The following is a 115343-nucleotide window of genomic DNA, read 5'->3' as shown; positions in this document are numbered from 1 at the left end:
GGCCTATCTCGCGGATATGTTCGGGACCCAGTTCGTCGGCGCGATCCATGGCCGGCTGCTGACGGCCTGGTCGACCGCGGGCATCATCGGTCCGGTCGTGGTCAACTACATCCGCGAGTTCCAGCTCGCGGCCGGCGTGCCGCGGGATCAGCTCTACAACACCACCATGTACATTCTGTGCGCGATGCTGATCGCGGGCCTGATCTGCAATTATCTGATCAAGCCGGTCGATCCGAAGTGGCACATGAAGGACGCCGATGTCGCCAAGTTGCAGGCGGCGAGCGCCAGCGCTGCCGCAGCGGGGCCGCACGGCTCCTACGGCATCGGCTTTGGCGGGCTCGATGCCAAGGCGGCGCTGTTCTGGGCGTTCGTTGGCGTTCCCTTGGCTTGGGGTGTGTGGAAGACGCTGGAGAGCGCGGTCAAGATCTTCTGATCGCATCGCGAGCGGGAGCGCACCATCTGCGCTCCCGCAATAGCGTCAGAGCGGGGGCGCGATACGACTTCGCAATCGCAGCATAGGACGCCTTTATTGATCTCCAGACCAATTCAGGCTTCGTTCTATCAGTTGGCGCGTTGAACGAACGCAAGGCCGTGTCCGGGCAGCGATCCAGGGTTGTCCTTGGGCCGCCCGTGGGCTGCGCTTAACTGCTTCCGCGAGCAAGATAATTTGCTTGGCATCTGGCATGCCAGAGGCTACAAGTGGAGCCGTTCTAAAAGACGAGATCGAGACGAATCGATGAGCCATGAGGACGTGCACAAGGTCCGCTCCTTCGAGCATCCCGGTGAGGGACGCCGACGCGCCAAGGCGACCCCCAAGGGGCGGCAGGTTGATCCCACGGCCGCGCACGAGATCGAGCTGTTGCTTGGCGACAGGCCGCGGCGGCGCGATCTCCTGATCGAATATCTGCACCTGATCCAGGACAAATATCACCAGATCTCGGCTGCGCATCTGGCCGCGCTCGCCGACGAGATGAAGCTCGCCTTCGCCGAGGTGTTCGAAACGGCGACCTTCTATGCGCATTTCGACGTGGTGAAGGAAGGCGAGCCCGACATTCCCCCGCTGACGATCCGCGTCTGCGATTCGCTCACCTGCGCGATGCTGGGCGGCGAGAAGCTGCTCGAGGATCTCAAGAGCGCGACAGGTCCCGGCATCCGCGTCGTGCGCGCGCCCTGCGTCGGGCGCTGCGACACGGCGCCGGCCGCCGAGGTCGGGCACAATTTCGTCGACCATGCGACTGTCGCAAACGTCATGGCGACGGCGAACGCCGGCGACACGCACGCGCATCTGCCCAAATATACCGAGTACGAGGCCTACGTCGCCGGCGGCGGCTACAAGCTGCTCAATCGTTTGCGGTCGGGCGAGCTGTCGAGGGACGACCTCCTGAAGGCGCTCGACGACGCTTCGCTGCGCGGCCTTGGCGGCGCCGGCTTCCCGACGGGACGCAAATGGCGCGCGGTGCTCGGTGAGCCAGGCCCGCGGCTGATGGCGATCAATGGCGACGAGGGCGAGCCCGGCACGTTCAAGGACCGCTATTACCTCGAAACCGATCCGCACCGCTTCATCGAGGGCATGCTGATCGGCGCACACGTGGTGCAGGCCTCCGACGTCTACATCTATCTGCGCGACGAATATCCGGCCTCGCGCGAGATCCTCGAACGCGAGATCGCCAAGCTCCCGCCGGGCGGTCCGACGCTGCATATGCGCCGCGGCGCCGGCGCCTACATCTGCGGCGAGGAATCCTCGCTGCTGGAGAGCCTCGAGGGCAAGCGCGGCCTGCCCAGGCACAAGCCGCCTTACCCGTTCCAGGTCGGCCTGTTCGGCCTGCCGACGCTCATCAACAACATCGAGACGCTGTGGTGGGTGCGCGACATCGTCGAGAAAGGCGCCGATTGGTGGAAGGGCCATGGCCGCCACGACCGTCACGGCCTGCGCAGCTTCTCGGTCTCGGGACGCGTCAAGAATCCCGGCATGAAGCTCGCGCCCGCGGGCATCACCGTGCGCGAGCTGATCGAGGAATATTGCGGCGGCATGGCCGACGGCCATCAGTTCTACGCCTACCTCCCGGGTGGCGCGTCCGGCGGCATCCTGCCGGCATCGATGGACGACATCCCGCTCGACTTCGGCACGCTGGAGAAATATGGCTGCTTCATCGGCTCGGCTGCGATCGTGATCCTGTCGCACAAGGACAGCGTGCGGGCAGCCGCACTGAACCTGATGAAGTTCTTCGAGGACGAGAGCTGCGGCCAGTGCACGCCGTGCCGCGTCGGGACCCAGAAGGCGGCGCTGCTGATGCAAAGGCCGGTCTGGAACCGTGCATTGCTGGAAGAATTGAGCCAGGCGATGCGCGATGCCTCGATCTGCGGGCTCGGACAGGCGGCATCGAATCCGCTGTCCTCCGTGATCAAATATTTCCCTGACGAGTTCAAGGAAGCGGCCGAATGACCAAGATTACGTTCGAACTCGACGGCAAGCAGGTCGAGGCCAAGCCCGGCGAGACGATCTGGCAGGTCGCAAAACGCCAGGGCCGCGACATTCCGCATCTCTGCTACTCGCCGGCGCCGGACTATCGCCCCGACGGCAATTGCCGCGCCTGCATGGTCGAGATCGAGGGCGAGCGCGTGCTGGCGGCGTCCTGCAAGCGCACGCCATCGGTCGGCATGAAGGTGAAGACCGAGAGCGCCCGCGCGACTGCTGCGCAGAAGATGGTGATGGAGCTGCTGGTCGCCGACCAGCCGGCGCGCGAGACCAGCCACGATCCGGATTCGAAGTTCTGGCACTGGGCCGAGACCACTGGCGTCACCGAGAGCCGCTTTCCCGCCGCCGAGCGCTGGGCGACCGATGCCAGCCATCCGGCCATGCGCGTCAATCTCGATGCCTGCATCCAGTGCGGCCTGTGCGTGCGCGCCTGCCGTGAGGTCCAGGTCAACGACGTCATCGGCATGGCCTATCGCAATGCCGGCGCCAAGATCGTGTTCGACTTCGACGATCCCATGGGCGAGTCCACCTGCGTGGCCTGCGGCGAATGCGTGCAGGCCTGCCCGACCGGCGCCTTGATGCCGGCCGTGATGCTCGATGACAAGCAGACGCGCGTCACCTATGCCGACCGGAAGGTCGATTCGCTCTGTCCGTTCTGCGGCGTCGGCTGCCAGGTCACCTACGAGGTCAAGGACGAAAAGGTGATCTATGCGGAAGGCCGTGACGGCCCCGCCAACCACAATCGTCTCTGCGTCAAGGGCCGCTTCGGCTTCGACTACATCCACCATCCGCATCGCTTGACGAAGCCGCTGGTGCGGCTGCCGAACGCGAAGAAGGATGCCAACGACCAGGTCGACCCGGCCAATCCCTTCACGCATTTCCGTGAAGCGAGCTGGGAAGAGGCGCTCGACATCGCCGCCAAGGGCCTCGTCAAGATCCGCGACGAAAAGGGCGTCAAGGCGCTGGCCGGCTTCGGTTCGGCCAAGGGCTCGAACGAAGAAGCCTATCTGTTCCAGAAGCTGGTACGCACCGGCTTCGGCTCCAACAACGTCGATCATTGCACCCGTCTGTGCCATGCCTCGTCCGTAGCGGCGCTGTTCGAGGGTCTGAGCTCGGGTGCGGTGTCGGCACCGTTCTCCGCCGCGATGGACGCCGAGGTCATCTGGGTCATTGGCGCCAATCCGACCGTGAACCATCCGGTCGCCGCGACCTTCATCAAGAACGCGGTCAAGCAGAACGGCGCAAAACTGTATGTGATGGATCCGCGCCTGCAGTCGCTGTCGCGCCACGCGACCAAGCATCTGCAGTTCAAGCCCGGCTCCGATGTCGCCATGCTGAACGCGATGATCAACACGATCATCACCGAAGGCCTGACCGACGACCAGTACATCGCCGGCTACACCGAGGGCTTCGAGGACCTCAAGGAGAAGATCAAGGAATTCACGCCGGAGAAGATGGAGGCGATCTGCGGCATCCCGGCGCAAACCTTGCGCGAGGTCGCGCGCACCTATGCGCGGGCAAAATCGTCGATCATCTTCTGGGGCATGGGCATCAGCCAGCACGTCCACGGCACCGACAATGCGCGCTGCCTGATCGCGCTGGCGTTGATCACCGGCCAGGTCGGCCGTCCCGGCACCGGCCTGCATCCGCTGCGCGGTCAGAACAACGTGCAAGGCGCGTCCGATGCCGGCCTGATCCCGATGTTCCTGCCGGACTACCAGCCGGTGGGGCGCGATGATTTGCGCGGCGCGTTCGAGAAGCTGTGGGGGCAGGACCTCGATCCCGTCCGCGGCCTGACCGTGGTCGAGATCATGAACGCGATCCATGCTGGCGAGATCAAGGGCATGTACATCGAGGGCGAGAACCCCGCGATGTCCGACCCGGATCTGCAGCACGCGCGTCATGCGCTCGCCATGCTCGATCATCTCGTGGTGCAGGATCTCTTCGTCACCGAGACTGCGTTCCATGCCGACGTGATCCTGCCGGCGTCGGCCTTCGCGGAGAAGGACGGCTCTTTCACAAACACCGACCGGCGCGTGCAGCTGGCGCGCCAGGTGATCAAGCCGCCCGGCGATGCGCGTCAGGATCTCTGGATCATCCAGGAGATCGGCAAGCGCATGGGCCTGCCGTGGAATTATGCCGGGCCCGGCGACGTCTTCACCGAGATGGCGGAGCTGATGCCATCGCTGAAGAACATCACCTGGGAACGGCTGCTGCGCGAAGGCGCGGTCACCTATCCGGTCGACGCTCCGGACAAGCCCGGCAACGAGATCATCTTCACCACGGGCTTCCCGACTGCGAGCGGCCGCGGCAAGATCGTGCCGGCCAAGGTGATTCCGCCGGACGAGATTCCGGACGATGAATATCCGATGGTGCTTTCGACCGGCCGCGTGCTGGAGCATTGGCACACCGGCTCGATGACCCGCCGCGCCCAGGTGCTCGACCAGATCGAGCCGGAGGCGGTCGCGTTCATGTCGCCCAAGGACATGCGCAAGAAGAAGCTGGTGCCCGGCGATTTCATCCGCCTGGAGACCCGCCGTGGTGCCGTCGAGGTCAAGGTCCGCTCCGACCGCGACGTGCCGGAGAATATGGTGTTCATGCCGTTCTGCTACGCCGAGGCGGCTGCGAACCTGCTCACCAACCCGGCGCTGGACCCGTTCGGCAAGATCCCGGAGTTCAAGTTCTGCGCAGCGCGGGCCGAGCGCGCCGAGATGCGGGACGCGGCGGAGTAGGGGACTGCCTCGTCATCGCGCACGGCTTGCCACACAACCCGCTGTCATTCCCCGCGAAGGCGGGGAATCCAGTACGCCGCGGCCTTTCGGTTCAATCGCAGTACGTCACGGAATACTGGATCGCCCGGTCTCGGCTTCGCCAAGGCTACGCCGAGGCCTGCAGGCGCGCTCGGCTCGCCGAAGCTTCAGCGAAGGCGGCAAGCCGGGCGATGACAGCTATTGTGTGGTGACAGGTTGTCCCACACAGTCGATGCGTCGTCGCTTCGCTCCTCGCAATGACGGTGCTACATGTGACGCATGTCCAAAGTCACCCCCGCCACACACGCACTTGCAGCCGCCGGTGTTGCCTTCACCGTTCACACCTACGACTATGATCCCGACGCCGAGAGTATCGGGCTCCAGGCGGCCGCTGCGCTCGGCGAGGATCCGGCGCGCGTCCTGAAGACGCTGATGGCGCTGGTCGACGGCAAGCCGGTCTGCGTCATCGTCCCCTCCGACCGGGAAGTCTCGATGAAGAAGCTTGCCGCCGCCGTGAGCGGCAAGTCGGCGCAGATGATGAAGCCGCCCGAGGCCGAGCGCGTCACCGGCTACAAGGTCGGCGGAATCAGCCCGTTCGGGCAACGCAAGCAGATAGCCACAGTGATCGAGCAGAGCGCGCTCGCGCACGATCTCGTCTATCTCAATGGCGGCCAGCGCGGCTTGCAGGTGCGGATGAAGCCGACCGATGTGCGGGATGTCGCGAAGGCAATCGCCGCGGTTGTGCTTGCCTGACGACAATTGAAGGGATGACCGGCATCACCGTCGCTAGTGTTTGGGAAGAGGTTCGCTTCGGGGTCAAAAGCTGACGGTCGGCCGGCGCCGTGCCGAGGTCGGCGATGGGCCAACAGACGCAAATGATGCCCGCTTTCGAGGGCAAAGCGAGCGTCAGTATTTCGGCTCGGGCGCTGATCCCGTCATTGCGCTCCGCCCAAACATAACAGGTCAGTGGGTGACCGTCGGCCGCCTCACCGCTCCAGCGTGGCGAGATAGGCGGCAAGTGACAAAAAGTCTGCCTCGTTGAGCGCTTTGACCACGTCGATCATCGGTTTGCTCTCCGGCCCAGCGCGGAAGCCGTGCCGGTATTCGTAGAGCTGGCGGAAGATGTAGGTCGGCGAGCGCCCGGCGATGCCCGGCACGATGTCGGTGCCGGTCAGCTTCTCGCCATGGCAGGCGGCGCAGGCGATCTCCTGCTTCGTGGCCAGCCCGTGGCCGGTAGCGACGCTGCCGGGGGGCACGTAGGCGGTAAAGCGGACGCGCGCGTCGCGGTTGACGAAGCGGCCGACGTCCGCAGGCGTCTCGATAATGCGCGTGCCGATCGGCTCGCGTTCATCGTTTTTGGTGACGAAGAACCAGCCGGCGACAATCGGCTTCGGCACGGTCTCAGTCTCCACCACGTCGACCAGCTTCTTTGGCTTAATGGCAGCGAAATATTCAGCCGCCGCCTTGATCTCGTCGTCGTTCGCCGCCTTGGCGAGCGAGATCATCCATGCTTGCGGAATGCGGTCGGGCAGTGCTGTCGAGCGTTTGCCGCTCCTGTAGTCCTGCATCTGCTGAATAAAATAGGCAACTGGCAGGCCGGCGATGTCAGCGTTCTCCGGACCACCCGTCCCAGAGGCACGATGGCAGAAGCCGCAGGCGTAGACGTCAGGCTGGCGGCCGCTCGCCACGACCGTAGGCATCGGCGGGTGGTCACCTGGGTGCCAATCCGGTGCCAGGAAACGATCACGCGTTTGTGGGACTGTATAGCTCACCGTGCTGTCGGGAACGTGGCGAGGCTCGCCATCATCGGGCGGCGGCTTGAAATCGGGCGGGTTGTAAGTGTAGGCCCAAAACGGCGGCTTGTCGGTGATCTGCGCGTGCGCATTCGCCGTGCATAGGAGAATTATGGTGAGTGCACCTACCGCCTGAGCGGCCAGTCCGAATCGCGCCATATTCGCCTCCGGCTTGTCTGCCCAGACGAGGACAAGCAAATTAACCGTGAATCCGAGCTGGAGCAATTGGCTTTGCTGGTTATTTAGGCTGCCGCCTGAGCTCCGAGTTGGGTCATAAGCAGTAGATGCCGAACAGTTGGGGCGACTTCCGTTTGGCCCGCGGAAGCTGACGTTTATGAGTACACGCCCTATTGCTTCTGCAACAGCTTGAGACGGCAGCGCAGCGCTTCGCGGATATGCGCGCGTGCGAGTTGTTCGGCCTTGTCGCCGTCGCGCGCGGCAATGGCATCGATGATAGCCAGGTGCTCGCCGTGGCTGGTCGAGGGGCGTCCCGTCACGGTGAAGGTGGTCGGACCGAGCAGGGCGATCCAGTCCTGCAACTCGCGCGAGGCGTTGTCGAGATAGCGGTTGCGCGCGGCGCGGCAGATGGCCTCGTGAAAGGCGCGGTTGAGCCTTGCCATCTCGGGGGCGTCTGTGTCGGACGCTTCAACAAAGGCCTGCTCGATATCCCTGAGCGCATCGATCTCGGGCGCGGAAGCGTGCTCCGCGGCAAGGCGCGCGGCAGCGCCCTCCATGATCTCGCGCATGGCGTAGAGCTCGAGCACCTCCGAGATGTCGAGGCTGCGTACGATCAGGCCGCGGCCGCCGGCGGGCTCGACAAAGCCGCGGGCCGCCAGCCGGCCCAGTGCCTCGCGCACCGGCGTACGGCTGACCTTCAGTCGCTGGGCGACCTCTTCTTCCCGGAGGCGGTCGCCGGCGCGGTAGCTGCCGGCCTGCAGCGCCTCGCACAACGAGCGGAACACGGCTTCACCGAGCGCAACGCCGCCGCCGCGCGCGATCGTTCCACCTGAATTCGCCGGGCGTCTGGCCATTGTCCCTCGACGCGTTTCTCCAACGCGGAGATGCCGCTTGCATGATTGTTGTATATCTTTGTATACAAAGGTGCGCAATGGCGGATCGGCGCGATCGAGCCCGCCTACGGGAAGAATGTCTCCAATTTTGGGCACATCGGGCAGGCGGGATGAGCAGAAAATACGACGTGCTGGTGATCGGCGGCGGCAATGCGGCCCTGTGCGCGGCGATCAGCGCGCGGCGCGGCGGAGCGTCGGTGCTCGTGCTCGAAGGCGCGCCAAAGTTCTACCGCGGCGGCAACACCCGCCACACCCGCAACATGCGCTGCGCCCATGATGCGGCGACCGAAATCCTGACCGGCCCCTACACCGAGGAGGAGTTCTGGGAGGACCTGCTGCGCGTCACCGGCGGGCAAACCGACGAGATGCTGGCGCGCCATATGATCCGCGAATCCAAGGACATCCTGAATTGGATCGTGGAGCAGGGCGTACGCTGGCAGCCTTCGCTCGGCGGCACGCTGAGCCTCGGCCGCACCAATTCCTTCTTCCTCGGCGGCGGCCGCGCGATGCTGAATGCGCTGTATCTCACCGCGGAACGGCTCGGCGTCGCCGTCGAATACGACGCCGAGGTCACCGATCTCGTGATCGAGCACGGCATGTTCCTGGCTGCGCGCCTCAAGCGGCCGATCAAGGGCGAGACCGATATCCGCGCGACGGCGCTGGTGGCGGCGGCCGGCGGATTCGAGGCCAACATCGAATGGCTCAAGCAATATTGGGGCGAGGCCGCCGACAACTTCCTGATCCGCGGCACGCCCTATAACCGCGGCTCGATCCTGAAGATGCTGTTCGACAGTGGCGTGCAGCAGGTCGGCGATCCCACGCAATGTCATGCAGTCGCGATCGATGCCCGCGCGCCGAAATTCGACGGCGGCATCATCACCCGCCACGATTCCGTCGTGTTCGGCATCGTCGTCAACAAGCACGCCCGGCGCTTCTACGACGAGGGCGAGGACATCTGGCCGAAGCGCTATGCGATCTGGGGCCGGCTGGTCGCGGCGCAGCCCGACCAGATCGCCTACATCATCTTCGATTCCACCGTCGTGACCAGCTTCATGCCGACTCTGTTCCCGCCGATCGCCGGACAGACGATTGCGGAGCTCGCGGGCAAGCTCGAGCTCGATCCGGCCGCGTTGGAAAAGACCATCACCGAATTCAACGCCGCGGTGCGGCCCGGGACCTTCGACCACACCATTCTGGACGATTGCGTGACGGTGGGCATCACGCCGCCCAAGTCGCATTGGGCGCGCCGGATCGAGACGCCGCCTTTTCTCGCCTATCCGGTGCGGCCCGGCATCACCTTCACCTATCTCGGCACGCGCGTGAACAAGGAGGCGCGAATGCTGATGAAGGACGGCAAGCCGTCCGCCAACATGTTCGCGGCCGGCGAGATCATGGCGGGCAATGTGCTCGGCAAGGGCTACGCGGCCGGCATGGGCATGACCATTGGCAGCGTGTTCGGGCGGATCGCAGGACGGGAAGCGGCGAAACATGCACGGAACTAGGATTCTCGACGAGGCCGACCGTCTGATGACGGTCTGCAATTCCTGCCGCTATTGCGAGGGCCTGTGCGCCGTATTTCCCGCCATGGAGATGCGCCGCGCCTTCTCCGACGGCGATCTCAACTATCTCGCCAATCTCTGCCATTCCTGCGGCGCCTGCTACGTCGACTGCCAGTTCTCGCCGCCGCACGAGTTCAACGTCAACGTTCCCAAGACGCTGGCGGTTGCGCGCGCGGAATCCTATGCGGCCTATGCCTGGCCGCGTGCGCTCTCCGGGGCCTTCGCGCGCAACGGCCTCGTCATCAGCATCACCGCCGCGCTCAGCATGGCGGCCTTCATTCTCGGCTTCGCCGCCCTGAACGACCGCAGCGTGTTGTTCGGCGTGCACACCGGCCCCGGCGCCTTCTACAAGCTGATGCCGCACAATGCGATGGCTGCGCTGTTCGGCGCCGCATTCCTTTACGCGATCCTTGCCCTCGTGATGAGCGTGCGTGCCTTCTGGCGCGACATCGGCCCACCGATCGGCGGCCGCGCCGACCGCGGCTCGATCCTTCAGGCGATCCGCGACGCCGGCGAGCTGCGCTATCTCGATGGCGGCGGCGTCGGCTGCTACAATGAGGACGACAAGCCGACCGACCGGCGCAAGCTCTATCATCACCTGACCTTCTACGGCTTCTTGTTCTGCTTCGCAGCGACGTCTGTTGCGACGCTCTATCACTATCTGCTCGGCCGCGAAGCGCCGTATCCGTGGTGGGACCTGCCCGTGGTGCTCGGCACGCTCGGCGGCATCGGCCTGATCGTCGGGCCGATCGGCCTGTTCGCCGCCAAGATGCGGCGCGATCCGGCGCTGCTCGATGAGTTCAGCTACGGCATGGATGTCGGCTTCATCGCCATGCTGTTCCTGACCGGCCTCACCGGAATGCTGCTGCTGGTGCTGCGCGAGACCGCCGCGATGGGACCGCTGCTCGCGCTGCATCTCGGCGCCGTGTTCGCATTGTTCATCACCATGCCTTACGGCAAGTTCGTGCACGGCATCTATCGCTTTGCCGCGCTGGTGCGTTACGCGCAGGAGCGGCGGACGGCGGCGTGACCCACCGCCCGTCTCGCAACCTCTTACGCCACCTCGCGCTCCGGCGCCGACGCCTGCTCGCGGGCCATCGTCGTCGCGGTGACATAGTCGGTCTTGCCGGTGCCGAGCAGCGGCACCTTGTCGACCACCATGATCGTCGCGGGCACGGTCAGCTCGGGGGCGCCGATCGCCTTGGCCTGGGCCTGCATCGCGCTGCGCTCGGCATTCTTCTCGGTCGTCAGCAGCACGATGCGCTCGCCCTTGCGCTGGTCGGGGATCGAGACCGCGACCGAGCCGGCCTGCGGCCACAACGCCGCCGCGATGGCTTCGACCGCCGACAGCGAGACCATTTCGCCTGCGATCTTGGCAAAGCGCTTGGCGCGGCCCTTGATGGTGATGAAGCCCGCGGAGTCGATCGAAACGATGTCGCCGGTGTCGTGCCAGCCGTCGGGGAGCACTTCGAGCACGCCGGGATTTTCGGCCCTGAGGTAGCCGAGCATCACGTTCGGGCCGCGCACGGACAGGCGTCCGCCTTCCTCGATGCCCGGGACCGGATCGAGGCGGCTTTCCATCAGCGGCGACAGGCGCCCGACAGTGCCGGGGCGGTTGGCCATCGGCGTGTTCATCGCCAGCACCGGCGCCGTCTCGGTGACGCCGTAGCCTTCGAGGATGCGGATGCCGTAGCGCTCCATGAACACCTGTCGCGTGCGGTCCTTGACCGCCTCGGCGCCGGCGATCACGAGGCGCAGGGTGCGGAAGTCGTAAGGGTGCGCCGAGCGGGCATAGCCGGTCAGGAACGTGTCCGTGCCGAACAGGATCGTCGCGCCGGTCTGGTAGATCAGCTCGGGCACGATCCGGTAGTGCAGCGGCGAGGGATACATGTAGATCGGAATGCCCGCCAGCATTGGCATCATCATTCCGCCGGTCAGCCCGAACGAGTGGAACACCGGCAGCACGTTGAACACCTTGTCGTTGGCATTGGCGTCGACCCGCGCCAGCGCCTGCGCCGCGTTGGCGAGGATGTTGCGATGGGACAGGACCACGCCCTTCGGCGTGCCTTCCGAGCCCGAGGTGAACAGCACGACGGCGGGATCGTTGGCCTGGCGGGGCACGCGCGGCGCGGTGCCGGCGAGCAGGCCCTTGATCTTGTCGGCGATGCCGATCGAGGCGCGGACATCTTCGAGATAGACGACGCGCGCTTCGGCCGAGATCGCGGTCATCAGCTTGTCGAGCTTGCCTTTCTCGATGAAGGCTTTCGAGGTCAGCACCGTCTTGACCTGCGCAGCGTTCATGGCAGCGGTCACGTTGACCGGACCAGCCGAGAAGTTGAGCATCGCCGGCACCCGGCCGCTGTTCTGCAGCGCCATGAAGACGACGGCGACGCCCGCGGAGTTCGGCAGCAGCACGCCGACATTCTCGCCGACCGCGGTGCCGCTCTCCAGCTTCCGGCTCAGCACCTGCGCGCCGAGGATCAGCTTGCGATAGGTCAGCTTGGTGCCGAGCGCATCCTCGATGATGACCTTGCCGGTGTCGCGGTCGCGATAGGCGTGTCCGAGCGCCTCGAACAGCGTGTGATCGAGCATGGCGTTCTTGACGAGGGCGTCGATCATGACGTCCTGCAGCGCGGCGCCGGCCGCGTTGCGGCGTGCCTTGCCCTTGAGCGTTTCGTCGACCGGAAGCTTGACCGGCGGCAGGATCGTGACCGTCACGCGCGGAAACCAGGACCGCTTGATCTGGCTGGAGTTGAGATAGCTGAGGTAGGAACGCTGCGCGCCCTCGATCCGGACCGGCACGACCACGGCGTCGGCCTTGTCCGCGATCATCGCGGTGCCGTCATAGACTTTCATCAGCGAGCCCGAGACGGTGATCCGTCCTTCCGGGAAGATCACGACGGGCTCGCCTGCGGCGACGAGCTTGATCAGGTCGCGTGCGGCCAGCGGCTTGGTCGGGTCCATGGTGTAGTGCTTGACGACGCGCAGGAACGGCTTCGCCCACCAGGCCTTGGCGATGCCGGTATCGACCGCAAAGCTCGCGTCGATCGGCAGCACGGCGTGCAAGAGCGGGCCGTCGATCAGGCTGACATGGTTCGGCGCGATCAGCATGCGCGTGCCGGGAGGCGGCAGGTTCTCGAGCCCGCGAATCTCGGTGCGGAACAGTGCCCGGAACAGCAGTCCGCCGAAGTCGCGCACGCCTTCCTTGCCCCACTTGGTCAGCACGAACCACACCGCGCCGAAGCTGGCGACGCCGAGGCCGAAGAAGATCCAGCCGACATGGAGGCCGGCCGCCTGCAACAGCGCCACGAACAGCGAGCCGACCACCATGAAGGCGGCCTGCAGCACGTTGCCGGCGGCGATGATGCGGGCACGCTCGGAAGGTTCGGACCAGGCCTGGACCGCGGCAAAGGACGGAACGACGAAGAGGCCGCCGCCGAACGCGAAGGCGACGAAGTCGGCCAGCATGCGCAGGCCGCCGAACGAGGTGGCGAAGCCGAGCGCGGTGATGTCGTGACCCTTGGCGGTGACGCCGATCGCCCAGGCGAGATCGAGTCCGGCACAGCCCATGATGATGGCGCCGATCGGCACCAGCGCGAGGTTCGGGCGAACGTGGCTGAGGCTGGCGGCAAACAGCGAACCGATCGCGATGCCGATCGCGAAGATGGCAAGGCACAGCGTTACGACGCCCTCGGTGCCGCCGACCACCTCCTTGATCAGCGCCGGCAGCAGCGACAGCACGATGGCGCCGACCAGCCAGAACCAGGAGACGATCACGGTGCCGTCCCAGAGGCGATGGTCGGCGTAGAGCGTCCTGAGCAGGCTCACCGTCGAGGTCCAGGGATTGGCATCGACGGGCAGCTCCGGCGCGGAGGGCGTCGTCTGCGGAATGCGGGACGCGAACGCCCAGGACACCACGGCCAGCACGACCACGGCGGATGCGACCCAGCCCATATGCGCGGAGCCGGCGACGAACTGGCCGCCGGCGACGGTGCCGAGCAGGATCGCCATGAAGGTGGCGCCTTCGACCAGGGCGTTACCGGTGGCGAGCTCGCCGAGCTCGAGCTGGTCCGGCAGCATGGCATATTTCACCGGCCCGAACAGGGCGGCGATGGTGCCGAACAGCGCGAGCGCTGCGAACAAGAGCGGCACCGAGTGCAGGAAGAAGCCGGCAGCGGCAAAGCAAGCTGCGAAGATCTCGGCGAATTTGAGCCGCCGCGCGACGACGGATTTGACGTATTTGTCGGCGAGCTGGCCGCCGAGCCCCGACAGGATGAAATAGGGGAAGATGAAGACGGCACCTGCCACCGTCACCAGCGCATCGCCATGGCCGGTTGCGGCACTGTAAAGCAGGATGATGACGAGTGCATTCTTGAGCACGTTGTCATTGAGCGCCGAGAAGAATTGCGCCCAGAACAGCGGCGCGAAGCGGCGTGACGACATCAATTCCCTGATCATGACTGGTCCTGTTTTGGCAAGGCAGACCGAAGTTGTTACGTTGTCTAACGAAACGTCACGACCGGAAGCGCATAGGGCGAACGATTGCGCGGCAACGAAGTTGCTGACCTGCTCCGTCCCCTCGGTTCCTCCGATCCTGTTGGTCTCCAATTGGTATCGTTAGGTTCGCAAATATCCGGTCGAGGCCGCGTCGGTGAGATCGCCGGGGCGCCGAGCAAAGCTGAGCCGCCTCATGTTGACCAGCGGATCGCCCGCGAATGTCCGGACATGCTGAGTTCTTCCTTGCGACCAGATCCGGGATTCGAATTTCAGCGGCACGGCTGCACCCGTCTCAGGTGAGATGGGCGAGGTGGCGAAACGGCGAGAGGCGGCCGAGCAGGCTGAACCGGCGCCGCTCCTGACGCGCATGGGCGCGATTGGCCCGCCACATCCGGAAGGTCGCCCGGCGCTCGGCGAGCACGCCGGCGACGTCGCAGGCGTTGGCGATGCGATTGATCGGCGCCATGGCGAACCGCAGCAGGGCCCGGCCGAACCCGGTCACGAGGGCGGCGGCATCATCGACGAAGGTGGCGGCGATATCGACGGCAAGGGTTTGCATTTTCCAGGTCTCCAGGTTAAATTGAACAATGTTCACATGAGTAGCCTGAAAATGAACAATGTTCAAGAAGAATCGCTGCGCGACCAGAAAAAATTTCGGCGCCGGCTCCAGATCGTCGAGATTGCCCGCGGCATCATCTCAGCTAAGGGGCTGAGATCATTGAAGGTTCGGGACGTCGCGGAGGCCGCCGGCTGCTCGGTCGGCAGCATCTATAACGAGTTCGGCGACTTCGACGGGGTCATTCTGACGGTGAACCGGGAAACGGTGCAGGCGCTCACGGCCCGGCTTCGGGCTGTTCCTGCCGAGGATCCGGTCCGCCAGCTCTATGGGCTCGCCGAGACCTATCTCGACTTCTTCGCCGCGCACGCCAACCTGCTGCGCTCCCTGTTCGAGCATCGGATGGAGGACGATCGCCCCTATCCGGACGACATCCTCCAGATGGTGATGGATGCGTTCGCGCTGATGCATCCACCCCTGGTGCGGCTATTGCCGGATGCGGATGACGTGAAGATCGCGCTGCTGTCGCGCACGCTGTTTTCCGCCGTGCATGGCATCATCTCGCTCGGCCTCGAGGAGCGCATGGTGGCCGTGCCGTCGCAGATGCTGCGCCAGCAGATCGAACAGTTCGTCGACACCCACCTCAGAGGACTCGGCATTTTGCCGGTCGGCGCACGGCTGTCTCGATAAGGCGCGCCGCTACCAGGCGTAGCGCAGGCTCGCGGTGCCGGAATAAGTGGTGCTGCGGGCTGCGAACTCGCCGTCGAACTTGGCCGACAGGGCAACACCGTTGGAAAACTTCAGCTCGGCACCGGCCGATGCGACGGCAGCGTCTTTCGCCGGCGTCGCGCCGTTGACGATGAAGCTGGCGCCGGGCAGGGCCTGGAAGGCGGCGACGAGCGTCGGATCGCTCACCCAATCGTGGGCCCAAGCCGCGCGAGCCCGCACCGTCAGGACGGCACTCGGCGAGACCAGCATTGCCCGATCGAAGCGTGCGCCGAGTTCACTCCTGGTGTCGGAGGCCGTGCGTCCCTGATAGGTCAGCCCAAAACCGCTGCCGGCCGGATCAGTCTCGGTATAGGTCGGCGTGCGAAATGCCTGGGCCTGCGCAGCCGCGTACGGCGTGAAGCCGCCGATCGGCGTGGCGAAGCGATAGCCGCCCTCGATGCGGCCGCCGATGGTCTGAGCATCGAACCTTGCGGTGAGCCGGTTGCCGAATGGTGCCAGGCGGTCCATCGACATCCAATGATTGGCCACGGCGAGAGAGGCGGCGAAATAGGCGGGTCCGCTGCGGACCGCGGTGTAGACGCCGGCCTGGACCGCATCGCTCCTGCCGCCGCCGATCGTCTGCGCGAGGTCCCATTTGGTGCCGCCGCCGGAGAGCGCGAAGCCCACGATCGCGTCGCGGCTGAAATGATAGTCGGCGCCGGCCGCGACGCCGCCGGCGCGCGCGTGGAGGTCGTGGCTGCCGATCACGACGGGATCGCCGCTGGTGCGGTTGGTGCCGCCGAACGCCGCGCCCCAGGCCGTCCAGCGCTCGGCGAAGGTCGCTGCTTTCGCGGGCGATGTCCCCATGACCTTGCCATAGGCCAGTGCGATGTCCTCCGGCAGTGCAGCGCGTTCGGGGTTGAAGCCGAGTGCTCCGCCGGTCGCGCCTGCGCCGGCGCGTCCGTCGACGAAGGGATCGAGCATGAGACCGAGGAATTGGCTGCTCAGCTGGAAGGCACCCTGCTGCGCGCCGGTTGCGGCTTCTCCCGAGAGCTGATCCAGCTTGTAACGGAGCTCGGCGTCGCTGAGACCCGCGAACGCGGGCAGGAAGGGCAGGTTGGAGCCGAATGCGCTCAGCGCGCCCGCCACGGCCTTTTGATTCTGCGTCTGGGCAATGGAGAGGAATGCGGTGTTGTTGTAGTTGAGCGTCAGGAAGACGCTGAACCCGTCATAGCTGAGGGAGGAGGCAAAGAGCTGTGGATTGTACCCGCTGACAGTCACGCCCGAGAAACTTCCGGTGAGGCCAGCCGTCGTGCTGAGGATGGTATACTGCGTCGAGGGATTGTAGGCGCCTGCAAGCGTGGTGACGGCGACGGTGCCGCCGTTCAGCAACGCGCTCACGGCGGCAATCTTGTCTGATTGCCCGGCCGCATTGACGGAGATCGCGTAGGTCGACCCTGACTGGAACACCGCATTGCTGTTGACGACGAGCTGACCGAGATTGCCGGGCGCGACCGTGCCGCCCGACTGCACTGTGAGTGATCCGATCGTGCCGCTGCCGCTGAGCGTGCCGCCGCTGACGCCCGTAAAAAAGTTGGGCATCGAGCCGTTGACGATGAGGGTGCCGGCCTGGACGATCATGGTCGCCGCATCCGTCGTCGTGCCCGTCAGCGTCCAGGTGGAGCTGCCGGTCTTTTCCAGAACCTCGAATTCCCGAAACTGCTTGGACGCACCGAATGTGCCGAGGTCGAAAGTGCTGTTGGCGCTGCCGCCGAAGCGCAGCGTGTCCAATCCGTTGCCGCCCACGACCCAGCCTGTGATGTTCGATCCCGCGCGCAGCTCGAAGACGTCGTTCCCATTCTTGAGATCGACTGCGATGCTGACGCCGCTGCTGGTGATCGTGCCCGAGTTGATGATGGTGTCCTGACTGTTCGAGCCGAGGATTGCAGTGCCCGAAGCATTCGATACGGTGCCGGCATTATTGATGGTGTTGCCGTCCGCCGCGCCGTTGAAATCGATGGCTGCGGGGCCGTTGCCCTGGACAACGCCGCTCGACAGGATGTTCACCTGGTTGTTCGCAGCTCCGGCGCCGATGCTGATTCCGATAGATCCGGCGGCGCCGCTTCCCACCGTGCCGGCGATCTCGACGACGTTGTTGCTCGAATTGGCGAGGGCGAGGCTCGACGAGGCAAGGGCTGTCGATGCAACAACCGCCCCGGCATCGATCGTTATGGTGTTGTTGCCTCCACCGCTCACGTCGATGCCGTCGTTGATGCTGGATGTGACCGACGCGTTGCCGAAGACCCTGACTGCGCTGTTGGATGCGAAGTCAAGAAATACACTCGCAAAGGTGGGGTCGCTCACCGTGGTCGCGGTAGTGCCGTCCCCGATGTTGACGGTGACGCCGGTGACCACGGGTGCTGTTCTGATCCGGGTGTTGCTCCCGACGCAGGTAATTGAATCGCCCGATTGAAGCGTCGTCAGCGTGCCGCTCCCGGTCAGCACACACACCGCTTGTGCCGGCGTGATGAATCCCGGCAGCGAGCTGCCCAGGGCACCGATCGTGGTGCTCAAGAGAAGCGCGCGCTGCCGGGACGTCGTTGCGCGAACGATATTGCGCGGGGCGATCAAATCATTCCAAGGCACTTCCAAACTCCTCTCGCGGCGCGGTCCGGGCGGATTCGCACCCGCAGCATCGGGCGCAGCCATGCTTAGCGAGGAAGGTCCCGGCCATCGTGGACCGGGGCGCAATGCGACGTGTCTGAATGCGAAGAGCGCTGCTTTTTCAGATCGATGTGGCGGCGGCGTCACAACTGTGCCGTGTCACCGCATTGTCCGGCGCGCCGGGATGGATCAGGGCGCCATCGGGCGGGCCTGAGGCGCCTCAACCTGATTGCGATGAGATGAATTTTGGGGCCAGGCGGCAATCAGCCCTGTGCAGCGATGACCTCGCGCGGTCGGGGCGCGACCACGACGACATCCGATCGCCCATTCTCGACCTGAACGCGGTTGCGTCCCTTTTCCTTGGCGCGGTAGCACGCCGCATCCGCGCGCCGCATCGCATCCTCGAGCGTGATGTTGCCGTCGGCGATGCAGGCAACGCCGATGCTGGCGGTCACGGCAAAGCAGCGGTCGTTCCAGGCGAAATTGAACAGCTCCAGCGAGCGGCGCAGACGCTCGGCGATGTCGACGGCATCGAAGGGCGAGCATCGCGGCAGGATCAGGCCGAATTCGTCACCGCCGAGCCGGGCCACCAGATCATGCGCATGCCGGTCCTGCTGCAGCAGGCGCGAGACCTGGCAGAGCAGGCGGTCGCCGGCGAGGTGGCCGCAGCTGTCATTGACGCTCTTGAATTGGTCGAGGTCGAGCAGGATGAGGGCGAGCGCACCGGCTGCGCCATTGTCCAGCTCGGCTTGCAGGCGCGCCTCGAAGGCGCGGCGGTTGGAGAGGCCGGTCAACCAATCGTGCGATGCCTGCCAGGCCAGGCGCTCCTTCTCGGCATGCAAGGCGTCTTCGAATGCCTGCCGTTGCCGCACCAGCCGCCGCGTATGCCAGATCAGGAGTAGGATCAGCGTCGCGGCGGTGAGGATGTTGACGCCCGTCAGCGTCAGCTTGATCGCGCGGGATCCTTCACCGAGGACGGTGGAGAACCGCCTGGCATGCACGGTGAACTGGGCATTGAGCTCCGATAGCCGCGACGACAGGAATTGCAGGCGGTCGTCGTCCTGAATGGGACCTTTCTCCAGCTCGGATCGGATGACCTCGCCGAACACGCTGAGCTCCAGCAGCATGGGGTCGGTGGCGGCCCATTCCCTGATCGCGTCCTGGAGGAAGCTGACGCGGTTGAAATAACGAAACAGCCAGATCAGTCCCGCAACGTCGTCAGGATGGTTGCCGCCTTGCAGAAAGCCGATGCGGGCGGCCTCGACGTCGACCGGGTCGCGCTCCAGCGCCCAGCGCGCGAACTCGTCGCCGATGGGGACTGCGAGTGAAGCCTGATATTGCGCGAACTGGCTCGGCTCGCCCGAGTGCAGGTAGAGATTGAGGAAATAGACCGCGTTCTTCTGCGAGCGCGACCAGAGTGCTTCGCCGGCGACATAGGCGCGGACCGATGACATCACCTCGAGACTGAAGCCCGCGATCGCCGCCTGCAGCACGACGACCATCACGAAAGGCGAGACGAGCTTGATGACGTGAAGGAGACTACGTTCTCTCTTCGACGTCGCTGTTCTGCCAAACACCCTGCATTCCCCAAATCGATCAACGATCCCAGCGGAGCGTTGTGCGTGCAACGTCAAGTAGCGCAGAATGTTGCTTAACCGACCTGAAAAGTGCGAGCGACTGCGCTGCAGAGTGAAGGTGCTCTGAAGTGGATGGGCGCAGATCGCTTCAAATGCCGGTCAATAGGAACTGGCGCGGCCGGCGGCGAACCAATTCCTCGCATTCAACGTGTGCGGTTTACCCGATCGAGAGAAATCCGGTCGTCTGCTAGACCAGCACCGGCTTGCGCACGCGACCGGCGTCGCCGAACACGCGCAGGTAACGCTGGATTTCCGAGGGCAGGCCGGTCGCCTTCTCCGGATTATCGGAGAGCTTGACGGCAGGCCGGCCGTCGACCGACGAGACCTTGCAGACCAGCGAGATCGGATCGAGGCTGATGGAGCCGTCCGGCGTGCAGCCGACGAAATCGTTGGTGAGGTTGGTGCCCCAGCCGAAGGAGAGCCGCACGCGCCCTGCGAAGTGGCGATACGTATCCTCGATCGAACCGACGTCCATCGCGTCGGAGAAGACGAGCAGCTTGTCCTTGGGGTTGCGGCCCTGCTTCTGCCACCAGGCGATGATCTCCTCGCCGGCCTGGATCGGCGGCGCGCTGTCGGGTCGGAAGCCGGTCCAATCGGCGACCCATTCCGGTGCATCGCGGAGGAAAGCCCTGGTGCCGAAGGCGTCGGGCAGCGCGATCAGGAGGTTGCCGCCGTAAGTCTGACGCCACTGGTCGAGAATGCGGTAGGGCGCCCAGCGCAATTCCTCGTCGTCCCTGGCGAGCGCGGCCGCCACCATCGGCAGCTCGTGCGCGTTGGTGCCGATGGCTTCGAGATCGTTATCCATCGCGAGCAGCACGTTGGAGGTGCCGATGAAGGAGGAGCCCAGGCCTTCCTTCACCGCCTCGACGCACCAGCGCTGCCAGAGGAAGCCGTGGCGGCGGCGCGTGCCGAAGTCGGAGAGCCGCAGGTTCTCGAGCCGGCGCAGCCGTTCGACCTTGGTCCACAACTTGGCCTTGGCGCGGGCGTAGAGCACGTCGAGCTCGAAGCGGCCGCGGCCCTTCATGGCCGCGCGCGAACGCAGCTCGTTCAGAATCGCAAGCGCCGGAATCTCCCACATGGTGGTGTGGGTCCAGGGGCCGTGGAAATGCAGCTCGTACTGGCCCTCGACCTTGCGCAGCTCGTATTCAGGCAAGCGGAATTCTGCCAGCCAGCGGATGAAATCCGCCGAAAACATATGGGTCTTGCCGTAGAAGGTGTTGCCGGCCAGCCAGATCAGCTCTTTCTTGGTGAAGCGGATGGTGCGGGCATGGTCGAGCTGGGCGCGCAGCTCACTCTCGTCGATGATCTCGGCAAGCCGCACAAAGCGCGAGCGGTTGATGACCGAAAAGGTCACCTTCTGACTCGGGTAATCCTCCCGAATCATCTGCAACATCAATAGTTTGTAGAAGTCGGTATCGAGCAGGCTGCGGATGATGGGATCCAGCCGCCAGCTGTGATTGTAGGTCCGGCTCGCAATGTCAGTCACTGTCATGAGGGGATTTTAGCGCGGCTCCCCCGGCGCAACCAGTGGGTTTGGGAAGGGCAGTCTTGCGAAGCGCGGCACCTGATATCGGGACATGAGAACGGCAGCTCAGACTTTGGCGGCCGTCGCCGCGACGGCCTCGAGCTGGCTCCTGACCCAGCGGTGGGCCGGGTCCTTCTGGTAGCGCTGGTGCCAGACCATGAACATCGGCAGCTCGGCCAGGGTCTTGGTGCGGGACGCCAGCGGGATTGGTGTTTGCGCAAAGCCGCGCATCACGCTGGACGCGAGCAGGCTCGGCATGCTCGCCAGCATCTGCGAGCCGCGCAGGAACGACGGCACGCCGGAGAAGCTCGGCACGGAGATCGCGATGTCGCGGTGGAGCCCGTTCGCTGCCAGCCGGCGGTCGAAGTCGAGCCGCTCATTGTCGGTATAGACCACGGTGATGTGACGCGCCGCGAGATAGGCATTGCGGCTGGCCGGCGCGGCACGTGCCTTGGGATCGTGGTAGCAGACGTAGTGATCCCTCAGCAGTCGCTTCTGTACGATGTCGACGCCGGACGGCGGCAGCGGCGTGATCATGAGGTCGCAGCGGTTCTCGCGCAGCATCGCGGGCGAGGGCGATTGAGAGGGGATCACGCGCAGATTCAGGCTCTTCACCTGTGCGGCGACGTGATCGAAGAACCGCGGCAGCAGCAGGTCGCGCTGGAAGTCGTTGGCCGCGATCGTCAACGACAGCTGTGCGCGGGGCGGCTCGAAGCTGACGCCGCCGGCGAAGCTGCGCATTTCGTCGATCAGCGCGCGTGCCTTGCCGGCCAGTGCCTGCGCATGGGCCGTCGCGACGATGCCGCGGCCGGACTTGGCGAACAGCGGATCGCCGGCGATCCGCCGCAGCTTGTTCAGGGCGTGGCTGACGGCGGATTGCGTCAGGCCCAGGCGTGTTGCGGCCGCTGTGACCGAGCCTTCCTCCAGTACGGCGAGGAACAGCCGGAGGGCGTGGCCGTCGAGCGCCAAATGATCGATTTCTTTCATGCAATATATTATAATCGATCTATTTATCTGTGGAATAGTCCGGCCCATGATCTCCCGATAAGCCGGCCCGATTCCGGGCTCCAAGGGAGAGACAACGCCGATGAATGCCCAGGCGCCAGCCTTGCGGGATCCCCGCCTCAACCGTCCCGAGCCCTTGACGCCGCCGCTCGGCGACGGCGGCTTCTTCCAGCGCGACCGCGCGATCCATCCGCCGGCGCATGCGCCCGGCTACAAGTCCTCGGTGCTGCGCTCGCCGCGCCAGTCGCTGCTGTCCCTGGAGAACTCGATCTCGGAGATCACCGGGCCGGTGTTCGGGCACAATGATCTCGGCCCGCTCGACAACGACTTGATCCGCAATTACGCCAAGGACGGCGATCCCATCGGCGAGCGTATCGTCGTCCATGGCCGCGTGCTGGACGAGACCGGCCGGGGCGTCCCGAACACGCTGGTCGAGTTCTGGCAGGCCAATGCCGGCGGCCGCTACCGGCACAGGAAGGACACCTATCTGGCGCCGATCGACCCCAACTTCGGCGGTTGCGGGCGGGCGCTCACCGACGACACCGGGTACTACTATTTCCGCACCGTGAAGCCGGGCCCCTATCCCTGGCGCAACTACGTCAACAGCTGGCGACCCGCCCATATCCACTTCTCGGTGTTCGGCTCGGGCTTTGCGCAGCGGCTGATCACGCAGATGTATTTCGAAGGTGACCCGCTGATACCGGTCTGCCCGATCCTGACGACGATCCCGGACAAGGACGCGCTCGACCGCCTCGTGGCGCCGCTCGACCTCAACGCATCGACGCCGTTCGACTCGCTCGCCTACCGCTTCGACATCGTGCTGCGCGGCCAGCGCTCCACCTATTTCGAAAATCGCACCGCGGGGAACTAACGCCCATGCCGCAGCCGCTCAACTATCTCAAGGAAACCGCCTCCCAGACCGCCGGGCCTTACGTCCATATCGGCCTGATCCCGGCCATGGCCGGCTTCGATATCTTCGAGAAGAACTTCTCCAACGTGCTGGTGACGCCCAACACCAAGGGCGAGCGCATCACGCTGGAGGGCAAGGTACTCGACGGCACCGGCACGCCGCTGCGCGACGTGCTGCTGGAGATCTGGCAGGCCAATGCGGCCGGCCGTTACAACCATCCCGCCGATCGCTCCGCCGGGGCGCTGGATGACGAGTTTCGCGGCTGGGGCCGCGCCGGCTCCGACTTCGACAGCGGCCTCGTCACCTTCGAGACCATCAAGCCCGGCGCAATCACCGACAGGACGGGGCGCAAATGCGCGCCGCACGTCAACGTCTGGATCGTCGCCCGCGGCATCAATATCGGCCTCAACACGCGGCTCTATTTCTCGGACGAAGAGGCGGCCAACGCCGCCGATCCCGTCCTCAACCTGATCGAGCAGCCGATACGCCGCAAGACATTGATCGCGACCCGCAGCGAGCGCGCCGGCAAGGTCGTGTACGCCTTCACGATCAATCTGCAGGGGCCGGAGGAGACGGTGTTCTTCGACGTGTGAGGTGCCGGCGGCCGTCCTTTTTGATCACTCCACCCGGTCGTCGCGCTTGATCGTTCCGCGCGCGAGGAATTGCGGTGCCTGCCGCACCTCGCGCGATGCCGGGCGCTCGACCGGATCGCGCCCCAATTTTGGTTTCAACTCCACGAGATCAATGAATACGTCCGCCTGCCGGCGCAGGTCGTCGGCGACCATGGGCGGCTGAGTGGACAGTGTGGAGACGACCGTCACGCGGACACCGCGGCGTTGCAAGGCCTCGACCAGCGAACGGAAGTCCCCATCGCCCGAGAACAGGACGATCTGATCGACGTGCTTGGCGAGCTCCATTGCACTCACGGCAAGGTCCACATCCATGCTGCCCTTTATCTTGCGGCGGCCGGTGGTGGCGTCGACGAACTCCTTGGTGAGCTTGGTGACGACGGTGAACCCGTTGTAGTCGAGCCAATCGACCAAGGGACGGATCGACGAATATTCCTGATCCTCGATGATGGTGGTGTAGTAGAAGGCCCGTAACAGCGTAGCTCGGCTTTGAAATTCACTGAGCAGGCGTCTGTAATCGATCTCGAAGCCGAGCGCCTTGGCGGTGGCATGGAGATTTGAGCCGTCGATAAAGAGCGCGCTCTTCCCAAGCGAAGACATTATGCACAACTCCCGGGTTCGGCACGAAAGCCGACCGTTCAGCCGAAATGGCACGGCGTATCGGCGGGAAAAATGCTTGAATTCGCCGATGGCTTGCTGAAAAAGCGGCGCAGACGACCGGACAGGGTTGGCCGCCTTGCGCCGAGGTTAGGGAGGTTGCATGCCACCAGCGCCAGGGCGCCGAATGCCATCACGCTAGGGCGTGGGCATGCCCCGCTCAATTGTACGGAGGTAAAGGGCCTCTATCCAAAGGATGGGGCGCTATATACCAAGGTAAGTGGCAACGAGAGACACCGCGGTTCCGCAGGGCGCGTCGATCAGACCTGCGCGAGGTCCTTTGTCTGATGCTTCAGCCTTCGCCGCCATGCAGCCGCGCGCGGAAGGCGCGCGGTGAGACGCCCGTGGCGGCGGCGTAGACCCGGCTGAAATAGGCGGGGTCCTCGAAGCCGAGGGCGTAGGCGATCGTCGAGACCGGCAGGTTGGTGTAGACGAGATTGCGCCGCGCCTCGCGGATCAGGCGGTTGAGGATGAGATGCGAGGCGGTGTCCCCGGTCGCCGCCCGCGTGATCCGGTTGAGATGCGTCGGTGTGACCGACAGCGCCTTGGCATAGTCGGCGACGCTCCAGCGCTCCAGATGGTGCTGCTCCAGCAGCGCCTCGAAGCGGCGGAACAACCCGCTTTCCGCGGTGCCGTTGCCGCCACTCTCGAGCGTGAGCGCGCGTGCCACCAGCCCGATCATGGCCGACGACAAGGCGCGGAGCACATGCGCACGGCCGAAGTCGCGCGCGGCGTGCTCGGCGAAGATCTGCTTCATCGTGGCGCGGATCTGCGGCGTGCCGCGCACCACGGCCGACCGCGACAGCGCACCGCGCAGGCCCTCGGCGGCGAGCAGCGCTTCATCGAGGATCTCCGCGGCGATGGTCAACACCCACCCTTGCGTGTCGGGCACGAAGCGGAAGCCGTGGACGTGGCCGACCGGCACGTTGACGATCTGCATTGGCCTCAGCGGCACCACGCGCCCGTCGAGCGTCGCCTCGCCGCCACCGCGCTCGATCAGCAGCACCTGGTGCAGCCGGGCATGGCGGTGCACGGCCAGCGTCCAGTCGTGCAGCACCGATCGAGAGGCGATCGTCTCGCAATGCACGACATCGGGCAGATCGCCGGACTCGCCGAACAGATTGTAGACCCGGATCGCCGGGGCGGGGGCCGCGCTTCTCATGTTCGAATAGTACAAGACAAAGGCGAAACCCTCCATCGGTTTGCGGCTTAACGTATGCAAAAAAATGCCGACGGGAGGACGCAAAAATGAAAGTTCAGGTCTGTATCATCGGCGGCGGGCCGTCCGGGCTGCTCTTGTCCCAGCTCCTGCACCTCAAGGGCATCGACACGATCGTGCTGGAGAAATACAGCCGCGACCACGTGCTGGCGCGAATCCGCGCCGGCGTGCTCGAGCACGGCTTTGCGAAGCTGATGCGCGAGGCGCAGTGCGGCGAGCGGATGGACCGCGAGGGCGAGATCCACAACGGGTTCGAGATTGCCCATGACGGCGTGCTGTCCCATATCGACCTGCACAAGCATTCCGGCGGCAATTCGGTGCTGGTCTACGGCCAGACCGAGCTGACGCGCGACCTCTACGAGGCGCGCGACCGGGTCGGCGGCAAGGTCGTGCACAATGCCGAGGATGTCACGCCGCACGATCTGACGTCGGATCGGCCCTATGTGACGTATCGCTCGAACGGGCAGACGATCCGCGTCGATTGCGACTACATCGTCGGCGCCGACGGTTTCCATGGCGTCAGCCGCAAGTCGATCCCGAAGGACGTGCTGCGCGAATATGAGAAGGTCTATCCGTTCGGCTGGCTCGGCGTCTTGTCGCGCACGAAACCGGTCTCGCCCGAGCTGATCTACGTGAAGCACCAGCGCGGCTTTGCGCTGTGCTCGCTGCGCTCGCAGGTGCTGAGCCGCTACTACATCCAGGTGCCTCTGACCGACAAGGTGGAGGACTGGAGCGACGATGCGTTCTGGGCCGAGCTGAAGCGCCGCCTGCCGAACGAGGTCGCCGGCCGCCTGATCACGGGTCCGTCGATCGAGAAGAGCATCGCGCCCTTGCGCAGCTTCGTCGCCGAGCCGATGAGCTATGGCCGCCTGTTCCTCGCCGGCGATGCCGCGCACATCGTGCCGCCGACCGGCGCGCGCGGGCTGAACAGCGCCGCGTCCGACATCTACTATCTCTACCACGCGCTGCTCGCGCATTATCAGAGCGGCGACGATGCCGGCCTCAAAGGCTATTCCGCCAAGGCGCTCGCGCGGATCTGGAAGGCACAACGCTTCTCCTGGTGGATGACGATGATGCTGCACCGTCTCCCCGACCGGATCGAATATGAGGATCGGCTGCAGCAGACCGAGCTCGACTACCTGCTCTCGTCCGAGACGGCGCAGCGATTGCTCGCGGAGAATTATACCGGGTTGCCGTTTTAGCGCGGGCTCTCTTCACCCTCCCCTAGAGGGGGAGGGTCGATCGCGCGCAGCGCGAGCGGGGTGGGGTGATCTCTCCACACGGGCGGCGCTCAATGCGGAGAGATCGTCACCCCACCCCGTCTCCGCTGCGCTCCATGTGAGCCGACCCTCCCCCTCCAGGGGAGGGTAAGAGGCTCCTACTTTCCTTCCAGCGTATTGACGGGTGTCCAGTCCGGCGGCGGCGGAGTCTCCGTCAGCACTTTCGCGCGTTTCGCGAACCGGGCTGCCGCAGGATCGATCTTCGCGATGCCGCCGAACGCATCGGCTGCCTTCGCAAACTCCCTCGCCCGCCAGCAGGCCAGCCCTTCGGCATACGCCGTTGCCACCTTCGCCTGCGCCTCGCTCTCCGCGCCGGCTTCCGCCAGCGGCTCGAACACCCTGATCGCTTCGCCCCGGCCCTGCACCCTGATCGCGTCGAGCTCGCGCCAGGCGAAGCTATCGCCGGTCTGCGCCATCGTGGTTTCCGAAGCCATGATCGCGGTGCCGTAATATTTGTTGGCGCCCTCGAGCCGCGAGGCGACGTTCACGGTGTCGCTCATCACGGTGTAGTTGAAGCGACGCCGCGAGCCGATATTGCCGACCACGGCTTCGCCGCTGTTGAGACCGATGCGGTGCGACAGGCCGTGACCGGCGAAGGCGGGATGGCCGGCATTGAGCTCCGCCAGCTTTTTGTGGCACTTCAGCGCCGCCCGCACCGCATTGCGCGCGTGGGCGGGATCGTCGGCCGGTGCGCCGAACATGGCGACGATGGAATCGCCGATATATTTGTCGACGTAACCGCCATGGCTTTCGATGATGTCGGTCATGGCCGACAGATATTCGTTCATGAGCGTCACCAGCTCGACCGGCGTCATCGTCTCGGCGATCGAGGAGAAACCGCTGAGGTCGGAGAAGAACATGGTGACGTTGCGAGTCTCGCCGCCGAGCGCCGGCATCTTGCCGGAGGCGACCATGGTCTCGATCACCTCGGGCGCGAGGTAAAGCGCAAAGCTCTTGCGTAGGAAACGCTCGTCGCGGTCGGCCAGCACGAAGCGATAGCCGATCATGATCGCGAGCGCGGCAAGGCTGGCGAGCGCCGGCTCGGTCAGCGGCAGTGCCAAGGCATGGACGAATGCGCTGACGGCAACGACCGCGTAGACGATCGTGAGGCCGAGCCAGGCGATCAGCGCGCCGCTCGGCGCAAGCACGCCGGCCGCGCAGGCGATGATGGCCGCGAACGCGATCGTGAGCAGGGTCCGCGCCGGGAAGCCGAGCTCGGTCACGGCATCGCGCTCGATCAGGTTCCTGACCGCAGCGGCGTGCACGAACACACCGGCGACGTCGCTGCGGGTCTTTTGCGCGGTGCTGGCAGGCGCGGGCAGGGCGCATCGTGCCGACGGCGTTCCGTCATGGCCGCCGGACAGGCGCATCGAGGTGAGCTTGCGGTCCTCGAAGTTGAGGACGGTCCCGAGCAGCACGACCTTGCCCTCGAAGGCGCGCCGGAAGAAATCGCGGTCGCCTTTTTCGAGGCAGGCGCGCAGATCGGCAAAGGAGAAGGTCGGAACGTCGCGGCTGAGGCCGCGGAAGTTGAGCGTCAGCGTGTTCGGGACCGCGCTCGGGATTGCGTAGCCGGATAGCCCGGCCGCACCGGATGGCGCAATCTCGATCCTGGCGCCGAGCGCGCGGGCGGCGAGCTCGACCGCCATTGTGGGCACCGGCTTGCCGTCGATGGAGAAGCTGAGCGGCATCCGCCGGATGACATCGTCGACGTCGGTGTGGACATTGAGCGCACGGACGTTGTTGCGCACCGCCAGCCGCTGCGCAACGTAGGGCACTTCCCGATGGTCGTTGCTCAGGATCTCGCCGAGCACCAGCTTGCCGTTGTCGGAGATCTGCCGCAGCGCGATCAGATAGTCCCGGTCAAATCCGCGCAAGCGGGCACCGAACGACGACTCGCCAAAGGGAATCTCGGACTGCTCGATCGAGTTCTTGAAGATCACGTCGAAGCCGATCACCTTGGCGCCGCCGTCGCTGATGCTGCCGAGCACCCGGCCGATCTCGCGTGTCCAGGTCTGCGTCGGCGATCCCTTGAAGGGCGGCGTCTCGTAGGTCTCACCGTCGATCGCGACCACGACAACCGGCGATGCCGCGGGATCGCGGCGGTCGCCGATGATCCTGCCGCGCAGCGCGGTGAGGATGTCGAGCGAGAGGCCTTGCAGCGTCTGCAGCGGTGGGGACGTGAAGACCGCGCCCGCAAGGAGCGCGATCAGGATCGCCGCAACGATGTCCCGTCCCCCAATCCGCCGCATCGCCCCGTCGCCAGGTCCGCCTATTCGAGCCGCAGCAGGCGGCCGATGATCGGGGTCGGCGAGGAGGTGGCGCTGGCGTCGATCTGGAAGGCGTAGCGTTTGGCACCGAGAACGGCGAGGTAACTGCCGCCCGGAGTGAGTGTCTTCCCGGCCTTGGCGAAATCATAGAACTTGCCGCCGCCGGTCATGGCATCGCCCTTGAGCGGGATGCTGATCGTGGGCTCCTTGCCGTCGGTGCGCTCGATCACCAGCGTGCCGCCGGCTTTGGCTTGCACCAGTGGCGAGACGCCGTAGAGCGTCGGCAGCTTGGCGGGCCCGCCCTTGGCGTCCGAGCGCATCGTGCGGAAGGTCGTCGCGGCGCTCTGGTTCGCTTCGCGCTCGGACAGCTTTGCCGCATTGGAATCGCAGGGCACCTTTTCCCGCTTGACCTCACCCAGTTGCACCGTGCTCTGCTCGGCGCCGACCAGGACGACGCCTTCGCTGATGGTCTCGCGCTGGCAGGATTTCAGGTAGCTGAGCGTGATGCTGGCCTTGGGGCCGAGCTTGATGATCTTGCCCGGCGCCACGTAGTCCATGAACGCGATGCCGTCGACCTTGCCCTGGACGTCCTCGACGATCGCCGCGGGAGTCTCCGCCAAAGCGGGGGCGGCAAGGCAGAATGCGCCGACACAGGCGCCGATCAGGCTTTTCATGGGAATTCTCATCCAATTCGACGATGCTCTGGTGCCCGTCTGGTTCGATGCCTAGCAGCAGGGCGCCGGGGCAAGTGTGACCAGAATCACTCTTAGTTCTTGGTGCCACTCTAGCAGGAACAGGTTCAAACCGGCGACCGGAGAAAAATGGAGCCGCGGCAAGATGTTGGCGGATTGATCGGGTCAGGCGATCGGGACGGTCCCGGCCGGATGGTCCTCGTCTGAAGAGCTCTCCGCCGCACTCGCCAGACTGGGAGCGAGAGGGGCCTCGGCGCGCAGCAAAGGAGGACTCGTCCGCGGACCGCCGGCGATCTCGACCACCTCGTCCCAGCGCGACAGGAAAGCCTCGACGCAAGTCGGATCGAACTGGCGCCCCGCGTTCTCGACCAGGTAGCCGCGCGCGACCTCGAGCGGCATCGGCTCCTTATATGGTCGCCGCGTCGTCAGGGCGTCGAAGACGTCGGCGACCGCGACCACGCGCGCGGCGATCGGGATTTCATCCGCCTTCAGGCCCGTCGGATAGCCCGCGCCGTCCCAGCGCTCGTGATGGCCTGCGGCAATTTGCGCACCGAGCCGGATCAGCTCGCAGCTGGAATCGGCCAGGATGCGCTCGCCGATCGTCGCATGCGTCCGGATCACCGCCATCTCCGCCTCGGTGAGCTTGCCCGGCTTGAGCAGGATATTGTCGGGAATGGCGACCTTGCCGACGTCGTGCAAGGGGGCGGCGAGATAGATGTCGCGGCAGAGCCGGGCCGGCAGGCCAAGCTGCTCGGCGATGATGCGGCTGTAGCGGGCGACCCGCAGCGTGTGCTCGCCGGTGTCGTTGTCGCGGTATTCGACCGCGAGCGCGAGCCGCAGGATGATCTCCTCCTCACGCTCACCGAGCTTTCGTGTCGCGACCGCGACTTCGCTGGCCAGATGCGCGGCGCGGTCGTTCAGCTTGCGTACGGCTGCACCAAGCTGAACCAAATTCCGCAGGCGCACCGTCATCTCGACGCTCTGCGGCTGCTTGGGCAGGAAATCGGTTGCACCGGCCTGCAGCGCTTCCATCTTCACGTCATCGGTCTGACGCGAGGTGATCATCGCGATCGGAATATCGGCGCGGCCGGGAAGCCTGCGGAACGTGCGGATGAAGCTGATGCCGTCCATGTGCGGCATCTCGTAGTCGACCAGCACCAGATCGAAAGCGCGCTCCTGCGCGCAAGCCAGCGCCTCCACAGGATCGAGGAAGGTGGTGGCCTCGACCAGACCTTCAGCCTCGATGTGGCGTTTCAGGAAGTTGAGGACGGAGCGGCTGTCGTCAACCAGGAGCGCTTGGGTCAGCATCGGTGGCCGGGCTCTGTTTGATTGGCAAAGGCACGAACCCAAGCCATTACCTCGCGCCGATTTAACGCCAAGCAAATGCGACGCGGATGTGCGCGTTCCCATGCCAATGCCCGGCGGGTTGTGCTGGCCTGCATGCGGTTGCGCGAATTCCGGAACAATGTGACCCGTAGTTGTACGGATGCCCGCGTTAGGAGTTTGCTCACCAGATTCGCGTCAAACGAGTAGTGGAATTTTAGCAGAGGCGGGTGCAGCGATGGCGCTCAATCCCACGGAGCCGAAGTGGTCGTTGCGGTTGCCCGCCGATTGCAGCATTGCGGCCATCCGCAATGTCTATGATCTCATTCGCGAGGCATTCGGCCGCCAGGAACGGCTCGAGATCGACTGCTCCAGCGTCGACAAGGCCGACGTGACCTCGATCCAGCTTCTGCTGTCGACCGCCAAGACCGGCGAGGCCCAGGGCCGCCCGGTGGTCCTGACCTCCTTCTCACAATCTTTGCGCAACACCCTTCGCCGCGCCGGCTTCGCCAGCGAGGCGATGATCGATCAGCATTTCCCGCAAAAGAAAGATGGCACCTGATGGCCACGATTCTGACCGTCGATGATTCTCCCAGCATTCGGCAAATGATCAAGGTCGTGCTCGAGCCGGCCGGCCACAACGTGATCGAGGCCGGGGACGGCGCCCAAGGGCTCGCCAAGGCGCAGGCCGGCAAGCTCGACCTCGTCATCACCGACCTCAACATGCCCGTCATGAACGGGCTGGAGCTGATCCGCGCATTGCGCAAGCTGCCGAGCGCGGTCGGCATGCCCATCGTGTTCCTGACCACCGAATCCAACGACACGGTGAAGCAGGAAGCCAAGAGCGCCGGCGCCACCGGCTGGATCACCAAGCCTTTCAAGCCTGAACAATTGCTCGCCGTGGTCGGCAAGCTGGTGCGCACATGAGCACAATGGACCCGACCGAGGTCTTTCGTCAGGAAGCCAGCGAGCTCTTCGAAGTTCTTGAAGGGGCCCTGCTCGATCTCGGCCAGCGTCCCGACGACCGCGAGCTGGTCGATTCCGCCTTCCGCGCCCTGCACACGATCAAGGGCTCGGGCGCCATGTTCGGCTTCGACAAGGTCGCCTCCTTCACCCACGAATTCGAGACCGCCTTCGACCGCGTCCGCAAGGGCGAGATCAAGCCGACGCAGGAACTGATTTCCGTCGCGCTCGCCGCCAAGGACTACATCCGCGCCTTGATCGAGGACCCGCAGTCGACCGACGACATCATCGGCGAAGCCATCCTCGACGACCTCAGGCGCTTCGTGTCGTCGGACCGGCCTTCCGCCCCGGTTGCCGAGATCGCCGAGGCGCCGCCGCTGGCGCCCAACGAAAGCAGGCAGGCCGGCTGGCACCTGTATCTCGAGTTCGAATCCCACATCCTGCGCAACGGCTCGAATCCGCTCGACCTGTTGGAAGACCTCTGCAAGCTCGGTCCCTGCTTCGTCGTGCCTGTCACCGACGGCATCCCGTTCCTGGACGAGATGGATCCGGAAGACTGCTATCTGAAGTGGGACGTCAAGCTGCACGCGGCCTGCGACAAGGATGCGATCGACGACGTCTTCATGTTCGTCCAGGACGAGATGAAGCTGACCCTCTCGCCCCTCGCGCAGGTCGAAGCGCCTGCGCCCGCGCCTTTGTTCCAACTCCTGGACGAAGAGCCGGCTCCGCCGGCCGAGACGGTTGCCCAAGTGATGGAGTCGGCTGCCCCCGTCGCGGCGCCTCCTGCTGCAAGACCCGAGCGCAAGGCTGAAGTTGCAAGCGAGCCGAAGTCCGACATCAAGCCCGAGACGGCGCCCGCGCGTCGCGAGGACGCCAAGCAGGAACGGGGCATCGCCACCGTCCGCGTCCAGGCCGAGCGCCTCGATGAGCTGATGGACCGCGTCGGCGAACTCGTCATCGCCCAGGCGCGGCTGACCCAGCTCGCTTCGGCCGGCTCGGACCTTTCGATCAAGATGATCGCCGAGGAAATCGAGCGGCTTGCATCTTCCTTGCGCGACACCACGATGGGCGCGCGCATGGTGCCGATCGGCTCGCTGTTTGGCCGCTTCCGCCGCCTTGTGCACGATCTGTCGCGCGATCTCTCGAAGCCGGTCGAATTCGTTACCTCTGGCGAAGACACTGAGCTCGACAAGACCATGATCGAGTGCCTGGCCGACCCGCTGGTGCACCTGATCCGCAATGCCATCGACCACGGCATCGAGGACAGCGCGACGCGCGCTGCCAATGGCAAGACCGAGCAAGGCCGGATCGAGCTCGCCGCGGTGCATTCTGGCGCACAGGTGCTGGTCACCGTGAAGGACAACGGCGGCGGTCTCAACACCGCGCGCATTCGCGCGAAGGCGGAAGAGCAGGGGCTGATCGCAGCCGGCGCCGTGCTGAGCGATCACGAGATCCATCAATTCCTGTTCCATCCGGGCTTCTCGACCGCGCAGACGATCTCGGCGCTGTCGGGCCGCGGCGTCGGCATGGACGTGGTCAAGCGTACCATCGAGAACATGCGCGGCTCGATCGACCTGTCGACCCGGCCGGGCCAGGGCACCATTGTGACGCTGCGCCTGCCGCTCACGCTCGCGATCATCGAGGGCCTCCTGATCCGCGTCGGCGAAGGCCGTTACATCATTCCGCTGTCGGCGGTCGAGGAATGCGTCGAGCTGACGGCCGAGGACGAGCGTTCGCGCGGCCGCAACTTCCTCAATGTGCGCGGCAACCTCGTGCCCTTCCTGCGCCTGCGCGAGCTCATGGCCGCCTCCGGCGCGCCCGACCGGCATCAGAAGACGATCATCATCTCGACCGGCGAGACCCGGGTCGGCCTCGTCGCCGACCAGATCATCGGCAACCACCAGACCGTGATCAAATCGCTGTCGAAGCTGCACTCCGACGTCACCATCTTCTCGGGCGCGACGATTCTGGGTGACGGCACGGCGGCGCTGATCCTCGATGTGGCGCAGCTCGTCGCGATGGCGCAGTCGAAGGTCGAGAAGCAGCATATCAGCGAGGCGGCGTGATGAACGATGGTTTGGCGGGCGAGCATCAGTCCGGCGCGATGCAGGTCGTGATGATCGGCCTCGGCGAGGAGAAATTTGCGCTCGACGCCGGTCTCGTGCGCGAGATCATCGATCCCGTCCCCGTGACCAAGGTGGCCGGCGCGCGCGCCTTCGTTCCCAGCGTTATCAACGTGCGCGGCAACGTCATTCCGCTCGCCGACCTGCGCATTCGCTTCGGCATGCCGCAGCTCGACAACTCGGCCGATACGCGCATCGTCGTCATCGAGCTCGAGCTCGACGGCGAGCCGGTTCTGGTCGGCGTCACCGCGGACAAGGTCTACGAGGTCACGGAGATATCGCAAACCGACGTGCAGCAGACGCCGCGCGTCGGCATGCACTGGAAGCCGGAATTCATCCGCTTCATCGCGAAGTGGCGTGAAGAGTTCGTCATCGTTCCGAACATGGAACGCATTCTGAATTGAGATGAGGTCTCAGGCGAGACCGGGGTTGGGGGCTGGGAATGAGATTTACCGTCAAGGCAAAGCTTGCCAGTGCGTTCGGCGTGATCCTGCTGCTCTCGATGGCGGCGGGCGGGCTCGCTTACGTGAAGCTGAGCGAGATGATCGACACCGCCGACAATCTGGTGTCGCGTGCCGGCCGAATGGAGCGCGCCGCGGAAATCGAGAAGGGAATTCTGCTCCAGGTCCGGGCCGAAAAGAATCTCCTTCTCGCGCCCGAAAGCGAGACGGACCATTTCCTCGCCGAGATCGCCAAACAGCGCGAGGCGCTCCTGAAGCTGAAGGAGGAAATCTATGCAGCGGCCTCGCCCGAAGGCAAGAAGCTGCTCGACACTTTCGGCGCGGCCTATACGCGGATGAATGCGGTTCAGGATGAAGCTCTGAAAACCGCTCGGACCGACAAGGCGAAGGCCGCCGAGCGCTCGATGACCGACGTTCGCAAGGCGGTCGGCGAGGCGATGGAGGCTGCCAATATCTACATCGCGAACGTCAAGAAGAACATGGATGCGCAGGCGGTCCAGGCCCACGAGGATGGCAACCGGGCTCATCTCCTGCTGATTTCGTTCGTGCTGGCCTCGCTCGCGATCGGCCTCGTTGCCGCGATCTGGATTTCCGTCAGCATCGCCCGCGGCCTCGGCCGTGCGGTCGGCCTCGCCGGGGCGGTGGCGAACGGCGATCTCAGCCAGACCATCGACGTCTCCAGCAACGACGAGATCGGCGATCTCGTCAAATCGCTCAACGCGATGGTCGAGAAGCTCCGCCGCGTCGTCGAGGAAGCGCTCACGGCGGCACAGAACGTCTCTGCCGGCAGCCAGGAGCTGTCGGCCAGCGCCGAGCAGCTCTCGCAGGGCGCGACCGAGCAGGCCTCGTCCGCGGAAGAGGCCTCGTCGTCGATGGAGGAGATGGCCTCGAACGTCAAGCAGAACGCCGACAACGCCAACCAGACCGAGAAGATCGCGGCGCAATCGGCCAAGGATGCCGAAGCCAGCGGTGTTGCCGTTGGCCGCGCGGTCAGCGCGATGCAGACCATCGCCGAGAAGATCACGATCGTACAGGAGATCGCGCGCCAGACCGACCTGCTCGCGCTCAACGCCGCGGTCGAGGCCGCGCGTGCCGGCGAGCACGGCAAGGGTTTTGCCGTAGTCGCCTCCGAGGTGCGCAAGCTGGCCGAGCGCAGCCAGGCCGCGGCCGCGGAGATCGGCACCCTGTCGACCGAGAGCGTGAAGGTCGCGCAGGAGGCGGGCCAAATGCTGTCCAAGCTGGTGCCCGACATCAAGAAGACCGCGGAGCTGGTGCAGGAGATCACCGCGGCCTGCCGTGAGCAGGACGTCGGTTCCGCCCAGATCAACCAGGCTATCCAGCAGCTCGACAAGGTCGGCCAGCAGAACGCCAGCGCCTCCGAGCAGGTGTCCTCGACGTCGGAGGAGCTCGCCTCGCAAGCCGAGCAGCTCCAGTCCACCATCTCGTTCTTCCGTATCGAGCAAGCGAAGCGCAAGGAGACGGCCGGGGCCGAGCCGATCGACCGCGCCGTCGGTCAGCTGCGCGCCAAAGCAGCGCACATGGCCGCAGTCGATCGCGGCGCGAAGAAGCCGGCGCCGGTTCGCAAGCCGGCACGTGCGATGAAAGTCGCCGGCGGCGGCGGCTTCGCCTTCGACATGCATGACAGCGAGGACGAGCGCGACGCCGAGTTCCAACGCTGATCAGCCGGTCCGGCTCTCATGCCGGCCCGTATCCATCTGTAACCATCGGATCCCTGGACTGCATCATGGCCGCAACCTCGCAATATCTGACGCTCGGGCTCGCCGGCGAGACATTCGGCATCAGCATCCGCAATGTCCGCGAGATCCTCGACATGCGGCCGATCTCGCGGCTTCCGCACGCTCCGAGCTTCCTGCTCGGCATGATCGACGTGCGCGGCAGCGGCTATCCGATCGTCGACCTCAGGACCAAGCTCGGCCTGCCGACCGTAGCGGCCACGGAAGCCACCCGCATCATCATTCTCGACGTGCCGATGAAGGACCGCCTGGTCGGCGTCGGCTTCGTCGCCGATTGCGTATTTGAGGTCACCGACATCGACGAGCAGGCGATCGAGCCTATCCCAGAGGTCGGCGGCAGATGGCAATCCGATTATGCCGCCGGCATCGGCCGCAAGGGCGAAAAGTTCGTCGTCATTTTCGACCTCGCCAAGCTGATGGCGAACGACAAGATCCCGGAAGGGCGCGATGCCGGCACCGATGCGCCTCGCGCCGCCTGAGTTTGCAAGAGTGAAGCGTGGTCAAGCGTAAGAACCTCAATTCGAACCAAATGAGATTGACATGAGATTCACAGTCAAAGCCAAGCTCGCCAGCGCCTTCGGCGTCGTCATTCTTCTTTTTATTGTAGCAGGCGCCGTAAGCTACATGAAATTGTCCGACATGGCCGCGACCGCGGAGTCCATGGTGCTTCGTGCCAAGCGGATGGAGAAAGCCGCCGAGGTCGAAAAGATTATTTGGCAGCAGCTCAGGGCGGAAAAGAACGCAATTTTGGGAACGCCGAGCGAAGCCGATGAATTCGCTGCGCAGGCCGCCAAGCTCCGCCAGGAGGCGACGAAGATCAGGGACGAGGTCCATGCGCTCGCCAGCGAGGGCGGCAAAAAGCTGCTCGACAACTTTGCCGGTGCCTATGCCAGGATGAACGCGTATCAGGAAGAGACGATCAGGTTGGCAAAGACGGACAAGACGAAGGCAACGGAACGCTCGATGGGTGACGGGCGCAAGATGGTCGCAGACGCCACGGAGGCCATGGGAGCCTATGTTGCGAATGCCAAGCGGCAAATGGCCGAGCAGGCCGTGCAGTCCAGCGAGGAGAGTCATCGCGCGCAACTGATTCTCATCGTCCTGGTCGTCGTCTCGCTCATCGTTGCGGCGACCAGCGCAGTCTGGATTTCGATCAGTATCAGTCGGTCGCTCGCCAAGGCCGTCGGGCTGGCGGATGCGGTGGCGATCGGCGACCTAAGCCAGAAAATCGATGCTTCCAGCAATGACGAGATCGGCGATCTCGTGAAGTCCCTCAACGCGATGACCGTCAACCTCAACAAGACCGCGGCCGTCGCAAATGAGATTGCACAAGGCAATCTCACAGTCGAAGCCAAGCCGCTGTCCGACAAGGACACGTTGGGTCTCGCGCTCGAGCGCATGGTCGAGAAGCTCCGCCAGATCGTGTCGGAAGCCTTGACCGCGGCGCAAAACGTCTCCGCCGGCAGCCAGGAGCTCTCCGCCAGCGCCGAGCAGCTGTCGCAGGGCGCGACCGAGCAGGCTTCGTCCGCCGAGGAAGCTTCCTCCTCGATGGAGGAGATGGCCTCCAACGTGAAGCAGAACGCCGACAACGCCAGCCAGACCGAGAAGATCGCCGCGCAGTCTGCCAAGGACGCGGAGGCCAGCGGCGCCGCCGTTGGCCGCGCGGTTAATGCGATGCAGACCATCGCCGAGAAGATCACCATCGTACAGGAGATCGCGCGCCAGACCGACCTGCTCGCGCTCAACGCCGCGGTCGAGGCCGCGCGCGCCGGCGAGCACGGCAAGGGTTTTGCCGTCGTCGCCTCCGAAGTGCGCAAGCTCGCCGAGCGCAGCCAGGCGGCCGCAGCCGAGATCGGCACGCTATCGACCGATACGGTCAAGGTCGCGCAGGAGGCCGGCGCGATGCTGGCGAAGCTCGTTCCTGACATCAAGAAGACGGCCGAGCTGGTCGAGGAGATCACCGCCGCCTGCCGCGAGCAGGACGTCGGTTCCGCCCAGATCAACCAGGCGATCCAGCAGCTCGACAAGGTCGGCCAGCAGAACGCCAGCGCATCCGAGCAGGTGTCCTCGACCTCGGAGGAGCTCGCCTCGCAGGCCGAGCAGCTGCAGTCGACCATCGCTTATTTCCGCATCGAGCAGGGCGCAAAGAGTCAGGCGGTCGCGCCGATCGACCGCGCGGTCAACCAGCTGCGTGCAAAGGCTGCCACCATGGCGGCGGCCGAGCGTCCGGCCAAGAAGCCGCAGGCCAAGCCGGCCCGTGCGCTGAAGGTCGCCGGTGGCGGCGGCTTCGCCTTCGACATGAACGACGGCGAGGATGACCGGGACGCTGATTTCCAGCGCTAGAGCCTGAGAGGTTCCTGCGGACCGGCCCGTTCGGTGGACCGGTCCGCTCTCAGCGGCGACGTGAACGCGTAGGATTCAAGATGGCCAGGATGGCCCGACATTCAGTGCAGGCGGCCGTTGCGAACCTGGGTCGTCATCCATGATGCCCGCCCTGCAGGATACGGCCGTGCATCTGTCCGACCGCCATTTCCGGACTATCGCCACATTGATCGAGAGTCAGGTCGGCATCAAACTGCCGCAGGGCAAGCGGCTGATGCTGGAGGGGCGGTTGCACAAGCGCGTGCGCGCGCTGAACTTCTCAGGCCTCAACGAATATGTCGAGAACCTGTTCGAGGCGGATCATTTCGAGACCGAGCTGACCCATCTCATCGATGTGGTGACGACCAACAAGACCGACTTTTTCCGCGAGCCGCAGCACTTCACGTTCATGAGGGACGTCGCGGTCCCCGCTTTGCTCAGATCGCATGGACGGAAAGAGGCGAGCCTGAAGATCTGGAGCTCGGCGAGCTCCACCGGCATGGAGGCCTACACCACCGCGATGGTGCTGGACGACATGACGCGGAACGGCTCGCGCTTCCAGTACCGCATCCTCGGTACCGACATCTCGACTGCGGTGCTACGCCTCGCCCGAACCGCGATCTACACCCGCGACGTGCTCGCGCCGGTGCCGGAGCCGTTCGTAAAGCGCTATTTCTCGTCCTCGCGCGACAAATCGCGTGGCGAGGTGCGGATCATACCCGAGCTACGGCGCATGACGCACTTCATGAGGATGAACCTCATGGACAAGTCCTATCCCGTCGATCGTGACGTCGACATCATCTTCTGCCGCAACGTCCTGATCTATTTCGAGCGCGAGACCCAGCGCAAGGTCGTCGAGCAATTGTGCGGCCATCTGCGTCCGGGCGGCTATCTGCTGGTCGGGCATTCGGAATCGATGATTCACAGTGCCGTGCCCGGGCTGAAGCAGGTTCAGCCAACCATCTTCCAGGTCTAGGCGGAGCGCAACCACAATGCCGAGGGGGAAAGTTCGCGTGCTGATCGTGGACGATTCGGCGTCGGTGCGCCAAATCCTGCTGACGATCCTGAGTGAAGATCCCGAGATCGAGGTGATGGCGACGGCATCCGACCCGTTCGTGGCGGCCAAGCGGCTCGAGAAGGAGCTGCCCGACGTCATCATTCTCGATCTCGAAATGCCGCGCATGGACGGCCTGACGTTCCTGCGCAAGATCATGGCGCAGCATCCGATCCCGGTGATCATCTGCTCCTCGCTGACGGAAGAGGGCTCGAACGTGATGTTCGAGGCGTTCGAGGCGGGGGCGGTGGACATCGTGCCGAAGCCGAAGATCGATACGCGGCAGGCGCTGCTCGAATGCTCGACGCGGCTGCGCGAGGCCGTGAAGTCGGCCGCGCGCGCCCGGGTGCGTCCGCGGGCGGAGCGCCGCGCCATCGAGAAGAAGCTGACCGCCGATGCCATCATCCCGCCGCCGGTGCAGGGCAAGGTGCGGCCGACCACGGAACGCATCGTGTGCATCGGCGCCTCGACCGGCGGCACCGAAGCGCTCAACGACGTCCTGGAGATGCTGCCGCCGCATTGTCCGCCGCTTCTCATCGTCCAGCACATGCCGGCGGGCTTCACCGCGGCCTTCGCCAGGCGTCTCGACGGCGTCTGCCAGATCCGGGTCAAGGAGGCCCAGGACGGTGAGCCGGTGCTGCCGGGCTGGGCCTATATCGCACCCGGAGCGCGGCACATGCTGCTCCAGCGCATCGGTCTGCGCTACCAGATCGCGATCAAGGACGGGCCGCCGGTATCGCGGCATCGCCCCTCGGTCGACGTGCTGTTCCGCTCCGCTGCCCAGCATGCCGGTGCCAACGCGCTCGGCGTCATCATGACCGGCATGGGCGATGACGGCGCGCGCGGCATGCTGGAGATGAAGAAGCTCGGTGCCGCGACGCGCGCGCAGGATGAAGACAGCTCCGTGGTGTTCGGCATGCCCAAGGAAGCCATCGCCCATGGCGGTGTCGAGAAGATCGTCTCGCTGCACCAGATCCCGCGCGAGATCATGCTCTGGTACCAGGCCGGGCATCCCGCGGTGGCAGGCTGACGGCAATGTCGCTCATTTCAGCCAATACGCTCACCGAGGCGATCGCAGGGATCGAGAACGTCTCCTCGCGCATCGAAGACGTGTTCGCGCGCGTCGGCCACGAGCTCGGACGCGGCCATCTCATCTTCAAGGAGCTGAACCAGGGTCTCGCGGCGCTGTCCGCCGAGCTCTCCGGCGCAGAGATCGAGGGCGCTGCAAAGGCGCTGCAGGAGATCGCCGCGCGGCTCAGCGAGCTGGCGCAGGCGCTGCCGGCCGAGACCGCGCTGCTCGAGACGATCGGCAAGAGCACGACGGAGGCGTCCAGTCTGCTGAAGCCGCTGTTCAAGCACATCCAGATGATCACCATCATCGCCCGCAGTGCGCGGATCGAGGCGGCCTCGCTCGACGGCGATCGCGAGGGCTTTCTCGCTTTCACGCAGGAGGCCTACGATCTCGGCAAGGCGGTGCAGGGCGCGATCGAGGGTTGCGCGCGCGATCAGCAGCGTCTGTCCGAGGCGGTCGCCACCGCATCGGGCCGGCAGAAGGAGTTCGAGGGCCGCTACCGCAATCAACTGGCGGCGGAGAGCGCCGAGCTCGGCTCCGTCTATTCCGGCTTGTGCGATCAGCGCAGCAACAGCAGCCATCTCGCCGATCTCGCGAGCGCCAGCACCAGAAAGATCGCCGAGGCCGTCGGCAGCGCGATCATTTCCTTGCAGGCCGGCGACAGCACGCGCCAGCGCCTCGAGCATGTCTGTTACGGCCTCCGCCTCGCTTCGGAATCCGCCCCGAGCCTCGTTCCCGAACCTGTCGCGAGCGAGGACGGCGCGCGGACGATCTGCCAATTGCAGGCGGCCCAGCTCAGGGATGCCCAGCGCGAGTTCGGCGGTGACATCTGCCAGATCGTTCGCGCGCTGACCGCCATCCTGCACGACGCGGGCAGTGTCGTCGGCCACGGCCGCACGCTGTTCGGCGGCGAGGACGGCGGCTCGTCCTCGTTCCTGGCGCGCATCAAGCAGACGCTGGCGCACGCCTCGACCCTGATTATGACCTGCGAAGGCGCCGGCCGGTCCGTGGACGAGGCGCTCGCGATCGTCGAGGACACGCTGACGAAATTCCGCCAGGCAATCGCGGGGCTTGCCGAGGCGACGGTCGACATTACGCTGATCGGCATGAATGCGGGACTCAAGGCCAGCCATCTCGGCAGCCGCGGCAGCGCCTTCGTCGTCATCGCCAACGAGCTGAAGGCCACCGCCGACCAGGTCTCGCTGGGAGCGGGACGTTTGAGGCCCGTGCTCGACGGCATCGAGCGCTCGGCGAGGGAGCTGAAGCAGCTCCGCGTGCAGGGCGATCCCACCCAGCTCGCCAAGCTCGAGCCGCAGATTCTCCAGGCGCTGCACGAGGTCGAGGCCGGCAATGAACGGCTCGGCAAGCTGATGAGCCGGCTCGTCGATGAAGGCGCGGAATTCGAGCGGCTGATGAATTCGGCGCAAGGCCTGATGAATACGCTCGGCGAAGGTTCTGCAGCGCTGCCCGCAGTCGCAACGCGGCTCGAGACCGCGAGCGCGGGCGCCCAGAAGCCGCGGCCGCAAGCGCAGGACGAGGCGATGCTCGACGAGCTGTTTGCGCGCTACACGATGGAGCGGGAGCGGGATGTCCACCGCCAGTTCCTGCAGACGCTCGGGCTGAGCTCGGTTGCCACCACGCGCCGCGCCGAAGTTGTGGAAACGGCTGACGACGGCATCGAATTGTTTTGACGCCGCTGCGCGCGCCGGGTGCGACCGCAGAAATTTAATGGATTGATTTTGCAGGGCGTTAACCGTGGCGGAATGCTCGCAAGGTCGGTCATTGTCGCGCCTCGAGCTTCGTTGCAAATACGCGTGGAAATCACGGGTGGACGTTTCCATGCTGAAAGAGGGCAAATACGCGGCGTGGTTTAGAACCGCGCACGCGCAAGGCACCGGTATCGTGCATCTGGCCAAGGGGCGGATCTCGGGCAGTGACAGCTTCTTCAGCTATGGCGGCTCCTATCAGTTCGCAGACGATCAGCATTTCACGGCCGTCCTGACCACGCGGCGACATGCCGACGGGCCGCCGACCGTGTTCGGGTTCGACGAGGTCGAGGTCGATCTCTCCGGCGTGTATAGCGGTGCGATGGCGACCTGTTCGGGAACGGCCCGGCAAGCGCCCGACGTGAGATTCGAAGCGACGCTGATCTACAGCCAGGACGAGGCGCCGGCTCCCGACGCGAGGTGCGCGGTCGTGAAGCTCAAGGCCGACAAGCTGCCCAAAGGGCTCGACAGCCGTTCACGGCCGCGGCATCCGTTTGCCGAAATAAAACCGGATCGGCAACAATCGGCGCATTCGCGCCTGCCGCCCGATTAGCATCGCATTGACGGTGTTCTCCAGAATTCGCGCTGCAGCAACTCTGCCTTTAGAAGCGAGAGCTATCTAGAGCATGATCCGGAAAAGTGTGTGGCGGTTTTCCGAAAAGATCATGCTCAAACAATAATCCCGCGATCGATCAAGCGTGGTGGAAGAACATGCCTCAAATCTGGATGACATATGACGAACTCGGCGCGCTGTGCGGCTGCGGTGCAACGGAAGCCCGGGACCGCGCCATCCATTTGTCGCTCGATCGCCGCAGGAGCCGCGACGGTGCAACGCGCGTCAAGCTCGATCTGGCGCTGACGGCCAAGTTCTTTGTATCCGTTCGCGAGGCGGATTTCGATCTCGACTGCGCCATCGAAGCACTGCACGATACCCACCGCCAGATGGCCGAGCTGCTGGTTCCCTCCGGGCGTCACACGAGGCGCGGGGCGGCGTGAGCCGGCGCGTGATGCGCTTGGGAAGACTAATTCCCGCAAGCGTTGTCCCGAATCAGCATAAGCTCTGAGGTGGAATGTCCGGACGTCCCCGGTGTTTCCATTGCGGGGACCAGCGAAGTCCGCAGGAGGAAATGCATGAGCAAAGCCGTATGTCGGCGGTCCGTGGCACTGCTGGGAGCGCTGGCGCTGGTCGGAGGCGTCAGCGCGATGAGCGGAACGGCAGGTGCGGAGGTCGTGAAGCTGCAAGCGGAACTCAAGGGAAGCAATGAAGTGCCGCCGAACAGCTCGACCGGGTCGGGCAAGGCGGAGGCGAGCTACGACACCGAAACGAAGGTGCTGACCTACGTCGTCACCTTTACCGGGCTGACGGGACCGGCGATGGGGGCGCATTTTCACGGCCCCGGCGAGGCCGGGAAGAATGCCGGCATCGTCCTGCCGTTCAAGACGGCGCAAAGCCCGATCCAAGGCAGTGCCACGCTCACCGAGGCGCAGGCGGCGGATCTGCTCGCCGGAAAATGGTACGCGAACATTCACACGGCCGCGAACCCAGGCGGTGAGTTGCGCGGCCAGATGATGAAGTGAGGACCGGGCCCCGGTCATTCCATCGAGGCCATGCGTGTCGCTTCAGGACGGTGGCCTGGGCAGGAACGCCAGGATCATCTGGGCGAGCATGACGCCCACGGTGCCCCCTGCGGCCTTCTGCAGCCCGTCGAGAAAGCCCGGATCGCGGTCGGGTATGAACGCTTGCATCAGCTCCAGCCCCATGGCGACCGCGATGACGAGCGAGCAAGCCAGGCTCAACCGTCCGGGCAGCAGGAACGACAGCAGAAAGCCGAGCAGGCCATAGGCGCTGAAGCGCTCGATCACGACCACCCAATACGCCTCGTGGTGACCCATGAGCGCGGGCCGTCCCGACAGCTTTGCCAGCGTGGCATAGACGATCAGCGCGAGACAAATGCTTGCGGCTGCTATGAAGTGGCTCCTGCGCATGATGCCAACATACAAGGTTGGCCGCTGCTCCGGTTCGAAAGCCAAAAATATCGTTAGAAAGTATCGTTAAGCCTTTGCGGACATGGGGCCGGGCATCCACGTCAGTCAGGCCACCGCAGCCGTCGCGCTGGATGTCGCCGCGTCCGACTGCACAACCCGCCGCGACTCGATGAGCTCGTTGAATTTAGCGGCGGGCAGCGGCGGCGCAACCAGATAGCCCTGACCTTCCTCGACGCCGGAGGCGAGCAATGCGCGGAGCTGCTCCTCGGTCTCGATGCCTTCGGCGACCACGCTCATATTGAGGTCTTTCGCGAGCGCCACCAGCATCTCCACGATCGTGGTCGTCGATGCGTCCACCGTGATCGTGTCCACGAAGAACTTGTCGATCTTGATCGTGTCGGCGCCGAGGCCCTTCAGCCGCGACAGTCCGCTATGGCCGACGCCGACATCGTCGATGGCGACGCGGAAGCCGCGATCCCGCAGCTCGGCCACGACCGAAGCGGCGCGCGCGAGATCATCCAATTCGTCGCGCTCGGTGATCTCGACCACGATCTGGCGCGCGGAGACGCGTGCCGTCAGAACCGTGCGCCGCAGCGTTTCGACGAAGCCAGCACTCAGGAGGTGCTTGGGCACGACGTTCAGCGACAGCTTGAAATTCTTGTCGGCCCTGAGCAATGGCCGCAGCTCGGTGAGCGCCGATCCCAGGATCTGCCAGGTCATCGCCTGGATCCGTCCGCTGGATTCGGCGAGCGGAATGAAGTTCATCGGCGGGACCACCGAGCCATCGCGGCGCAGCCAGCGCGCCAGAATCTCGCAGCCCTTGATCCGACCTGTCCGGAGCTCGAAGATCGGTTGGTAATATGGCTTGAATTCGCCGGCCATCAGCGCCCGGTCGAGATCGGCGACTGGCCCCTCCGTGCGGCGGCTGCGTGACAGCAGGATGCCGAAGATCGCGCCAAGTCCGATGGCCACTGCGAGCGCGGGCCAATAGGCCTCGTTGTTCCAGCTCGATAGCACCGCGTGCTCGAGCTGGATCGTGGCATGAAGCGGCAGGCGCGCGGACGTCCGCTCGAAGCTGATCGGCGCCGGCAGAGACTTGCCGGCCTCGGTCTGGAATTCGCCGAGCTTCTCGCCATTATTCAAGGCGAGGATCACCTGGCTGTGCGCGCGCAGCTCGGCCGGCATGATATCGAACAGGCTGGCATTGACGCCGACGATGGCGACCAAAGCGGAGTTGCCATCGACGTCCCTGAGCACGCCCAGGGCGTCGCCGCCGAATTGCTCGACGCGGAACAGCGAAATCCTCTTGTCGCGCGACGGCAGCATGTCGCGGCGGTCCACCCATCCCTTGTCGAATTCGAGCGTCTCGGAATAGGCCGAGCAGATCACCGAGCCGTCGGGCTTGACCAGGCGGACGTCCTTGATCGCCGAGCGCTGGTAGACGTGCAGGCGGATGGCTTGCAGCGCCGCCGGCTCGCAGCTGGCGAAATGGCGCCGCGCGAGCTCGTCCAGGCTGCCCGCGGCAAAATCGACCGCCAGCTCCGACCGGCGCAGAACGACCTCGGTCAGCTCGTTGAGCTGATGCGACTGTTGATGGCGAATGACGGCGCCAGCGGCAAAATGACCCGCCAAGGCGAACGCCATCGTGCTCGCAAGCACGAGCGCCACAAACGGGAGGTCTGGTCGCAGCACTCTCATCCGGCTCAGCGCGAAAACAGGCGGACAGGAAATTCAAGCAAGACGTGGAGATTGATCCTAGCCAGCGGGGGCTAAGATAGGGTTTAACGGAGAGAGCAGCCCGAAAGTCTCGCCTGAGCCGATGCCGGCGGCAGGGCTAGAAACAAGCATGGAAAGTTGAGCAGTATGATCAGGACGTTAAGCCTCGTAATGGCGTTGACAATCGGGAGCTCCGTGGCCTCGGCGCAGGGCACCAAGGACCGGCCGTCGGGCACCCAGCCCACGTCCGCGACGCGCAGCGGCACGGGCACGAACTCCGGATCGGACACGATGGGCGGCGCCTTCAAGGGAACGGGGACGCCCAGCTACGGAACCAGCCCCGGGATGGGGTCCCAGAAGAGGACGCACAATTAGGTTGGGGCGGCCCGCGCAGGCAACCCGCTCGATCGATCCTCACTGTCCGGGACGATGGCGGACGACCTCGGGATAAGGGCGGCTGGGCCTGTCGATGCGGGGCATCGCGGGTGGCCCGCAGCCGCAGCACCACGAAGGCGATGTTGATCGCCAGCCAGACCAGGACTGCGGAAAGGGCAAAGTGGAGCACTGCCAGACCTCGCGGTGAGCACCGGGGCCAACACCCGAGGGTTGAATTGGTTCCGTTTTGCTTCGGCGATGCTGTGCCGCGCTCGCGCGATCAGCTCTTCTTCGCGGCTTTCGACTTCAAGGAAAGACCAAGCCGCAACGCCATGCGCTTGATCGCATCAGGCGAGCGCCCGAGCGCTTTCGCTGCCTGCTCCAGCGAGATTGAAGACTTCGCCAGCTCCATGAGCCGGCGATCTTCCTTGAACGACCAGGGCCTGCGCGCCATAACCGAAATGATCCTCTCGTCGACACAACGACAAAGCCGCCAAGCGGACCCATGTTCGCTCGACGGCTTTGCTTGGGTGGGGCCGAGCTTGGGGGAGCCCGGTGCGAGAGATGGATAAGCAATCGCTGAGAGTTCGCAACAAACAACGCGGGTTAAGCTAACCTCTCAACCTTACCGCGATGAAGTTGGCGCATGGCGTTCCGTAGAAGCACGGATGTTTCGTCAGCACTATTGTTCGCGACGGCCGCCGGATGCCTTTGACGATGCGTCAGTGCCTGTTTGCAGATCGCAGCATTGCCCGAGTACCGCGCATTCGGTTGCTTCGTTCGAGGCTGCTGCCGCAGTGAACACGGGTTAACATAGCGGGCTGGATATCGCCCTCGGACGATGGGACGCGATGTGAACGCACGTTGATCTTGCCGGGCGGCCGGCTCGGATAATCATGTGCAGTTAGGTTAACGTGGCGCGGCGCTTGAGAGCTTCGGAAAGGCAACCTAGAACGTAGCCATTCATGACGAGAGTTTGGCCGCCGGTATTTTTCGCGGCTCGCATAGGTGGGCGTGAATGGCGTTTTTGATTGCTTTGCTGGGCGCGGCTTGCGTCCTCATTTTGGTTGCGTTTGTTCGTAGCTTTGAGCGGCGGCTGAAGGATCGTTCGGGGCCTTGGATCATGAACGAGGGCCCTGCGAATGACTGATCAAAAGCATAACGCACCGCGCAGATATTTCGTCGACGCACACGGGCATCGCGTTCTGATCGGCCTGTCTGCGGAAGAGACGGCGGAGTTCGAAGCACTGGATCTTGCATCGAACGAGACAGGGCAATTGACCTCCGAAGTCCGGGCGCGGGCAGGAGCCGCTGCGGACGGCGAGCTCCGCTGGCGCGAGCTCTATTCCAAGCACGAGGGAGCTTGGCGGGCGTGGATCGCACAAAGCCAGGCGAGGCGGGCTCAGGATTCAGGATTTGTTAACTACGTCTGACCGATGGTAGCCGCCTTAAATCTCGCAAGTGGGATGGCCCGGATGTTTCAGCTGTTCCTGAGAGCGCGCGCACACAATCTTCTCGGCTCCCGCCGCGAGGACAAAGCCTTCAAGGCCCGCTCGGCCGAGCGTGATGCGGAGACCGACCGCGTGCGGATCGGTGCCGTTTTGGCCGCGATCGAAACCGCCTTGCAGGAGGCGGAGAGGGAGCAGGCCGGACTCAACCGGCGCGTCGACGATGCGCTTGCGCGTGCCTCCGTTACCTTCGGAAACGGCACCGATGAATATCTCGAGCGCGAGCCGCTCGACAATCATCATCAGGATCTCTTCGCCGCCGACATCTCGAACGGCCAGCGCCGGCTCAAGGAATTGGCGAGCAGCATTGCCCACTTGAAGTTCGTCAAGACTGCAATGCTCACGCGCTTTCCCGAATTCAAGTCGCAGCAGCTCAACAGCTAGAGCGGAATGGCTTTAGATCGAATCGATTGCCGCGGGCTCCGTGCAACCTCTCCCGCTTGCGGTAGAGGTCGCGCCCACCGGGTCGCGCCGAAGGCGCGCCCGATGACAGGCTCCGGCGCGGGTGAGGGTTTTCTCCTCTAGGGGATTGTCCCATTGCGGAAACACCCTCTCCCCAACCCTCTCCCGCAAGCGGGAGAGCACGTCCGTCTTCGCAGCGATCGAGCCTCAATTCATCGCGCTTTAGTGGACGGCGATATTGCTGCGCGCTCAGGTCGCATAGCCCTGCAGGCGCGCAGGTCAAACCGCGCGATAAATCGGCATCGCTTTGCCGCTTGGCGCCTCGTTCCTTTTTGGTATGATTCCGGCAAGCGTCACGGACTGAAGGAGCGACGAAGTGCCAGTCAAGAATTTGCGGACATCGGTTGGGCTGGCATGCGCTTTGATCCTGGCGGTGCCGGCGACGGCCTCGGCCATTACCGTCGAAGTGGCGCGGGCATGCGATGCGGCGGTGGCCAAGGCCTTTCCGCCCAGGCAGATCGGCAACCCCGCGGCGGGAAGCACCAAGGGAACGGCCAAGGACCAGCGCGAGTACTTCCAGAAATGCGTCGCCAACAACGGCAAGGTCGACGACATCCCGGCGGATGCGCCAAAGGACAATAAGCCGACCAAGTAAGAAACCGGGAAGGCTGCGTTATCGTCGCGGTGGCGGGCAGGGCGAGTAGAACGCCCCGTTGACCGCATTGATGCGCTCGACGCATTGATTGGGATCGGTGATCGGTCCTGCCACCGTGAAGTCGTAGCCCATCCCCTTGACGACGACGATGTAGCGGCCGGGCGCGAGCGTGAAGCCGTCTTGCTCGGGCTGCAGCAACAGCATTCTCGACTGGTCGTCGATCGGGCCGACCTTGTAGGGGTAGGACATGCTGCGGATCACCCAGGAATCGCCGGCGCTGACCATGGCCGCCTTTCCGGTGGCATCGACGCCCATCGCCCGCGACACTTTTGCGATCACCCGAACTTCGGTCCCGCTGGCATCGACACCCCCGTCGGGTCTGAACACGATGAATTTGACATCACCGTCCGGCAATGTGGTCACGCTCGGCGTGTTGATGGCGGCCGAAATCGCGACGCGCCGGTCCGGAATCTTTCCAGGCACCGGCTTCAGCTCATGGAGCTGGCCCTCGCTCAAGGCGTAGACGCCGAACGTCGTCGGCAAAGGCATCGAGGGATGCGCCGCCGGCGCCGGCTCCTTTGAGATGTCAGGCGCGCGTTCCACGGTCTCGCTCACCGAGGGCGTCTGGACCGCGGGTGGCTGAGGCGCCGGACCGTTCGGCGCGCGCTCGGACAGCGGCGCCACCTTCGATATTGCGGTCAGTTGTGTCTTCAGCCGTGGCCAATAGACCGCAGCGGTCCCGGCGACTGCAACGGGCAGGAGGATGGCGGACAATCGAACGACAGAGTTGAAGGCGCCGCGCCGCTTGGATTGGTCGAGCGATCTTGGTGGTGCGGCAGGATGGCGCGGCGTCTCGGCATCGATCGGAATGGCGGGCGAAGCCGTGCCCTCCGGCGTCGGAATGGGCGGAGGAACAGGGATGCTGACCGCCAGCGAATTCGTCGCAGAGGCTGTGGCCGCCTTTGCTGGTGCGGACGTTCCGCTTCGTTCGAAGGACCGCTCCACCTCCCGGATGGCGCCCTCGAGGACCAGCTGGAGCTCTCGCGCTTCTCGGGCATCGGCGTGGCTGAATTGTTCCAGAAGCTTGACGCGCGCCAGCTCGTAGACGACATCCCGCATTTGCCTGGGGTCGCCGGAGACCTCGCGGATCCGCTCTGACAACAGGCGGACGAGTCCGGCCTTGATCTCTTGCGCCTGCGAGGCGTTGGCTGCGGTGTCGCCGGTCTCGGTCATCAAGACCGATCAACTAGCCCGGATAGTGCCGTTTCGCTAGGCTTTTTCACCCCGGATCCCGTCGGTCGCGGTGAAACGCGCTGATGCTCCGGCCCCGCAAAGGTCCGGTGCGAGCCTGTCGTAGCGCTTGCTTTTGGGCTGAAACCTGTGACATTTCGACCGGCTCCTTCTTCCGGTGTGTGACCATGCGCGGCATTTTGACAGCAATCATGTTTTTGGCCTTTCTGGTTCAGCCTGCCTCTGCCCAAGGGACCAAGGATCAGGCCAACACGACGAGCTCCAGCATCGTGACGACACCTGAGAAAAAGAAGCAGACCATCCAGGCTGCCTCTCGGCCTACCGCTGTCCGGAACGTGGGGAGCCTTCCGACCGGAAAGGCGGCCCAAGGCGTCTGGCGGGATGGCAAGCTGATCGCCGTGCCGCGGTGAAGTCGCGCAACGAACCGTGATGCCAGCGTGAAGGAACGGTGTTCCCCTCCCTGACGTTCTTGCTCGGGAGATCTCGCATGAAACGATTAGTCTTGATCACACTCGCGCTTGTGGTGCCAGCCGGCGCCTGGGCCCAGGGCGTCAATGACCCCTCGAGCCCCAATCGCAACGTGATCATCGTCAACCCGTCACAGCCCTCGCCGCCCAATGCGACGCCGAATATCCCGAGCCGGATCGAGCCGCCTCTGACGAGGGGCGGATACGCACGACCCTATCACGGGAATAGAACTCGGGGGTCGAGTCACCGTTAGTCGCGCGGAACACCCGCCGGAGCGGGCTATTGCGGATTGACCTCGACCTCCAGTGTCGATGTCCCTGCAGCGTGACGGTTCTTGCCCGAGATCAGCAGCGTAAACTTGTCGCTGCCGCGCGCCTCGGGTTCTGCCGAATAGCGAAAGCCGGACCCGACCACCGCCAATTGTCCCCGTGATGGCCCGCTCACGACCGACACGTTGAAGATCTGCATATAGGACCAACGCAGTCCCTGAATGCAGTCGGCTCCGGGCGCGATCGACATCGTCCATTTCACCGTGTCGTGCGACAACGCGAACGGCGTCCGCTCCTTGATGCAGATGGGACTGGCGTGAGCCGTGAGGGCGGGCACGGCGGAGGCCACAACGGCAACACTCAACAGCAATACCGGTCGTGCACGCATTCTCGGCAACTCCATCAGCGAATGCCGAAATCCAGCAGCGATGACGCAACGAGACCTTGGAACGGAGATATTGCCCTCGAGGCGCTCATCCGATGCTGATCGTAGATCGGTCGAGCATCGGTCGGCCTCTCTCCAGATCATGCCATCCTATCCCTGTTTTGCCCGACGGATCAAATTTGAATTTCGGGAAATGCGTAACCCATTGATTTGGTTGGTGCCGGCTACTGTGCATGGGGTTGTTTTCTCGTTTTTGATGAGGCGGTCGCCGCGTTCCGAAAATGTTGCAATCGGCAGCCGTATCAGCTGAAGTTGCGGCGGCTACCGCTCGGCCCGCTTTGGAGTCATCGGAATGCGACCCGTTCGCTGCAAGTCCCTGTCAGACCGCCGAAGACTGGCGCCCGCGCCGGTTCAGGCGGCTGTGGCGGCCGCTGTCGGATTGGCTCTCTTTGCCTGCCCGCTCTCGTGCCGTGCTCAGACCGAGCCGGAGCCGTCCCTCAACGACTATCTGCCGCCGAGCGAGCCGGAAGTCTCGCGCGACGAATGGCGGCAGCGCATCGAGGACGCGCGGCGTCGTGCCAAGGAGGTTGCGCGCGAGCGGCGCGAGCATCCGGAGCTCTACAAGCCGATTCCGGAAGATCCGGACCTCGTCGCGACCGAACGCCTGCTTCGCGACGACAGCCTGCAGCGAGGCGACATCGTCGCCACCAAGAAGGGCATGTTCGTCTACCAGGGGCGATCCGACCAGCCGCGCCGCGATCAGGATTTCGTGCCGGTCAACCCGAAACCGGTCCGCTGAGCTAGTATCGCCGCAAGATCTCGTTGAATTTGGGATCGGTCACTTTCGTCGTCTCCAGCAGCAGCGACTTGCCCTGCGGCGTTGCCTGCACATAGGCCGCGATCAGCAGCGGCTCGTAACGCGAGCGCTTGGCCAGCGCCGACCGGATGTCGGATTGCGCCAGCAGCTTGATCTCCTCGTCCGTCGCTGCGGCGCTCGAGGTCACGGTGCGGACGCGCGAGAAGGCAACGTCGATCGGCACCGAACCGGTCAGGTAGGACATCTTCACCGCGGGCGTGACCGCCTCGCCGGCCTCGGCTTGTAGCGTGCCGAGCGTGAGCCAGAGCGCCGGCCTGATCGGCGAGATTTTCAAGGCTGCCACGACAGCGGCTTGGGCCGTCTTGTTCTCGCTGGCCCTTCCGCCTGCCTCGGTCGACGGACGGTGCAGAACGTCGGCGGCCATCGCCGCCGCATAATTTGCCAAGAGGTCGCCATCCCACGAGAAAGTTGTCAGGCTGCCTGCGGCCTTAAGCTTGGCCTTGTCCGGCGGAATCTCGCCCAAAAACAAGTCGCGGGCGCGAAAGTCCGGCCGTACCAGATCGCCATAGAACGCCATGCCGGCGTGGAGCGCCAGCGCGATCGCGGTCAGGATGCCAATGGCGCGAAGCGTCATCACCGGAGTTGCGGCCTAAGCTTTCAAATTGCGAGAAGACTATCGCCTTGGATCGTCAATAGCGTCAAGTTGCCGGTCGCATAGGCGCCGGTGTCGATGTTGATGCGGTTCGGGCGGATATCGGGCGCGCTGACCGGCGTGTGACCATGAACGATGTATTTGCCGAAGCGCTCCTCGGACGCCAGAAATTCCTCGCGGATCCAGAGCAGGTCCTCATCCTTCTGGCGATCGAGCGCGATGCCGGGCTTGACGCCGGCATGGACGAAGAAGAAGTCGCCGCAGGTAAAGGACGAGGGCAATTGCTGCAAGAAGGCGAGGTGCTCGGGCGGGATCGCGCGCTTCAATCCTTCGATCAACTCGACCTGCTGCTCCGCGGACGGATTCATGGTCGGCGTGATGCCGTAGGAGACCAGCGTCAGCAGGCCGCCATAGTGGCGCCACTCCTGCAGGCGGGCGGGGTCCTTCAGCACCTCGAGCAGGAAGACCTCGTGATTGCCCTTCAGGCAAACCGTCTCGTGCGACTTCGAGCGTTCGATCAGGAGATCAAGCACGGCGCGCGAGTCCGGGCCGCGATCGACATAGTCGCCGAGAAAGACCTGAATGGCGCGCTCTGGGGCCGAGCGGGCCAGGTCGGCGTCGATCACGGTTAACAACGATTGAAGCAAGTCGGCACGGCCATGCACGTCGCCGATCGCGTAGACGCGAACGCCGTCGGGAAGCCGTGGCTTGGTCTTCTTGCGAAAGCGTGAGGAAAGGCCCATCGGGTCGGTCGAATCGCATCCAGCGTCACGAGCGGAACGTCGTGACCGCTCTTAGCAGAACAAGTCACACATCGGTATTCTTAATTGTCCCTGACCAACGCGCCCGCATTTTGATTAAAGCATCGCGCGGTCTTTGAGCCGTATTTCAAGAGGTCTCGCGTAGCGTCTCCCCAACAAGAACGGGGAGCGCGACATGCGCAAAGTTGTGAAGTTCCTGGCGGCCGTCGCCGCTATCGTCGTTGCTGCGGGGGTGCAGCGGAGCGCGGAAGCCGCCTTTGTCGGGGCGCCCATGGGGCTGCGCGGTGCCATCCAGTACATCAAGTTCGATCAGCCGACGCTGGCGCCGATGGCGTTCACGATCTTTTGCCTGAAGTACAAGGACGAATGCAAGCCGCGGCCGCAGCAGATCGTGTTCCGGGGCGGCCGCCTGAAGCTGACGGCCGAGCGCATGGCGCAGATGCAGGAGGTCAACCAGCGGGTCAATGCCGCGATCCGTCCCGAACCCAACCTGGAAGGGCTGCGCGGCGAAAAGTGGCTGCTGCATCCGGCAAGCGGCGACTGCAACGACTATGCCGTGACAAAACGCCACGATTTGATCGCCAAGGGCTTTCCGGCGCGCGCGGTGCTGCTGAGCGAGGTCGTGACCACCTGGGGCGAGCATCATCTCGTCGTCGTGGTGCGCACCTTCTCCGGCGACCTCGTGCTGGACAATCTCTCCGGCCACATCATGCCGTGGTCGAAGAAGCCCTATCGCTGGGTCCGCATCCAGTCGCCCAAGAACCCGAACTACTGGGCCTCGCTCGGCGACCGCGCGGTCTGATCACCCGTCCCTATCGTGATCCGGATTGGCTGACGCTCTGCGACAGTCCGAGGCCCACGATCACCGCAAGACAGAGGATTGCTGCCGGGTGCAGCAATCCGGGACCCGCAAAGCTCTGAACCAGCGCAAACAGGATGCAGGCCGCAGCCGAAGCGGGAAAGAACGAGTCGCGTCCGCGCTGCAGCGCGCCGAAAAACAGGCGAAGCAAGGCCAATAGGCTTACCGCGATCATGGCGACCAAGCCGACCCAACCCATCCCGGCGAATACCGCTGTGGCCCCCGAGGGTGCGGTCAAGACCGCGCCGGCATCGCTCTGATAGATCCTGCCCACCGCAGCAAAGGTCCCGGCGCCGGCGCCGAACCAGCGGGTGTCGGCCAACATCCGCTCGAGGGCGGCCTTCGTTTCGGCCCCCATCTCCGGGACCAGCCGCAGGAGGATCGGTCCGGAGCTCTTCTCGAACAGGAAGGTCAGCACGATCGCCACGCCGGCCAGGGCTGCCACAGACAACGCGCTCGCGGCCAAGGGCGACAGATCCAGTCTGCGGATGACGAGGATCAGCAGGGTCAGCACGACGCCAAAGGCCGCTGCGATCGCGCTGTTCGTCCCTGACAGCCCAAAGATCGCGACGGCACTGACCAAGGCACCGACCAGACCGCAAAGCCCGATCGCGACCGAACGTAGGAGCGAATGATGCGTCTCCGCACGTTCAGCAGCGAGCTGCATGACCGCCAGATTGAGCATGAGGCCAAGCCCGGCCAGGCTCGTCGTGAGCTCATGGGGGACGGTTGCGACAAGCGCCGGCGAGAGCCGATGCAGGTCCAACATCAAGGCGGAGATCGCGGTGACCCCGCTCAGCACGAACAGAACGAGCTCGGCACGGCCGCGGTTGCGGACAACCAGGATCGTGACGCCGAGCAATGCGATCGCGGCAAGCGCCAGCAGCAGCGCATTCACCGTCAAGCCGATATCGGCAGTGATCGGCCCGAGCGACAGGCCACCGATCACCTCGTGGGCGCTGGCCCAGATCGGATGCGCAAAGCGCAGCGGAAACGGAACGAGCTGGGCCGCGATGCACAGCGGAATGGCGATCAGAATCCAGCGGCCCCAGGAGGTCGCACGGAGATAGTGCTCGTAGTCGGCCTTTCGCGTGCTCGAGGCGGCTGCCAGCAAGCTTAGCGCAGCGGCCAGCGTCCCGAGCTGCGCACCGAACGTGGCGCCGGCGATTTCGAGAGCGGAAGCGGAAACGACGGAGACGATGAGGGCAAAATAAGCGAGGGACAAACGGCGCTCGATAAGGAATCCTGAAACGGTCAGGTCACCATACAAGCGCGCGGTGCGTTTTCAAACAGAGGCCTGCGTCACGATCAGCGGGCGGCCTTGACCGGTCGACCGAAGATGCGGGTGGCGCGTGCGGCGGCAACGGCAAAGCGCGCCCCCGAACCGAAGAGGTAACCGCCCTGGAGGGCGATGGCGGCGAATGCCGCAGCCTTCATGCCTTCAAGCAAGCCAAGGCTGGTCATCATGCTAACCGGCAGCATGGTGAGCACCAGTGCAAACGTTACCGGCAGGAGCACGAAGACGCGAAAGCGTTGGCCCAGCACGGCACCGACCAGAAAGCTGAAAATCAAAAAGGCGGTCATCCGAAACAATCCCCGTGCTTCGGACCCTAGGTTCCCTGCCCTAAAAAGACCCTTAAGTTGTATGGCTAAATTTGGTCTATTGGCCGCAATTTGCCAGCAGCGAATTGTAGGCTTCGCGCAAGCCGTTCAGCGCCACCAGTCCCTTGATCTCGCTGCCGCCTTCCCTCACCACCACGGACAGCGAGGCCGTGGTCTGCCACTTGCCCGCGGCAAAGGCCGAGACCTCGTCCGGCAACAGCACGGCCGCTCCCGCGGCCGCCATGCTGCCTTCGAAGTTCAAAGTGCCGCCGGCGCTCGCCGCGATGGTCACCTTGGGGCGGCTCCGGGGCGGGAAGGGCCGGATCAAGGCCACCAGCACATCGACCTTGCCCTTTGGGGCGCAGCGGACGATCAGGCCGGCGAAGTCCGGGTCCGACTGGGTCGTGTCCGCAGTCTTCATGATCGCAGCGAAGCTCTCGCCGTCCTTGGCTCCTTGCGTCCGGGTGAATTTCCAAACGGACGTGGACGCGGGGCCGGCGACCTCAACCACCGCCGCGCCGCGGCACCACGCCCTGGCGCTGCCAGGGCAGGGAATGGTCCATGCGCGATCGGCGGCACCAAGGAGGGAGCCCGCCAGCAGCGGGATCAGAAGGAGGCCAGACACGGCGAGTTCCTATCCTTAACAGCCCAGAGTTAGTAAAGGGGCGGAGAGGTCAAGAAGCCTTGCGCTCGACACACTGAGCCCTCGACTGGGGCGATTTGCTCTCTGACCGGGCACACGAAATACAACAAATGGTCACAAAGGGTTAAACTAAGCCGCAAAGAGTGGCTCACACGCAACAGTGGCCGACCGATTGCGCCGTTAACCACCGGGAACACTTGTCGCACCCACCCCCTAGGCCGTACCAATTTACGTCAATTGGGGACCCTCGGGCGCGATTCATGTCATCTATTGCCAAGACCTATGTGTTGAAGCCGGCGTTTCTGGCGATCGCTTTGGCGCTCGGAGCCTGCTCGACCAATCCGGGGTCGGGACCGCTCACCGACGACGTCAACAACAAGATCCAGACGGAAAACGCACCGGCCTACGAGCTGGTGCCGCTCAATCCGGCGACCGTGAAGATCCTGCACACCCATGAGCCCAAGGGGCTCGCCGGCGTGTTCACCGATCGCCGACCGCCCGCCAGCATCGTGTTCGGCATCGGCGACGTCGTCAGCGTCACCATCTTCGAAGCCGCGGCAGGCGGTCTGTTCATCCCGGCGGAAGCCGGCGTCCGTCCGGGTAACTATGTGACCATCCCGGATCAGTCGGTCGACAATGACGGCTTCATCACCGTGCCCTATGCCGGTCAGATCAAGGCCGCGGGCCTGACGGCGGTCCAGATCCAGCGCGCGATCGTCGAGAAGATCGGCAACCGCGCCATCGAGCCGCAGGCGATCGTGGCGATGTCCTCGCAGCGCACCCAGCTGATCAGCGTGCTCGGCGAGGTCAATTCGCCGGCGCGTTATCCGGCGAGCGCGGCGGGTGCGAAGGATCGCGTGCTCGATGCGATCACCCGCGCCGGCGGCATCAAGGGCCAGGGCTTCGAGACCTGGGTCATGCTGGAGCGCGGCGGACGGCGGGCGACCGTGCCGTTCGAGAATCTCGTGATGGCGCCCGAGAACAACGTCTATGTGCGGCCCGACGACAGCATCTACGTCTATCGCGAGCAGCAGAAGTTCCTGGCGTTCGGCGCCAGCGGCCAGAGTGGCGAGTTCAACTTCGACGCCTGGCGCATCAATCTCGGCGAAGCCGTCGGCAAGGCCGGCGGCCTGCTGGATGGCCAAGCCGATCCGGCTGCCGTTTATCTCTATCGCCGCGAGCCGCGCGAGGTTGCCGCCCAGCTCGGCATCGACGTGAGCAAGTACACGACCGAGACGATCCCGGTCATCTTCAACGTGAACTTCCGCGATCCCGGCGGCTTCTTCCTGGCCACCAAGGTCATGATGAAGAACGGCGACATCATCTACGTCTCGAACTCTCGCAACGTCGAAGTTGCCAAGTTCCTGAACTACCTGCGGGTGATCATGGCGACCGGCTCGGATGCCGTGAACCTCGCCAACGACGCGCTGATCTTCCGCAACAACGTCAAGCTGGCGCCGTAAGACGCCGACTTGACCGACCAAGGACGATGGCACCGGGGCTTTGTCCCGGTGCCATTTTCGTTTAGCAATCCAATCGGTGTTGTCGCCGGGCCAGCGGGCAGCTTCGGATCAAGGCGTCACCGAGTAGGACACGTCCGCCACTGGTTTCCGCGCTGCTGCAAGGGGCTTCATGCGCTTTCGAAGATTTTGGAATCTTCTGGCTCTCGTCCCGCTCGCCTTCGGGATCGCACAGGTCGGGCCGGTGCTGGGTGCTGCCGCCGAGATGGGCGTCCGCCACCGCATCGACGTGATGGTTTCCGCCGAGCCGGATGCTCCCGTCCTGTCGCGCCTCAAGGGCGCCAGGGGCGAGCTGTCCTTCACCGTTCGCCTCTCGGCGAACTCCAAGGAGAGCAAATTCTTCGGAATGCTGCGCCCGTCCTTCCCCGACATTGTCGTGCCCGACGGCCCGGGCAAGCCGCTGGTGCAGCAGACCAAGCTGTGGGAGGAGGACGTCTGCCATCAGCGCCGCGGCCTGCCGAAGGTCACCGTGACCCAGCTCGGCGGGCATTTTGCGCAAGGGGAGGGGCGGATCGAGATTTCCGCCATCAACCGGCACATCGGCGTCCTGGTCCCGCCCGACGAATTGACTCCCGGCATAAAACTCGATCAGGGGAGTGATAGCTTTGGATTATTCTATGCGTTCCGGGCGCAGAGCCGGAACAGCCGCCTCAACGTGGATCTGAAGATCTATCCGATCGATTGCTTCCTCTAAGCGCGAGCAAGGCTCGCAAGACATGACGATGGGCCTTCGGCTTCCCAAGATTCGCTGGTCATGGAGCTTGCCCACGGCCTTCATCCTGTTCTTCGTGGCCGCCGGCGCGCCGTTTCCGTTCGGCTCGACCAATAATCTGTCGATTGCGTTCTGGTGCCTGTGTCTCGGCATCGCGGTGATCTTCGCGCCGACGCGTGATCTGCGCAGGCCGCACCTTTGGCTGCTCGCCGGCATCGGCGTGATCATTGCCGCTTACGCCTTCGTGCTGCATGAGCAGCTTTCTGACCATCCCTTCCTCGCGCCATTCCAGCCGATCTGGAAGCAGGCCTCGGATCTGCTCGGCGTGCCGATCGCCCCGTCCGCGTCCATCGTCAAGAACGAGGCGTTCTTCGCGCTCGGTGCGCCGCTCGCCAACATTCTCGCCCTCGTGCTCGGCGTCACCGTCGGCGCCGATCGGATGCGTGCGCGCCGCCTCGTCTGGGTGATCGCAATCTCCGGCGCGGCTTACGCGCTCTATGGCGTCGCCTCGTTCCTGATCGAGCCCACCATGATCCTGTGGCGGGACAAGACGGCTTATCTCGGCAGCGTCACCGGCACCTTCATCAACCGCAACACGGCGGCGGCCTATTTCGGCTCGGCTGCTTTGATCTGGATGCTGCTGATCCTGGAGGATGTCCGCCGCCGCCTGCCGGAGCGGCACATCGAATGGCGGCGCCTGTCGCTCGATTTGCGCGCGATCCCGCCGCAAGAGATCCTGCCGCAGCTCGGGTGCCTCCTGATCTGCCTGATGGCGATGTTCATGACGGGATCGCGCGCCGGCGTCGGCCTGTCGCTGCTCGCGATGATCGTCGCGTTCACGCTGTTCCTGCGCAAGGACCTGCCGCCGCGCACCGGCATCTGGATCTCGCTCGGCTCGGGCGTCGCCGTCGCGCTCGGTCTGTTGCAGCTGCTCGGCGGCCGCGTCTCCAGCCGCTTCGACAGCCAGGGCCTGGTCGACGAGGGCCGCGTCGAGGCCTGGAAATCCACGCTGCGGATCATCGCCGACAGTCCCTGGGTCGGCACCGGCATGGGCACCTTTCAATGGGCCTTCCCGCCGTACCGCAGCCCCAACATCTCGACTCGCGGCGTCTGGGATGCCGCGCATTCGACCCCGCTGGAGCTTGCCTCCGAGGTGGGCATTCCCATGGCACTCCTGGTGGCGCTCGGCTGGGCCATCATGCTGCTGGTGCTGGCGCGGGGCGTGTTCACCCGTCGGCGCGACGTCATCATCCCGCTCGCCGCGGCGGCGACCGCAACGCTCTCGCTGTTGCATTCGTGCCTCGACTTCACGTTGCAGGTGCCCGGCTACAGCATTCCGTTCTTTGCGCTTTTCGGCGCGGGCCTTTCGCAGTCCTTCTCGAGCCGGGAGGGCCGCGCCACGGCGGATGCGCTCGCCACCGCACCGCGAGGCGAGGGCCGCATCACAACCGCAGACCCGACCCCGCGCACCGCCGAGCTTCACAAAAGTGTCTAGATTTGAAGCAGTTGCGCCGTTTACGAAGTCTTTAGAATAAATGGACAGCCCATTTCTCTTCGGATAGGTTCCTGCACTGCACAGCCATTTGCCCGGGGCGAGAAAGCACATCGGGGCAGCTGATTTTTTGGAGGTTGATTGATGAGCGTTATCCGAAGCGCGCTTCGCATGGCTGCCGCCGCGGCCCTCGCCGCGACGATTACGTCGGCCGCCAGCGCCGCCATTTACCCGCCGCAGCGCCAGCTGCCGGCCACCGTCATTTCCGAGTTCAAGGCCGCCCCCAACAGCCTGTTGCAGCAATATCCGACCGGCGGCCCGCAGCTGATCTCGCGCGTGCGCGACCTCGGCGCCTCCGATCCGACCACGCTGCCGGGCCTGATCGCGCTCTTAAAGGACCCTGCGACGACGACAGACCAAATGCGCGCGATTGTGGCCGGGCTTGCGCAGGTCGCCCGCATGGCCGCACAGAGCGACGCCGCGTTCGCCAACGAAATCCAGACCGCGATCGCTGCCACCGGCAACGCAGATGTTATCGCTGCTTATCAAGCCGCGATCGGCGATGTTGCGATTGCTGCCACTGGCGGTGGCGGCACCGGCGGTGGCGGTGCAACTGGTGGTGGCGGGCCGACCGGCGGCGCCAACACCAGTTCAACTACATTAGGCAACAACGGGACCCTCAACACGGCTCCGAATTTTAGCGGTTCGGTCACCGCCGCGACGACCAGCGTCAGCCCGCGCTGAAACATCCGGTGTTGATAAGGCGTTGTCGCAGGCTTGCCGAGCGACAAAGGATCTTGTGAGGCGGCGCCGTCATGGCGCCGTTCCGTATCTTTGCTTTATTAAGCTTCATTCGATTTCTATGTTGTCGGGCGCGTTTGCACAGCCGCAATTCAGTTTCATGTTCGACGTACGCCATGTTATTCCCTCTGTTCGCGTAAGTTCTTTTTTGAGGCGCACAACCTCCGGCTTGAGCTAAGGGGCCGATCTCAAGACCAGTAAATGGGTTGATGACCGGACGGTTTCAGGAATTGCGACATGCTGCAGGTGAACAAGCCGAAGTCGGAAATCAACCGCGAGTTGATCAAATTCGAAGGTCCCGACTCGCAAGCGCTCGCCTCTTATCTTGACATCGTGCGTCGCCAGTTCCCGACCATGGTCGCGATCGTCTCGGCCTGCGTGATCCTGGCGCTGCTCTATCTCTTCACCGCTGCGCCGCAGTTCACTTCCACCGCCTCGATGGTGATCGACACCCGCAAGGTGCAGCTGTTCCAGCAGCAATCCGTGCTCGGCGATGTCGCGGTCGATTCCGCGACGGTGGAAACCCAGGTCGAGATCCTGAAATCCGAAAACATCAGCCTCGCTGTTATTCGGGATTTGCATCTGATCGATGATCCCGAATTCACGGGCAGCGGTGGCGGCCTTCTTGGTGCGATGATTGGCACGGTCACCGGGGGCCATGCCTCCTCCGAATTCGAGCTGACACGGAAAGCGTTGCAGCGCTTCGAGCGCAACCGGACGGTCAAACGCTTGGGCCTCACCTATGTCATGGAGATTGGCTTCACCTCGCGGGATCCTGTCAAAGCCGCCCGGATCGCCAATGCGGTTGCGGATGCCTATATCGTCGATCAGCTTGAAGCAAAATACCAGGCGACGCGCCGCGCTAGCGTCTGGCTCCAGGATCGTATCAAGGAATTGCGTACCCAGGCCTCGACGGCGCAAAAGGCGGTGGTGGATTTCAAGCAAGTCAACAACATCGTCGACGCTGGTGGCCGGCTGATGAATGAGCAGCAACTCGCGGAAGTTAACAGCCAGCTGATACTTGCGCGCGCCGCCACGGCTGAAGCCAAGGCGCGGCTCGACCGCATGAATGACATTGTCAAGCAGGAGATACCTGACGCCTCTGTTGCAGACGCGCTTAAGAACGACACCATCGTCAAACTGCGTGGGCAATATGTCGATATGGCTTCAAAGGAAGCGATCTGGGCGGCAAAATATGGCTCCGATCACCTCGCTGCAGTTAACCTTCGTCGCCAGATGACCGAGATCAAGAAGAACATAATTGACGAGTTGCGGCGGATCCAGGAATCCTACAAGAGCGATTACGACATCGCGGTCACGCGCGAGGAGAGCATCAAAGCGAGCCTCGCCAACGTGGTCTCGGAATCGCAGCTCACCAATCAGGCGCAGATTCAGCTCCGCGAGCTTGAGAGCACGGCGCAATCTTACCAGGCGATGTACGACAATTTCCTGCAGCGCTACATGGAGAGCGTGCAGCAGCAGTCGTTCCCGATCACAGAGGCGCGCGTGATTAGCGCGGCCACAACACCTCTGGTCAAGAGTTCCCCCAAGAGCATGGTTATACTGGGTGCAGCTTTGCTCGGGGGATTGATGCTGAGCTTTGGCGCGGCTATGGCCCGCGAGCTCACCGACAAGGTGTTCAGGACCACGGGGCAGGTGGAAGAGGTGCTGGGTGCCAGCTGTATTGCGATTCTGCCGACGCTGGACGAGGCTGCAGCGTCATCCATGCTTCCCGGCAAGCTCGTCAAGAAATCTGACAACCCGCAGCCCAATCTCCTGCGCTACGTCGTCAACACTCCGCTCTCTCGTTTTGCGGAGGCGGTACGATCGTTGAAAGTGGCAGTGGATCTCAATTCCATCGTTCGGGAGAATCGGGCGCTGGCAGTCACCTCGACTTTGCCGAGTGAGGGCAAGAGTACGCTCACAAGCAATCTCGCGCAGCTGATGGCGCATAGTGGCGCCCGTGTCATTCTGGTAGACGCCGATTTGCGCAATCCCTCGCTGTCGCGCGCGCTGGTGCCGGACGCAGAGATCGGGCTAGTCGACGTCATCGCGCAGAAGGCGCAGTTGGAAGACGCGCTCATCGTCGATCCCGAAACCAAGCTATCGATGCTGCCCGCTGGTAAGACTTCGAAACTGCTGCACACCAACGAGATCCTCGCCTCCCAGCCGATGCGCGACCTCGTGGCGCTGCTCCGCTCGAAATACGATTACGTCGTGCTCGATATGCCGCCGATGGCTCCAGTGGTGGACGTGCGTGTCACCTCTTCATTCGTCGATTCCTACGTCTTCGTGATCGAGTGGGGGAAGACCAAGATGGACGTCGTCAAGCACAATCTGCGCGGTGCGCCGGAGATTCAGGACAAGCTGCTTGGGGTCGTTTTGAACAAGGCAGACACCAAGCTGCTGGCGCGCTACGAGTCGTACCACGGTCGCTATTACTATCAGAAGTACTACGCCCGTTATGGATATACGGAATAGCGGCCAGATCGCGCGGCAAGCGTGGATGCGCGTGCCGATGCTGCTGCTCGGCGCGGTTGGCGTGCTTTGGTCGTCGGCCGCGCTGCCGTCGTTCTGGCGAGTGATGCCGGCCCACGACATTTCGATGCGAATTTTGCGAGATGACCGCTTCAAACCCGGTGTACTGAGCAAGGTGCTAGCGCCGATGGAGCGGAATCCCGGTCCGGTCCTTGTGTCTCACGAGCTTGCGCGCGCGGAAGCGCTGGTACGGCTTCGTGTTGCCGAGGAAGCCATCGAGCGGGCAAGTTCGGAGGACGCTGATCGCGAGGTGGTCTTGACCTTGGCGAAGGTAAGGTCTTCTCTCTCGCTAAATCCCGCTGATTCCTTTCTTTGGCTGATGCTCTATTCGGTCGAGACCACGCGCAACGGCTTCGATCTCAACAACGTTAGCTATCTCGACCAATCCTACGCGACGGCGCCCCGGGAAGCTTGGATTGCCCTCCGCCGCAACAAGCTGGCGCTCGCGATCTTTCTGAAGCTAAGCGAAGCAGTGCAGGCAAAGGTAACGCAGGAATTCGCCGGGATGGTTGACGGCGATTTCATTGACGATGCGGCGATCAATTTGAAGACGGTAGGTTGGCACAATCGGGACCGCCTCCTCGCGAGCTTGGAGCACGTGGATAACCTTCAGCGCAAGTCGCTGGCAAAAAGACTGGTTGGCGACGGCTTGAAGGTCAGGGTTCCTGGCGTCGAGATTGATGAGAGGTTGTGGCGGTGATTATCAAAATCTCTTCACGATCCATTCGTGCGGCCGCCATCTATTTCGGTTCTCTGCCCGTATTAGTCGCCCATGCGCAAACGACGGGCCAGAGCCCATCTCGGCTTACGATGCAGGGTCCGGCAGAACAGTCTTACCAGCGGATGGTCCGCGACGCACTGGGACGACCTTGTCTGGACGTCGAAGCTGCGGCTCGAGTCCACGTCATCAACCCGACCCTCGTCGATCACGTTGTCAGCGTAAAGAACACCTGCCCGCGATCGATAAGCGTCAAGGTCTGCTATGTGAACTCGGACAAGTGTAACGCCCTTGATGTCGCCCCGTACAAACGAGTCGACACCATTCTCGGAACGATAAGCGGAATAAAGAACTTCAAGTACGTCCTTTTGCAGAAGTAGTTTTCCGCAGGGAATTCCTCTCCAAAAGGTGATTTCTTGTCATTGCTTCGCCTACCTCAATTGACAAGCAAAGCGCGCACCGAACGAATCTCCCAATGACTCGGGCACGATCGCGAGGAACTGTGAGCGGGGGATACAGGCGGTTCACGCTGCTTATTCTGGTCGCGGCAACCGTTGCTGGCGGGGCGATCCTGGCGCTCACGCGGGAGCCGCTGCCGGTGAAGGGACGCATGGAAGGGGCCACGCAACTTAGTCTGCTGCTGGATGGCCCATTCGGGACCCGATTCGCCGGCGAAATGATCGCCCACAAGCGAGAGTACTTCGCCCCGAACGTCACGGTGCGGGCCGATCCGAACGATCCCGATTTTGTCGCGGCAGTTGCGCGTCAACATGCGATCGGCGTGACGAGCGGCCATAAGTTCCTCTTGGCGGCTTGGCGCGGCGTTCCAGTTACCGCGTTCGCAGCAAGCTTCCTTGATACGTCGATCGCAATCTTTACGCTGGAGAGCTCCGGATTACGCCGGCCGGCTGATCTGATCGGCAAGCGCGTCGGCTATCGTCGAGCCACCGAGGGCGACGTCATCTTTGATGCCATGATGGCGCAGCTCGGCCTGCCGCGGAGTCAGATTGCCAAGGTCGCCGATCGCGACAGCTTCGACGCGCTTCGAGCCCGCGAGGTGGAAGCCATCATCGCCCCCGTCGATGATCAGCCAAGTTCGTCCGTTACGAGCGGCGACGTCCGGTTAAATGTCATCAAGCCGCAGGATTACGGGATTCACGTTCCGGGGCTGGTCTATTTCGCCAGCAATGATCTCATCCATGACCAGCCATCCCTGATCACGGACGTGCTCCAGGGTCTGATCCGAGGCTGGCATTTCGCCTATACGGACTACGCCCGGACCGTGCCTATCCTTGTCGGCTTCGACCCGGAGAGGCTGGACCCAGACCGTGTCAGATTAGAGCTGCAGCAACAGCGGGACTTGATTCTGCCGACAGGTGGGCGGATCGCCGACTATGACGAAAGCCGCTGGAGAACTCTTCGTGACATTCTGATCTTTGCCAAGCTCGGGGAGGAACAGGTGCCCCTTGCCCAATTGGTCAACTATCAGCTGTTGCGGGATGTCTATCGTCGCTCGCCGGATCTTGCCACATCGGGGGCCGGGAGGGGCGAGAACTAGGTCGGACATGCCACAGTTCCGGGCTATTTCGCCTCAGGGGGCGATTTCCTCTGGTGCCCCGGTTGCCTAATGACCCGACGGGTTGATAATCTGCTTAGGCGATGTGAGCCGGATCGCTGGTTGGGTCACGGAGCTCGGTCGCCGTTGGGTCCGTTCGCTTCGGCGAATTCGGTTGGGGCAAGGGAGCTTTACGAATGTTGCAGACGTTCGCGCGGGTGGGTCTTCTGAGCTTGGCTGCATCGTTTTGTGCGGCCAGCGGCGCAAGCGCTGCTATGCAGATGCCTGCGAGCGCAGCTCTGCTGACGGGTGAAGGCCAGGCAACACCGGTGACCTTCTGGGCACAGCCTTACCCCTATCGCTACGTGCCATCGCGCCGCTGTCCGCGGGTCCGCGTCGAGACACCGTATGGTTGGTACTGGGATCGCGTTTGTGCGCCTGTCGGCCCTGTCCTCCGCCGCGCATACTGAGCGTCAAGCCGTCCCCCAATTCGGCTGTCTGATTAAAGAGTCGCTTCATTTCTCGTGTGCGCTGCGACGGCGCATCCATCTGCCGCGCCGACGCATCCTCTGAGGCGCCACCGCCCCTAACTTGCGCTCGGTGACTCGCGGTTGCTTTGCAGCTGTCTGGATGGGCATTTATCGGTCTCAAGCCAACGGCCCTGCCAGCCCCGCCTATTTTACTGCGGCAAGTCTGGACCTCGATTCCAAATCGGAAATCATCTGCAAGTGCTTCTGGGCGCCCGATGTGCGCAGCCATATAATTCAGACTTGCTTTAATAATGTTTATAATTTAATTTGATTATAAGCCGATTATATAATTTAGTAGATAAAAATGAGACTGCGTCGGTAAAGCGACACAGACCACAAACTGCCCACAATAGGAACCATACTACGCTGGCGACTTGGGATGGGGCAGACGGCAAAGCGAAAGGGCCCGGCATTGAGTGATTTGCCCAATGTGACTACCCTGGCATTGTTGAACCTCATTCGGCTGCTCGCCGCCGAATTGGTTGCCGGAGAGCATCGTGACGACTGCGCCAAGTTGATCGAGGCGATGGACAGGCAGCTAACCGCGACACCCTTGCCAAGAGGTATCGACGTCAACGACGCCCGCGCCGGCATTGCCGATGCGAGAAAGCTTCTACGACCGTACATCAAGCAAGTTCGAGATCAGGCCGAAGCCGCGCGAGCCCGCGATCAGGCGGCGCAGCTCGAAGGTAATCAAGGCTCGAGTTCGCCCAGGTCGAAATATCTCCAATAGTTAGCGCCGCTCGGACGAGCAAGCGCGATCAAGCGGCGAGAGGCTTGCGCTGCCGTTCGCGTGTGCCGGTGTTCCGCGCGTGCGTTCTTGCAATTGATCGACGTTGGAAAATGGCGTCGCTCCAAGTATCCGAAAACCGTGTTTTGATTTATCAGCCGGTTACACGAGTGAGATTATCGCGGTCGGTCAGGCTGTTTATTTTTTTCTGGTGCCATAATCAGGTCGTCGGCAGATGGGAGGCGTCCATCGTTTGTCGGACTGCCTCAAGCACAGGCTCGCTCAGTCCGGCAAGCTCCGTCGAGATAGCGTAACCCCGGGGTAGTGTGCCAGCCGAGAAAGCGCGGACGTACGCTAATCGCGAAGCAATTGGGCCGCAGACCGTCTCTCCCAGTTCACCGAGCGCCTCGACGATTTGCTGGCCTTCCAACGTTCGAGGATCGACCCGATTGGGAACGAGAAAGGTTGGGACGTCGGCGTCACGTTTGCTGCGCGCAAAGGCGATGGCCGAAATCGTTTCCTCCGTGGCACTCAGGTCGAGGCCTGAAGGTGTGCAGGGCAGAACGACAATGTCGGCGACCGCCACTGCAGCGCCGACCGCGTATTCGTGCGGCGGCGTGTCGATAATGGTGACGCTCCCCGGCGATGAGCCGATGAGCTTGGCCCAGTGGGCCGCCTCACCATAGCGCAACGGCACCTCGGAGACGCGAAAGGGAAGCCGTCCAGGCGCGGCCCATTCCGCGGCGGATCGCTGTGGATCGGCATCGATAACATCCACCAAAATGCCGCGCCGATGCAAATCGCCCGCCAAGCTTATGGCAATGGTCGTTTTGCCCGCCCCACCTTTCCGTTGGACGACTGAAATCACCGAGCGCATATGCCGTTTCTCTATACGAGCAGAGCGCTCTTTCCGCCGATCGTTACCCATCAATCTAACGAATGATTTTCCGATTCAAGTACCAGCAAATTGTGCGGGAGTTTTTGCCGACTGAGTGTTGCATTCTTGCTTCTGGCCAGTCGGGAGCGGAGAGCGACATCGCATCACAGCAAACGACTCGCCAAACGTTAAAGTTGTCTCTATAAGGCGACCTTAATTTTTCCTTAATCCGGTTAGAGCTGAGTCATTCTTGTGGCTGACATTACCGATTTTCGGCCGCCTGGCGAAGCAGGGTACGGGGGCGGGGTCTCAGGCCTGCGGCTTGGCATTCCCGGCTATCTGGTTGGTCCTGCGGTATTTTTGGTTGATCTTTGTCTGCTCGTCGTCGCAAGTCTGGCCTCCGCGATCGGCTATCATCGCATTATGCTGCAGGAGGTCGGGGACCTCACGACCTTTATCGGTTTGGCCTGCGCCGTCGCCTTCTATCTCTCGATATTTTTGAGCTATCGCGGCAATTATTCGGTGAGGCGGCTGATGCAGCCCGCTTTTCAGTGCCGCGAGGTCACGGTAGCGTGGGTCGCGGTTTTCCTCATGCTCGTCACGCTAGCCTTTCTGCTGAAGGTTGGCCCCAATCTCTCCCGTGGCGCGACGGTCGCGTTCTTCCTGACTGGGTGGAGTGCTCTGGTCGGCTGGCGCGCTTTGCTCGGCGCTCAATTACGCCAAGCTCGCGCCATGCGCCTGATCGCCCCGCGGCAGGTGGTGGTCGTCAGTGACCGGCGTATTGAGGAGGCGCGCAGCTATCTGCAGGATCTCGCCTTTCACGATTACGAGGTTGCGCATTTTCTGGTTGTCACGCCGTCAGACGATATCGACGAATTCGGCCGCGAACTGATCGATGTCGCACGGCCGGAGTGTCGTATCGACAGTTTCTTTCTCTTGATGGACTGGAGCAGGCCCGATCAGATCGACCGCTTTGCAGAAATTCTGCGTGCTGTGCCACTGCCGGTGCGCCTATTTCCGGATCCCAAGGTGTCGCGTTTTCTTGGGCGGCATGAGTTGTCTGTCGGAGGGGTTTGGGCGACCGAGATTCAGCGCGCTCCGTTGAGCCTTGAAGAGCGCCTTGCAAAGCGCGCACTGGATATCGCTGTTTCGGCCGTGCTGCTCGTTCTGGCATCGCCACTGATGCTGGCGTCTGCGGTGCTCGTCAAGCTCGGCTCAAAAGGTCCGGTGTTGTTTACGCAGGCCCGCACCGGCTTTAGCGGAGTGCCGTTCAGGATCTTCAAGTTTCGCACCCTCACCACGATGGATGACGGCCGGGTGGTGAAGCAGGTCTCGCGCAATGACGATCGCCTGACTCCTGTGGGGCGTTGGCTGCGACGGACCAGCATCGATGAGCTGCCGCAGTTGATCAACATTCTGCGTGGCGAGATGTCATTGGTGGGGCCGCGGCCTCATGCGGCGGCGCATACGGATTATTACGGACAGCTCATCGCGAACTACGCCTATCGGCATCACGTCAAGCCTGGCTTGACGGGGTGGGCGCAGGTCAACGGTTTTCGCGGCGAGACCACGCTCTCGCAGATGAAGGCGCGAGTCGATCACGACCTCTGGTACATCGACAATTGGAGCTTGTGGCTCGACGTCAAAATCCTGCTCAAGACCTGCGTCGTCCTGCTCAGGACCTCGGCCTATTGAATGCGGCCAATTGTTGGTATTTCCTGGGAATTCAACCGAGAGGTGCGCGTTTGCTGCATGCCAAAGAATGAAGGTTCCGTAAACCTCCGGGGTCACCATCTGGTTAAAAGTATGCTTGCAAATTAAGCGTGATTGCACGCGCGCGCGGCAAGGCCGGGCCGCAAAACCAAATAAGCCTTTGAATATAAAAAGAAATTTTTCGAACTGCAGTGCACAATTCTAGCGATTGACTCGGATGCCTTGGCCCGGCTATGAAACCAATAGTTAAGCATGGCTCGTGATCCGCCTCCCTTTTGAGCAAGTGGGGCGTCCGTGAGTACCAGAAGGCAAATTTGTGGAAATGAACCGGAGGGTGTCACAACCTTCGGTTAGAGGGGCAGTCAAATGTCTACTTATGACTATACTGAAGCTCAATTTAACGCGCTCATTGGACCCCATGTCGATTCAACGACGCTGACCGAGATTGACAATTATCTGATTTCAAGGGGATTTTTCTCAACGCCAACTGATACCATCCGCATTGAAGGTCTCAACGGCTATCCGCCGATCGATCCGACGGCGAATGTGCTGATCGAGGGCGACTCGCCCGCAGCCATTACGACTGATTCCAACGACGCGCTGATCATGGTCGAGCCCGGCGGCATTCTGGCGGTCCGCGGCACGCAGGACGTCGGCATTGTGATCGGCGATGGCGGGCCTGCCAAAGTCACGCTGCTTGATAGCGGTAATGATGTCGTGTGGGGCTCGACGGGCGACGATACGATCACCGCGGGTGCCGGCAACGACACGATCTACGGTGGCGACGGCAACAACTTCTTGATCGCCGGAACGGGCAATAGCTCCATTTACGGCGGCTCCGGCGATGATGTGTTCTATGACGGCAACGGCGGCAGCAACCATTTCATCGGGGGTGGCGGTAACGACACGTTCTATGGTGGTTCGGGCAACGATACGCTCGAGGCTACCGGGAATGGCCACAATGTGCTCTATGCCGGTAGCGGCAGCCAGACCCTGATCGCGGGCAATGGCGGCGATACCTTGTGGGGCGGTGCTGGCAATGACTCGATGGTCGGCGGCACGGGCGATGACCTGATCGTTTCGCTCGGGTCGGGCAGCAACACCCTGATCTCGGGCGGTGGCAATGACATCCTGCAGTCCGCCGGTACGGGCAACGACTCGCTGGTTGGTGGTTCCGGCAACAGCACCCTGATCGCTGGCGCCGGCAACGACACCCTCACCGGCGGAACGGGCAGCGAGCTGCTGACGTCGACGGCCGGTGGCAACACGACGATGACCGGCGGCGGCGGCAACGACACATTCTACGCCTCGGGCTCCGGCAATGTGTCGATGACCGGTGGCAGCGGCAACGATACCATGTATGCTGGCGGTAGCGGCAACGATACGCTGGTGGCTGGCTCTGGCGCCACCTTGATCTATGCTGGTGGCAGCTCAGGTACGGATACGTTTACGCTCAATGGCAACGACACGCTGTTCGGCGGCTCCGGCATTGATGTCGTCAACATCAGCGGCTCGGGTAACCAGGCCAACTTGGACGGTGCTTCGGTGGCGATTGCGACCGTCACCGGCGGCGGTGCAAACACAATTTGGGCCGGTTCTGGCAGCGATACGATCGATGCTTCTGCGTCCACGGGCAACAACCTCTTCATCACCGGTTCGGGAACGGCTTCGATCGCTGGCGGCTCGGGCAACGATCAGTTCGAGGTTACGTCGATCACCAACAGCACGATCGATGGCGGCGCGGGCAGCAACGTCGCCTTCATGGACGGCCTCAATTCGACGGACGTGACGATCAACACGACGGCAGGGGTCACCACCGTAACCTACGGCGGCAACACGCTAACCTTCACCAATGTGCAGGACATCATCTTCAACGACACCGACTACAAGCCGTAGTCGCTGTCGCGAGACATGTGCTAGAGAGGCGCCCCCGGTTCGGGGGCGTTTTTTTTGGCAAGGCACTGCTTGGAAGGCTACGAGCCCAAGCGCCGTATGTTGGTCGCAGAACTCTGCCCGGACTGCTCTATCGTCGCGTTGGAATGGGCCGACTCGCTGGCCGGGCGCGATCAAGCAAAGCCGAGCGCGAACCGCCACCAAATCCGACCGCGACGACACGGTACGCTGCGATGGCCTGCGTCGCGCTGTGCATGCAGCGACCGGCTACGACTACTCGGCGAAATCGAGCCCGCCTTGATGCAACTCGTCTAGGATTTGCGCCTTGTCGGCCTGTGGCATGAGGGCGAGGGCATAGAAGTCGTAGCAGTTACCCTTGATGACCAGGACTTCCTCGAAGCGGGCCTCCAGGAGCAAACGTGCGATGCTATCTTCGGTGAAGCCGCTGTTGTGCGCCATATAGTAGTTGCCCCTTTCGATCGAGGCGGCGTGGCCGTAGATCATGTCGAGCGCGGTGATCGGGCCGAGCGGCGATTGGTAGGCGATCTCTTCGCCGCGGCCCTGGGCCACGAGAGCTGCAATTGGCTCAAGATCCGGTGACGTAACGAGCGCAAAGCCATCCGGCTTCAACACGCGGACGATGCCGCGAAGAGCGGAGCGGACGTCATGGGGGTGAAGGTGCTCGAGGCTGTGCGAGCAGTAGACCGCATCAAAACTCCTGTCTGCGATCTGGCTCATATCCTCAAGCGATGCTACGATGTCCGGCGACGCCCGCGCGTCGACGTCCATGCGTACCTCCTGCCAGCCGCCGTTGCGAAACGTGCGCTGTAGACGCTCGGGATTAACCGGCCCGCTTCCAGCATTGAGGACCTTCTTTACCATTGCCCGAAACCCACGAGATGAATGACGTTTTCAGTCAGCGCTTGATCTAGAAACACGTGCGTCCACGTCCTTACTCCGCGATCGACTCGTCGGCATAGGCCTGCGACGCCATCAATCGGAATGGCCCAGCTAGAGGAAGTGGCATTAATTTTCAATGGTATGGCTCAAAATCCGGGGGGCAGCTGCACAGCTGCGGGCGGTACATTGACGCGAGGCGCCCGTACCCGGGGCGGCCAAGCCAGCGCGGAAAACGGCACAGCATCGAGCGAGAGATTGGGATTGTAATAGGGGTCCTCCAGAAGATGCTCGCCCCACTTGCTGCGGAGATTGCGGAGCTCGCGCTCGAAGCGTGAGGCCTTGTCACCGAACTGGTCCCGGCCGCGGCTTGCCGATTCATGGTGGTAAAGCCGGGCTGCCGGGGTCCAGATGATGCGCTTGCCCTGGCTGCGCAGCTTCAGGCAATAGTCGACGTCGTTGAAGTTCACGGGAAAGCGCACCTCGTCAAGCCCCCCCACGGCAATATAGTCGCTGCGTCGGGTCAACAGACATGCGCCCGTAACAGCACCGCACTCCCTGGCGATCCGCAACATGTCGCCATAGCCGGGATCACTGGCAAGCCGGTCGTTGCCGATGTGCTGAGCGGCGAAGCTTGGACCGAGGGCCACGCCCGCATGCTGAACCATACCGCTAGGCCACACCAGCAGCGCGCCGACGGCCCCAACGTCGGCCTCCGCCAGCCGGCTCTGCATCTCGGCGAGCCAAGCTGCATCCATCGCCCGTATGTCATTGTTGAGCAGCAGAATATCGTCGCTCGCGCAAGCGTCCACCGCAAGATTGTTGAGCCGAGCGAAATTGAATGGGCCTGGTACGGCGAGCACCTCTGTGCCGCGGCGCTGGAGTGTCTCCAGGTAAGTGATCATGTCGGCATCGCTGGAATCATTATCGACGATTAGGATTTGGGCCCCGGCATCGGCCACGGCCGGTGCAATACTTGAAAGGCAGGTCTGCAACAGCGTCCTGCGGTTGCGCACCGGAATAATGATCGTCAGGGAGCGTCTTTTCAGTTTCCGCGTCACGCGTGCTGACGGCATTTGCGTGCCGCGCTGCGGCGCTGTTTTTGCAGAGGTGCCGCGCGCCGCAAGATGCGTGAGGCTCGCTTGCGCAAGCAGCCGGCCGTGGACGGTCAGGTCCAACTGGGGCGCGCACCCAAGCGCGCACGGCACGTGCACCACCTGGCTATGGACCGCAGGATCGTCGCCGTCAAAGTGGCAGTTGAACATTCGATAGAGGTTCGTCGGATAAGCCTCGAGGGCCGCCTCGACTGAAGCGCGCTTTATGGCAAACAACTGCGTGCAATAGCCCTGCTCGAGCATTCGTTCATAGTCGAAGGCAGGCAGCGCCAACGGCCAGCGACGGCCGTTCTCATCGCAAACCTCGAGATCGCCATAGACCAAACGGGCTTGCGATACGGCAGCGAAGCCCTCCGAAAGCCGCTGTAGCGCGAATACATCGAACAGCGTCCCTGCATGCGCGAAGACCACAATTTCCGCGTCGGCAGCCTCGTGGGCCAGGAATTCGCGCAGTTCAAGGGGGTCGAAAGTCCCAGGACCTTCCAAGGGCGGGAGAGTGGCCGCTACCCAGCCCTTGTGCTTCCCCTCGTCCAAGCTTTGCAGCGACAGCTCTTCGTCCCCTCCAGCAATCAGGACTACGGCTGTTGGGCGCTCGCAGCTCTCTTGCCCGTGTCTCCGGATATCCCAGCGATCACGCCAGCTTTCGTAGCTGTTGAAGGGCGCCGAGGCCGGTAGCAGTCGGTCGAGCATCCGGCCCCGCAGGCGCTCAGACTCGATTTCACCGAAGGATGCGAAAAAATCCTCCACCTTGTCTGGAAAGGCGACGAAGGTGAGTGGCGTGGTGGTCAGCTGCAGTTCGTCTTCTGTCACGAAATGCACTCGGCGTACTCTTCCGTCCGCGTACTCGCGGGGCAGGTGCAGGTCGAAAGCCTTGACCAGATTGGCATTGTCGATGCCGCCCACATGGGTGAAGTTGCTTGCCCGTGCTTCTGCCACCGGTTCGCCATCGACAATGGCCCGCACCATCGGCGATTCAGCAGGGGCGCACCGCACCCAACCCCGAAATCGCACGCCACCGAGCCATTCGATGCCGCCCGGACCCCGGCTGTCGGAAATGCTCTCGTCGGCCGCGTCGAGCTTGATCGAGGGGCCGACCGCCTCGTGCCCATTGGCGAGACGAATTTCGGCCACGTGACTATCGGCAATCAATTCTGGGGTCAGTGCGAAGCTGAAGCCGTAGCAACCGTCACCGATGCTTTCGGAGGCGAGCTCGGGCGCATAGGCGTCGGCACGCGCGATGCGTACCGGCACGCCGTCGAGCAAGAGTTCGAGCACGAGCCGCCGTGTCAAATCCTTGGGATCGTAGACGAATCCGGAAAAGCAAGCTTCGTCGCTACGGCCAAATTGCACGCGCAACGCGGTTGTGGTCACCGAAGCCGCTTGGGCTGCTGGCCGGCGAAATCTCATCGCTACCTCGCGCTCCAAGTGAGTAGATCTGCGCTTACTGCATCATTGTCGCGTGAGGGTGAAATCGCCAGATCGAATTGGCTTGCAGCAATTCTGCCGAACGACCAGTCGAAGAAGGCGAGGGGAATGTCGACGTCTCTGAAGGTGGTTGCAATCAAGGGATGGCCGAACAACGGTGTACGGCGAACGATCGCGAGCCATCCAAGCCCATGGCGGGCGGCAAAGTTTCCGAGTTCGTTGGCCGTAATGGGGCCAGTAACCACAGTATTGCCGAGCGCCATAAGCGTGAGATCATTTAAGGTCTCGCCCAGTACCGTCAGCTTCATCCGAGGTCGTTCCTTGCGCATGGCACGAAGGAGGTGGCTCATTAGCGTGAAATCGGCAGGCTCTTCTCCGACAACAAGAAAGCCGAACGTGTCACCATGTCTCGATATGCCCTTAGGTCGTTGAACATTCTGGAACGCATCGACTCTGCTCAGTTGTACGCGACGTGCCAGGTTTGTCGGCAGCCGCCGGCGCAGCATGGTCTCCGCGGTCGCATCCGGCGCGATGATCCGGCTCTCGCTTGTCAGATGCTTCAGCCAGCTCTCGGCGATGCCCCCGCCGCAATCGCAGGCTGTGCCGTGGACGAGTTTCAGACACGGTTGGCCCCTGTCGTCGAGACCGCCACGGCGGCACCACAGACCTCCGTCCGCAGTGAACACGTCAACGCGCACGCCTTGCCTCGTCAGCTCTCGTGCCAACGCTAGCGGCACGCGCGCGGGATCGGCGATCACGACGCGGGAGGGAGATAGCGCGGCTATGGTTTCTTCCAACTGCGCTGCCTCCAAAGGGAGCTGGAACTCAAGCGACTGCGGAAATCCATTTCCGGCGTCGCGCACAGTAAGCCTGGTTCCGCTCCGCCTAAACGTCACGAGCAGGGCCGGCTCATCAAGCTCGCGGGCAAAACTCGCTGCCACCTCCGACACAACGCCGGGGCCGGAAAAAACCAGCGTGGCCCCTTGGCGGCTGGCCATGAGTTGGCGCTCGATGGCCGCCCGGCACACTCTGAGCGGATCTTGTGCCTTGAAGGCTGCGCTCTCCTCGCGATAATTGGGAAAGCGCTGTCGAAGTCTTGCAAGATTAAGCACCACCAGAGCGCGCTTTTCCGTCTTGAAGGAAGCCGAACCCGCATGCCCAACATAGATCGCAGGCGCGCAGACGTTGCGAAAGCCGTTTTGGCGAGCTCGCAAGCAGAGATCAACATCTTCGAGATAGCCCCGATGATAGTGGTCGGATAGTCCGCCGACCACATCGAGGCAAGCCCTGGTGATATAGAGGCAGAACCCAATCCCGTCCGGCATATCCACCAGGCGGCCGGCATTGACACGTTCGGCGATCGCATCGATGCGGGCTGCGTCCTCTGCCGCAAGCAATGGATTGGCCGTAAATGGCACTGGAAAGCTTGTCGCCTCACCATTGTTGGAAAGTGGTGTGACTGTCCCGATGTCGGGCGCTGCATAGGCGGTGGCACTTAGGCGCCGCACAAATCCATTCGGTACCACGGTATCGGAATTGAGCAGTATGACGTCGCCGGAGGGAACGGTCTGCAGCGCGCGATTTACAGCACCAATGAATCCGAGATTGTTTGAGTTGCGGAGCAGCCGGACCCTGGGATTGGCGGCAGTCGCGTCAAGCAGCTTGGCGATACGTTCGTCGGGCGTAGCATCGTCGACCAGCACGACTCTGACGTCGTCGTCGCCATCGATGGCCGCAGTGAGGCTTTCGAGGCAGCGCGTCGTTGCATCAAGATCGTCGTAGACGGCGACGATAACGGTAACCTTGGAAGCGGCTCCAACCTTGTCGACCGCGTCGCGCGGAATTGTTCTTACCCGCGTGGCTCCAAGCGGTGCTGGAAAAGCCGTACGTGCAATGACACGCTGGTTGAGTGCCAGGCTCACCACCCGACGCGTCGATGCATCGGGCAGCGGAACGCTGAAGCTTGCGGCATGCTCGGCGCGACTGGCCAGCGCATGCTGCGGATCGCTACCGATCGAATGGGAAACTGTTGCCACATCGCTTCGGATCTCCAGGTCGATCTTGCCGTGGGCTTGCCAAACAACCCAACCGCTGATGTTGTCGCCGATCCGCCGGATGACGCCCAGGGCGGTCTCGCCGCCAGCCCTCAGCTTGGTGACAGCCTCGCCTAGCATCGCCATATCGCTGTCGAGTTCGATCAGTCTGCGAGCTGCGGCCTGTCTCCGCTCCTCATCACCCCATTGCATCATGCGCCGGTTGGCGGCAAGGTCATCCGGAGCAAGTTCGAGCGCGGTGTCGAGATCCTCAAGCGCCGCGGCTTCGAGGCCTGACCGGTGAGCTATCTCGGCGCGCAGCGTGTAGTGTCGTGCCTGGGCAACGGGGAAGATGCGGCACCGACGGTCGACGAGACGGAATGCCTCGCTCAGGTCTCCGCGGGCAAGCGCCGAGATGGCAGCACGTTCCAGCGCCCCGACGTGCTGCTCCGCATCAAGAAGAGCAGCAAATCGCTCCGCTGGCCGTACGCTGCCCATTGTCACGGGCGCTTGCCGCCGGCCGACGCGAACACGTCGCGAAACCTGTCAGCAAGAACCTCTGTCGTTCGCTTCGCGCGAACGATGTTGCTCGGGGTTGCGATCTTGTAGAAGTCCAACAAGCGGGGCAGGCAAATCCGATTGAGATCGTAGCGCTCCATGACGGTTTCTCGCGCCGCGCGCCGCATGCCGGAAAACCGGCGCGGACTTGCCAGGGTTTCGATCACGCGCGCGGACAATTGCTCGATATCAAAGAATGGCACCAAAATGCCGTTGCTGCCATCGATCACCTCGCGCAAGGGGGCCGTATCGGACCCGATGATAAGGCAGCCGGCACTCATCGCTTCGAGGAGTGACCATGACAAGACAAAGGGGTAGGTGAAATACACGTGGGCGCTGGAAATCTGTAGTGCGTGCAGGAATTGCGCACGATCGAGTTCCTCCGCGAAGTGAATGCGGCTCGCGTCCACTTGACCTTCGATCTCGCGGAAGAAGTAAGTGCGCCAGCTATGACCCTCTGGCGGCGACAGGCCGTAGGGGATTGCTGTCCCACCGATGATCAGGATTTGCGCGTTCGGCCGGGCAGCCATGATCGCAGGAAGGGCGCGAAGAAAGCAATGAAAGCCACGGAGCGGCTCATGGCTGCGGGTTGCGAAAGTTACGACTTCGTCGGCTCTCGTCAGCACCTTGCCGGATGGCAAGGTCAGCGCGGCAGTCTCGTCCGGCTGAATCAGATCGGTGTCCACGCCGTCATGGATCACCTCGATCTTGCTCTGGAAGACGCCCGGATAGGTTGACCGCTGCCAGAGTGTCGGTGAGAGGCCGGCGTCTGCGTCATCGAGCGCCAGCAGGGTTGCGGCGTTCTTCAAATGGATGCGAACATGACCATCGACGCCCATGTCGGGGAATTCGGCGTCAAAGCCGACGTCCTGGCCCGCGGCGCGATAGTAGAATTCGCAATAGGCGATGATGCGCGCCTCGGGAAACAGCGGGCGCAAGGGGAGCATCTCGCCCCAGCCAGGATGGGCGACGACCAGATCCGGAACGAAGCCCTGCTGCTTCAAATTGGAGGCGGAATAGAGCACCTGCTCGGCGCGGCGGCACTCCGCCTCAAAGCGCCGGGCGAACGGATGCGCCGCCGCCAGCTCGCCATCGGGGATCATGTACTTCTTGAGGGAGACGCCGGGCAGCGCCCGGGCCGTCGGCGATCCGATCGCGGCCATCTGGATGTCATCGCGTCCGGAGAGCGCTTTACACAGCGGTAGAAACTGCGCAGGAAAATTATTATGAACAAAGAGAATTTTCTGCATGGGTCCTTCGCGACGGCGGCCGATCGCCAGTCCTAGCACTGGAATCGCCGCCGTGCAGAGCTGACACAATTTAACGCTAAAATTCGACAACGTCTGGTCGGTATATTGCCTTAAACGCTGCGGCTTCGCTATGATGAGGCGAATTTCTGGGGGCATATTTCAATGAAATCGACATCGCTGCAGAAGACGCTTGATCTGCAGAAGGGCTTGTTTTTGATCCGCTATGATTCGGCGGAGGACGCTGCGCAGCCGCCCAAGGTCAGCCTGTCGGTGGATCCGCAAAGCTCCGGCTCGGTTGAATTCCTGTTGCCTCCTGAGGTTGAGGAACCGGTGCTCTGGTCGCCGGGCGCCAATGTAGTCGTTCGGTTATCGGCACCCGCTCGCCTTCAGGTTGAGTTGAGCCCCCGGTCCGCGGGCGGTTCGCTTGGCGCGCGCATCCAATCGGCTCAGCTCTCGACCGATCCGCTGGGCCTCGCGGCTTTGGACGAGGCGCCGCCGGACTTTGCCGGTCTCCGTCTGATTGGTCATCTGGCCGGGCGCGGCGATACGTTGGTGGGACTCGGGGAATGGCTTGGGGGACCGATGGCGCCAACCCGCATCGAGGGCGTCGGCATCGACTGGGCGGAACGTCCTCAGAATTTCGGCGTGCGCCATTCGGTTCGCGTGGGCGGACCGGGCGAGCCGAAGACCACTGAGTTTGTTGAGGCCGGCGGATACTCGGGCACCCGGGGTCGAGCGCTGCCGCTGGTCGGCGCGACCTTCGAAGTGTTCGGCTCTGCTGCCCAACACTACGAGATCACGGCTGACGCGATCTTCCTGGGTTCACCGCAGATGAAGGTCACGGGACAGCGGGTAGTGGTTTCTGGGCCGACCGGCCGGGAGCCGCTCGTCGGTCTGCGGCTGCAGATTGCTTCGACAAGGGCCGTGCAGTCTCGCCCAGATCGATCGGTGTCAAGCGGTCCAGCTGTGTCCGCGCCCGCGGCCATCGCGGCCGAGGCGGCTCCGAAAAATCCGGTCCGAGGTGGCAGCGGGCGCGTCCGGGTCTTCCGTAGCAGGGCTGGCGTAAAGGGTTAAAATTCCTAGGGAATTTCTTGCACTGCGGCATGTGCCGCCATCAGGTGTGGCGCGGCAAAAAAAGACGCGCTTTGGCAGGGCTCACGAGAGAAAATTGCCTCTTAATTCAGCTGTTTAGGATGTTTCGATTGTTCGCAGAAGGTGCCTCTCGCGGAACGGAAGCATTTGGTTTTCGGCACGCAAGGCGTTAAGGTTTCATTAGCTCGCTTCGCAGTGCACAATAAAGGCGAGGCGGATCGGTCCGCGGTGTATTGATCGCCGTAGATCGTACAAGCAGAGGTTTGCATGACCGTCGATGTTTCATCCGCCAACGCTGGGGATGCTTCTCCACTCACGACTGAGAACGCCGAGGCCAGCGGTCTCGCGGCACTCGTGATCGTAGCCCGGCAGCATGGTCTGCATCTGACCGTCTCGCAACTCATCCATGAAAACGTGCTGTCCGGCGGTGAAGTTACGACCTCCGAGATCGTCAAATGCGCCAACAATTCGGGGATGCGGGCGAAGGTCGTTCATCTCGACTGGGACGGGCTGAGCCAGCTCAAGAAAGCGCTGCCCGCGATCGTTTGCCTCAAGGACGGCAGCAAGATGGTGCTGCTGCGCCTCGAAGGCGATGAAAACAACCCCCGGGTCGCTCTTCGAGATCCGAATGTCGGCGAGGACGCGCTGCTCGTCATCGATCCCATCCGCATGGCGGACGTGTGGACGGGTGAGGTCATCCTCGTCAAGCGCGATTACGAGATATCGGACGAGACGCAGCCGTTCAGTTTTGGATTCATCACCGCGTTGATTTTCCGCGAGCGGCGCATCGTACGGGATGTCGCCGTCGCGGCGCTGGTGCTGGGGCTGCTCGCGCTGGCGCCAATCATGTTCTGGCGGCTGCTGACCGACAAGGTGATGTTCTACAGGGCGTTCAACACTTTCTACGTGTTATGCCTTGCGATGGTGGTGATCATCGCCTTCGAGACCATGTTCTTCTTCCTGCGCCAGTATCTCGTGCACACTCTGACGGCGCGACTCGACGTTAAGCTCTCCACCTACGTTTTCGAGAAGGTGCTCAATCTTCCGATCGACTACTTTGAGCGGAACCAGATCGGTTTGATCGCGCGCGACATGCGTGAGATCTTCAGGGTTCGCACCTTCCTGGTCGGCCAGGTCTTCGGGACGATTCTGGATTCGGCGACACTGATCTTCTTCCTGCCCGTGATGTTCTTCTTCAGCCCGCTGCTGACTTTCATCGTGCTGGGCTTCTCGGCCCTGATCGTGGCGTGGCTCGTCCTGATGCTGCCCTACTATCGAAAGAAGTCCGCCGCGGTCCTCGCAGCTGAGGGCGCGCAGGGGGCTTTCATGGTGCAGAACCTCAATGGTATTCGCACCGTAAAGTCGCTCGCTCTCGATGCACGCCAAAAGCATATGTGGGACGTTCATGTGGCCCGCGTCGCCAAGGCCCGGCTGGCCGAGGGTATGGCGGGTGTGATGATCCAGGCCGTCGTGAGGCCGCTTGACCGGCTAACGGTTAGCGCCCCGTTTGCGATTGGCGTGTATCTGGCGATCAGCACAGCTGATCCCGTCTATGTGGGCGCATTGTTTGCCTTCTTGCTATTGTCGCAGCGCGTCGCGGCACCGCTGATGCAAATGGCGCAATTGGTTAACCAGCTCGACGAAGCGCGAATGGCCGTCGGTATCGTGGGTAACCTCGTCAACCAGGAGCCGGAGGAGGGACGCTCCGGACATGGTGTGCAAACCCCGCTGCAGGGCCACGTCGAATTCGCCAATGTGACATTCAAGTACAAGGGGGCGGTCTCGCCGGCGCTGAACGGGATTTCGTTCGAAATCCCGACCGGTACGACCCTTGGCGTCATGGGCAAGAGCGGCTCGGGCAAGACGACGATCACACGCCTGTTGCAGCGGCTGCATTCCGACTATGGCGGGCTGATCAAGATCGACGGCATCGACGTGCGCGAATACGACGTCGATCATCTGCGCCGTAACATCGGTGTCGTGCTGCAGGAGAATTTTCTGTTCTCAGGCACCATCCGTGAGAACATCGCGGCCGCCAAGCCCGATGCCACATTTGACGAGGTGGTCCGGGCGGCACGGCTCGCCGGCGCGGAAGAATTCATCGACAAGCTGCCGCGCGGCTATGAGACCTATATTTACGAGGGCTCGCCCAATCTCTCGGGCGGCCAGCGGCAGCGCATCGCGATTGCGCGCGCCCTCATCGTCAATCCGCCCATCCTGATTCTGGACGAGGCAACCAGCGCGCTGGACGCCGAGAGCGAGGCGATCGTAAACGCCAATATCTCGCGGATTGCGCATGGCCGGACGCTGATCATCATCTCGCATCGTCTCTCGTCGCTGGTCGATTGCGACGCGATCCTCGTGCTCAATCGCGGCACAGTGGACGACATCGGCAAGCACGAGGAGCTGCTGGCGCGCAACGAGATCTACGGTAGCCTTTGGCACCAGCAGAATAGCCATGCCACGCAAGCGCGTCGGCCGCGCTCGAAAGTGGGAGGGCCGACGCTTGTCTCGTAATTCCACATCGCTCACCACCGTCCGGCAGTTTCAGTCCGAGACGGCTGAGATCCGCGAGGCCGCGGAGCCCCTCATTGCCCGCGCGACCTTGTGGGTGCTGGTCGCCTTTCTGGCCTCGCTCGTGGCGATCATGTTCCTGACGCGGCTTGATCGCGTCGTGTCCAGCGTCGGCGGCAAGATCGTGCCGCTGGACCAGATCAACGTGCTGCAGGCGCTCGACCCATCGATCATCAAGACCATCGATGTTCGCGAGGGTGAGCAGGTCGCGGCGGGCCAGTTACTCGCAACGCTCGATTCGACCTTCGCCTCGGCCGACGTCACCCAGTTCAAGCAGCAGGTCGCAAGCCTCGAGGCGCAGGTCCTGCGCGACAAGGCCGAGCTCAGCAATTCGCCGCTGGTGTTTCCGGATCGGCCAGATGTCGAATTCAGGAACTACGCGGCCCTGCAGAAAGCGTTGTACAACCAGAGAAAGGCGCAGTACGCCGCCCAGGTCGCGAGTTTTGATTCCAAGATCAGCCAGACCGAGGCGACGATCCAGAAGCTGCAGAAGGACGATGAGCGCTTCGCCCAGCGCGACGATGTCCTGCAGAAGATCGAGACGATGCGCTCTACGCTCGCCGAGAGCGGGAGCGGGTCCAAGCTCAATCTTTATATCTCGCAGGACGCCCGCCTGGAGCTGCTGCGCCAGATGGACTCCACGCACAACAGCCTGATCGAAGCGCAGCATCAGCTGGAATCGCTGAAGGCTGATCGCAAGGCGTTCACCGAGCAATGGAATGCGCAGCTGAGCCAGGATCTGGTGACCACGCAAAACTCGCTCGACGCCGCACGAGCCTCCTACGACAAGGCGGTCAAGCATCAGGATCTCGTCCGCTTGACGGCCGACGAACCCTCGGTGGTCTTGACGCTGGCGAAGCTGTCGGTGGGCTCGGTGCTGAAGCAGGGCGATCCGTTCATCACGCTGATGCCGCTGAAGACGCGGCTCGATGCCGAGATCAAGATCGCGTCGCGGGACGTCGGCTTCATCAGACCGGGTGATCGCTGCACGCTGAAAATCGATGCTTTCAACTTTGCCGAGCACGGCACCGCCGAGGGCAAGATCCGCTGGATCAGCGAGGGCGCGTTCACGACCGACGACAACGGGCAGCCCGTCGACGCCTATTACAAGGCGCGGTGCTCGGTGGACAGAATGGATTTCCGCGACGTGCCGGCGAACTTCCGCCTGATCCCCGGCATGACGCTGACCGGCGATGTCCATGTCGGCACACGGTCGGTCGCGATGTACGTGATCGGCGACATGCTGAAGGGCCTCGGCCAGGCGATGCGCGAAGCCCAATGAGCACGGCGGTTAACATGCGCTGGCCCAGACTGCTCCGTCGCCCCAAGCCGTGGGCCGGGCTTGGCCCCGAGGCGCTGGTTCAGCGTGGCGTTGCGGCCCATGAGCGTGGCGCCTTCATGGAAGCCTTCGAGATCTGGCGGCGTGCTGCGGAGCGCGGCTCCGCCGAAGCCGCGTTCCGCATCGGCCAACTCTACTGGCAAAGCCAAGGCGTTGCGCGCTCATTTCCGGATGCGGTCGCCTGGTACGAGCGGGCCGCCGAAGCCGGGCATGCGGAAGCCCAACTGTTGCTGGGCCGAATCCTGCTCGACGGCGCCGCGGCGGGTCTCGGCGGCAACTCGCCGGAAGCCTGGCGCCAGTCGGTCGAGAGCAAGGGGGAGGAACGGGCGGCCATCGCCAAAGTCATCTTCCCGCGCGGGCTCTCGGTCGAGAAGCAGCCCGAACGTGGCTTTGGCTGGATTGCGAAGGCGGCGTCCGCCGGCAACCCGGAAGCCCAGGCGCTGCTTGGGGATCTCTATCGGCACGGACGCGGCTGCGAGATGGACAAGGCCGCGGCGCGGCAGTGGTACGAGAAGGCCGCGCAGCAAAATCTCGCCGCCGGTGAGTTCGGTCTGGGCGACGTCTTCTATCAGGGCCTCGGCATCCCTAAGAATCCTCAAATCGCCGCGGACTGGTATCGCAAGGCCGCGGCAAAGGGGCACGTGCGCGCCCAGGTCGCGCTCGCGTTCTTGCATCTGAACGGCGAAGGCGTCGCGCAGGATCGGCCGGAAGCGGCGCGCCTGTTCGGCGAAGCCGCCCGGCACGAGGATGTGACCGCGCTCTACAATATCGCCCTGATGCATCTTGCCGGCGACGGCCTGCCCAGGTCCGTCGACAAGGCCGAGACCGCCTTGCGCAAGGCCGGACGACGCGGGCATCTGCCCTCGATCCTGATGCTTGGCGAATTCTACTCCAAGGGCATGGCCATCGAGCCGGACCTTCGCGAAGCCGCGTATTGGTATCTCCAGGCAGCCGAGCGGGGCGACGTCCAGGCGCAGTTCTTCACCGGTCGCTTCTACGCCACCGGCCAGGGCGTTGCGCCAAGCGTGCGCGAGGCCGCCAAGTGGTTTCTGCGCGCCGCCGAGAACGGGCACCCGACCGCGGCCTACAACGTCGCGATCTTCTATTTGAAGGGCACCGGCATCCCTCAGGATATCGGTGCCGCGATCAAATGGTTCGAGTCCGCCGCCAATGCCGGCATCCCGGCCGCCCAGGTGCAGCTCGGCCAGCTTTATTCGAGTGGCCAGGGCGTCGATCGCGACCACGGCCTCGCCGAGCAATGGCTTGAGAAGGCCGCAGGCGGCGGCGATCCCGAAGCCCGGGTCGCCTATGCGCTGTTTCTGCTGCAATCCGGCGCTTCCGCGGAAGCGATCGCGCGCGCGAAGGACCTGCTGGGGCAGGCGGCCGAGACCGGCCACGCGGCGGCCGCCTTCCAGCTCGGCAATCTTCATGCCGGGCGCTTCGGTGGGGCTCCCGACTGGCCGGAAGCCGCCAGATGCTATGCGCGCGCGGCCGATGCCGGCCTGACGGACGCCATGCTCGCGCTGGGCCATCTCCATCTCGATCCGGGAAGCGGCATGGCCGACCCGAAAGCAGCCAGCGCCTGGTTCGCGAAGGCCGCGCAGGCCGGCCAGCCGCTCGCGCAATTCCAGCTGGGGGTGATGTACTGCACCGGCACCGGCGTGGATCAGGACCTGGAGAAGGGCGTCGCCTGGTATGAAGCCGCCGCCAAGCAGGGCCATCTGCTCGGACAATTCAATCTGGCGGTGATGCTGTCCAAGGGGCAGGGTTGCGAGCGCGATCCCGAGCGAGCGTTCGAATGGTTCGTGCAGGCCGCCGAGCAGGGCATGGCGGCGGCACAGCTTAGCGTCGGAGATGCGCTCTATACGGGAAGCGGCGTGGCGCAGGATCTTGAGGCGGCGAAGGGATGGTATGAGAAGGCGGCGGGGCAGGGGAATGAGGCGGCGCGGCAGCGATTGCTCATGCTGGCGCAAGCGGACGGGAAGGCAACGCACTGTGCGGACTAATGCCTCAACAATGGGTTGTTTGATACCTTGGCTCGAATTTTGGGCTCTGCGCTATAACTTAGTGCAGACCGAAACGCCTTTCTGAGCAGGATTGAACCGCTCGGTCGTATTCGTCACAGTAACGTTAGCATATGATGTTGATGCTAATCTACGTGATAGAGCGACGATCTGAGCTATACCGAAAGCTAGTCACTAGAGAATCTTGATGGGCAGAAACTCACGCAAATTACAACGCGCTTATGTGGTCCCCTATGGGAGGCTGAAGGAGTTGCTTTCCTTTGATGGACGCAGAGATTTGGTACTCGCTCCAGAGCAAGTTCTTAATGCGATCAAGCTGCTGCTTCGCGGTGTCGAGGTAGATGAGACGTGGTACTTGAACGAGTACGCCGACGTTAAGGAAGCAGTTAATCAAGGGGCCTTTCGGTCAGCCCGACATCACTTCATAGAGAATGGATACTTCGAAGAGCGTAGGCCTTTTCCGGTCGTCGTGGACGATGATTGGTATGGCCGAGCATATCCGGACGTAGCGGAAGGTGTTGAATTTGGCGAAATCTCCTCCTTTCAGGAGCACTTCGAAATGTACGGCGAGCGAGAAGGTCGTTTTCCTTCAGAAGACTAAGTGATTCCCACCTTCCGCACGGGATTTTAGCATTGAGATGACCGACACTTCTCAACAAGATTCGATCGAATCGGAATGCGCCATTGTCGCCGAAAGCGGTCTGTTTGACCGAGGTTTCTATCTTCGGTCTAATCCGGATGTGGCCGAAGCTGCAGTCGATCCGCTCCGGCACTTTTGCGAGCATGGCTGGCGTGAGGGACGTGATCCAGCCCCGTTTTTCTCCTTGCGCTATTACACGCGGAATGCTCGCCTTCGTGAGCAATTCTCAGGCAATCCATTTGTCCACTTTATCACCAAAGGTCGAGCCTCAGGCCTTCGAACCAGACCTGAGATCATGGGGCCGGTCGAACCCATTCCTACAGTGAAGGCCGCACAGTGGAAGGATCTCATCGGACGTGTCGAACGCTGCGGGCTCGACGTGATTATTCCAGTTTATCGAGGGCTGCGGGACACAGCGGCATGCATATACTCGGTATTAACTAGTAAGAACGTGTTGCCCTTCCGTCTTGTAGTCGTGAACGATCAGACACCAGAGCCGCGCCTGGCCAAGTTACTAAACACGTTAGCCCGCCAAGGTCTCTTTTACTACCTTGAGAATTCAGTCAATCTCGGATTCACCGGCTCGGTGAATCGAGGAATGCGCGACGATCTGAACTCCCATAAGCTGCTTCTTAATTCAGATACGATTGTTTATGATGGCTGGTTAGATCGATTAGTCGAACACGCCTCTGGCGCCCGAATTGGTACAATTACTGCGCTATCGAATAACGCCACGATATTCAGCTATCCCGATACGAACACGAGTAACAACTACTCCATCGAGATACCGCTCTCAGCGCTCGACCTAATCGTCTCGGCCGTGAACAAAGGGCAGGTTGTCGATGTGCCGACCGGCGTCGGGTTCTGCATGTTTATTCACCGAGACTGTTATTCGGAGGTAGGTGAGCTCGATGTGGAAACCTTTAATCGGGGATACGGGGAAGAAAACGACTTCTGTGTTAGAGCTGAAATCGCTGGTTGGCGGAATGTAGCCGCAACTGACGTTTTTGTTCGTCACACGGGCGAGATTTCATTTGCGTTGGATGCAGCTACGCAACAGAAGTCAGGCTATTTGGCGTTACTCAGAAAACATCCAAGATACGAAGGTGAAGTAAAGAAGTTTGTTTCGCGCGATCCGTTGCGAAAGGTGCGTCAGCAGATCGATATGGCGCGCTTGTTGTTCTTCGCCAGGGAAAGAAAGCTGATCGTATTCCTTTCCCACAATCAAGGCGGTGGCATTGAAGCTCATTTGCGGCAGCTTACCGAGCAAATGGGCGACGAATTTAAGGTGCTGATACTATCGCCAAGCCGCACGTGTCAGCATGAATTTTCGCTCAATTGGTTAGATGAGCCAATTTATCTGCCTAACTTGAGCAACTTGACTGCGCGGGAGTTTATTGAAGCCGTTTTGCCGTCGCTGCTGGGGGCTGGCCTCAATCTGTTCCACCTACATAGCTTTGTCGGCTGTGATTTGGTTGCCCTGCGCATTTTGCTTCAGGGCATAAAATCGAACGGCATCCGAATTGTTAGTACAATACATGACTACTCACCAGTTTGCCCCCGGCATCAGTTGGTGAATGACGGAGAGGATTACTGCGAATTGCCGTCGGTTTCGGTTTGCAATGAGTGCGTCAAATCATATGCCTACCAAGGCAAGAAGGGCGGCCTTGTGGACGTTGAAGACTATAGGAATGTCTATCAGCAGCTTCTTTCTTTCGCAGATGAAACTTTCGTTCCTTCTCGGGACACCCAAACACGCCTTCAGCCCTTCTTGCCGAATTTGAAAATTCAAGTTCGTAAGCATTTAGAAAAGCAAAGGAGAGAGCGCGATAACTCTCAATGGAAAAGGCGAGAATCTGTGCGATCGGATACGATCCGAGTTGCGGTCCTCGGCGCAATCGGTCCGCACAAAGGATCATCTGTGCTGTTGGCCTGCGCTGCGGATGCCATACGCCGCTCGTTGCCCATCTCTTTTCATCTCATCGGCTACTCAAACATCGATGACAGGCTGAAAGATGTGAACGTCTCAATCACCGGGCCCTATTACAGCCACGAGGAGCTGTTTAGTAAACTCGTTGAGGTCTCTCCGGATTTCGCGTTTTTCCCGTCGATTTGGCCTGAGACGTATATGTACACGCTCTCGGATGCGTTCGAACTAGGCGTCTTTCCAGTCGCGTTCGATATTGGGGCGCAAGCAGAACGAATACAGGAAGCCGGGATAGGAGCTCTGATCGGAATCGACGCGAGGTTTAGTCCGCAGTTCATCAACGACACGTTCATCAGCTTGCACGAAGAACTCGGATCCGACAGTTGGATACCCCAGAAAGAAGCCTTCGCTGTCGTTTCAGATCTGCCGGACTACTACCTGTATCGATCTCCGGCGCCACCAGCGGCACGTACTTCCAAGCCAACTCGGACATTAGGAAGAGTGCTGTCTTCAGCAAAGACCTCATCCTATTCCAAAGCTATGGCGCTGCCTCGGAGCTGAGTTCTTTCAGCCCTAACAGCTCCCGAGTAGCCAGTTCAAGCGCGCTATGGCGATTCTGGATCTCGATACGTTCGCTTTTCTCCGCGGCCATGCTTTGCAAAGTGGTTGCGGAGTTGTTGAGCATTTAATTTTTCAAGATCCTTATTCAGTTTTCGATATGTTTCGGGCTCGAAATCGTCAGGAACGCGCGCAAACCGCAACACGCTAGCATCCAATTTGTTCTCCCGTAGGAGAGTCAGAATGATGGAACTGTCCGACAAGTTCTTGTACTCAGGCATCTCCTTCCTTATCCAATCGAAATCAAGAAATGCAGCAAAATGTGCTGAGTTTGCCATACTAATTTTCGCTTGATCCAGTGCGCGTTGGTGCTGATCAGTCGGAAGCCCTGCGGCGAGTCGGTCTTGAATGATAGCCTCGGCAAACTCAGGATCCACAATCTCGTTTGATATGCTTATCTGCCTGATGCGATCGCTCCAATATGGCGAATCGGATTCGACGGACTGCGAGGTCGCGATCCGCCCTCTCGCCTTTTTTCTGAAGAAGGTCTCAATATCTCTAACCATAAAGTGCTTTAGATGGGGGCGCGCCCGGATCTCGTCGGCCGTCCACTGGCGAGCTGAAAACAGGTCGCTCCTGACGTCGTAGAATGCGTCGCAAACCTGGCGAGATGGTTGCACTTGTGGAAAGTGGGGTGACGAAAGCTCGTATAGGTCCCTAATAGATCCAAAGTATTTGCCCTCACCATGAACGGTCGAGGCTCTCCAAATATACGATGCGACGTTATTATGCAGAGGAGGGCTGATGTTGAAGGCATGCCCGTAGTTAAGCCAATCCAGGATGATTCCGCAGTAGCCGTTGGCGGCAATCTCCGCTCTTAGCGTGGCGACGTCCCCAACCGGCAGCCAAATGAATTCGTCGGCATCGATAAAGGCGACCCAGCTATCTGGGTCCACAAGATGCTTAATTGCATAGTTTAAGAAGTAGATTTGTTTGGACGCATTCATGCGGCCGTAGAGTTCTGCGTCGTACAATTCCGCGGGCGGTTTTTCGCTGCGATAGAAATCAAAATCTATCTCGTGCACTTCAACGCGGTTGGAGAGTCTCTTTGGCAGGCCCTCAACTAACTTCGCTACTTTCACCTCCGACTGATCGTCGAAGATAATAATCTTGTCAAAATTCATCCTGAGGTGGTGCGCGACGAAGTCTTCGAGAATGTCTTGTTCGTCGCGGATTAAGGTGACGATAACGTTCATTATTCGTTCTTCGAGTTGTAAGCGAGGTTCAGAGGACAACGCAGATCGAAACTTCAATAGGCTAGTAGAGCTGCAATTGCCAGTTACTTAGTGTCACGTCCAAAATAACTGACGCACCAACATCGCTCCAGCCCTCAACTTCTATGGCGGCCAATTTGAGGGAAAGGTCTTCCGGCTTGGGAGATAGATCGGCAATGGAGGGGCTTTGGGTGCGCAGCTTTTCGAGCGCCCTGCGTATCTCTGGCGGGCCTATCTCGAACGAGATCGTGCGTCTCGCTCCGGTGATGTCAGAAAACGAATTGGCCGACTGAGGCTGCGTTTTCAGATAGGGGTTTCCATTCTCTATTGTCGTCAAGAAGTTCGGCAAACCTGTGCATCTCTCGCATAGATCGATCGTGACGATGTCTCGCATCTGCTGGCTCCAGCCGATCAATTTCGGATAGTCGAAGCCTCTGGGGTCCCAAATTTGTACGGAGAACCAAAATTGCTGTCTGCTTTCCTCGTCACGAAGCAGAAATACTGCTTGGACGTAGGCTACAGCTCGTTCTCTTGTCTGAAACTCATTGATTGTCACGTCGGCTTGAAAGCGGAGGGTGCCGGCCTCTTTCCAGGGTCTTGCCGCAGGAACAAAGCTCCTTTGTAGCATTACAGGATTAAGTTTACCGCTGAAGGGCGGCGTAGCGTTGGTATCTAGGTGAACTCGAACCTGCCGCTCTTTGGCTTGAACCTCGGTTTTCTTTCCGGTGTGTGGTTTGTATAGGTGTAGAGCCACTTCACACCAGCCGCTCGCCTCCTCGTGAATAAGATTCTTGGCATCGACGTTGAAGACTACGACTTGCCAATCATTTGGTGGCCTGTTGTTCTCATCCGTTGTGATGGTACTCACGGGAGCGACAGCGCAACTCTCAACGCTTGTCGGAGGGAGGCAAACAAGGGCGACGACAACACACGACCAATGCCAAATTGTTCTCAAGTTTGGCCTCTCAACTCAGTCAACAGCCTGCGGAGTTCTGGATCGCTGGGAAAATGACAGAGCCCCCGTTGAAGGCAGCTATCGGCTTGTTCAAAACACTCAAGAGAACGATAGTATCTATATAAGCGGGTCCAGTACGCAGGATATTTCGTGCCGAGGTCTCTCTCAAGATCGAGCGTTCTCTTGATCAAGTGCGGTACGCCCTCGTGGCGATCCAGGTTTGATACACGAAACGATCGCTTCTTTCGAATGACGACGAGATTGTAATGGATCTCAACGGCATCGATCCATTCTGAATAGATTGCATTCTGGTGTTTTGCTTTCCTAGGAGGCTTCCATTCTATGGTGTGTTGAAGTTTCACGATTCTCTCGACAAGCGAAAGAATAGAGAAACGATCACTCTCAAGGCCACCTTGAAAGTCGCTGTTGAATGAGGTCTGGATATCCTCGATCACATAGCTTCCATTGTCTGACAGATAAGGAAACAAGGTGATGAAAGCAGCCTCAGAATCTTGGGGGATGTGACTCCCATCATCAATCACGAGGTCAAACGGACCATGAGTTTCGGCAAGATGCCGAAGACCAAGCCGATCAGTCTGGTTCAGTTGGACGAGGCGGACGTTGGCTGGAATTTCAATGTCTTTCTCATGTAGGTCGATGCCATAAATTGTGGCCTCGGGAGCGTACGAAGCCCACATCCTTAAAGAGTTGCCACCGGCTTTTGACGATTGGTATCCTCCAATCCCTATTTCCAAGATCTTCAGGTTTTCGAACCGTCTGGGCTCCAGAAGGCGTTCGTAGATTGGTATATAGTCATGGTCTATGTGCTTGTCGCAATCAAAGGCGATCGCGAGCTCTGTTAGAGAAGCCACTGCTTTAGAGCGCGAGCGAAAGCGACTCCCAAACAATCCGCGCACCGAGGCCGCCAAATGAGCTAATCTGAGCACAGTTCAGTGTGTCCCAATATCTTTCACGCTCTGGACCTTCGATTGGCCAAGCTTCAGTAGTGACCTCGATACCAATCGACAAATCGGCTGAGGCCATCGGCGATATTTGTTCGAGGCTCGTAACCGAAATCCCGAACGGAATCCTCGATATCCGCGAATGTCGACTCGACGTCCCCGGGTTGCATAGGAAGCAAGATCTTATCTGCTCTTATCTGTAGCTTCTGCTCAATAATAGAAACAAGCCCCAACAGCTCTTCGGGCTGATTGTTGCCGATGTTATAGACGCGCCAGGCTTTGGAGACCGGCGAGGTCTCGACAGCCAATTGTTGGACAGCGTCAACAACATCGTCGACATAAGTGAAATCGCGCCGCATCTTGCCCTGGTTGAATAGCTTTATCGGCTTTCCCTCGGCGATGGCCTTCGTGAACAGAAAGTAGGCCATGTCGGGCCGGCCCCAAGGCCCGTACACAGTGAAGAACCGCAGGCCGGTCGTCGGAAACCCATACAAATGCGTATAGGCATGGGCCATCAGCTCATTGGCCTTCTTCGTGGCGGCGTACAGGCTGACGGGATGATCGACCCGATCTTCAATTGAGAACGGTTGCTTTGTGTTTGCGCCGTAAACAGAAGACGACGAGGCGTAGATCAGGTGGCGGCATCCGTTGTGCCGGCAGCCCTCCAGGACATTCAGGAAGCCGCTGAGATTGGAGTCGACGTATGCGTGCGGATTTTCGAGCGAGTATCTGACGCCGGCCTGCGCTGCCAGATGGATCACGGTCGGAAAGCGATACTGCCGAAACAGCTCTTCCATTCCGGCTCTGTCCGCGAGGTCGAGCTTCACGAACTTGAAGTTCGGATGAGGCGAGAGCAGCTCCAGGCGGGCGGACTTCAATGCCGGATCGTAATAATCATTGAGATTGTCGAGCCCGACGATCGTCTCACCGGCGCTCAGCAGGCGCTGCGCGACGTGAAAGCCGATGAAGCCGGCCGCGCCGGTGACCAGAATTGGGTCTCGTTGCATGCGTTGATTCCGAAATTTTCGCTGACGCGGGCCGCGACGTCTCGCGAAGCTTGATAAGCCTACGATATCAAGTACTTGTGCATAATTGACGCGGTTCCCAGGCCAGAGGCAGTTCTACTGTGCATGGGGTTGTTTTCGCACTTTTGTATCGACCACCCCCAAGGTGAGCCCCGCTGCGCCTACTTGCTCAACCCCACCCGCTTCACCTGATACCCCCGCTCCAGGATCGCCTGCCACCAGGGCTTCTGCTCGAGATACCAGCGCACCGTCTTCTCGATGCCGGTCTCGAAGTTTTCCTCGGCGCGCCAGCCGAGCTCGGTCTCCAGCTTGGTGGCGTCGATGGCGTAGCGGTGGTCGTGGCCGGGGCGGTCGGTGACGAAGGAGATCAGGCGGCGGTGCGGGCCGGCCTCGCTCGGGGCGAGGTCGTCGAGCAGGTCGCAGATGGTCTCCACCACGTGCAGGTTGGTGCGCTCGTTGCGGCCGCCGACATTGTAGGTCTGCCCCGGCTGCCCGCGCTCCAGCACGAGGCTCAGCGCCTTGGCGTGGTCCTCGACGAACAGCCAGTCGCGGATGTTGCTGCCGTCGCCATAGACCGGCAGCTTCTCGCCGGAAAGGCCCTTGATGATCATGTGCGGGATCAGCTTCTCCGGGAAGTGATAGGGCCCGTAATTGTTGGAGCAGTTGGTCACCAGCGTCGGCAGCTCATAGGTCTCCCGCCAGGCGCGCACCAGATGGTCGGACGAGGCCTTGCTGGCCGAATAGGGCGAGTTCGGCGCGTAGGGGCTGGTCTCCGTGAACAGGCCGTCGGTGCCCAGCGAGCCGAACACCTCGTCGGTCGAGATGTGCAGGAAGCGGAAGCGCTCGCGCCTCTCGCCGGTGAGGCTGCGCCAGTGCCGCAGCGCCTCCTGCAGCATGGTGAAGGTGCCGACGATGTTGGTCTGGATGAACTCGCCGGGGCCGTCGATCGAGCGGTCGACATGGCTCTCGGCCGCGAGGTTCATCACCGCGTCGGGCTGGTACTTCTCGAACAGCTGTCGCAGGCCCGCGCCGTCGCAGATGCATTGCTGCTCGAAGGCGTAGTGCGGATTGCCTTGGGCGCCCGGCAGCGAGTCCAGATTGGCCGCGTAGGTCAGCTTGTCGATGTTGACGACCCGCGCATGCGTGTCGCGCAACAGGTGCCGCACCACCGCCGAGCCGATGAAGCCGGCGCCGCCGGTCACGAAGATCGTCGAACCCTTGAACCGCATGCCCCGTTCTCCAATGGTGGATCAGCGCGCGAAGCTGCGCGCGACCGATTTCAAATATTCGCCGTAGCTGCTCTTGGCGGACTTTTCGGTCGCGATCTCGAATTGCTGCAGCGAAATGTAGCCTTGCCGAAGCGCGATCTCCTCGGGGCAGGCGATGCGCAGGCCCTGGCGCTGCTCCAGGATCTGCACGAAATGGCTGGCCTCCACCAGCGAGGCATGGGTGCCGGTGTCGAGCCAGGCAAAGCCGCGGCCGAGCACCTCGACATAGAGGTCGCCGCGCTCGAGATAGGCCTTGTTGACGTCGGTGATCTCGATCTCGCCACGTGCCGACGGCTTGACGTTGGCGGCGATGTCCAGGACGTCGTTGTCGTAGAAATAGAGCCCGGTCACCGCGACGTTCGATTTCGGCTGCTTCGGCTTCTCCTCGATCGACAGCGCCCGGCCGGTGCCGTCGAGCTCGATCACGCCATAGGCCTGCGGCTCGTTGACCACATAGCCGAACACGGTCGCGCCCTTCTTGCGGAACGAGGCGCTGGACAGCATGCTCGGCAAGCCGTGGCCGTAGAAGATGTTGTCGCCGAGGATGAGGGCGACCGAATCCGAGCCGACGAATTCGCGCCCGACAATGAACGCATCCGCGAGCCCGCGCGGTGTCTCCTGCGTCGCATACTCAAAGCGCAGGCCGATGTCCGCGCCGGTGCCGAGCAGACGCTGAAACAGCGGCTTGTCCTGCGGGGTCGAGATGATGAGGATGTCCCTGATCCCCGCCAGCATCAGCGTCGACAGCGGGTAATAGATCATCGGCTTGTCAAAGACGGGCAACAGCTGCTTCGACACCACCGTCGTCACCGGATAAAGGCGCGAGCCGGTGCCGCCGGCGAGAATGATCCCCTTCATAGCCCCTCGCATAACTTAACTATCTCGAAACGTAGCAGATGGTGTGCGCTGCACAAGTTTGTTATAAACCTAGGGTAAACCATCAAACGCCAAGGTATTTAGGCGCGAATTATGAATGTTGTTGCGACCGAGCTTCCAGAAGTCCTGATTATCGAACCAAAATTATTTGGTGACCAGCGCGGTTTCTTTTTGGAAACCTACCAGTTTCAACGTTACGTAGAAGCGGGGATACATCGTCCTTTCGTTCAGGACAATATGTCCCGCTCCGCCCGAGGCGTGTTGCGGGGCCTGCACCTGCAGAATCCCAACACCCAGGGCAAGCTGGTCAGCGCCATGCGCGGGCGCGTTCTCGATGTCGCCGTCGATGTTCGCGTCGGCAGCCCGAATTTTGGGCGGCACGTTGCCGTCGAATTGAGCGAAGAAAACCGTCGCCAGCTCTGGGTGCCGCGTGGTTTCGCCCACGGCTTCGTCGTGCTCTCCGACACTGCCGACTTCTTCTACAAATGCGATGACCTCTATAGCCCGAAAGACGAGGTCTCCATCCGCTGGGATGATCCGGCCATCGGGGTCAAGTGGGGCGTCGACAATCCCTCACTCTCGGCCAAGGACGCTGCTGCCCCGCTGCTCGCGGACGTCCAGAACCTCCCAATCTACGGGCAAATCTGATGCGCATTCTCTTGACCGGTACGGGAGGGCAGGTGGGCGGAGCGCTGCTGCCCCTGCTGCGCGATCAGCACACGGTGGTCGCGCCGAGGCGGGAGGAATTCGACCTCTCAAAGCCGGAGACGCTGGCCGGCAAGCTCGAGGCGCTCAAGCCGGATCTGATCATCAATCCGGCGGCCTATACCGCCGTGGACAAGGCCGAAGACGAATCCGCGCTGGCTTTCCTCGTCAACAGCGACGCGCCGGCTGTTCTGGCCCGCTGGGCCGCCGCGCACGGCGTGCCGATGGTACACTTTTCGACCGACTATGTTTTTGACGGCAGCGGACGCAGCGTGTGGCGAGAAGACGACCCGACCGGTCCGCTGTCGGTCTACGGTCGCAGCAAGCTTGCAGGCGAGAGCGCGGTTCGGAGCGCCGGCGGGGCGCATCTGGTGGTGCGAACCGCCTGGGTCTATGCCGCGCAAGGCGCGAATTTCATGCGTACCATGATCCGGCTGGCGCGGGAGCGCGAGGCGCTGCGCGTGGTGTCGGATCAGTGGGGAACGCCCACCACGGCGCGCACCATCGCATCGGTCCTGGTCGAAATCCTGGGGAAGGACGAGGCAGACTTGTCCGATGTCTTCGCGCACGCGAACGGACTGATCCACCTCACCAATTCGGGCTCGACCAGCTGGCATGGCTTCGCCAGTGCAATCGTAGCGGGGCTGCGGTCCCGAGGCGTGCCGCTGAAGGCGGCCGAGGTCGTCCCGATCGCCACCAAGGACTATCCGACCAAAGCCACGCGCCCGGAAAATTCGCGACTTGATCTGACACGCCTGCGGGAAGCCTATGGGCTTGTGCCCCCCGACTGGGAGCGTGCGCTCGCCGAGGAGCTGGATGCGTATCTGGATACTGTTGGTTTGACCCCGTCAGCAGCTGGGACTTAAGATCTAACGGCCTAAATCAACGGGCCGTGGGGGCCATCAGCATTTGATCTGGATGACAGCACGTGCGTTTCGCGCGTGTCACAACCATGTTGCTGCCATCAGGCTATTGGTAGTTGGCGTGAGCCTTGCTGAGTGGGGCACGCCGGCTCGTGAGTAATTAAGGGGCGTCCTGATGAGTGGCAGAACTGTGCCAGAACGGATCAACGAATTCCTCGTCCGCTGTGCCGGCCGGGCCTACTGCGATCACTGCATTCAGGAGCGCCTTGGGCTGCGCTGGCGCCAGCAGGTGCAACTGGTCACCGCCACGCTTGCTGTTACTTCAGGTTACCGCCGCAGCAGCGCGATCTGCTCAACGTGTGCAGAAAGCAAACAGGTCATCACCTATGTCGCGGCATCGCAGATCGCGAAGCCGATGCTGAAGCTGCCGATGCCTGTTGTGGAGATCTCCAAAGTCGAAAGGCGCCGATCCCGCTCTATGGTGAGGCAGATCGTAGCGGCGAAGCCGCAGCTGCGCCACGGTGACGGCGAACAGCAGAGCAGCGGCGAATAACAAACGACGCGATCCGAACAGGTGCTGCACGATCTCGCGACCCACCGCAGGTGACCTTCGGGGGCTCCACCCCTGCACGGCGCCATTGACGCTGCAGGCCCCCAGGCTGCATCACGCGCGATATCCGGCCCGATAGCTTGAGGCGGTCGCTTGGTCGAGCGGGACTTACCGCCGGTCAAAGCTCGCCCTCGACCCTCCGCGGCGCGGGGGCCTGGAGCACGGCTCCGACCGGAAAAGGCGTCACAGCATCTGACACATAGGCGTGTTTGGACTGACCACCCCGCGCGGCGACCCACCGCGAGCGCAACCGATTAGATGGCACGTCCACTAGCTTCCAAATGAGCCAGCCCAAGACGGCGATTGCCGCTACCGCGACCGCGATGTGGGTCAGGCGTGTCGCCATCGACCCGCTCGCCACGTCAACGAAGTGCAGCACCGGCCAATGGACGAGATAGACGATGTAGGACAGGTCGCCCAACATGCGGTCCAGCGCCGGAGACCGTTGCTGGGTCGTGTAGATCGTCCACGGCAGAATCGCCACCGTAACTGCAATGTTGAGATATTCGTTGAACCTGAACAATGGGCCAGGATGCGCGCCACCCAGGAGGATGTCGCGATAGGGACATATCGCCAGCGCCAGCAGCGCCGCACTGACCAGAGCGCCGCTGCGGAGGGCCAGGGATCGTGACGGATGCCATTGCGCCGCGAAGGCAGCAGCGCCGGCAGAAAAGAAGATCAAATAGCGCAGCACCAGGCCGGAGGGCGTAGCGAGGCACGCGGCGATGGAGAGAGAGAGGCTGGCGATGATGGTCACGCGCCAACCGTAGACCGCGCAGATCGCGATCAAAGGGGCGACAAGATAGAATTGCATCTCGATGTCAAGCGACCAGGCAGGTACATTCGGCTGGATCGGCAGGCTCGCGTAGCCGAGTATGAAGACACTCGAAAACGCTTCGGCCAAGGAGGCCACAGGCCCAATGACCGGTGCGTCATTGGGCACTGCAATCAGCCAACCCGCGACTGAGCAGATCACAAACACCGGGCCGAGCCGCCAGAACCGCGAGATCAGGAACGTTACATAGGGTTGCCGACAGGCCGCGTACTTGGCGTGCCACATCGAGCACACCCAATAGCCGCTGAGAGAGAAGAAACTATAGACGGCGGCGTGCCCGAGATTGAAACGCGAGACATGGGTGACGACGACGATCAGCGCGAGCAGCAATCGATATTGCCCGGGACCTGCCCAATTCATCAATTAAAATCCTTTCGTCCGCCTATCCGAGGCGGTTTCCGAAGCGATCGTCAATCGATAGCGTCCTGGCGCGGCGCAAGCGAACGGTACCAAGACTCACGGTTAAAATCGCACGCAGCATAGAGGAGCCTTGCTACGGCCGAAAGAGCACGCAGCGGCACCCGGAGATCAAGGTGCGAACAACCGCTGTGACGCCTCGCATCTCGTCCAGCGGTGCGGCCCAGTTGTGATCGCCGGAGCGCGCCAGGTGAGCTTCAGGTGCAGGCCGATACCTGCGCATTGCCACCGCCGACCAATAGGTAGGCATCCTCGGCGACGGGATCCGCACGAGGACCTTCGACCACGGCTTGATCTCGCGCGCCACACTGCGGTCCCATCGCGTGGTCAGCCAAGCGCCCTCAGGCCCGAGCTCGGTTGGCGACAACCGGCTGTCGTCCCCAAAGGATCCGCTCGATGAAGTAGGCGAAGACAAGTGGACCGATACAGAACAAAAAGAAGTCAAGAATTTTATGGCTGCCGTCGCGCGCCCACTGCAGCAGCAGGCTGACCATCCAAAAATATGCAAGGTAAAAATAAACCGAAATCGACGGCCGACAAAAGCGTTTGAAGATGGCGCCGAAAAATGCTCCGCAAAATCCCATGGTAATGACCACGCCAGCATAGCCGAAGCTGATCCAGCCATCGCCGACGAGGGAGGTGGTCCTGGAGGTGAAGCGTCCGTAGGCGTCCAGGTTCACCCACTGCACCGGTGAGCCGACGGGTTTGTCGGGCCACAACACGCGAGGGATCGGCTGGGTAAAAATACCAAGATACTGCGTGAAGTAGGAGTAGGTCTGGCTAACGTCTGGAACCTTCGCGATAACATAGCTGAGGAAGTCGAAATTGGCGAAGTCTGGATGGGCGCCAAACGAGGACTTCGCAATGTCAAAACTGAATTCAAACTCCCCGGTGGTCAGGAATTTGACCAGGCTGTCGCGATTTTGACCGATCGCCACGAATAACCCCAAAACGATGGCCATGCCTACGTAGTGGCTCCAGGCGAATGTGTGCCGCTTGTGGATATACAGCGTCATCATGCTTGCGACCAAAGTCGAGATCACAATTTCCCATCTCTCGCCAAGCTGCAGAGCAATAAATGCGCAGAAGAAGATGGGAAGAAAGGACCACCAGCGAGCGCGGGTCACGTGAATGAGCAGGGCTGCGAATGGGAACGCGAACTCGCGAGCATTGACGACATACGCCGTGGTGTCACTAAAAAGCTTTTGGCCCGTCGCCGGATCGACCGTCATATTGATCTTTCCCAGTTCCAGAAACACTTCCACGCCGTACGTCTGACGCATGGTGAGAGCAAGCAGGAACGAATAGGCGATCAGCGGAAACAGCAAAAGGAATGCGAGCTGAAACGAGCGCGCCTGTGTGCGCGTGAGCTCGATGGAGTTGAACGTCGGCTCTATCGATCTAAAACCAAGCACCGCCAAGTAGGCAAGAATGAAGCTTACCAATCCGAGGTCCGCAACGAATAGCGTCTTTAGAAAAATGCCATCGTCGGGCATATACATCATGAATTCAAATTCGGAGCGAATATCGAACAGATATACGACGACCGGGCGTTGCACGAATACTATGAAATGGAATGCAAGGTAGATAAAGAGTCCGGAATAGATGTTTAGATAGCCGCGCGCGTGCAGACCGACGAGGAGGCCTAGAAAGAAGACGACGTGAATGATGAGCGCGATTTCGATCATCGGAACGGTCGTGGACTTGGTCGCGTAGGGCGACTTAAAGGACGTTTGTTGATCATGGTAATCGGATATCACCTCCGAAATAATTGAAATTCCCGATTTGCCCTAGTTTTGTGATCGGAAATTCCAGCTCTTTCTGACCAATCACTCGGCCATCCTCCAGAATTTTAATTGCAACAGGTCCCTCTGCGAGTTCAAACCGATGGTGCTGAACACCCGGGGGAAGCGCTGCGGATTGACGCCTACCACCGACGGCGACCTCCACCGTCAACGGTCGGGGCAAGAATGCCGTCAAATAGATTCCGTCGACGAGGTTCTCCCATCCCTTAGGGCGTCCCTGTTTGCCCGTTTCAGCGGAAGCGATGCCATGGGCGAACTTGGAATGAAGCCGATAGAAATAGTAAATCGCAGGATGTTCAATCACCGGACGGACGGACGATTTGAACCATGCGATAAAGTAGCGGCTAGCCGAAAGGAAAGCTTCATGGCTGAGCAGCGGGCCCCAATGATAATTCCACAGGTCTTGCTGTCGGATGTCGCCGAACGGTGCAACATAAGTCGATTCACCCCAATCATTCCAGGTCACGATTTCGACCAAGTTCGCTCCGCTCTCAACGGCAGCGGTCCATTGGGCTGCCATGCCTTCGAAGCCTCCGCTTTCGAACACACGGTAGTTGTGACTCAGGCCTCGATAATAGGGTGAGATGCCGATCATTGAAACCTTGCCGGCAATTCGGCTGCGTTCGGCGACCAGACGGCCGTCGCTCGGTGGAGACGCATGGCCAAGATCAGGCCCAAAGTTGAAGTAGCCATCCATCTCGGGATGTTCTCGGTACAGCCGATCAAGAAATTCCGCAGTAGGATGGCTGTAGTTTCTCGCCCACGACGCTCCGGAGAGATATTGATAGTTGGGCACAAGAAAGGGCTTTAACCCCAACGACGACAGCCTTTGCGAGAGCGAGAAGCCCCATTCCGGTACCCCCGAAAATGTACTAACGACGGGACGGTTGTCGACCCGCAGGTATGCAGGGCTGCGCGATAGTTCGGTAAGCATCGAAACAGTGTCTTCAACCGAGACATCGTCAAAGGATACGAAGAGCTTGAAGGAAAGAGGGCTTGTTTCGGCGGCTGCAAAAATCCGCTGGCTGATGGCGCGGTAGATTGGCTCGCGCAGCCAACTCGGCATGTTAAGCACAAATCCGTCGATGCCGTAGGATTGGGCGGTCTGGATCTCCCGCTTGAAGTCGTCAACCGTTGCACCCAATCCGCTCGCTGGACAGCAGACCATGTAGTGCGCGAAGACCATGCGAGGCACCGGCGACCCTTCGGCATGGACGACTGTGCCGAACATCCCACAACCCAAGAGGAGGGAAGCGATTATGCCAGCTGTTCTCAGCACTGCTGTCTCTCCGGCGTCAATTCAGACGTGCACTACAAGTCCCGGCCATTACCCGTTTGATGGCTCGAGCCGAATCCTCTAGTCTAGTTTTCTCGCATGGGTAAGACGACCGCAACGGCGAATTGGGCATGATCGACGAAAAGCGTAATGTCGTCATTGCTGCGGCCTTTCCCCCGCCGTTACACGGACTGGCGAAGATATCCGAGTCGGTTGCATCGGACCTTGCCGAGTTCGCACACGTCCATCGTTGCGATTTGTCGTCCCGCTCTCTGCGACGTTCATGGGGCTACCATTGGCGGAGGATCTCGTCAGTCCTGGCGGCAGCAGTCGGAGTCCTGCGCAACGGGCTGCGTCCGAACCCTTGCCTTTACATCCCTGCGGACGGCGGCTTCGGTTTAGTTTACACGATCCTCCTAACAGGACTGGCGCGCCTGTCGCAACAGGCGATTGTCATTCATCACCACAGCTTCTCCGCGATCGACCAGCGGCGCTGGCTGATGTCCGCTCTGGTTTCGATTGCCGGGAATGGGGCGGTCCACGTCTTTCTCTGTCAGACGATGCAACTGCGATTTCGGAAAAACTATCGAGGGGAGTGGAGAGGGCTTATCTCGTCAAATGCTGTACATCTCTCCGCCGCCCCGGACACGCGCTTGCCGGAAAGTGATGAGATCAGGATTGGGCTCCTGAGCAACCTTACCACGGAAAAGGGACTTTATCTTTTTCTCGATCTCCTGCGAGCGTGCGTGCAATGCGGCCTTCCGATCACGGGGATGCTGGCGGGCCCGATCCAGTTCGAAGAAGACCGAGCCGCGGTGGAGGCCGCCCAGTGCCAGCTTGGAGCGCGACTGATCCATGTCGGTGCGCTTTATGGTCCCGACAAGGACGAGTTTTTGGCGGGGCTCGATGTATTTGTGTTTCCAACAGGGTACCACAACGAAGCCCAGCCGAATGTGGTGTTCGAAGCCATGTCGGCGAGCACGGCAGTAATCACATTTGCCAGAGGCTGTCTGAGCGAGGATGTGAACGAAGACTGTGGTCCCATCATCGATCCGTCCAATGATTTTGTGTCGGCCGCTTGCGCGCAGATCAAGACTTGGAGCGATGATCGGAAGTCGCTCGCGGCCGCGAAGGCCGCTGCGAAGGAACGGTTCACCGCGCTTCGGGCAACGGCCGCTGCAGATTACGGCAATCTGCTCTGTGCAATTGCCGACTTGGAGTTGCCAGGCTCGTAAGCCTTGTGTCCGGTGGCTTTCGGGCTGTCGGAGCGCGCAGCGTAGGTCCGACGATAGGCTGCGGCGATCCTCTCTGCCGTGTCGGCCATAGTTGGAAACGTATCGCGGCTTGCAATGGCGCCTTCGCGCAAGCTCTGTCGCAGTGATCGGGATGCGTGGATTTTGCTTATGGTCTCGGCAAGCGCCTCAGGTGTACGGGGCGGAACGATAAATCCGTTGACGCCCGCTCTGATGACGTCGCGGGCGCCGACATGCTCAGTGACGATCGCCGGCAGGCCGCAGGCGAGCGCTTCGGTTATCACAAAGCCGAATCCGTCCTGAACCGACGGTAGGACAAGGAGCGAGCTGTTTTGGTAGAGCCGCACGAGATCTCTGCGGCCAAGTGGTCCGAGATAGCGGAATAGTCCCTCGTAGGGCTGGAGCGCTCGTTTCATCTCGCGTCTCATGGTGCCAACGAAGATCAGTTCCGAGCGCGGTAAGTTCAGGCGCTTCCAGGCCTCCAGCAGATAGACGTGGCCCTTGATCGGATTGAGTTCCGCAACGCAAAGCACCCGAAAAGGCGAGTCGGCCGCAGGGGTGCGTGCGGGCACGAACGTCTCAAGGTCCGTCGGTAGTTGAATGATATCGATGGCGTCGGCCGAAAAGCCGGCGTCAACGAAGCTGTCGCGAACAAGAGTCGAGAGGCAGTAGATCCTATCGCAGAGTTTGATTTCGGCGAGGCTATTGCTGACATCACCGACGTAAGGGGCAGTCGCGATCGACAGGCGCTCGAGTTCGATGCGCATTTCGCGTTCGAAGAACGCAGGATGACAAACGATGGGATGTCCAAGGATGGCGGCGCCCTCGCGCTTGGCTCTTTGCAAGAGGCTGACGGCCTTGCCCTGAATCACGGCATGCAGCACGTCACAGGGACGCCAAGCGGCATGGGCGGCCGCAAGCCAAAGCGCGTCGTAGAGAGGATAGATCGTATCCGCGAAGGCGTGATTTAGGTATCGGGCATGAAACTGAAGAAGATACTCCTTCAAGAACAGGTTCCGCGCCTGGGGTCTCTCGATTTGTAGTCGCGCGGCATTGCTGGATAGCCGGGAAGCATAGTAGACGCGGCCCAAATCCGCGACCTTGTTCAATTCGGGAATGAGCTGAAGCTGTTTGAAATCCCCACAGACTGCAACATTGACCGTTGGCCTGGTGACGTCAGCCATTTTTGCGCCTGCGGCTGGCGACTTCGATAAGGTTGGCTTCGAATTCGCTCAAAATGGCTTCCTTGTGCCAACGCGCACATGCCAACGTGCGGGCTTGCTCGCCCATGCGCATTCGCAAGCCAGGATCTCTCGCAAGCTTCAATATCGCATCGGATAGTGCCTGCCGGTCAGACGGTGGCACCGCAATGCCGGCGCCTTCGATCTCGGCCGCGAGCTGGGTGCCAGGATATGCCATCGCAACCGCCGGCCTTCCTGAGGCCAGGATAGGAGCGAGTTTGGAGGGCAGCATGAGGTCGGAGACCTGGGCGCGTTGGGGAATCAAGTGAATATCCGCGGTCGCAAGCAATTCCCGCATTCGCTCGTCTGGTTGCAGGTCAAGAAACTTCACATTCGATAGGGGAGCCGCGATCTTGACTAGGTGTTTCAACAACGCTCCGGCGCCGCAAAAGACGAACACGACCTCGGGCGCCTTGGTTTGGAGTTCAGCCGCGGCCTCTGCAAGGCTCTCGATGCCCTGCTTGGCTGCGATGCTTCCTGCATAGAGAGCAACGATATGGCGATCGGACAAGCCGAGTTGTTTCCGAAATCCGGTCATCCTGTTCGCTGGACTGATTGCATCCGTGTCGACCCAATTCCTAAATTTTACGGTGCTTCCCGGCGGAGCGCCCTTACTATGTAATCGATCCATCATGCGAGGTGAGATGGTCGATATTCGATCGAATCGGCGCAAAATGACAGCTTCGAGGGATGTGGCCGCGCGGCGAAGATTGTTGCCCGCGAGCATCCCAAGTTCAAAAGCGGCGTCTAGCTCGAAGTCCTGAATGTGGAGCCAGCTCGGAGTTCCAAACATTCTCGAAACGGCCAGGGCCATGGGCGCGATCAGGAAGGATGGTGTCACAGCCAGCAGGACGTCGGGCTGCAGTTGGCGAACCGAGGCCAGCAGCTTGGGGACGCTGGAAATTGCGAAGGAGGCGTGGCTCATGATGCGACCACGCTTGCCGGAGGGCACAACCCGGGGCAAATAGAGTGGGCAACGGCGGACCTTGACCAGATTCCTGATTTCATGCTGATAGGATCGGTTGTCGTAACCTTCGGCAAGGACCCAATTGGGATAATAGGGGTGAGCCGTTACAACCTCGACCGTGTGGCCGCGCGCAGCCAACCACTCGCACAGCTCGCTAGAATATTTCCCGATTCCCGTCAGCTCGGGAGCGTAATTGAGGCCGTACGCCAAAATCTTCATGAAAAAAAGTCAAGTTTGGCAGCGCCACCTGCAGAGACACCCCCTCAGCCTTAGGCTGTGCGGACCAGAATATTGGATGATGGCCCCCAGTACCCGAGCGACCAAAGGGTCAGCGTAGGCTCATCTTTAGATGGTATATCCCGTTAACGAAATACCAATTTTAGGGCATTCCGAGCGATTTCCATGGGTGGTTACCAGCAGGAGAGTGTTCTCAACATGCCAGATGCCGATGGCGTTCGCGTTCAAGATCTCTCAAGGTATGCAAATCCCAAGGGGCTCCGCGGCCGGTCGGCCCTGTTTGTGCAATTGTGGTGGATTGTTGAGGCGCTCCTGGTCCGGCCCACCCCGCAGATCTTGTTTGCTTGGCGAAGATTTGTTCTGCGGCTTTTTGGCGCCAAGATTGGTCCAGGCGTACTGATCCGACCATCGGTACGCATAGTCTATCCTTGGAAAGTGTCGATTGGAGCGAATTCTTGGATCGGAGACGACGTGCATCTCTATAGTCTTGGCGAAATCGATATCGGCCATGACGTCGTCGTCTCTCAAGGGACTTATCTGTGCACCGGATCTCACGATCACCGGGCGCCAGATTTTCCAATCTTCGTCCGTCCCATTGTCATTGAGCCCGAAGCCTGGGTCGCGGCACAATGCTTCATCGCTCCCGGGGTCAGGATCGGTCGCGGCGCCGTAGTCCAGGCCCGCGCCGTCGTGATGCGGGACGTTTCCGCCGGAACTATCGTGGGTGGTCATCCCGCCGCTGTGATTGGCTCGCGGCCCATGTAGATCGCAGCACACATCGACCGCTCACTTCGACTGGCGCGCCATCCGACCAAGTGTCCGACTACCAGAGAACGCGCCGCCGATTTCGGGCAGAAGGAGACCGATCCCAATTATCGCTAGATGCCCGGTCCATGGCAGCAGGATTGCGGCGCCTACGATGCCAATGAGAAGTCCTAGTGCGTAGCCAAACGCGATCAGCCCGACTTGGTTGAGAGCGCTCGCCGCAAGCAGGACGCCGTCGACATAGCACCCCAGTAGCGCGACGAGCGCAAGTGCGATCATGAGCGCCCAATCCAGCGGGATATGTCCTCCGGTCCACCGCGGGACAATTGTGGGTGCTAGAACCAATTCTGCCAACAGCAACACTGCAGCGAGGAGAGTCGCATTGCGGAGCATTCTCCGAATCAGGCGACGAACGTTTTTGGTTTCGCCGCTTGCCCATAATCGACCGATTTCTACTTGAGTGGCTTGCGAGGTCATGGTGGCGAGATTCCGTGCCGTCTTTGTATAAGTGGCCAGAACGCTAAAGGTCGCCAGCGCCACCGGGCCGAGACTGTGTGACACCAATAGGCGCGGCAGATAGACGCCCAGAATATTGATGCAGACGAAGATAAGGAAAAAACCCGCCGCCGACCGCCAGGTGCGGATCAGAAACTCAAGGTCAAAATTCGCTACCGAAAATGAAAACCATGTCACTCGACGAAGGGTCCAAGCCACGTGAAAGGTGACATTAAGCGCAGCTCCAGCGAGCATGGTTCCGGCGATGGCGAGAGGACCAGCTCCAGCACGAAGCGCGATGGCAATGCAGACGAGCTCGATGGTCTTGGAGATTGCAGCAATTGCATTCGGCACGGCGGCGCCATGCGCTGCCGAAAGCGTGCCAGCGAGGGGCTCGCTCAGAAACGTGATGAGGGTGGCAGCTGCGAGCATAACGACTAAAAGCGCCGGCGTAGGCATATCATCGAGCCCTATCCCGACGAGAGCTCGCAAATCGGCAACGGCAAGGATCAGTCCCAGGCCGACAAGGCCAACTGTGATACTCGCCACAATAGTGACGAGCGATGTAACGACGACGCGCGATGCCTTGCCAAGTTCGTTCCTCGTCGATTGCAGGACGACTTCGGCCGCGGCTGCTTGCCCAACTCCCAGATTCGCTATGGCTGCAAAGCCCGCCAGAGCCGCGACGGCAAGCCATTCGCCATACAATTGGGCGCCCCAGCTGGACAGAAACAAAGGGACGAGAATGATTTGTTCGGCTACCCGGATGGTTCGCGCGAACAAATAGGCAGCGAATGCGCTGCGAATCCGTCGCCGAACAGCGGCGAAGTTAAGGGCGACGGTTGTCACTGCAGTTGTCCCCGCAACCGGTTACGGCGTTAATACAAATTCGCAAACTCAAACAAACCGACACGAGAGTCTGATAGGGTGGCCACATTGTTGCTCGTAGCATGTCTCTAACGGATCGCAGTGGTGAACGGGAAATCTTACCTCGATGGTTAATTTGATTCCGCCTCGTCTGCTTTCGCTTACCAAGAACTTGATGGTCCCCGAAGGCCGGCGCCCGCGACGGGTTAGATCCGGTCTGTACAAGGATATCGTGCTCGATCTCAACCTGCATTCGCAGACCCAGATGATGCTCGGACTTTGGGAGAGGGAGACCTACGCTTTCGTGCAAGCTGCGGGGGCCAATGTTCAATGGTTGCTCGATATTGGAGCAGGTAGCGGAGAAATGACGCTATACTTCCTGCGCCAGGCCAATTCGATCAAGGCGATTGCAGCCGAGCCGGATCCGGCGGAGGCGGATGCGCTGCGACGCCACCTGCAGCTCAACGGATTTTCAAAGGATTCCTGCGAAATCATTAACAGCCCTGTCGGCAGGGGCGAAGGAATGGTTCCTCTGGCAGACCTGGTTCGCCCCCTGCAAGGGCGGGGCTTCATCAAAATCGATGTCGATGGTGCCGAGATGGAGGTTCTCGAGAGCGCAGCAAATCTTCTCGACCAGGCAGATGTTGCCCTCTTAATCGAGACCCACTCGTATCAGTTGGAAGCCGCATGCATGGCGTGGCTGCTCGAGCGCAACTACAGGACCTCCATCATCAAAAATGCTTGGTGGCGACGAATTGTGCCGGACGGGCGGGTGATTGCGCATAATCGATGGCTGTCAGCTGTCCGAGAGACGACCCGTTAGGCCGTTGTTTTCGGCGTCGGCCTACCATGGCTGACGCCAGGCAGGGTCGCGAACAGACTGCGGCGCGCCAGCTTGGCCTGCGCGCTAATTCCGAATTCCTGGGGCCAGACACAATCCACGTGAGACAATAGCGAACGCAGTGGATGTTGCGGTTATTTCGGACGCTAGCTCGGTAGCGCGCAGAAATCAGGGTGCGGTCGCGGTTGATCGTCCGAGTGGCGACTCTCCGGAGGGTTCAGCCCCGATGTTGAGGGTTGACCTGGGCAGCCGATATAGCCAAGAAGAAGCGGATTTCGCTGTTGTTCACGTAAGGAAATGGGGCTCAGCCTGTCCGCCCGACGTGTTTGTCTAGGAGCAAGGCTTGGGATGAGAAATCGGATTGCCTTGATCACCGGCGTCACCGGCCAGGACGGCGCCTATCTCGCCGAATATCTGCTGTCGCTCGGCTATGTCGTGCACGGAATCAAGCGGCGCTCGTCCTCATTCAACACCGCACGGATCGATCACCTCTACCAGGACCCGCATGTCGGCAACGTGCCGTTCCTGATGCACTACGGCGACATGACCGACTCGACCAATCTGATCCGCCTGATGCAGCAGATCAGGCCGACCGAAATCTACAACCTCGCCGCGCAAAGCCATGTCGGCGTCAGCTTCGAAAGCCCGGAATACACGGCGAATGCCGACGCGATCGGCGTGCTGCGGCTGTTGGAGGCGATCCGCATTCTCGGCATGGAGAAGGAGACACGGTTCTATCAGGCCTCCACCTCCGAGCTGTACGGCCTGGTGCAGGAAGTCCCGCAGAGGGAGACGACGCCTTTCTATCCGCGCTCGCCCTATGGCGTGGCAAAGCTCTATGGCTACTGGATCACGGTGAATTACCGTGAGGCCTACGGCATGTTCGCGAGCAATGGAATTCTATTCAACCACGAGAGCCCGATCCGTGGCGAGACGTTCGTGACCCGCAAGATCACCCGAGGCGTAGCCCGCATCGAGGTCGGACTGGAGGATATGCTCTATCTCGGCAATCTCGATGCCAAACGCGACTGGGGCCATGCCAAGGATTACGTGGAGGGCATGCACAGAATCCTGCAGGCTGACAAGCCCGACGACTTCGTGCTGGCCACCGGCGAGACGCGTTCGGTGCGCGAACTGGTCGAGGTTGCCTTTGCCGAGGTCGGCCGCCAGATCGAATGGCGCGGCAAGGGCGTCGAGGAGACCGGCGTCGATCGCAAAAGCGGAAAGACCGTCATCCAAATCGATCCGACCTATTTCCGTCCGACCGAGGTCGATCTGTTGGTCGGCGATGCCACGAAGGCACGCAACACGCTCGGCTGGACGCCGAAGCGAACGTTCGCGCAGCTCGTTCGGGAGATGGTGGCGAGCGACCTCGCCGAGGCCAAACGGGACGTCGGCAATGGCAAAAGTTCCCTTTGAGCTGAAGGGTAAGAGCGTCTACGTCGCCGGCCATCGCGGCATGGTCGGCGCCGCGCTCGTGCGCCGGCTTGCGCGGGAGGACGTGCGGCTCGTGACGACAACGCGAAGCGAACTCGACCTGCGTGATCAGGCCGCGGTATTTTCCTGGTTTGCCAAAGCGCGACCTCAAGTGGTGTTCCTCGCCGCGGCCAAGGTCGGCGGCATCGTTGCCAACAACACGCTGCGGGCGGAATTCATCTACGACAACATCGCGATTGCGATCAATGTGATCCAAGCCGCGCACCAAAACGGCGCCGCGAAGCTGATGTTCTTGGGTTCGTCCTGCATCTATCCAAAGTTGGCGCCACAGCCGCTGCGCGAGGACTCGATGCTAACCGGCCCACTGGAGCCGACCAACGAGCCCTATGCCATCGCCAAGATCGCCGGCATCAAGATGGTGGAGGCCTATCGCGCCCAGTATGGGAGCGACTTCATCAGCGTGATGCCGACCAATCTCTATGGTCCGGGAGATAATTATCATCTGGAATACAGCCACGTCGTCGCCGCCCTGATCCGCCGCTTCCACGAGGCCAAGATCGCCGGCGCGAAGAGTGTCGTGGTCTGGGGCACAGGCACGCCAAGGCGCGAGTTCCTCTATGTTGACGATATGGCGGATGCCTGTGTGCACCTGATGAAGACTTATACCGGTGCTGAGCTGATCAATATCGGCAACGGCGAAGATATCACCATTGCCGAATTCGCGCGTGTCGTGGCCGAGGTCATCGGCTATCGCGGCGAGATCACCTTCGATACCTCGCGTCCGGATGGGACGCCGCGAAAGGTGCTTGATGTCAACCGACTCGCAAGGCTCGGCTGGCGCGCGACGACATCGCTTCGAGACGGCTTGAGGCGCACATACGAGGACTACACAAGAGGTGTATGACCTTGGATGATGCGGGCGACCTACGGCTGGTCTGTTGACTACTTTAACACGTGTGAACTCTGCCTCGTTCTTTGCGCGTTTCAATTCGGTTGCAATGTCGTTGTCGACGCGGTCTCGACGAGAGGGAGCAGCTAGGCCCAAGGTTTCCGATCCTTAAGCCTTGGGTACAGCGCGCTCGTCACCACAGAGCGGTGTTGCTTTCGCCCGCATCGGGCCCGCGCGATCGACTTAACTATCCTTGAGCACGAGCCGTCGAGAGCTCGCGCTCGGGATCGCGATGCAATCTTTCAGCGCAGTCGGTGCCCACCGGACCGCAACATTCGCACCGGCCTATCTCCTCGCAGCAACGTCAGACCAGATAGTCGTGATAGCTGATAAGCGTTCCCGTGTTCTTGTCTGCCTCCGTCTGGAAGCCCGCAGCGTCGTACTGGCCCAGCAGGGCGATGTCGGTGGTGTGGACTCCGTCAGTCACCGACAGGGTTCCTCCAGTGCCGGCCTGATTTGCGACATAACTCGCGGTCGTGCCGACCCCGAACGCCACATCGAGGAGATCGAGATGGTCATCGCCGTTAAATCCAGACACGACCCCGCTAAAGTCGAAGGAATCGTGGAGCACGATTGTCCCGGTGGCTCCGGCATCAAGCGTTATCTTGGTCGATGAAGCGGCTCCGAATTCGAGCGTGGCTACGCCGTCCATCAAGGCGGTGCCGCCGCCACTGACACTGCCATTGACGGTGATGTTGGCTCCATGCGCCCACAGCAGCCCAGAATTATCAAGGTTGCTGGCGACGACCATCCCGCCGCTTCCAGTCGCTTCAAGCGTTCCGGAATTGACGATGGTGTTCGTCCCGGTATCGATATCGAGCGCATTGATGCCGGTGGCGACAATCATGCCTTTGTTGACCAGCCCCATCGTCCCGTCCCCGAGGTGGCCCGCGCCGACGATCGTGTTGTCCACATTCGTCAGCATGACGTCTGAGGTCGTTCCGGTGATCAGGTTCTGATCGCTGTCGGACAGCACGACCTGCCCATGACCCTGGAGCGTGATGCCGTGTTCGATCAGCTCGAGGTTTGTCCCATTTCCGGTCGAGTTCAACTCAATTGTACCCGTGTTATCGATCGTGCCGCTCAACGGAAGCAACGCGCCGTCGCCTATCACCAGGCTGCCGGAATTTTCCGTAACGGGTGTTTGATCGAACACGAAATTGCTCGATGTGAGCGATGTCGGATCGAGACCTTGCAAAGTGATCGATTGGCCTTCTCCCAACGTGATCACAGCGTTGCCGTTGGCGTCGCTCAGAGTATGCGCCTGAACGTCGGCGAACGAGGTGAAGGTGGCGTAATCGATCAGATCGATTTGGTCATGCATCGCGTCGAAGTTATAGACCACGTCGTGACCGATCGGCTGCGCGAACACCAGCAGGTCGCTTCCGCTCGAAGCCGTCAGATGGTCGTCGCCCGACACAGCAAAGATCGGTGATCCCTGCGCATAGACCTCGACATTGTCGGCGAGGGTTGCAGTCCCAGTACTGCCATCGGTATTCGTCCAAGTCTGGGTGACATTCAGCACGATAGCACCCGCAAAATCTACCGGTGATGTGATTGTCATCGACTGCACATCATTTGTCTGGGCAGTCCAGGTGCCATTGCCGTTATTCGTAGCGTTACTAAGACGCCAGCCTAGCGGCACCCCGCTGATCGTGACGGTGATGACACTATTGGGATCAGCTGAAGGATCGCTCAGAGCCAGATTGATGGCCTCGCCAGCGATACCGGCGGGCGCAAGGACAGTGTTTCCGCTCCCTTTCACGATCGTGACGGTGTCAGTGTCGGCGAGGCCTCCTCCGTCGGTCGTTGTCATGGTCAACGTCCGCGTGGTGTTGTTTGACCCGCCACTAAACGTCACGCTGGCCAAGGCCGCATTGATGTCCGAGATCGAGCCGGAGAACGTCATCGCCTTGGTGCCGTTGGCACCGGAACTGAATGTGAGGCCTGACGTGGTGGAGAGGGTTAAAATGCCGGTCGACGGTTGCTGAGCGTTGCCCAGCGACAGAGAAACAGTCTCGGTGCCGTTGTCGACATCAGTGACTCTCAGCGTGAAAGTTGCTGTTGAGCCGCCGCCGCTACCGTTCCCCACCGTCTGCTGCCCCGGAACTGTGTTGACCGGCGCGTCGTTGGCGCCGTTGATGGTAACGGTTAGCACCGCCGTGTCGGTCTGGCCGCCGTCGGTGACGGTGTAGTTGAAGATGTCGGTCGTCGACTGGCCGGCGTTGAGCGCCTGCACGGTTGCGTCGTTCTCGTTGACCACGTACGTGTAGCTGCCGTTCGCATTGAGTGTCAGCGTGCCGTGCGCGCCGACCAGGCCGGCGCCCAAAGTCCCGGCCGTGCCAGCCCCCTCGGTGCCGCCGGTGCGGATCGCAATGACCGTGAGGCTGCCGCTGTCGACATCGGTGTCATTGGCCAGCACATTGCCACTGCCGTTGTTGCCGCCCGATCCGTTGGCCGTACCGCCTTTCTCGGTCGCGGCCGTGGCACCTGGACTGGCACTGGTATCATTCACGGCAAGCGGCGCATCATTGGTGCCCGTGATCGTCACCGTCACGATGCCGGTGGCGGTGCCGTCCTGGCTGGTGACCGTGAACTGGTCCTGGACCTGCTGGCCGGCGGTGAGCTCGTTGTGAGCGCCGTTGCCGGTGTAGCTCCAGGCACCGTTGGCATCGATCGTGAAGTCGCCATAGGTGCCGTGGACGCTGCTCTGCGCGATGAGGTGCGCTTCGCCGTTGTCGAGGTCGACGATACTGAGCTGGCCGCTGCTGTTGAGCGCCGCCGCGGTGTTTCCCTCGGTGACGGACTTCGAGTCCGAGCTGACGGTTGCCGCGTCATTGGTGCCGGTGATGGTTACGGTGACAGTGCCGGTGGCGGTGCCGTCCTGGCTGGTGACCGTGAACTGGTCCTGCACCTGCTGCCCGGCGGTGAGCTCGTTGTGGGCGCCGTTGCCGGTGTAGCTCCAGGCGCCGTTGGCATCGATCGTGAAGTCGCCATAGGTGCCGTGGATATTGCTCTGCGCGACGACGTGGGCTTCGCCGGTGTCCGGATCCACAATCGTCAGCTGTCCGGAGGTGTTGAGCGCAACGGCGGTGTCGCCCTCGGTCACGGACTTCGAGTCCGAGCCGACGGTTGCCGCGTCGTTGGTGCCGGTGATGGTCACCGTCACGGTGCCGGAGGCAGTGCCATCCTGGCTGGTCACCGTGAACTGGTCCTGCACCTGCTGGCCGGCGATGAGCTCATTGTGGGCGCCGTTGCCGGTGTAGCTCCAGGCGCCGTCGGCATTGATCGTGAAGTCGCCATAGGTGCCGTGGACGTTCGTCTGGGCCACGACATGGGCTTCGCCGGTGTCCGGATCGGTGATGGTCAGCTGGCCGGAAGTGTTCAGCGCCGTGGCGATGTCGGCCTCGGTGACGGACTTGGAGTCCGAGCTCACGGTTGCCGCGTCATTAGTGCCGGTGATGGTGACCGTGACGGTGCCCGTGGCGGTGCCGTCCTGGCTGGTGACCGTGAACTGGTCCTGGACCTGCTGCCCGGCGGTCAGCTCATTATGGGCGCCGTTGCCGGTGTAGCTCCAGGCCCCGCTGGCATCGATGCTGAAGTCGCCGTAGGTCCCTTGGACGTTGCCTTGCGCCACAACATGGGCTTCGCCCGAATCGGGATCCACAATCGTCAGCTGGCCGGAGGTGTTGAGCACGGCGGCGGCATTGCCCTCTGTCACGGACTTCGAGTCCGAGCTCACCGTTGCCGCGTCGTTGGTCCCGGTGATCGTCACGGTCACAATGCCGG

General features: G+C 62.0%; 94 protein-coding genes (1 of these 94 running past the window's edge). 54 read left to right on the top strand and 40 right to left on the bottom strand.

The genetic code is table 11. The features are described from left to right. From HZZ13_RS19730 to ybaK, 4 genes are all read left to right on the top strand, one after another. A protein-coding gene (locus tag HZZ13_RS19730; RefSeq protein ID WP_197961201.1) for an OFA family MFS transporter crosses the window boundary here: on the top strand, window positions 1–433 show its end. It extends 1220 nt beyond the left edge of the window; 433 of the gene's 1653 nt are visible here — the last part of the coding sequence; its start codon lies off the left edge, out of view; it ends in the stop codon at window positions 431–433. Window positions 434–736: 303 nt separating this feature from the next. Next, window positions 737–2443, top strand: coding sequence for an NADH-ubiquinone oxidoreductase-F iron-sulfur binding region domain-containing protein (locus HZZ13_RS19725; protein ID WP_197961200.1), 1707 nt, complete (start codon window positions 737–739; stop codon window positions 2441–2443). Continuing rightward, window positions 2440–5208 carry a formate dehydrogenase subunit alpha gene (gene fdhF, locus HZZ13_RS19720; RefSeq protein WP_197961199.1) on the top strand — a complete coding sequence of 923 codons (2769 nt, stop codon included), beginning with the start codon at window positions 2440–2442 and terminating at the stop codon, window positions 5206–5208. Before HZZ13_RS19725 ends, fdhF begins: the two co-directional genes overlap by 4 nt. Window positions 5209–5505: 297 nt before the next feature. After that, window positions 5506–5979: a Cys-tRNA(Pro) deacylase gene (gene ybaK, locus HZZ13_RS19715; protein ID WP_197961198.1), complete on the top strand. Its 474-nt coding sequence runs from the start codon at window positions 5506–5508 to the stop codon at window positions 5977–5979. Window positions 5980–6212: 233 nt separating this feature from the next. Here the strand turns inward: ybaK and HZZ13_RS19710 are convergent, their stop codons facing one another. Then, on the bottom strand, window positions 6213–7244 hold the full coding sequence (locus HZZ13_RS19710) for a c-type cytochrome (RefSeq protein ID WP_246504485.1): 1032 nt from the start codon (window positions 7242–7244) through the stop codon (window positions 6213–6215). 122 nt (window positions 7245–7366) lie between these two features. Further along, entirely contained in the window at window positions 7367–8050 is a 684-nt protein-coding gene (locus HZZ13_RS19705) for a GntR family transcriptional regulator (protein WP_197961197.1), read from the bottom strand. Between the two features lie 149 nt (window positions 8051–8199). Here HZZ13_RS19705 and tcuA point away from each other — a divergent pair, with 149 nt between their 5' ends. After that, window positions 8200–9591, top strand: coding sequence for an FAD-dependent tricarballylate dehydrogenase TcuA (gene tcuA / locus HZZ13_RS19700; RefSeq protein ID WP_197961196.1), 1392 nt, complete (start codon window positions 8200–8202; stop codon window positions 9589–9591). Next, a complete protein-coding gene (gene tcuB, locus HZZ13_RS19695) occupies window positions 9578–10678 on the top strand; it encodes a tricarballylate utilization 4Fe-4S protein TcuB (protein ID WP_197961195.1) in 1101 nt (366 codons plus the stop codon). Before tcuA ends, tcuB begins: the two co-directional genes overlap by 14 nt. A gap of 23 nt (window positions 10679–10701) precedes the next feature. Here tcuB and HZZ13_RS19690 read toward each other — a convergent pair whose 3' ends face one another. Further along, window positions 10702–14106: an acyl-[ACP]--phospholipid O-acyltransferase gene (locus HZZ13_RS19690; protein WP_197961194.1), complete on the bottom strand. Its 3405-nt coding sequence runs from the start codon at window positions 14104–14106 to the stop codon at window positions 10702–10704. 649 nt (window positions 14107–14755) lie between these two features. Here HZZ13_RS19690 and HZZ13_RS19685 point away from each other — a divergent pair. Next, window positions 14756–15391, top strand: a complete 636-nt coding sequence (locus HZZ13_RS19685; protein ID WP_197961294.1) for a TetR/AcrR family transcriptional regulator — start codon at window positions 14756–14758, stop codon at window positions 15389–15391. A gap of 9 nt (window positions 15392–15400) precedes the next feature. Here the strand turns inward: HZZ13_RS19685 and HZZ13_RS19680 are convergent, their stop codons facing one another. The 4 genes from HZZ13_RS19680 to HZZ13_RS19665 form a co-directional block, all read right to left on the bottom strand. After that, a complete protein-coding gene (locus HZZ13_RS19680) occupies window positions 15401–18055 on the bottom strand; it encodes an autotransporter outer membrane beta-barrel domain-containing protein (protein WP_311972675.1) in 2655 nt (884 codons plus the stop codon). A gap of 281 nt (window positions 18056–18336) precedes the next feature. Continuing rightward, window positions 18337–19650, bottom strand: a complete 1314-nt coding sequence (locus HZZ13_RS19675) for a GGDEF domain-containing protein (protein WP_197961193.1) — start codon at window positions 19648–19650, stop codon at window positions 18337–18339. A 247-nt stretch (window positions 19651–19897) separates the two neighbouring features. Then, the gene (gene pncB, locus HZZ13_RS19670) at window positions 19898–21202 is read right to left on the bottom strand and encodes a nicotinate phosphoribosyltransferase (protein WP_197961192.1); all 1305 of its coding nucleotides are present in this window, start codon (window positions 21200–21202) and stop codon (window positions 19898–19900) included. A 99-nt stretch (window positions 21203–21301) separates the two neighbouring features. Beyond that, window positions 21302–22222 (bottom strand): LysR family transcriptional regulator, encoded by a 921-nt coding sequence (locus tag HZZ13_RS19665; RefSeq protein ID WP_197961191.1) that lies wholly within the window; start codon window positions 22220–22222, stop codon window positions 21302–21304. Window positions 22223–22322: 100 nt separating this feature from the next. On the opposite strand from HZZ13_RS19665, the gene pcaH reads away from it, so the two are divergent. Both pcaH and pcaG read left to right on the top strand, forming a co-directional pair. Continuing rightward, the gene (gene pcaH / locus HZZ13_RS19660; protein ID WP_197961190.1) at window positions 22323–23111 is read left to right on the top strand and encodes a protocatechuate 3,4-dioxygenase subunit beta; all 789 of its coding nucleotides are present in this window, start codon (window positions 22323–22325) and stop codon (window positions 23109–23111) included. A 5-nt stretch (window positions 23112–23116) separates the two neighbouring features. Further along, window positions 23117–23743: a protocatechuate 3,4-dioxygenase subunit alpha gene (pcaG, locus tag HZZ13_RS19655; protein ID WP_197961189.1), complete on the top strand. Its 627-nt coding sequence runs from the start codon at window positions 23117–23119 to the stop codon at window positions 23741–23743. 24 nt (window positions 23744–23767) lie between these two features. Here pcaG and HZZ13_RS19650 read toward each other — a convergent pair whose 3' ends face one another. Both HZZ13_RS19650 and HZZ13_RS19645 read right to left on the bottom strand, forming a co-directional pair. Beyond that, the gene (locus HZZ13_RS19650; RefSeq protein ID WP_197961188.1) at window positions 23768–24379 is read right to left on the bottom strand and encodes a LabA-like NYN domain-containing protein; all 612 of its coding nucleotides are present in this window, start codon (window positions 24377–24379) and stop codon (window positions 23768–23770) included. Window positions 24380–24728: 349 nt separating this feature from the next. After that, the gene (locus HZZ13_RS19645; protein ID WP_197961187.1) at window positions 24729–25634 is read right to left on the bottom strand and encodes a helix-turn-helix domain-containing protein; all 906 of its coding nucleotides are present in this window, start codon (window positions 25632–25634) and stop codon (window positions 24729–24731) included. Window positions 25635–25684: 50 nt separating this feature from the next. On the opposite strand from HZZ13_RS19645, the gene pobA reads away from it, so the two are divergent. After that, a complete protein-coding gene (gene pobA, locus HZZ13_RS19640; protein ID WP_197961186.1) occupies window positions 25685–26857 on the top strand; it encodes a 4-hydroxybenzoate 3-monooxygenase in 1173 nt (390 codons plus the stop codon). A 176-nt stretch (window positions 26858–27033) separates the two neighbouring features. On the opposite strand, the gene HZZ13_RS19635 is transcribed toward pobA, so the two are convergent. The 3 genes from HZZ13_RS19635 to HZZ13_RS19625 all read right to left on the bottom strand — a co-directional run bounded on the left by HZZ13_RS19635 (window position 27034) and on the right by HZZ13_RS19625 (window position 31202). Next, window positions 27034–29184: an adenylate/guanylate cyclase domain-containing protein gene (locus tag HZZ13_RS19635; RefSeq protein WP_197961185.1), complete on the bottom strand. Its 2151-nt coding sequence runs from the start codon at window positions 29182–29184 to the stop codon at window positions 27034–27036. Between the two features lie 20 nt (window positions 29185–29204). Further along, entirely contained in the window at window positions 29205–29876 is a 672-nt protein-coding gene (locus HZZ13_RS19630; protein WP_197961184.1) for a hypothetical protein, read from the bottom strand. 183 nt (window positions 29877–30059) lie between these two features. After that, entirely contained in the window at window positions 30060–31202 is a 1143-nt protein-coding gene (locus HZZ13_RS19625; RefSeq protein WP_197961183.1) for an HD domain-containing phosphohydrolase, read from the bottom strand. Between the two features lie 253 nt (window positions 31203–31455). Here HZZ13_RS19625 and HZZ13_RS19620 point away from each other — a divergent pair, with 253 nt between their 5' ends. The 13 genes from HZZ13_RS19620 (at window position 31456) to HZZ13_RS19560 (ending at window position 44349) form a co-directional block, all read left to right on the top strand. Further along, on the top strand, window positions 31456–31779 hold the full coding sequence (locus tag HZZ13_RS19620) for an STAS domain-containing protein (protein ID WP_197961182.1): 324 nt from the start codon (window positions 31456–31458) through the stop codon (window positions 31777–31779). Next, a complete protein-coding gene (locus HZZ13_RS19615; protein ID WP_100231554.1) occupies window positions 31779–32144 on the top strand; it encodes a response regulator in 366 nt (121 codons plus the stop codon). Before HZZ13_RS19620 ends, HZZ13_RS19615 begins: the two co-directional genes overlap by 1 nt. Beyond that, window positions 32141–34246, top strand: a complete 2106-nt coding sequence (locus tag HZZ13_RS19610; protein ID WP_197961181.1) for a chemotaxis protein CheA — start codon at window positions 32141–32143, stop codon at window positions 34244–34246. The genes HZZ13_RS19615 and HZZ13_RS19610 overlap by 4 nt, the downstream gene beginning before the upstream one ends. Continuing rightward, complete coding sequence (locus HZZ13_RS19605; protein ID WP_172785725.1) at window positions 34246–34707, top strand: chemotaxis protein CheW; 462 nt, start codon at window positions 34246–34248, stop codon at window positions 34705–34707. Before HZZ13_RS19610 ends, HZZ13_RS19605 begins: the two co-directional genes overlap by 1 nt. Window positions 34708–34745: 38 nt before the next feature. Continuing rightward, window positions 34746–36443: a methyl-accepting chemotaxis protein gene (locus HZZ13_RS19600; RefSeq protein ID WP_197961180.1), complete on the top strand. Its 1698-nt coding sequence runs from the start codon at window positions 34746–34748 to the stop codon at window positions 36441–36443. Between the two features lie 65 nt (window positions 36444–36508). Then, on the top strand, window positions 36509–36997 hold the full coding sequence (locus HZZ13_RS19595) for a chemotaxis protein CheW (protein ID WP_197961179.1): 489 nt from the start codon (window positions 36509–36511) through the stop codon (window positions 36995–36997). A 61-nt stretch (window positions 36998–37058) separates the two neighbouring features. After that, window positions 37059–38861 (top strand): methyl-accepting chemotaxis protein, encoded by a 1803-nt coding sequence (locus HZZ13_RS19590; RefSeq protein WP_197961178.1) that lies wholly within the window; start codon window positions 37059–37061, stop codon window positions 38859–38861. Window positions 38862–39000: 139 nt separating this feature from the next. Further along, window positions 39001–39855: a CheR family methyltransferase gene (locus HZZ13_RS19585; protein ID WP_197961177.1), complete on the top strand. Its 855-nt coding sequence runs from the start codon at window positions 39001–39003 to the stop codon at window positions 39853–39855. A 16-nt stretch (window positions 39856–39871) separates the two neighbouring features. Beyond that, window positions 39872–40963 carry a protein-glutamate methylesterase/protein-glutamine glutaminase gene (locus HZZ13_RS19580; RefSeq protein ID WP_197961176.1) on the top strand — a complete coding sequence of 364 codons (1092 nt, stop codon included), beginning with the start codon at window positions 39872–39874 and terminating at the stop codon, window positions 40961–40963. 5 nt (window positions 40964–40968) lie between these two features. After that, entirely contained in the window at window positions 40969–42696 is a 1728-nt protein-coding gene (locus HZZ13_RS19575) for a chemotaxis protein (RefSeq protein WP_197961175.1), read from the top strand. 148 nt (window positions 42697–42844) lie between these two features. Next, complete coding sequence (locus tag HZZ13_RS19570; protein ID WP_197961292.1) at window positions 42845–43324, top strand: hypothetical protein; 480 nt, start codon at window positions 42845–42847, stop codon at window positions 43322–43324. Between the two features lie 158 nt (window positions 43325–43482). Further along, the gene (locus HZZ13_RS19565; protein WP_197961174.1) at window positions 43483–43767 is read left to right on the top strand and encodes a hypothetical protein; all 285 of its coding nucleotides are present in this window, start codon (window positions 43483–43485) and stop codon (window positions 43765–43767) included. Between the two features lie 135 nt (window positions 43768–43902). Beyond that, on the top strand, window positions 43903–44349 hold the full coding sequence (locus HZZ13_RS19560) for a CHRD domain-containing protein (RefSeq protein ID WP_197961173.1): 447 nt from the start codon (window positions 43903–43905) through the stop codon (window positions 44347–44349). A gap of 42 nt (window positions 44350–44391) precedes the next feature. Here HZZ13_RS19560 and HZZ13_RS19555 read toward each other — a convergent pair whose 3' ends face one another. The 3 genes from HZZ13_RS19555 to HZZ13_RS19545 all read right to left on the bottom strand — a co-directional run bounded on the left by HZZ13_RS19555 (window position 44392) and on the right by HZZ13_RS19545 (window position 47302). Continuing rightward, the gene (locus HZZ13_RS19555; RefSeq protein WP_197961172.1) at window positions 44392–44757 is read right to left on the bottom strand and encodes a VanZ family protein; all 366 of its coding nucleotides are present in this window, start codon (window positions 44755–44757) and stop codon (window positions 44392–44394) included. 105 nt (window positions 44758–44862) lie between these two features. Beyond that, window positions 44863–46401: an EAL domain-containing protein gene (locus HZZ13_RS19550; protein WP_246504484.1), complete on the bottom strand. Its 1539-nt coding sequence runs from the start codon at window positions 46399–46401 to the stop codon at window positions 44863–44865. 727 nt (window positions 46402–47128) lie between these two features. Continuing rightward, window positions 47129–47302 (bottom strand): hypothetical protein, encoded by a 174-nt coding sequence (locus HZZ13_RS19545; protein WP_197961170.1) that lies wholly within the window; start codon window positions 47300–47302, stop codon window positions 47129–47131. A 688-nt stretch (window positions 47303–47990) separates the two neighbouring features. Here HZZ13_RS19545 and HZZ13_RS19540 point away from each other — a divergent pair. The 3 genes from HZZ13_RS19540 to HZZ13_RS19530 all read left to right on the top strand — a co-directional run bounded on the left by HZZ13_RS19540 (window position 47991) and on the right by HZZ13_RS19530 (window position 49413). Beyond that, window positions 47991–48281, top strand: a complete 291-nt coding sequence (locus HZZ13_RS19540; protein ID WP_197961169.1) for a hypothetical protein — start codon at window positions 47991–47993, stop codon at window positions 48279–48281. Window positions 48282–48323: 42 nt separating this feature from the next. Continuing rightward, window positions 48324–48740, top strand: coding sequence for a hypothetical protein (locus tag HZZ13_RS19535; RefSeq protein WP_197961168.1), 417 nt, complete (start codon window positions 48324–48326; stop codon window positions 48738–48740). 394 nt (window positions 48741–49134) lie between these two features. Beyond that, complete coding sequence (locus HZZ13_RS19530; protein WP_311972671.1) at window positions 49135–49413, top strand: hypothetical protein; 279 nt, start codon at window positions 49135–49137, stop codon at window positions 49411–49413. A gap of 18 nt (window positions 49414–49431) precedes the next feature. Here HZZ13_RS19530 and HZZ13_RS19525 read toward each other — a convergent pair whose 3' ends face one another. After that, complete coding sequence (locus HZZ13_RS19525) at window positions 49432–50646, bottom strand: hypothetical protein (RefSeq protein ID WP_197961167.1); 1215 nt, start codon at window positions 50644–50646, stop codon at window positions 49432–49434. 185 nt (window positions 50647–50831) lie between these two features. On the opposite strand from HZZ13_RS19525, the gene HZZ13_RS19520 reads away from it, so the two are divergent. Further along, window positions 50832–51074, top strand: a complete 243-nt coding sequence (locus tag HZZ13_RS19520) for a hypothetical protein (RefSeq protein ID WP_197961166.1) — start codon at window positions 50832–50834, stop codon at window positions 51072–51074. 337 nt (window positions 51075–51411) lie between these two features. On the opposite strand, the gene HZZ13_RS19515 is transcribed toward HZZ13_RS19520, so the two are convergent. Then, window positions 51412–51930, bottom strand: coding sequence for a hypothetical protein (locus tag HZZ13_RS19515; protein ID WP_246504483.1), 519 nt, complete (start codon window positions 51928–51930; stop codon window positions 51412–51414). Between the two features lie 208 nt (window positions 51931–52138). Here HZZ13_RS19515 and HZZ13_RS19510 point away from each other — a divergent pair, with 208 nt between their 5' ends. Then, window positions 52139–52585 (top strand): hypothetical protein, encoded by a 447-nt coding sequence (locus HZZ13_RS19510; protein WP_246504482.1) that lies wholly within the window; start codon window positions 52139–52141, stop codon window positions 52583–52585. Between the two features lies 1 nt (window position 52586). On the opposite strand, the gene HZZ13_RS19505 is transcribed toward HZZ13_RS19510, so the two are convergent. Both HZZ13_RS19505 and HZZ13_RS19500 read right to left on the bottom strand, forming a co-directional pair. Continuing rightward, a complete protein-coding gene (locus tag HZZ13_RS19505) occupies window positions 52587–53237 on the bottom strand; it encodes a hypothetical protein (protein ID WP_197961165.1) in 651 nt (216 codons plus the stop codon). 23 nt (window positions 53238–53260) lie between these two features. After that, complete coding sequence (locus tag HZZ13_RS19500; RefSeq protein ID WP_197961164.1) at window positions 53261–53998, bottom strand: metallophosphoesterase family protein; 738 nt, start codon at window positions 53996–53998, stop codon at window positions 53261–53263. Window positions 53999–54191: 193 nt separating this feature from the next. On the opposite strand from HZZ13_RS19500, the gene HZZ13_RS19495 reads away from it, so the two are divergent. Further along, complete coding sequence (locus HZZ13_RS19495) at window positions 54192–54818, top strand: transglutaminase-like cysteine peptidase (RefSeq protein ID WP_197961163.1); 627 nt, start codon at window positions 54192–54194, stop codon at window positions 54816–54818. 10 nt (window positions 54819–54828) lie between these two features. Here the strand turns inward: HZZ13_RS19495 and HZZ13_RS19490 are convergent, their stop codons facing one another. The 3 genes from HZZ13_RS19490 to HZZ13_RS19480 all read right to left on the bottom strand — a co-directional run bounded on the left by HZZ13_RS19490 (window position 54829) and on the right by HZZ13_RS19480 (window position 57102). Further along, window positions 54829–56100 carry an O-antigen ligase family protein gene (locus HZZ13_RS19490; RefSeq protein WP_197961162.1) on the bottom strand — a complete coding sequence of 424 codons (1272 nt, stop codon included), beginning with the start codon at window positions 56098–56100 and terminating at the stop codon, window positions 54829–54831. 83 nt (window positions 56101–56183) lie between these two features. Continuing rightward, window positions 56184–56459: a hypothetical protein gene (locus HZZ13_RS19485; protein ID WP_197961161.1), complete on the bottom strand. Its 276-nt coding sequence runs from the start codon at window positions 56457–56459 to the stop codon at window positions 56184–56186. A gap of 76 nt (window positions 56460–56535) precedes the next feature. Continuing rightward, window positions 56536–57102: a hypothetical protein gene (locus HZZ13_RS19480; protein ID WP_311972669.1), complete on the bottom strand. Its 567-nt coding sequence runs from the start codon at window positions 57100–57102 to the stop codon at window positions 56536–56538. A 278-nt stretch (window positions 57103–57380) separates the two neighbouring features. Between HZZ13_RS19480 and HZZ13_RS19475 the strand changes: the two genes are divergently transcribed. The 9 genes from HZZ13_RS19475 (at window position 57381) to HZZ13_RS19435 (ending at window position 67719) form a co-directional block, all read left to right on the top strand. Then, complete coding sequence (locus tag HZZ13_RS19475) at window positions 57381–58583, top strand: polysaccharide biosynthesis/export family protein (protein WP_197961160.1); 1203 nt, start codon at window positions 57381–57383, stop codon at window positions 58581–58583. A 169-nt stretch (window positions 58584–58752) separates the two neighbouring features. Beyond that, window positions 58753–59334 (top strand): hypothetical protein, encoded by a 582-nt coding sequence (locus HZZ13_RS19470; protein ID WP_197961159.1) that lies wholly within the window; start codon window positions 58753–58755, stop codon window positions 59332–59334. Between the two features lie 22 nt (window positions 59335–59356). After that, complete coding sequence (locus HZZ13_RS19465; RefSeq protein ID WP_246504481.1) at window positions 59357–60847, top strand: O-antigen ligase family protein; 1491 nt, start codon at window positions 59357–59359, stop codon at window positions 60845–60847. 168 nt (window positions 60848–61015) lie between these two features. Next, window positions 61016–61588 carry a hypothetical protein gene (locus tag HZZ13_RS19460; RefSeq protein ID WP_246504480.1) on the top strand — a complete coding sequence of 191 codons (573 nt, stop codon included), beginning with the start codon at window positions 61016–61018 and terminating at the stop codon, window positions 61586–61588. 294 nt (window positions 61589–61882) lie between these two features. Continuing rightward, window positions 61883–64126: a polysaccharide biosynthesis tyrosine autokinase gene (locus HZZ13_RS19455; protein WP_197961157.1), complete on the top strand. Its 2244-nt coding sequence runs from the start codon at window positions 61883–61885 to the stop codon at window positions 64124–64126. A gap of 37 nt (window positions 64127–64163) precedes the next feature. Beyond that, window positions 64164–64883, top strand: coding sequence for a hypothetical protein (locus HZZ13_RS19450; protein ID WP_197961156.1), 720 nt, complete (start codon window positions 64164–64166; stop codon window positions 64881–64883). Beyond that, the gene (locus HZZ13_RS19445) at window positions 64874–65281 is read left to right on the top strand and encodes a hypothetical protein (RefSeq protein ID WP_197961155.1); all 408 of its coding nucleotides are present in this window, start codon (window positions 64874–64876) and stop codon (window positions 65279–65281) included. Before HZZ13_RS19450 ends, HZZ13_RS19445 begins: the two co-directional genes overlap by 10 nt. A 122-nt stretch (window positions 65282–65403) precedes the next feature. After that, window positions 65404–66459, top strand: coding sequence for an ABC transporter substrate-binding protein (locus tag HZZ13_RS19440; RefSeq protein WP_311972666.1), 1056 nt, complete (start codon window positions 65404–65406; stop codon window positions 66457–66459). Window positions 66460–67365: 906 nt separating this feature from the next. Next, window positions 67366–67719, top strand: coding sequence for a hypothetical protein (locus tag HZZ13_RS19435; protein ID WP_197961153.1), 354 nt, complete (start codon window positions 67366–67368; stop codon window positions 67717–67719). Between the two features lie 217 nt (window positions 67720–67936). On the opposite strand, the gene HZZ13_RS19430 is transcribed toward HZZ13_RS19435, so the two are convergent. Beyond that, window positions 67937–68593 carry a nucleotide-binding protein gene (locus tag HZZ13_RS19430; protein ID WP_197961152.1) on the bottom strand — a complete coding sequence of 219 codons (657 nt, stop codon included), beginning with the start codon at window positions 68591–68593 and terminating at the stop codon, window positions 67937–67939. Window positions 68594–68845: 252 nt separating this feature from the next. Here HZZ13_RS19430 and HZZ13_RS19425 point away from each other — a divergent pair, with 252 nt between their 5' ends. Then, entirely contained in the window at window positions 68846–70288 is a 1443-nt protein-coding gene (locus HZZ13_RS19425) for an exopolysaccharide biosynthesis polyprenyl glycosylphosphotransferase (RefSeq protein WP_197961151.1), read from the top strand. Window positions 70289–70672: 384 nt separating this feature from the next. Next, window positions 70673–72202: a calcium-binding protein gene (locus HZZ13_RS19420; protein WP_197961150.1), complete on the top strand. Its 1530-nt coding sequence runs from the start codon at window positions 70673–70675 to the stop codon at window positions 72200–72202. A 270-nt stretch (window positions 72203–72472) separates the two neighbouring features. On the opposite strand, the gene HZZ13_RS19415 is transcribed toward HZZ13_RS19420, so the two are convergent. The 4 genes from HZZ13_RS19415 to HZZ13_RS19400 form a co-directional block, all read right to left on the bottom strand. Continuing rightward, window positions 72473–72988: a class I SAM-dependent methyltransferase gene (locus tag HZZ13_RS19415; protein WP_197961149.1), complete on the bottom strand. Its 516-nt coding sequence runs from the start codon at window positions 72986–72988 to the stop codon at window positions 72473–72475. 257 nt (window positions 72989–73245) lie between these two features. After that, the gene (locus tag HZZ13_RS37395; protein WP_197961148.1) at window positions 73246–75582 is read right to left on the bottom strand and encodes a glycosyltransferase family 2 protein; all 2337 of its coding nucleotides are present in this window, start codon (window positions 75580–75582) and stop codon (window positions 73246–73248) included. Between the two features lie 38 nt (window positions 75583–75620). Then, window positions 75621–78167: a glycosyltransferase gene (locus tag HZZ13_RS19405; RefSeq protein WP_246504492.1), complete on the bottom strand. Its 2547-nt coding sequence runs from the start codon at window positions 78165–78167 to the stop codon at window positions 75621–75623. A 2-nt stretch (window positions 78168–78169) separates the two neighbouring features. Beyond that, window positions 78170–79477 (bottom strand): glycosyltransferase, encoded by a 1308-nt coding sequence (locus tag HZZ13_RS19400; protein ID WP_197961146.1) that lies wholly within the window; start codon window positions 79475–79477, stop codon window positions 78170–78172. Window positions 79478–79639: 162 nt separating this feature from the next. On the opposite strand from HZZ13_RS19400, the gene HZZ13_RS19395 reads away from it, so the two are divergent. The 6 genes from HZZ13_RS19395 to HZZ13_RS19370 all read left to right on the top strand — a co-directional run bounded on the left by HZZ13_RS19395 (window position 79640) and on the right by HZZ13_RS19370 (window position 89634). Beyond that, window positions 79640–80551 carry a hypothetical protein gene (locus tag HZZ13_RS19395; RefSeq protein WP_197961145.1) on the top strand — a complete coding sequence of 304 codons (912 nt, stop codon included), beginning with the start codon at window positions 79640–79642 and terminating at the stop codon, window positions 80549–80551. Window positions 80552–80836: 285 nt separating this feature from the next. After that, window positions 80837–83086 carry a peptidase domain-containing ABC transporter gene (locus HZZ13_RS19390; protein WP_197961144.1) on the top strand — a complete coding sequence of 750 codons (2250 nt, stop codon included), beginning with the start codon at window positions 80837–80839 and terminating at the stop codon, window positions 83084–83086. Further along, window positions 83076–84425 carry an HlyD family type I secretion periplasmic adaptor subunit gene (locus HZZ13_RS19385; protein ID WP_197961143.1) on the top strand — a complete coding sequence of 450 codons (1350 nt, stop codon included), beginning with the start codon at window positions 83076–83078 and terminating at the stop codon, window positions 84423–84425. Before HZZ13_RS19390 ends, HZZ13_RS19385 begins: the two co-directional genes overlap by 11 nt. A gap of 14 nt (window positions 84426–84439) precedes the next feature. Then, window positions 84440–86488: a tetratricopeptide repeat protein gene (locus tag HZZ13_RS19380; protein WP_246504479.1), complete on the top strand. Its 2049-nt coding sequence runs from the start codon at window positions 84440–84442 to the stop codon at window positions 86486–86488. Window positions 86489–86693: 205 nt separating this feature from the next. Continuing rightward, the gene (locus tag HZZ13_RS19375) at window positions 86694–87107 is read left to right on the top strand and encodes a hypothetical protein (protein ID WP_197961141.1); all 414 of its coding nucleotides are present in this window, start codon (window positions 86694–86696) and stop codon (window positions 87105–87107) included. A gap of 37 nt (window positions 87108–87144) precedes the next feature. After that, window positions 87145–89634, top strand: coding sequence for a glycosyltransferase (locus HZZ13_RS19370; protein ID WP_197961140.1), 2490 nt, complete (start codon window positions 87145–87147; stop codon window positions 89632–89634). 44 nt (window positions 89635–89678) lie between these two features. Here HZZ13_RS19370 and HZZ13_RS19365 read toward each other — a convergent pair whose 3' ends face one another. The 6 genes from HZZ13_RS19365 to rfbA form a co-directional block, all read right to left on the bottom strand. Beyond that, on the bottom strand, window positions 89679–90887 hold the full coding sequence (locus tag HZZ13_RS19365; protein WP_197961139.1) for a glycosyltransferase family 2 protein: 1209 nt from the start codon (window positions 90885–90887) through the stop codon (window positions 89679–89681). A gap of 61 nt (window positions 90888–90948) precedes the next feature. Further along, window positions 90949–91773, bottom strand: coding sequence for a hypothetical protein (locus HZZ13_RS19360; protein ID WP_197961138.1), 825 nt, complete (start codon window positions 91771–91773; stop codon window positions 90949–90951). A gap of 83 nt (window positions 91774–91856) precedes the next feature. Next, the gene (locus tag HZZ13_RS19355; protein ID WP_197961137.1) at window positions 91857–92777 is read right to left on the bottom strand and encodes a class I SAM-dependent methyltransferase; all 921 of its coding nucleotides are present in this window, start codon (window positions 92775–92777) and stop codon (window positions 91857–91859) included. Window positions 92778–92860: 83 nt separating this feature from the next. After that, window positions 92861–93829: an NAD-dependent epimerase gene (locus HZZ13_RS19350; RefSeq protein ID WP_197961136.1), complete on the bottom strand. Its 969-nt coding sequence runs from the start codon at window positions 93827–93829 to the stop codon at window positions 92861–92863. A 179-nt stretch (window positions 93830–94008) separates the two neighbouring features. After that, complete coding sequence (gene rfbB, locus HZZ13_RS19345; protein WP_197961135.1) at window positions 94009–95076, bottom strand: dTDP-glucose 4,6-dehydratase; 1068 nt, start codon at window positions 95074–95076, stop codon at window positions 94009–94011. A gap of 21 nt (window positions 95077–95097) precedes the next feature. After that, a complete protein-coding gene (gene rfbA, locus HZZ13_RS19340; protein ID WP_197961134.1) occupies window positions 95098–95973 on the bottom strand; it encodes a glucose-1-phosphate thymidylyltransferase RfbA in 876 nt (291 codons plus the stop codon). Between the two features lie 111 nt (window positions 95974–96084). Here rfbA and rfbC point away from each other — a divergent pair, with 111 nt between their 5' ends. The 3 genes from rfbC to HZZ13_RS19325 all read left to right on the top strand — a co-directional run bounded on the left by rfbC (window position 96085) and on the right by HZZ13_RS19325 (window position 98112). Next, window positions 96085–96639 carry a dTDP-4-dehydrorhamnose 3,5-epimerase gene (gene rfbC, locus HZZ13_RS19335; RefSeq protein WP_197961133.1) on the top strand — a complete coding sequence of 185 codons (555 nt, stop codon included), beginning with the start codon at window positions 96085–96087 and terminating at the stop codon, window positions 96637–96639. After that, window positions 96639–97562, top strand: coding sequence for a dTDP-4-dehydrorhamnose reductase (gene rfbD, locus HZZ13_RS19330; protein WP_197961132.1), 924 nt, complete (start codon window positions 96639–96641; stop codon window positions 97560–97562). The genes rfbC and rfbD overlap by 1 nt, the downstream gene beginning before the upstream one ends. 172 nt (window positions 97563–97734) lie before the next feature. Beyond that, the gene (locus tag HZZ13_RS19325) at window positions 97735–98112 is read left to right on the top strand and encodes a hypothetical protein (protein ID WP_197961131.1); all 378 of its coding nucleotides are present in this window, start codon (window positions 97735–97737) and stop codon (window positions 98110–98112) included. Between the two features lie 175 nt (window positions 98113–98287). Here HZZ13_RS19325 and HZZ13_RS19320 read toward each other — a convergent pair whose 3' ends face one another. From HZZ13_RS19320 to HZZ13_RS19310, 3 genes are all read right to left on the bottom strand, one after another. After that, window positions 98288–99334, bottom strand: a complete 1047-nt coding sequence (locus HZZ13_RS19320; RefSeq protein WP_197961130.1) for an acyltransferase family protein — start codon at window positions 99332–99334, stop codon at window positions 98288–98290. A 428-nt stretch (window positions 99335–99762) separates the two neighbouring features. Further along, window positions 99763–101109 carry an oligosaccharide repeat unit polymerase gene (locus HZZ13_RS19315; protein WP_197961129.1) on the bottom strand — a complete coding sequence of 449 codons (1347 nt, stop codon included), beginning with the start codon at window positions 101107–101109 and terminating at the stop codon, window positions 99763–99765. A 52-nt stretch (window positions 101110–101161) separates the two neighbouring features. Next, window positions 101162–102457: an endo-1,3-alpha-glucanase family glycosylhydrolase gene (locus HZZ13_RS19310; RefSeq protein WP_197961128.1), complete on the bottom strand. Its 1296-nt coding sequence runs from the start codon at window positions 102455–102457 to the stop codon at window positions 101162–101164. A gap of 176 nt (window positions 102458–102633) precedes the next feature. On the opposite strand from HZZ13_RS19310, the gene HZZ13_RS19305 reads away from it, so the two are divergent. Further along, window positions 102634–103737, top strand: a complete 1104-nt coding sequence (locus tag HZZ13_RS19305; RefSeq protein WP_197961127.1) for a glycosyltransferase family 4 protein — start codon at window positions 102634–102636, stop codon at window positions 103735–103737. On the opposite strand, the gene HZZ13_RS19300 is transcribed toward HZZ13_RS19305, so the two are convergent. Together HZZ13_RS19300 and HZZ13_RS19295 are read right to left on the bottom strand one after the other, a co-directional pair. Continuing rightward, window positions 103686–104939, bottom strand: a complete 1254-nt coding sequence (locus tag HZZ13_RS19300) for a glycosyltransferase family 4 protein (protein WP_197961126.1) — start codon at window positions 104937–104939, stop codon at window positions 103686–103688. The two genes, HZZ13_RS19305 and HZZ13_RS19300, sit on opposite strands and share 52 nt — an antisense overlap. After that, on the bottom strand, window positions 104932–106182 hold the full coding sequence (locus HZZ13_RS19295; protein WP_197961125.1) for a WcaI family glycosyltransferase: 1251 nt from the start codon (window positions 106180–106182) through the stop codon (window positions 104932–104934). Before HZZ13_RS19295 ends, HZZ13_RS19300 begins: the two co-directional genes overlap by 8 nt. Before the next feature lie 183 nt (window positions 106183–106365). Between HZZ13_RS19295 and HZZ13_RS19290 the strand changes: the two genes are divergently transcribed. Further along, complete coding sequence (locus tag HZZ13_RS19290) at window positions 106366–106965, top strand: WcaF family extracellular polysaccharide biosynthesis acetyltransferase (RefSeq protein WP_311972662.1); 600 nt, start codon at window positions 106366–106368, stop codon at window positions 106963–106965. 21 nt (window positions 106966–106986) lie between these two features. On the opposite strand, the gene HZZ13_RS19285 is transcribed toward HZZ13_RS19290, so the two are convergent. Beyond that, window positions 106987–108309 carry a polysaccharide biosynthesis protein gene (locus HZZ13_RS19285; protein WP_197961124.1) on the bottom strand — a complete coding sequence of 441 codons (1323 nt, stop codon included), beginning with the start codon at window positions 108307–108309 and terminating at the stop codon, window positions 106987–106989. 250 nt (window positions 108310–108559) lie between these two features. On the opposite strand from HZZ13_RS19285, the gene HZZ13_RS37390 reads away from it, so the two are divergent. From HZZ13_RS37390 to fcl, 3 genes are all read left to right on the top strand, one after another. Continuing rightward, a complete protein-coding gene (locus HZZ13_RS37390) occupies window positions 108560–109150 on the top strand; it encodes an FkbM family methyltransferase (RefSeq protein WP_197961123.1) in 591 nt (196 codons plus the stop codon). A 366-nt stretch (window positions 109151–109516) separates the two neighbouring features. Further along, on the top strand, window positions 109517–110587 hold the full coding sequence (gene gmd / locus HZZ13_RS19275; protein WP_197961122.1) for a GDP-mannose 4,6-dehydratase: 1071 nt from the start codon (window positions 109517–109519) through the stop codon (window positions 110585–110587). After that, entirely contained in the window at window positions 110568–111509 is a 942-nt protein-coding gene (gene fcl / locus HZZ13_RS19270; protein ID WP_283817182.1) for a GDP-L-fucose synthase, read from the top strand. Before gmd ends, fcl begins: the two co-directional genes overlap by 20 nt. Before the next feature lie 349 nt (window positions 111510–111858). Here the strand turns inward: fcl and HZZ13_RS19265 are convergent, their stop codons facing one another. Continuing rightward, window positions 111859–115329: a beta strand repeat-containing protein gene (locus HZZ13_RS19265; RefSeq protein WP_311972661.1), complete on the bottom strand. Its 3471-nt coding sequence runs from the start codon at window positions 115327–115329 to the stop codon at window positions 111859–111861. Window positions 115330–115343 lie beyond the last annotated feature (14 nt).

Source organism: Bradyrhizobium agreste, assembly GCF_016031625.1.
GTDB lineage: Bacteria > Pseudomonadota > Alphaproteobacteria > Rhizobiales > Xanthobacteraceae > Bradyrhizobium > Bradyrhizobium agreste.
Note: the sequence above shows the minus strand (reverse complement) of the source record. Positions and strands in the feature narration are given on the sequence as shown.

Bases quoted from the DNA above. Each gene is read 5' to 3' on its own strand.
- HZZ13_RS19725 (WP_197961200.1), top strand. From the start codon at position 737: ATGAGCCATGAGGACGTGCACAAGGTCCGCTCCTTCGAGCATCCCGGT.
- fdhF (WP_197961199.1), top strand. From the start codon at position 2,440: ATGACCAAGATTACGTTCGAACTCGACGGCAAGCAGGTCGAGGCCAAG.
- ybaK (WP_197961198.1), top strand. From the start codon at position 5,506: ATGTCCAAAGTCACCCCCGCCACACACGCACTTGCAGCCGCCGGTGTT.
- HZZ13_RS19705 (WP_197961197.1), bottom strand. From the start codon at position 8,050: ATGGCCAGACGCCCGGCGAATTCAGGTGGAACGATCGCGCGCGGCGGC.
- tcuA (WP_197961196.1), top strand. From the start codon at position 8,200: ATGAGCAGAAAATACGACGTGCTGGTGATCGGCGGCGGCAATGCGGCC.
- tcuB (WP_197961195.1), top strand. From the start codon at position 9,578: ATGCACGGAACTAGGATTCTCGACGAGGCCGACCGTCTGATGACGGTC.
- HZZ13_RS19690 (WP_197961194.1), bottom strand. From the start codon at position 14,106: ATGATCAGGGAATTGATGTCGTCACGCCGCTTCGCGCCGCTGTTCTGG.
- HZZ13_RS19685 (WP_197961294.1), top strand. From the start codon at position 14,756: ATGAACAATGTTCAAGAAGAATCGCTGCGCGACCAGAAAAAATTTCGG.
- pncB (WP_197961192.1), bottom strand. From the start codon at position 21,202: ATGACAGTGACTGACATTGCGAGCCGGACCTACAATCACAGCTGGCGG.
- HZZ13_RS19665 (WP_197961191.1), bottom strand. From the start codon at position 22,222: ATGAAAGAAATCGATCATTTGGCGCTCGACGGCCACGCCCTCCGGCTG.
- pcaH (WP_197961190.1), top strand. From the start codon at position 22,323: ATGAATGCCCAGGCGCCAGCCTTGCGGGATCCCCGCCTCAACCGTCCC.
- pcaG (WP_197961189.1), top strand. From the start codon at position 23,117: ATGCCGCAGCCGCTCAACTATCTCAAGGAAACCGCCTCCCAGACCGCC.
- HZZ13_RS19650 (WP_197961188.1), bottom strand. From the start codon at position 24,379: ATGTCTTCGCTTGGGAAGAGCGCGCTCTTTATCGACGGCTCAAATCTC.
- HZZ13_RS19645 (WP_197961187.1), bottom strand. From the start codon at position 25,634: ATGGAGGGTTTCGCCTTTGTCTTGTACTATTCGAACATGAGAAGCGCG.
- pobA (WP_197961186.1), top strand. From the start codon at position 25,685: ATGAAAGTTCAGGTCTGTATCATCGGCGGCGGGCCGTCCGGGCTGCTC.
- HZZ13_RS19635 (WP_197961185.1), bottom strand. From the start codon at position 29,184: ATGCGGCGGATTGGGGGACGGGACATCGTTGCGGCGATCCTGATCGCG.
- HZZ13_RS19630 (WP_197961184.1), bottom strand. From the start codon at position 29,876: ATGAAAAGCCTGATCGGCGCCTGTGTCGGCGCATTCTGCCTTGCCGCC.
- HZZ13_RS19625 (WP_197961183.1), bottom strand. From the start codon at position 31,202: ATGCTGACCCAAGCGCTCCTGGTTGACGACAGCCGCTCCGTCCTCAAC.
- HZZ13_RS19620 (WP_197961182.1), top strand. From the start codon at position 31,456: ATGGCGCTCAATCCCACGGAGCCGAAGTGGTCGTTGCGGTTGCCCGCC.
- HZZ13_RS19615 (WP_100231554.1), top strand. From the start codon at position 31,779: ATGGCCACGATTCTGACCGTCGATGATTCTCCCAGCATTCGGCAAATG.
- HZZ13_RS19610 (WP_197961181.1), top strand. From the start codon at position 32,141: ATGAGCACAATGGACCCGACCGAGGTCTTTCGTCAGGAAGCCAGCGAG.
- HZZ13_RS19605 (WP_172785725.1), top strand. From the start codon at position 34,246: ATGAACGATGGTTTGGCGGGCGAGCATCAGTCCGGCGCGATGCAGGTC.
- HZZ13_RS19600 (WP_197961180.1), top strand. From the start codon at position 34,746: ATGAGATTTACCGTCAAGGCAAAGCTTGCCAGTGCGTTCGGCGTGATC.
- HZZ13_RS19595 (WP_197961179.1), top strand. From the start codon at position 36,509: ATGGCCGCAACCTCGCAATATCTGACGCTCGGGCTCGCCGGCGAGACA.
- HZZ13_RS19590 (WP_197961178.1), top strand. From the start codon at position 37,059: ATGAGATTCACAGTCAAAGCCAAGCTCGCCAGCGCCTTCGGCGTCGTC.
- HZZ13_RS19585 (WP_197961177.1), top strand. From the start codon at position 39,001: ATGATGCCCGCCCTGCAGGATACGGCCGTGCATCTGTCCGACCGCCAT.
- HZZ13_RS19580 (WP_197961176.1), top strand. From the start codon at position 39,872: ATGCCGAGGGGGAAAGTTCGCGTGCTGATCGTGGACGATTCGGCGTCG.
- HZZ13_RS19575 (WP_197961175.1), top strand. From the start codon at position 40,969: ATGTCGCTCATTTCAGCCAATACGCTCACCGAGGCGATCGCAGGGATC.
- HZZ13_RS19570 (WP_197961292.1), top strand. From the start codon at position 42,845: ATGCTGAAAGAGGGCAAATACGCGGCGTGGTTTAGAACCGCGCACGCG.
- HZZ13_RS19565 (WP_197961174.1), top strand. From the start codon at position 43,483: ATGCCTCAAATCTGGATGACATATGACGAACTCGGCGCGCTGTGCGGC.
- HZZ13_RS19560 (WP_197961173.1), top strand. From the start codon at position 43,903: ATGAGCAAAGCCGTATGTCGGCGGTCCGTGGCACTGCTGGGAGCGCTG.
- HZZ13_RS19555 (WP_197961172.1), bottom strand. From the start codon at position 44,757: ATGCGCAGGAGCCACTTCATAGCAGCCGCAAGCATTTGTCTCGCGCTG.
- HZZ13_RS19550 (WP_246504484.1), bottom strand. From the start codon at position 46,401: ATGGCGTTCGCCTTGGCGGGTCATTTTGCCGCTGGCGCCGTCATTCGC.
- HZZ13_RS19545 (WP_197961170.1), bottom strand. From the start codon at position 47,302: ATGGCGCGCAGGCCCTGGTCGTTCAAGGAAGATCGCCGGCTCATGGAG.
- HZZ13_RS19540 (WP_197961169.1), top strand. From the start codon at position 47,991: ATGACTGATCAAAAGCATAACGCACCGCGCAGATATTTCGTCGACGCA.
- HZZ13_RS19535 (WP_197961168.1), top strand. From the start codon at position 48,324: ATGTTTCAGCTGTTCCTGAGAGCGCGCGCACACAATCTTCTCGGCTCC.
- HZZ13_RS19525 (WP_197961167.1), bottom strand. From the start codon at position 50,646: ATGACCGAGACCGGCGACACCGCAGCCAACGCCTCGCAGGCGCAAGAG.
- HZZ13_RS19520 (WP_197961166.1), top strand. From the start codon at position 50,832: ATGCGCGGCATTTTGACAGCAATCATGTTTTTGGCCTTTCTGGTTCAG.
- HZZ13_RS19515 (WP_246504483.1), bottom strand. From the start codon at position 51,930: ATGATCTGGAGAGAGGCCGACCGATGCTCGACCGATCTACGATCAGCA.
- HZZ13_RS19510 (WP_246504482.1), top strand. From the start codon at position 52,139: ATGCGACCCGTTCGCTGCAAGTCCCTGTCAGACCGCCGAAGACTGGCG.
- HZZ13_RS19505 (WP_197961165.1), bottom strand. From the start codon at position 53,237: ATGACGCTTCGCGCCATTGGCATCCTGACCGCGATCGCGCTGGCGCTC.
- HZZ13_RS19500 (WP_197961164.1), bottom strand. From the start codon at position 53,998: ATGGGCCTTTCCTCACGCTTTCGCAAGAAGACCAAGCCACGGCTTCCC.
- HZZ13_RS19495 (WP_197961163.1), top strand. From the start codon at position 54,192: ATGCGCAAAGTTGTGAAGTTCCTGGCGGCCGTCGCCGCTATCGTCGTT.
- HZZ13_RS19485 (WP_197961161.1), bottom strand. From the start codon at position 56,459: ATGACCGCCTTTTTGATTTTCAGCTTTCTGGTCGGTGCCGTGCTGGGC.
- HZZ13_RS19475 (WP_197961160.1), top strand. From the start codon at position 57,381: ATGTCATCTATTGCCAAGACCTATGTGTTGAAGCCGGCGTTTCTGGCG.
- HZZ13_RS19470 (WP_197961159.1), top strand. From the start codon at position 58,753: ATGCGCTTTCGAAGATTTTGGAATCTTCTGGCTCTCGTCCCGCTCGCC.
- HZZ13_RS19465 (WP_246504481.1), top strand. From the start codon at position 59,357: ATGACGATGGGCCTTCGGCTTCCCAAGATTCGCTGGTCATGGAGCTTG.
- HZZ13_RS19460 (WP_246504480.1), top strand. From the start codon at position 61,016: ATGGCTGCCGCCGCGGCCCTCGCCGCGACGATTACGTCGGCCGCCAGC.
- HZZ13_RS19455 (WP_197961157.1), top strand. From the start codon at position 61,883: ATGCTGCAGGTGAACAAGCCGAAGTCGGAAATCAACCGCGAGTTGATC.
- HZZ13_RS19450 (WP_197961156.1), top strand. From the start codon at position 64,164: ATGCTGCTGCTCGGCGCGGTTGGCGTGCTTTGGTCGTCGGCCGCGCTG.
- HZZ13_RS19435 (WP_197961153.1), top strand. From the start codon at position 67,366: ATGGGGCAGACGGCAAAGCGAAAGGGCCCGGCATTGAGTGATTTGCCC.
- HZZ13_RS19430 (WP_197961152.1), bottom strand. From the start codon at position 68,593: ATGCGCTCGGTGATTTCAGTCGTCCAACGGAAAGGTGGGGCGGGCAAA.
- HZZ13_RS19420 (WP_197961150.1), top strand. From the start codon at position 70,673: ATGTCTACTTATGACTATACTGAAGCTCAATTTAACGCGCTCATTGGA.
- HZZ13_RS19415 (WP_197961149.1), bottom strand. From the start codon at position 72,988: ATGGACGTCGACGCGCGGGCGTCGCCGGACATCGTAGCATCGCTTGAG.
- HZZ13_RS19405 (WP_246504492.1), bottom strand. From the start codon at position 78,167: ATGGGCAGCGTACGGCCAGCGGAGCGATTTGCTGCTCTTCTTGATGCG.
- HZZ13_RS19400 (WP_197961146.1), bottom strand. From the start codon at position 79,477: ATGCAGAAAATTCTCTTTGTTCATAATAATTTTCCTGCGCAGTTTCTA.
- HZZ13_RS19395 (WP_197961145.1), top strand. From the start codon at position 79,640: ATGAAATCGACATCGCTGCAGAAGACGCTTGATCTGCAGAAGGGCTTG.
- HZZ13_RS19390 (WP_197961144.1), top strand. From the start codon at position 80,837: ATGACCGTCGATGTTTCATCCGCCAACGCTGGGGATGCTTCTCCACTC.
- HZZ13_RS19380 (WP_246504479.1), top strand. From the start codon at position 84,440: ATGCGCTGGCCCAGACTGCTCCGTCGCCCCAAGCCGTGGGCCGGGCTT.
- HZZ13_RS19375 (WP_197961141.1), top strand. From the start codon at position 86,694: ATGGGCAGAAACTCACGCAAATTACAACGCGCTTATGTGGTCCCCTAT.
- HZZ13_RS19370 (WP_197961140.1), top strand. From the start codon at position 87,145: ATGACCGACACTTCTCAACAAGATTCGATCGAATCGGAATGCGCCATT.
- HZZ13_RS19365 (WP_197961139.1), bottom strand. From the start codon at position 90,887: ATGAACGTTATCGTCACCTTAATCCGCGACGAACAAGACATTCTCGAA.
- HZZ13_RS19350 (WP_197961136.1), bottom strand. From the start codon at position 93,829: ATGCAACGAGACCCAATTCTGGTCACCGGCGCGGCCGGCTTCATCGGC.
- rfbB (WP_197961135.1), bottom strand. From the start codon at position 95,076: ATGCGGTTCAAGGGTTCGACGATCTTCGTGACCGGCGGCGCCGGCTTC.
- rfbA (WP_197961134.1), bottom strand. From the start codon at position 95,973: ATGAAGGGGATCATTCTCGCCGGCGGCACCGGCTCGCGCCTTTATCCG.
- rfbC (WP_197961133.1), top strand. From the start codon at position 96,085: ATGAATGTTGTTGCGACCGAGCTTCCAGAAGTCCTGATTATCGAACCA.
- rfbD (WP_197961132.1), top strand. From the start codon at position 96,639: ATGCGCATTCTCTTGACCGGTACGGGAGGGCAGGTGGGCGGAGCGCTG.
- HZZ13_RS19325 (WP_197961131.1), top strand. From the start codon at position 97,735: ATGAGTGGCAGAACTGTGCCAGAACGGATCAACGAATTCCTCGTCCGC.
- HZZ13_RS19315 (WP_197961129.1), bottom strand. From the start codon at position 101,109: ATGATCGAAATCGCGCTCATCATTCACGTCGTCTTCTTTCTAGGCCTC.
- HZZ13_RS19310 (WP_197961128.1), bottom strand. From the start codon at position 102,457: ATGTTCGGCACAGTCGTCCATGCCGAAGGGTCGCCGGTGCCTCGCATG.
- HZZ13_RS19305 (WP_197961127.1), top strand. From the start codon at position 102,634: ATGATCGACGAAAAGCGTAATGTCGTCATTGCTGCGGCCTTTCCCCCG.
- HZZ13_RS19300 (WP_197961126.1), bottom strand. From the start codon at position 104,939: ATGGCTGACGTCACCAGGCCAACGGTCAATGTTGCAGTCTGTGGGGAT.
- HZZ13_RS19295 (WP_197961125.1), bottom strand. From the start codon at position 106,182: ATGAAGATTTTGGCGTACGGCCTCAATTACGCTCCCGAGCTGACGGGA.
- HZZ13_RS19290 (WP_311972662.1), top strand. From the start codon at position 106,366: ATGGGTGGTTACCAGCAGGAGAGTGTTCTCAACATGCCAGATGCCGAT.
- gmd (WP_197961122.1), top strand. From the start codon at position 109,517: ATGAGAAATCGGATTGCCTTGATCACCGGCGTCACCGGCCAGGACGGC.
- fcl (WP_283817182.1), top strand. From the start codon at position 110,568: ATGGCAAAAGTTCCCTTTGAGCTGAAGGGTAAGAGCGTCTACGTCGCC.